Origin of the sequence: Glutamicibacter uratoxydans (assembly GCF_050753455.1) — a bacterium.
GTDB lineage: Bacteria > Actinomycetota > Actinomycetes > Actinomycetales > Micrococcaceae > Glutamicibacter > Glutamicibacter uratoxydans_A.
In genome coordinates, this window is record NZ_CP192736.1 from 3,035,024 (window position 1) to 3,150,366 (window position 115,343).

Below are 115,343 nucleotides of genomic sequence, written 5' to 3' on the forward strand. Positions count from 1 at the left end.
ATTAGCCGGTGCCAGCAATGCGGAGCGCAACGAGTAAGCACCCCTCAACAATGGTCATCTTGGGAGCTTTATCGAAAGTTTCCAAGATGATCTCCTTGAGTACTGCACTTTTCGCAGCGATATCCTTCACCTTCTGCCCTGTGCATACCGGCTCAGAACGTTGGCACGACGGTAGATTGAGTCTGCACTTGATGCCCTCGGAATCGACTTAATGAGCCGCGCGTAGGAATACGGATCCAGCTCTTTCAAAGCTTGGACGATGTTATGGAGTCGAAAGAAGTAGAGAAGGTGCATGTGAGTCAACTAGGGCTGGCGGTTGGTGAGAGGCGTGCCAAAAGCATTTTCCTCGTTAGACTGCTCATGCTGCTTGATCACAGAAACGGCCTACGCAGCCCACTAATTTTTCCTAGAGGTACCCGGTCTGGGGATCAATCTCAGACAGAAAATCACGAATCTGCTCAAGATGATGTTCATGACTTGGCTCGTGCCCGTAGCCCGACACGGTGAATCCATATCCTTCGTTTGGACCCGATTCCCAGTCGTAGTGCATAGACCCATCCCTGTCGCGACGACGCACTCGGAAATGCTCACCGTGTACGGTGAACTCTCCTAGGTCGGTGTAGCTTTCAGTATCCGGTGGTGCAGGCAAATAGACCCAGTCGCCATCTCCGGCAGTGAACTGCTGCTCCTTGCGCCTTAGGCTAGCAAACCGTGCAGTGAAAGCGCCGTATGCCGCTGCTGTCGTGCTGGGGAGAGTACTCAGTCTTTGAACCCACCTGACGCGCATGCCTCAAACCCAACATCGGTATCTACAACAACCACGCGGCTAGAACACGGCTTATGAGCTGTGCGGAGAATCTTCGCGGCCTGCGCACAGTCACTGGCTCCCCATTTCCGCAACCGTGCACCTTGAGTAAAATGTAGGAATCGCTATGCGCTATGAGCGACTTCGTCTGACCTAAGCCTTGACGGGCCGACGTAGCTCGTCCAGTCGAACGAGTACCACGCCGCCGACGATCATCATCCCACCCAAGAGTTGAATCAGCCCTGGCAGTTCACCCAAGAGCAACCAAGCCCACAACACGGCGAAAAGCACCTCGGTCAGCGAGATAAAGCTGGCGACCTTTGAGCCCAGGGCTCGGGCAGCCATAATGCCAGTAACATAGGCGATCACAGTAGACAGCAGAATCATTCCGCCCAGAGCCACCCACCATTGTGTTTGCATACCGGCAAGATTTACTTCGGTGAACGTCATATCCATGGGCAGGATTTCCAAGGCACCAATCACCGCCATCATGGCCGCACCCACAGTCAGGCCACCGGCGGACAGCATGATCGGGGGCAAAGCACCGTCCACACGCGCGCTGACGAAGAAGTAGACGGTCAATCCCACCGCAGCACCCAAGCCCCACAGGACGCCAATGGGGTCGATTGAAGTGGTTCCGGTCAGATCCAGCACAGCCATTAGCCCCATCAGTGCCAGTAAGGTTCCAAAGATCGTGGGAATGCGCGGACGACGCTGATGGCGCGCCCACAGCACCAACACAATCAACACCGGCGCCAAGTATTCGAGCATCAAGGCCACCCCGACATCCAAGCGTTGCACCGCGAGGAAATAGAACAGCTGGCAGGCGGCAACCCCGAAGAGGCCGAAAAGTAGGATCGGAATCCAGTTGGTCCGCAAGAGCACCCAACGCCCTCGCATAGCGATCACTGCCGGAACCATGAGCACGAGTGCGGCACCGGCCATACGCAATGTCACGGCCGCCGCAGGTGACCACCCCGCTTCCATCAAACCCTTAGCAAAGGACCCGGAGAGCCCGAACACTGCCGAGGACAGCAACGCAATCCATACACCTGTGAACCGACCGGTGTTGCGCCCAGTATTTCTGGAAGAGCCGGCAACGGGCACGGCGGCGGGTTTCTGAGACATATCGGTCACTTTCGGAACTGCCCCAGAATCCGAGTAGCTGTCTTTGCATTGACATACGGCTGTCGGTCAGGAGTCATTGACTGTATGATCATGACAATACGATCCTGCCCGAAGATTCGTCAACCAGCACGACGCTAAGGAGTCACATTGATCTTTGCCCCTGACACCGAGGCTTCGCTGCGCAGCGTGGTAAACCTGCTGAACACCAATGCGGGACTTGTCGATCGTCTCGAAACGGTGGCCGATTTGGACTATTACTTGGATACCGAACGATTCACCGGAGCCCGTGCACGGAACCTCGCCGAATTGCGCTCCGTCCGGCAGTTGCGGGCACAGCTGCATGATATTTGGATCGCCGAGGAAGATACGGCGGTGCGCCGGGTCAACGCGATTCTTCGCAACGCGCAAGCACTTCCGCAGCTGATCAAGCATGATGGCTGGGATTATCACCTACATGCAACCACGCAAAGCGCGCCACTCTATGACCGAATGGCGGTTGAAGCAGCAATGGCCATCGCCGAAGTCATCCGCTCCAAGGGGCTAGAGCGGCTACGCATCTGTGCATCAAGTGACTGCCGGGCTGCACTGGTTGACCTGTCGCGCAACCGCTCAAAAATGTACTGCGATACCGGCAACTGCGCCAACCGGGAACACGTACGTGCCTATCGAGCACGTAAATCCGGGAATTCATAAATCAGTCACTGGGCGCAGCCGAGTTTCTCGCCCTCGACGCACCTTGCCCCTAGGATGAGAGAACAGACAGACTTATGTCTGCCTCAAACTTTGCCTAAGCGGCGATCCCCGCGAGGCCAGAGCTTCTAGGAAGGGACGCGTCATGACCCAGCATCAAGCATCCGACGATTATGAAGCACGCTTGGAGCGCACGGAGGATTCGCCACTGAAAGCGGCTGCCCGCTGGACCGCAGCGATTGCTTCGGCGGTGATCGGTGATGCCGAATTCGAACCTTCAGGAACCCAAGTCGTCGTGTATTCCCGAACCGATGACTCAAAAATTTTGAGCATGCGCACCTCAAATTTGGAGGAAGCTGAACGCCTGATCGAATTGGTACGGAGAGACTTGGCCGAACTCAGCCCGCAGGATTTTCTCACTGAATGGGGTCAGGCTGGAGAAACCCACCAGCACCAGTAACCATCCCTAACAAAGAATCTGGGCATGAAAAAAAGCCGCTATCCATAGCGGCTTTTTTCATAGTTTCTTTAGTCTTGATCGGGGTTATCAGACGAACGGTTCACGCCGGAGCCGCTTCCGAGGCTTGGATCGTTTTCCTTGGAAGCCATGGTCAGCACCGAGATCACCAGCAGGCTGACAATAAACGCCACACCAAAGCAAACCAGTCCGATATCGAGGCGCAGGTCGTTCTGCGATCCACCGGTGCCGCTGATCATGCCCACAAACGCCGCAACCGCTCCCAAAACAAAGGAGAAGATCAACGGAGCCTTAATTGACTGACTCCAAGGTTGCTTCTTCGGTGATTTCTTAGACACCAGGATCTCCATTTCTATTTCCTCGTGTTTCAAACAAGTCTAGTCGTTCTCCGCGGTGACTTCTTTTTTCCGCGAGTCATGCCGGTGCCCGAAGGCCGCGATCAGTTCAAAAACAGCAAAGACGATGGCGCTACCACCGATCAGTCCCAGTACTCCGTGGATATCCATTCCACCGGCGAAGAGCAGCGCTGCACCCACCAGGACCGCCACGGCACCGCTAATCAGCTGATTGCGGTAGGGCGGGAAAACGGCGCGATACTTCACGAAAATCGCGATCTCCGCAATGCCAGCAGCAATCAAACCAGCCGCGGCGAGATAGGCCACCATCGCCGGGGTGGAAGCAAAGAGCATGGTGATGCCCGCCATGAGCATAATTCCGGCCCCGAAGGCATACAGTCCGCGGGCCTTGACCGGGGCACTATTCACGGAAGCGTACTGCCACATAAAGACGCCGGTCAGCACTAGAAGACCAGCGGTCGAGTAGGACAGAACTTTCTGATCTGCGCCAAACCAAAAAATGGAAATCGCAGCATAGCCAAGTGCGGTCAATCCGCGTAGCAGGACTGGACGGTAAACTTCTTGGGCTTGGGTAACAGATGTTTTAGGCGCAGGCACAGATCTATTCTACGCGTAATAGAATTTCTGGGCATCTTAATACCACATTGGTGAGACGAAGCACAGCACCAATGTGGTTTACTCCATGCAGCAGCTGGTTGTCTTTTGAGCTGGCAGCCGCGAATTCTCCTAAAGCTCTTGTCCGCCGATTGCGTTCAACGCCTCAAGACTTCAAAGGTTGTCCCGTGCTGGCCGTCGTTCCGCGCAGTCGAATCAAATCACTAGTCAGGTCATTGATCGTTCCGGCGCCCATAAGTTGCATATTTACTTCGATTTCCTTGGCCAGCAACTCAATCGCCCGCTCAACACCCTGTTGCCCACCGGCCATCAACCCGTAGAGGTATGCCCGACCAATCAACACAAAGTTTGCCCCGGCACACAGTGAAGCCACGATGTCGGCTCCCGACATAATGCCCGAGTCCAGGATGATCTCCATCTGCGGCCCAACTTCGGCACGTACTTCGCGCAACGCCTCAAAAGCAATGGGGGCGCGATCCAACTGCCGGCCTCCATGGTTGGATACCACCAGCCCATCGGCTCCAGCGGCCACCGATTGCCGGGCGTCCTCAGCGGTGAGCACGCCCTTGACGAAGAGCTTGCCCGGCCACAGGTCACGGATCCAACGCAAATCATCGAAGTCCAGCGAAGAGTCGAACATCGAGTTAATGATCGAGGGAAGATCGGAAGAAGTGTTAGACAGCGAGGCAAATTTTAGCGAATCGGTGGTCAGGAAATTCCACCACCACTCGGGCCGGTAGGAAGCATCCAAAACAGTCTTCAGAGTTAGTTCAGGCGGGATTTTCATCCCATTACGCACGTCGCGGAGGCGTTGACCGGCTACCGGAGTATCCACGGTCACCAACAAAGTGTCATAGCCCGCAGCCGCGGCTCGTTCGACCAGCACACGGGACTTCTCGCGATCCTTCCACAGGTAAAGCTGAAACCACCGACGTCCCGCTGGTGCTGCCTGAGCGACTTCTTCAACGGAGCGGGTTCCCATGGTGGAGAGGCTAAAGGGGATCCCCGCCTTGGCCGCGGCTCGCACGCCACCGATCTCACCTTCGGAGTGCATGAAGCGTGTAAAGCCGGTCGGCGCGATGCCGAAAGGTAGCGTGCTGCGTTGCCCGGCGATAGTGGTGGAGAGATCCGAGTGTGCGGTGCCATGCAGGATGCGTGGCAAAAGCTCTACCGAATCAAACACTTCACGTGCCCTGTCCGCGGTGATTTCCCGCCCGGCGGCCCCATCCACGTAGTCAAAGGCGGCGGTAGGTGTGCGGCGCTTGGCAATGGCGCGCAAATCCCACAGGTCTGCGGCCTTAGCCAACCGGGCTTCACGGCGCTTGAGAGTGGGAAGCGAAAACTTCATCAGGCTCGCAAGCTCACCTAAATCAGGAAACTGTCGATTAAGGTTCGTCATGGGTTATTCCTTAGCAGATCGTCAGGGAAATTCATTGGTTTTTTGGTGTGCTAGTTAGCGGTAGCGCTGCCGAGTGGAACGCAGTCCGAAGAAGATCGCCACGGCCGAGCTCAGACAGCACAGTGCCAGATACCCGGCAGGCAGAGTAATCGCTCCCCCGCCGGCCTCCAGCAACGCTGCGGCGATCAGCGGCGACATGCCAGCGACCAAAGCACCATTGAGTTCGCGGGCGGTGGCAATGCCGGTAAAACGCACCGATACCGGGAAGAGCTCGGTCAGGAAAGCACCCTGCGCCCCACTGGTACACGGGATCACCAGGGCGTACCCGAGAGCGATGGCCAGCATGCCGAGCAAGAATTCCCCGCTACTGAGCAGCATGAAGATCGGGTAGGCCAAGATCAGTCCGCTGATATTCCCGGCGGCAAGGGTACGCCCGGCACCGAATCGGTCGGCCAGCCACCCACCGGCGGGGGTGAGAACCACCGAAACCAGCGAACCTGCGGTCACGGCAAGCAACGCATCGGTGCGGTCCATTCCGGATCCGACCATCAGGCTGATGGAGAAGACGGCCAGAATGTAGTTCATGGCGTTATGGCCGGTGATGGCCAAGAACCCCAGCACCACTTCCCGCCAGTGCCCGGCGAACATCTTGGTCAGGGGCAGCTTGTTCGCTTTACCCGTGTCCTGCGCCTTCTCCATCGCTTGAGCATATTCCGGAGTCTCTTCTAAGCGGTTGCGGATATACAGAGCCAATACGAAGAGCACCGCAGAGATCAGGAACGGAACACGCCATGCCCAGCCCAACAACGCTTCATCACCAAGGTTTGAGACCGCAAAAAAGCTGACAGTTGCTAAAGCGATACCCAACGGTGGGGTGGCTAGCACCAACGAGGTGTACCAGCCGCGTTTGCGCGGCTCTACGTACTCAGCCACCAAGGTCATGGCACCGGTGAGCTCGGCACCGGCACCAAAGCCCTGAATCAAACGGAACAGAACTAATAACCCGACGGCCCAGACACCCCAGGTTTCTGCAGTAGGCAGTAGCCCAATCCCCACGGTGGCAATACCCATCAGAATAATGGCCAGCAGCATGGCCGGACGGCGGCCAAACTTATCACCAAGATGCCCGATAATCACTCCGCCAAAGGGTCGGGCAATAAAGCCCACAGCAAAGGTGGCAAATGCGGCTAAGGCTTCTCCCGAGGATCCAGCGGCACCAAAGAACAGCGGCCCAATCACCACGGACGCGGCCGCACCATAGAGCGCATAGTCGTACCATTCGATAGCGGTACCCAGCACTGAGGCGAAGATCGCCCGGTGCCGTTGCTTGGTTTGGTACTGCGTCTGTTGGTGAGTCAGGATCGCATCCTGCTGCGCCATAGTCACTCCCTTGGGGCTTGGCTCGGCACCCACATCGAATGTAAGATACCTGAAATATATTTCAGTACAGACTAGAGTTTTTCTCAACCGGGAACAAAGAGTTTGTCGCAAAGATTACGCGCCAAGGCCACCGGGGTGACGGGATTAGGAAAACGTGACCATGTCATTGACCGAACGGTTGACCGATGAGTTACGGCGGCGAGTGCTCAGCGGCCAGTTGGCGCCGGGGACGGTCGTAGTCGAACCACGCTTGGCCGAAGAGTTCGATGTTTCCAAGACTCCGATCCGCGAATCCCTCCGCCAGCTCACCAGCGAGGGTCTGCTGCAAATTCTGCCGAAGAAGGGCTACCTCGTTCGCGCGGTCACCTACAACGATGTCTATGAAACCCTAGATTTACGAATGCTGTTGGAACCTTTTGCCACGGCGGCTGCGACCCGCACCGCTGACGCGGAGCTACTCGATACACTGCGTGGCCATCTTGATCAGCAGGAGCGGCTAGCCGCGAGCGATCCTATCGGCTCGATGCATGCGGCACAGCGCTTTCATGAGCTCCTTGCCAAAGCCGGAGGGAATTCTCGGATCACCAGCACCTTAGACAAATGCTTGGCCGATACCGCGCGAGCGCACTACGTGTTACCCGGCATGCAACAGTACATGTCGAATTCTCAAGAAATCACCGAACATCGGCGAATTCTAGGCGCCATGGAGCGCGGTGACAGTGACGAGGCGCAACTGGCCATGGCCGAGCATCTGAAGTCCATCCGTGCGGCCATGCTCGGTCAGCACACCGAGTCCGGTGGACTCTGGGAATAGCACGGAAAGTTCTGGCTACCATCGACGCCGCGGAGCAGCTGCTACACACCCAACCGCATCCACGAATCGGTGCGCGCCCGTAACCCCAAGGTCAGCAAGCGTGCCAACATATAGCCCAATGCAAAGGATACCCAGAGCCACACCATGGCGCTGAGCGGATCATGAGTCAGCACTTGCACAAGCCAAAGCATCGGCAAGTAAGCCGCCAAGTTCAGCAGCCCAGCCAACCCGAGGTAGCGGGCGTCTCCGGCACCCATCAACACTCCGTCGAGCACGAAGACCACACCACAGATCGGTTGTGACATCGCCAGTATCCAGAGCCCCGGGGTGGCCAGCGCATGCACAGAGGAATCCGAACTGAGCAATACCGGAACAATCCACGACAGTGCAAAGATAAACACTCCGGTGAGGATCCCAAAATAGATCCCCCAGCGGGTCATCAACACGGTCAGCTCTTTGGCTTTCGCAGCATCGCCTGCTCCTAACTCCTTACCGATTAGCGCTTGAGCCGCGATGGCTAGGGCGTCCAGCGCGAAAGCTAGGAACGAGAAGAGCGTAAAGACCAGCTGGTGGGCCGCTAGGGTGACCTCTCCAGCTTGCGTTGCCACCACGACGGTGGCTAACAGCGCAATGCGCATGGTGGCGTTGCGCAGCATCAGCCAGGAGCCAATCTGCCCGGTAGCTTTGAAGCCCGCCCACGTGGGCGCCAAGGATAGCCCTGCTTGGCGGATCCGCGGAATAATGAGCCAGAAATAGACAATGGCCATCATCCACTGCGAGATCGACGTGCCCAGGGCGGCACCCGCCACGGACCAGCCGAACCCATAAACGAAAGTGAAGTTGAGGATGATATTCAGCCCAAACCCGGCACCGGCTACCACCAATGGAGTTTTAGTGTCCTGCATTCCGCGAAGCACGCCGGTAGCGGCGAACACCAGCAGCATAGCGGTCAACCCGGGCAATGAATACATAATGTAATCCACCGCAAAACCTAAGGTTTGGCCTTCAGCACCCATGACACGCGCAAGTGGGGCCGCGGTGAAGAAGCCAATCAGGCTCAGCACTCCTCCAAGTACCAAGGCAAACCACATACCATCTCGTCCAGCCGCCATGGCTCTGCCGAACTGACCGGCTCCAATGGCCCGAGCGACCGCCGGGGTGGTGGCATAAGCCAAGAAGATCATCAGACCCACCGCTGTTTGAATCACAGTGATGCCCAGACCCGCACCGGCGAGTTCAGATACTCCCAAGTGGCCAATGATGGCGGTATCAGCGAGTAGGAATAGCGGTTCGGCAATGAGGGCACCCAACGCCGGAATGGCCAGCGCAAGAATTTGCCGAGCCATGGACCGGTTGGAACCGGAGGGAGTGGTTTGCTGCTTCACGGCTCCTACTCTACGAAGCCTGCGGCCGAATCCCCTATTCGCCTGGGCACTTAAGTCCTGCCGACCTCCGGGGTTCATCATGAAATGATTCCAAGAATGTGAAGTTGGACCGGCACCGGGCGTTTAGGGTGTGTTTACTTTCGTCACCTGCGGCTCGTCTAGACTGCACGGCATGAACAGTGAACCCACAACGCCGTTGCGCCATCCGGGCTCGGTCTGGGAAGTCTTCACAGTCTTTTTGCGTCTGGGACTCACCTCCTTTGGAGGCCCAATAGCCCACCTGAGCTATTTCCGTGAAGCTTTCGTGCAACGACGCAAATGGCTCAGCGAGCATGCTTACGCAGACTTGGTTTCCTTATGTCAGCTGCTTCCCGGACCGGCATCCAGCCAAGTGGGCATGGCTTTAGGCTTGCAGCGGGCCGGTCTTTTGGGACTGCTAGCGGCGTGGGCGGGTTTTACCCTGCCTTCGGCCCTGTTGCTTTTCGGTTTCGCGCTGGGCGCTCCGTGGCTGAGTGAAAGCTTCGGTCAGGGATGGCTCATCGGTTTGAAGGCGGCCGCCGTAGCGGTTGTCGCGCACGCTGTCTTGGGGATGGCCCGGGTCCTGACCCCGGATGCCGTCCGCGCGAGCATTGCTGTGCTAACTCTGGCGGTGGTATTGCTAATCCCGAGCGCTCTCACGCAATTAGCGGTGATGGGTGCGGCAGCAGTGGTGGGTCTCATCTGCTTGAAAACCCCGACCGAACAGCGAAGGGAAAAGAAGCTCGTCCATTCTCGCGGCACAGCCATCGGCGCTCTGGCCCTCTTTGCGTCGTTACTGTTCATTTTGCCCATCGTCGCCGCGTTACAACCCTCGCTTCTTTGGCAGCTGACCGATGTCTTTTATCGGGTGGGCTCCCTAGTTTTCGGCGGCGGGCATGTGGTTCTACCGCTGCTTGAAACCGAGCTGGTGTCCACCGGGAAGATTGACGAGCAGATGTTCTTGGCAGGATACGGTGCCGCCCAAGCTGTTCCCGGGCCCTTGTTCACCTTTGCCGCATTCCTTGGTGCGGTGACTCCCGGCGCTAGCTATCCGCCGCTCACCTCACTGGTCGCCCTGCTCGCGATATTTCTTCCCTCCGCGTTGCTAGTCATCGGTGTCCTGCCGTTTTGGGATACCTTACGCGGATATGCCAACATGCGACGGGCGCTGTCCGGGGTGAACGCGGCCGTGGTGGGGATATTGGCAGCTGCCCTCTACTCCCCGGTGTTCATACACGGAGTCCCCAACACAGCGACGTTCGTGCTTGCCGCAACTTGTTTCGTGGCATTGACCATGTGGAAGGCTCCGGCCTGGGCGGTGGTCTTGGCCGCAGCGGTTATCGGCGGGTGGTTGCTCTAAACACTCCCAGGCCTTTTCTTTTGCGCCTTGGACTCGTAGCGTAGGTACCGAGCGAGGTGCTAGGTGATCAACCAAGATCTTTCCCAATGGCAATGTGCCGGTTGCGCGGTGGAGTTCCCACCAGCGCAACAACCACCTAAGCAGTGCCCAATTTGTGAGGATGAACGACAATATATCCCCGGCGGCGTGCAACACTGGGTCACCTGCACTCAACTGGAGCAGGCAGGCAAATCAGTACAGCTGACCGAGCTCGAACCAAATCTGACCGCGATTCGTGCACCTCGGGTAGGGATTGAGCAAAGTGGCCTATTAGTGCAAACCGCGCACGGAAACTTGCTGTTTGATATCCCCGGCCTGATCACTCAAGAAGCGATTGCGAAGATCCAGGCCTTGGGTGGAATCAGTGCCATTGTGGCCAGTCATCCGCACATGTACGGCGTGCAAAGTCAATACAGCGCGGCCTTTGACGATGCTCCGAGCTACGTGGCTCAGGCCGATTCTCGCTGGTTGCAGCGCACCGACGCTCCGGTACAGTACTGGAGCGATTCTTTCGAGGTCTTGCCCGGAATTTCACTGCATCAGATCGGTGGGCATTTTCCTGGAAGCACGCTGGCCCTATGGCAGAACGGCGCCAACGGCCACGGTGCTTTACTGGCCGGGGATGCGGTCTTCCCGGTCGCGGATGGCAACGTCACGTTCTTGCGAAGTTACCCGAACCAGATTCCACTCTCCGCCCGGGTAGTTCGGCGGATGGCCCTTCAACTCTCGACGTTGTCGTTCGAGCGCCTCTACAACAACTTTGCCACTTGCGTTCCCGAGCGTGCCGGTGAGATCGTTCAGTTCTCTGCCCGCCGTTACGCCGGATGGGCCGACGGGGACCATGATGACCTAACGTAGCCGCCCCGCGCTATCACGCAGCAAGCTTGCCAGCAAGGCTGCAGCCGTTTGTAAGCAAAGTACCCAGAGGACGAGTGCTGGCCACCCGTGGCTCACGAACGGTATTCCTAGGAGCCATCCGAAGAGTGAAGATCCAATGTAGTAACCCAAGTTATAGAGACTGGCACCTTGTGCCCGACTATCAGCGGCCAAAACCGGAACCCAGCCGCTAGCTACCGCATGGGCGGCGAAGAATCCCGCGGTAAAGATCAGCATGCCTAGAATGATTACCCAAAGATTCCCCGCCAGTGTCAGCAAGAGTCCGGCCGCCATCGCGGCGTTACCGAGCAGCAGCGAACGTTTACGTCCAAGCTTTGCCACCAATTTTCCCGAAATCATCGACGAGTACGTTCCGGAAAGATAAGCGACAAAAACCAGCGCAGCGATTGCTGGGGGTATCAGATAGGGCGGGGCTTCAAGCCGAAATCCCAAATAGTTGTATACGGCGACGAAGCCACCCATCAACAAGAATCCCTGGAGGTAGAGGATGGGTCTGCGTCCGGAGAGGCTCGCCGCAAACTTGCGCAGAATCGGTTTCAGGCTTCGGTCGGTAATTGCGCTAAACCCCTGCGATTGCGGGGCTTTGAGCAGAAAGAACAGCGTGGCGATACCCGCACTGATGCTCACCGCGGCCACTCCCCACCGCCATGACGTTGGCTCAGCTACCCATGCTGCAATCAAGCGCCCTGCCAAGCCTCCGACAGTGGTGCCAGCGATGTAGGTTCCACTGGCTAAAGCAACAGCTCGCGGCGAGAGTTCTTCTGCCAGATAGGCCAGTGAGGTTCCAGGTACCCCGGCCAAGGCTACTCCTTCGAAGAAGCGGGCCAATAACAGCAGCTCAACATTAGGGCTCAGTGTTCCCAGCAAGCCGAATGCCACCGAGCAAATTAGCGCGGCAACGATCACCTGCCGGCGTCCGATCCGATCAGAAATAATCGCCCAGGGGATCACGGCGAGAGCCAACCCGAGGGTGGCCGCCGAGACGCTCAACGCAGCCTGAGATTCTGAGACCTGCAGGTCTTTGGAGATCAGTGGCAGTAGCCCTTGCACCGAGTACAGCTGTGAGAATGTTGCCAACCCGCTGGCAAAGAGTGCTAGGAGCATCCAGCGGTAACCGGGGCTTTGTGGTTCGTGTCCGGTGAAACTCAACTACCCGCCCAAGGCCGGAAGCAGCGGCGCGAACACGTAGAGCATCAGCACTGCGATCCCGTTGTTGACCACGTGCAGCATGTAGGCGTAGGCCAAGGACTTGCCAGAAAGAATGTAGGCCACCGACATCAGCACACCGAGCATCACGTACGGCAAGAACTCAACGACCGAGGAAATCCCGCCGGCATTCACAAAGTGAATGCCGGTAAATAGCACGATAGAGATTAATGCACAGACCCAAATGTTTAGTTTGCGCGAGAGCTTGCCGATCAACAGGTGCCGGAATAGGTATTCCTCCACAAAGGGACCGAACAGCACCGTAATAACAAACATGACAGGCAACGGCACCGAGCCGGTCATGTCCACCAATGCCTGCTGGTTAGCGCTTGTCTCGGCACCCCCGGCCAATGCGCTCACTATCGCTGAAATGATCACGGTGATCAGCCATCCCCCGGGCAACATCAGCCATTTGAGCCAGGGGAAATAACGCATTGTGGCGAAAGATTCGAAGAATTGTGGCCCGCATTGGATCATGGCCAGCACGAAGAACACCGTGTAAAGGATCATATTGATCCCGAACAGTGCCGCTTGCTCATCCGGGAAGGCCGCAAAGTAACCGGGAATTAAGGTAAGTAGCGCAGCCCCGCCCAAAATGAAGAAGACTATATATGCCCCAACGGTAATATAATCGCCTTTGGTAAATGCGCCGGCTTCAAAGGTGCGTTGTCTCTGAGGCGGCCGGGGAAACCCGGGGTGTGGCGGGTAGTGCGGGACATGAGTCATGCTCCTAGCCTACCGAGATGTCACCGCAGATCATGTCTGGCATGGTCGGGATCGCACAGTGATTCACCGATTCCGGCGGATGCGCAACTTCCCACCGGAGGTTGAGCGGCGCCGGATACCGACACGGAACCCGAGCCAGTCTCCGCTAAACGTCACGATCAAAAGATAACGCCACGGCGCAGCCAAGAACCCTTGGTGCCCCGTGGCGTTCTCGGCACTACTTAACCGCGAACTGCTTCTTCACGAACATGTTGTGGGAAGAATGCCCCGTAGCTAACCCCGGCAATTGCCGCACCCAGAAGCGGGGCGAGGAAAAAGACCCAGACTTGGCCTAAAGCTTCACCGCCCGCAAACCAGGCCACACCCAGCGAGCGTGCCGGGTTAACCGAAGTATTGGAAATCGGGATCGAAATAAGGTGAATCAGCGTCAGGCTGAGACCGATTGATATTCCGGCGAAACCCTTAGGCGCCCGGGTGTCGGTGGATCCAAGAATGACGTACAGGAAGATTGCCGTCAACACCACTTCAGCGATCAGCACCGCCATCAGGGAATATCCATCCGGAGAACGCTCTGCATAGCCGTTAGAAGCAAACCCGGATTCAACAGCGTTAAACCCTTCTTTACCACTGGCGATCGCGAACAACACCGCGCCAGCCACGGAGCCCGCGATCAGCTGAGTAATCCAATACCCCGGTACTGCGCGCCATTCGATGCGCTTGGCGATCGCGGCACCGAAAGTCACCGCAGGGTTGAAATGTCCGCCAGAAATATGTCCAACCGCGTAGACCATGACCAGAACGGTCAGGCCAAAAGCCAACGCTACTCCAAGGAATCCGATCCCCATATTGATACTGTCATCGGCAACAACCTTCGCGGCGAAGATCGCCGAGCCACAACCGCCTAAAACCAGAACGAAGGTCCCCAAGAATTCGGCTATAAGCCGGCTACCCATCGAGGGCGCTGATTCAGACATAACAAATTCCTTTCCCCAAGAATGCCCTTCTGGTGTCAGCTTAGGCCGTCAACTGCCGTTTCGGATAGATGACACGAAGCATTTATGGGGATTGTATGGGCTGTCCTGACAGCGTTTGTTCGCGGTGCGAGATGCAGACTCTTAGTACGCAAGACTTCAGCAAGTGAGCCAGCGCGACGTGCACACAGCAATGCCGCGGCAACTCAGCATTTCTGTCGCTGAACTGCCACGGCATGAGCCCATCGGCGGGTTAGTTCGTCTCGGGATCCGGGGTTTCCCCCGGAAGACCAGCCACCGGCAGTCCACCGGTCACCGCCGGGACAGCCGCGGTGTCCGGGTTGGCATCCACGTCTTCGGCCGGACCAGCGAACTGCGACTGGTATAGCCGGTAATAGGCACCCTGCCGCTCCAGGAGTTGCTCATGGTTCCCCTGCTCAACGATCCGTCCAGCTTCCATGACCAAAATGGTATCGGCATCCCGGATGGTGGACAGGCGGTGAGCGATCACGAAACTGGTACGGTCGGTACGCAACGCCGCCATAGCCTGTTGCACCAACACTTCGGTTCGGGTGTCCACCGAGCTGGTGGCTTCATCCAAGATCAACAACGACGGGTTGGCCACGAACGCTCGCGCGATGGTGATCAACTGTTTTTCACCAGCCGAAACGTTGGTTCCTTCCTCATCGATGACAGTGTCATACCCTTCAGGCAGGGCACGCACAAAACGATCCACGAAGGTGGCTTTGGCCGCTTCGATAACCTCTTCATCGGTTGCTTCCAAGCGCCCGTAGCGGATGTTTTCCATGATCGTGCCGCCAAACAACCACGCGTCCTGTAGCACCATCCCTACCTTGGAACGCAGATCAGCGCGGGATAGATGGGTGATATCCACGTTATCCAACATGATCCGCCCCGAATTCAGTTCATAGAAGCGCATCACGAGGTTAACCAGTGTGGTTTTACCTGCACCGGTTGGTCCCACAATTGCCACGGTGTGTCCGGGGTCCGCGTCAAAGGACAAATCTTCGATCAGTGGCTTGTCCGAGCTGTATGAGAAACTCACGTTTTCGAAGGACACGTGACCATCGGTCCGCTCGGGCAACCGTTCCCGTGCGTCTTCCGGATCCTGCTCTTCGGCATCTAAGAGTTCAAAGGTCCGCTCGGCGGAGGCCACGCCCGACTGCAACATATTGGCCAATCCTGCCATCTGTGCCAGCGGCTGAGTGAACTCGCGGGAGTACTGGATGAATGCGGTCGCATCTCCCAGGGTCATTCCACCCGAAGCCACACGCAGACCACCGACTACCGCAATACCCACATAGGACAGGTAGGAGACGAAGTTCATCACCGGCATGATCATCCCGGAAACAAACTGGGCACCGAAACTGGCTTTGTAGAGCTCGTCATTGCGCTGGGTGAAACGATCCACCATGTCATCTTCGCGGCCAAAAACCTTCATCAAGTCATGACCCGAGAAGGATTCCTCAATCTGCCCGTTAAGCGCACCGGTGTTCTTCCACTGCGCGGTGAAAAGCTTCTGTGCACGGGTGCCGATCACACCCGCAGCGACGGCGGAAAGCGGCAGCGCCACTAAAGCGATCAGCGCCAGCTGCCAGGAGACCACGAACATCATGATGACAATGCCAATGACGGTCAGCGCAGACTGCACCAACTGGCTCAATGCCTGCTGCAGCGCATTCTGGATATTGTCCACGTCATTGGTTACCCGGGAGAGAATGTCGCCACGCTGCCGAGTATCAAAGTAATTCAGTGGTAAGGCGTTGATCTTATCTTCGACATCCTTGCGTAGCTTGTGCACTACGCGCATCACGAGCTTATTCAGCAGCCACCCGGAGAGCCACATAAAGATCGAAGCGATGAAGTACATGGACAGCACGATCAGGATGTAGCGCGAGAGCTGAGTGAAGTCGATGCCTTGGCCTGGAACAAAGTCGATCCGCGAGAGCATATCTGCCTGCGTATCTTGCCCGGAAGCCCGCAACTGTTCGATTAGCAGGTCGGCGGGGGTTCCTGCCGGTAGGTTCTTTCCGACAAGTCCGGCAAAGATGACATCCATGGCGCGTCCGAGCACCCGAGGGGCCACGACCGAAAGCACCACGTACACGCCGATCAGCGCGAAGACGATCACCATACCCAGCTTGTACGGTGCCAGTAGCCCTACGAGACGCTTGGCCGAGGGCCAAAAATGCTGTGCTTTGCGCACCGGGGCTTCATCCCAGCCGTCACCGCCGGCGGCTACCTCGAATTCATCGATTTCTTCCAATTCCACATCGGTCTTCACCGCGGGGCTGGTGTTTTTCTTTGATTTCTCCCCCATTTAGGCCACCTCCTCCGCACTTAGCTGTGATGCAACAATTTCTTGATAGGTTGTCGAGGACTGCAAAAGTTCCTCATGAGTACCGCGGTCAACGATCTGCCCATGATCCAATACCAGAATCTGATCGGCTCGGGTAATCGTAGAAACACGTTGAGCCACGATGATCACCGCGGCGTCTTTGGTCGGTTCTGCCAACGCAGCCCGCAACTTCGCGTCGGTCGCGACGTCCAAAGCGGAGAAAGAGTCATCAAAGAGATAGGTGCGAGGCTTAGCGGCTAACGCTCGAGCAATACACAGTCGTTGACGTTGACCGCCAGAGACGTTGGTGCCACCCTGCGAGATCCGGGACTCTAACTGACCTTCGCGTTCAGTGACAAAATCCTCGGCCTGAGCGATTCGCAAGGCCGCCCAGAGTTCTTCGTCAGTGGCTTTTTGGGCTCCGAAGCGGAGGTTACTGGCCACCGTTCCGGAGAACAGGTAGGGCCGCTGCGGAACCGCGGAAATATTCTTTGAAATCGTCTCTCGGCCCAGCTCATCAACCGGCACCCCACCAATCAGAATCTGCCCGCGGGTGACATCGTAGAGCCGCGGAATCAGGTTCAGCAACGTCGTCTTACCGGAACCGGTGGACCCAATAATCGCGGTTACTTGGCCAGGTTCGGCGGTGAAGGAAACATTATTGAGCACCGGTTCCTCCGCGCCGGGGTAGCCGAAGCTGACATTACGGAACTCCACGGTACCCGGGGTCGGCAACTGCATGTCACGATCTTCGGCTTCGGTCATGCTCGGCTCGGTACTCAGTACCTCACCAATACGATCGGCCGACACCATCGCGCGTGGAACCATCATGGCCATGAAAGTACCCATCATGACCGCCATGAGGATTTGCAAAAGGTATTGCAGGAAGGCGGTGAGTGCACCGACTTCCACTTGGTTCGTATCTACCCGCTGCCCGCCGAACCACAGCACAGCTGCGGTGGCTAAGTGCAAGATCATCATGATCGCTGGGAACATCAGCACAAACAGGTTGCCTACCTTGATCCCCAGGTTGGTCAGATTCTGGTTAGCTTGGGCATACCGCTCGGATTCATGCGCTTCTCGCACGAACGCACGCACAACACGAATACCTGTGATTTGTTCACGCAGCACTCCGTTGATTCCGTCGATCCGTACTTGCATCTCACGGAACAAGGGCATTAGCTTGATGACAATGATCCCTACGGCAAGTAGCACCATCGGCACCGAAACCCAGACCAGCCAAGAGAGGCCCGGGTCTTCACGGATGGCCATAATGACCCCACCGATCGACATGATTGGCGCAGAAATCATGAAGTTCAGCGCCATCAACGTCAGCATCTGAACCTGTTGCACGTCGTTGGTGCCACGGGTAATCAGCGTGGCGGCCCCAAACTTGTTCACGTCTTGAGCTGAGAAAGTGGAAACCTGCTCGAAGACCGCCTGTCGGAGATCCCGTCCAAGGCTCATCGCGGTTTTAGCGCCAAAGTACACGGCCGCGATGGCGGTGACCACCTGAACGAGCGCAACGACCAGCATGATTCCGCCGGTACGCCAGATGTAGTCGATATCGGTTTGTACAACACCGACATCGATAATTCTGGCGTTTAAGCTGGGCAGTAGCAAGGTGGCGATGGTGGTCAACATTTGCAGTATGACCACTGCAATAATCCATCCCTTATAGGGCTTGGAATGTTCTAAGATCAGCTTGAGAAGCATCTGGTAAATCCTCGCTGGCATCAGGCTCTACGCAGCGGTACCGCTTCGGATTAAGGGCAGCGCGATCGGAGAGCGATAGCTAGTCTAGCGCGGACGAATGACAGAAAGAGTCATCCTTCCGATTGATTTTAGCCAATCACTGCCCGGAGCTGATTCAGTCCCTCAGTTCCGGGGTGAATTTCAGAGGACCTAAGGCAGTCCGAGGTTCTTGCCAAGGGACGGAGCCGCTGGATCTTCGCTCGTTACACACTTGTCCCGCGGAGCAGGTTCCGTGGATTACGCACCCGCCCAGCACGAAGCTCCTGAACGATCCACACAGCGACTTAACGCTTTTCGAATCCTCATTCAACGTTGTACCGGAAGCATTGAGTAAGCTCACTCTGCCTCCGTAGTGTTTCCCTGTTGGATTGGTGAACCTAGGCTGCCCTTGGCTCGATTTGTTCCTCTTCGCCAACCGCAGGTAATCCACATGAGTATTATTCCTGCGCGTCAGAGAATCAACATGGAGCTCATTACGAAATTTTCGGCTCTACGATGCTCTACCCCCAGGCAAATTCTTGGGGCCACCCAATTAGAATCCTGCGGGGAGAAAGACCGAACAAGCCGCCGAATACCAGCGTATTCGGCGGCCCTTAATAAGTTTGTTCAGCCTGTTAACGCGCTGAGACCTTCACCAATTTGTGGTTAATGAACTCGTCCATGCCGTACTTGCCCAGTTCACGTCCGATACCTGAGCGCTTTACGCCACCAAAAGGTAGTTCGGCGGCGCTACCTGATGGCTCATTGATGGCCACCATCCCGGCTTCGAGGCGGCGGGAGATCCGCTCGGCGCGTTCGTGGTCGGCGGTATGAACCGACGCGCCCAGACCATAGTCGGTGTTGTTCGCGAGCGCGACCGCTTCTTCCTCTCCATCAACCTTGTAGAGCACTGCTACCGGGCCGAAGAGTTCCTCAGAGAAGGCCCGCATCTCCTCAGTGACACCAGCCAAAACCGTGGGTTCAAAATAGGCACCGTCACCGTCGACAGGCTTTCCACCAGCAAGTACGGTGGCTCCCTTATCGATGGCGTCCTTGACCTGTGCAGCCAACCCATCACGTGCGGCAGCGGAGGATAGTGGGCCAAGGAAGGTGTCAGGTTGCGTCGGGTCGCCCATCTTTATGGTTTCCACCTGCTCAACTAGCGCCTTGGAGAACTCGTCGTATACCGCGGAGTCAACAATAAAACGCTTGGCAGCATTGCAGGCCTGCCCGGTGTTTGCGAAACGGGCACGCATGCCCATCTTCGCAGTACGAGCCACATCCGCATCCTCCATGACCAGGAAGGGATCGGAGCCACCAAGTTCGAGGACAACCTTCTTCAAGTTCCGTCCGGCGATTTCGGCTACTGCAGCTCCGGCGCGTTCCGATCCGGTTAGCGATACACCTTGGACTCTGCGGTCAGCGATGATATCGGCAACTTGCTCGTTGCTGGCAAAGATATTGACGTAGGCACCCACCGGCGCGCCTGCATCCTTGAATATCTGTTCCATGGCCAGCGCTGATTCGGGGCATTGCGGTGCATGCTTGAGCAGGATGGTGTTGCCGTTCATCAAGTTTGGTGCGGCAAAGCGAGCCACCTGATAGTACGGGAAGTTCCACGGCATGATACCCAGTAGCACGCCTACGGCCTCCTTGCGCACCAGCGCCTTGCCACCGGAAGCCACCTCAAGTTCTTCGTCTTCTAAGAACTTTGGCCCATTCTTTGCGTAATAGCGATAGATCGAGACCACGATCGAGATTTCGCCTTGCGCTTGGCGTGCTGGCTTTCCCATCTCGCGGGTAATGATCGCGGCCAATTCCTCCGCGCGTGATTCGTAAATGTCCGCAATGCGCTCCAGCAGCGCGGCGCGCTCGGCAACCTCCGAAGTGGACCATCCGCTAAAAGCGTGATGTGCCTTGGCGATAGCATCTTGAATTTGGGTATCACTGGCGGTCGAGTAGGTGGATTCCACCTTGCCAGTGGCCGGATTAGTCACAGCGTAAATCGACATCTCACTCCTTGAAATGCGGTGATGCCCCGCGGGCCACCTTGACAACGAATCCCCTCCAGCTTGTCATGGATCACACTGCTACGATAGCTCGCTAGCCCTTTCGAAGATCGATTCGCGCCCAGCGAACGTTTAGCTGAGTACGCACTCGAAGCTCTCGGCTGCCTGACTAATTTGCTGAGCCAAGGCAATGTCACGTTGCGTCAGCTTTCCACCCACATCATGGGAGGTTAGCGAAATCTTCAGCGAGTTGTACCGCCAATCAACATCGGGGTGATGGTTCGCGTCCTGAGCTAATTGCGCAATGTGCACGAAGAGGTCAATTGCTTGTTGTGCTTTGCGGCAAGTAATGGTCACCTGCAATGCATCATCCGTGTACCGCCAGCCGGGCAGACGCTTGAGGTTGAGTTCAATTTCCTCGTGATTCAGCACTTCATCCGGAGACATGACACTCCTTGGGTTAGGGCACCGACAAAATTTGAGTAGGACCGTCATTCCAGTCTGCCACCGAGGCAATGAACCCGAAAGGGGCTCAGCAGTACGTTCCCATTCATTGAGTGCGCGTTGAACATTTCGGCGCTTATGGCTAGCGGGCAGTGAGTCAACTCACTATAGTGGAAATCAGATACCACGATATGGAAGAAGGTTTGAAGATGAGCGCAGAAAATTCACAACTGGAAGTTGGGCAACAAGCCCCTGCCTTTATCCTGCAGGACTCAACTGGTCAGCAGGTTTCCCTCGCCGATTATGCTGGCAAGAACGTCATCGTGTACTTCTACCCCAAGGCCGCAACCCCGGGGTGCACTACCGAAGCCTGCGATTTCCGCGACAACCTCAACTCTTTACAGGGAGCCGGCTACAGCGTGCTGGGGATTTCTCCGGACTCCCCCGACGAGATTTCCAAGTTCGCAACGGATGAAGCACTGAATTTTCCGCTTCTTTCTGATCCGGAACATGCAACCGCCAAGGCTTACGGTTCCTTCGGTATGAAAACCGTCAACGACAAGACCTTCGAAGGAACCCTACGCTCTACCGTAGTAGTGGATCCCGAAGGGAAAATAAGCCATACCGAGTACGGAGTTGACGCACAAGGCCATGTCCGCCGGCTGCGTGAAACTCTCGGAGTGTAAGTCTTAGCCAGGTGCATTCCTCAAGTCGCGGCGGGCATGCTCGTCGCGACTTTTCGTTTCTCACATCAGGAAATTTGAGGCAGAAACTCTCGTCCTTGCTCGAGGTAACTGCGCATGTCGGTTGCTGGCACCATGGATCCGCCCGTTGACCACACCAAGTGCGTACTATTAGCCAGTTGCTCGTCACTCAGCCCAGAAATAGCGCGGAAGTCCGTCGCGGCATTCACACGCCAGGGCAGCAAGAGTCCTGCGGTCGCTGATGGTTCCACACGGATGTTCTCGGTCTCATCAAGCAAGGCGGTCAAGGCCAACATCTTCTCGTCATCCACTGTGCAGTACCCATCAATCAGCTCGGCGAGCGCCCTCCCAACAAGTCCCGAGGGTCGGGCTACCGCTAAGCCGTCGGCGACAGTTGCTCCTGTAAGCCCTAGGTCGAAGGCCGAGATCTGTTCGTGTAGTCCGGTACGCGCACCAAGTGTGACAGCTGGGCAGTTGCTCGGTTCAGCGAAAAAACAGTACACCGCATCTCCGAATACCTGCTTGAGGCCGTAGGTCACTCCTCCGGGACTTCCTCCCACCCCGCAGGGTAGATAAACGAAAAGCGGGTGTCGCTCATCCACTGTGACCTCAAGTCCCTGCAATTGGCCGGCGAGCCGTTGAGCGGAGGCTGCGTAGCCCGCGAATAGCGCCAGCGAGTTTTCGTCATCCACAAAGTGCACTTTGGGATCGCGGGCGGCTTCAGCTCGACCAGCTGCCACAGCTTGGGTGAAATCACCTGGATGCTCCACCACCTGCACCCCATGGGAGCGCAGCAGTGCTTTCTTCCATGATCGGGCGTCGGAGGACATGTGTACGGTGGTTTGTAATCCCAAGGCTGCGGCGGTGATGCCGACAGACAACCCGAGGTTTCCGGTGGACCCCACGCTGATCCCGTACTGGGACATCACTTCTCGCACGTCCGGTTCTGCGAACCGTTCATAGTTATCGTCGGGGCCGATGACCCCTGCGTCAAGAGCGAATCGTTCGGCTACCTCTAGTACTTCGTGAATCCCGCCACGGGCCTTAATCGAACCAGCAACCGGCAACAGGTCATCGCGCTTGAGCCAGAGTTCGCCAGGCAGTGTTGCACCTAAGCGTCGGTTCAGTTCCTGTTGCAGCTGCGGGATCCCGTGTACCGGGGATTCAAGGATTCCGTGGCTGGATCCAGTTTCTGGGAATTGCTTCACGAACCAGGGAGCGAATCTGTGCAACCGCTGGCGTGCATCAAGAGTTAGCTCGGGGTCTAAGCCGCTGCGTTGAAGAGCTTGCGCCGCCGGAGTATCTCCGCTTCGAAACCAGCTAGTCTCTTCACCACGAGCCATAGCCGCCACAATGGGGTCTTGAAGTAGCTTGTCGATTTCAGGTGTCATTCGGTCCGCTCCCGTCATTTTCCTATTGCGTTAAAGCGTCAGTTCATCCCCCGAGAATCACGCAATCTCGTGACGGTCAGAGTCTAACCTCTCCTCTGGTCTCGTTAACATAGCTTCGCCAACTAATTATCCCGCTGACCCGGCATCCCCAAACTGATAATTTGCTCCACCGTTTCCTTGGAAGAGATCTTGAAGAGCATATTAGGCAAGTCGGCCCAATGCCTCGGCAGCAATTCAAGCCGTGTGACCTCCCATGCGCAGGCGGTATGGATCCCCAATTGGTCCAGTCGCAGCTGGAACCAATTCGTTTGCTTTCTACGGCCTGCCACTGCAGCTAGCTGTTGCACCGCTGGGGGAATCAATACGTGGAGAAGCGCATAGAGTTCCGGGGTGAAGTTAGCGGTTTTCCACTCTTGCACGCCAAATTTCCGCACGGGATCCTGCCTGATGTTTCCGTACAGCACCTCGGCAATCAGATGCTTACGCCACGTGCTTGGTGGCATCGCCGATGTCTTGCTTGGCGCTGGCAGGGGGTAGTCCAGCAAGGTTGCGTCCCAACGCAATTCGAGTTTTTCACTCTCCGTTGGCTCGGTATCTTGAGCAGGCACTGGCAAACCGTATTTATCCACCGGTACATAAATCGGGTTTTTATAGGTCGGAACCCCATTTGCATCGCGAGTCAGAACCACTCGTCGGTAGGCCTCGGTCGCAGGAGCTGTCCCAACGGCTTCCGAACCAACAAGTTCATTGGTCCACAGGTCAAAGTTTTTTGAGTGTTCGGGTGACGTATTGTCCATATTGCTCTCATCCCTTCAAAGGATGCAGGGAACCATGCTCATTTTGTGAGTCCCGCATGGTTCCTGCCGACTTACCCGTGAGCGTTGACTCACGGGTCGGTTCTTCCCCTGAGGCACCCCGCTCGGAATCGGAGGGTTGCCGCAGAGTGTCGCCGTGCCTTCCAGGGCCCGGTAGGCACGGAAGACGTCAGTTCCGATTCGACTAAGCAGTTGCTCCGCTGCACAATGGCCAACCTTTGACTTCGGTTACCGGTAGGTAGCCGCCCTCCCAATGATATCCCTTCACATCCATTGCGCCTGGCTCATACTCAGCCGTCTTAAACAGAGCCTCAGGTCTCTTTTTCTGCCTCTCAATGGCCAAGAACTACGCCGAGGACAGGGTTCTATGGCATTTGTACAGCCGATCATTTTTGAATCCTTGTCGGCCCTGCTGTTCATGCTGGACCCATTACGCAGTCTGGTCTTTCTCGCCGGCTCCTAGGTTGAGCACACGAAACGGATCGGCGACTTAAACTGCGTGGGATTGTTCTTCAGCAGCTACGGTTTTTTAATCCGGTGAACCCATCCATCGTTACGGCATCAATGCCCTGCTTTCAGCATTGGTCTTGGTCGATCAGCAGAATCTTGAACACGGTTTAGGAACGGCTCGGAACCATATCCATGGTCGCTGTGCCGGTGTCTTTGCGTACTTGGTGAGATCTACGATCACCGTGAGGTACTTGACGCCGGTGCGTGCATGCCTCCAGACGTGCTCGTCAACGCCAAATACTTTGATGCCATTGAAGCGATCGGAATCGTGGATGAGCAGTCGTTGGTCTCAAGACAGCACTACTCGATTAGCGGCACGACACCGAGGTCTTTTGCTAATCCGTAACTCCCACTGGCGCTGACAGTCCGGTCTTGCCAGCACCTAGCGCAGTCCGGTCCTACTGATTTTCAGTCGTTCAACCGCGACTGAGGACAGGTCATCCCGCCACACTGGTCGACGATGAACGTGACGGTAGCGGTGGTGCTTAATGACCAAGAACAGCGGGCCCCTATCTGAAGGATTCGTTGGAGAATCTGCAGGTGACGGTATCGCAGGGAACCCTGCATCTAGGGCACCACGGGTTCGGTGGTGGCGACGTCGCAGGGGATTTTAGTTTTTATCGGGCGGGTGTTGTTGGTCCGGCGCCGTTGCTCTCAGCCGGTTCACGCAGGTGAAAGTAGTGAAATCTGTTGCGATGAAGGTTAGATTGGGCAGCGTCGAGGTCTTTCGAAGATGGGTAGTGAGGTAACTTCCATTCTTTTGGAAGACTTCGACGTATCATTGGTTGGCGAGGTGCCTGGGATCCGGGGGTGATTTTCACCGGTTACACGCCCACTCCTGAAGAACCCCTTAAATTCCTGGAGCCAATTTACTTTTCTCCGTTACTACGCCCGCAGGACTCATTGAACGAACCAACTAATGCAATCAACATGTTGTGTGCAAGAATCCTTGCGTGAACATGCACCGCAACTCGAACCGTGCATAAATGAATGAATCTGAGGTAAGTGGCTTTGGAGAACAACGCAGCGCAGCGAACGAACGCCGCTCGGATCTTGATCGTGGCCTCTGGTGTGGTTGCAGCCCTGCATATTTGGAAGCTTCCCTCGGCGCTCCCAGTCATTCAAGAACAGCTGGGATTCTCACTCCTTGTTGCCGGGGTACTGCTCGGCGTCGTTCAGGTCGCTGGAATGCTTGGCGGCCTGCTGTTTTCCCTGCTCGCGGAGCTCATTTCGGCACGATGGACCTTTATCACCGGGCTTACCTTGCTCATCATAGGCTCAAGCATCGGTTCGCTGTCGCAGGATGCCACACTCCTGATTGCTTCACGTATCCTAGAGGGCGCTGGTGTGGTGATGTCCGCAGTGATGGGACCAGGGATCATCCGCATGCATGCTCCTATCCCCCGGCTCAACCAAGCCGTTGGCTGGTGGGCCGGATATATGGGGATGGCTACCTTTGCCGGTGTCTTTGCCACCGCTTGGTATTTGCAGTACTTCACCTGGCAATCTTGGTGGCTGATTCTAGCCATTCTCACGATTGTTCCGATCCCGCTCATTCTGAAGATAATCCCTCCGGAGAAAACCTCTGGCTTCGCGGGAGTGAGAGTAGCGATTAGCCGCATCACTGTCACGGCGTCTTCCGGCCGGGTCTGGCTCAGTGGATTCATCTTCGGCTGTTACACGGTGCAGTGGATGGCAGTTATTGGATTCCTGCCCAGTATCTACCAGACCTTTGGTCTTAGCCCGCTGACCGGCGGGTTCCTTTCAGGTCTGGTGGGCGGACTCAACGCCGTGGGCGCAATCATTACAGGATTACTGTTGCAGCGTGGCGCGTCAGGTAAAACCATGCTGATCCTGGCCTTCAGCATCATGGCACTGACGTCCTTCGGAACATTTGCTTTCAACTACCCCACCTCGTTGATCGCTCTGCAGGTAGTTCTGGTGGGACTGTTTTCCCTCTGTGGAGCGATGGTTCCAGCAACCATGACCCGCGTAGCTATTGAGCTCGCACCTTCAGGCGGCTCAACGCCCGCAGCAGTGGGGTTAATGCAACAGATATTCAATGTTGGAAACTTCACCGGCCCCATGCTGGCGGCTTGGCTTGTCACTCTGACAGGCAGCTGGAACACCACATGGTGGATGACAGTGACCTTTGGGCTGCTGGGCATTGGGCTGACGCTTATTTTGTCCCGCGGTGATTCTCCGCTACAGAAGATTCATGCGTGATTCCGCATAATCGGCCACACACGCAATCTGCACCCTAAGTCTTCAACAACCGCAAACACTTTACTTGGCATTTAACGCAGGAATTCCCCGACCCAACGTAGTGGTTTGGGTCAGGGAATTCAGTTTTGACTCTGCGTCGCAGATTCAGGTGTGGTGTTTACCAGAAAACGGCGATTGCGATATTGATCAAGGACAGGCCACCAACCGCATGTGCTAGACCGGTCGATACCTCTTCGCCGCGCTTAGCCTTGCGACGACCAATGATCGCAGCCACAAGAATGCCGATGAGGATGACCGTCTTGATACCGATCTTCATGTGGTTTAGACCAGCACCGCCATCGGAGGCCGACATTTCAGCGATGCCGACCAGCAGAAGTCCGGTGACCAGCTGGATCCAAGCACCGAGGTGCTGCCAGAAACCCACGGTCGGGGTCTTGAAGGTGGCCAGCCAGCCGCCAAGTAGTGCTGCGGCGCCAACTAGGTGAAGAAAGACAAGGGGGGTATGAAGAAATTCCATAGCTTTATCCTAGCCAATGGCCATCTCAAAGTGTCCGAGAAGTATTAGTTTACGCATAAACTACTATATCTCTGCTCACATCAAATAGCTTTTGCTACGTGATGGAGTTCGTTTTCGTCCAACCAGAACTTTCACTGTCGAAATAGCTTGTCAAAGCCGTAGCTGCGTGAACTGCGGCAACACTTTGCGCAGAATATCGCTCAAGGTCATGACTCCTGCGAATTGGCCTTCCCGCGTGACGATAGCGAACTGTTCGCCAGCTTCACGCATTGTGGCTAATCCGGCTCTTCAGGATTCAGAGTGTAACCGCGGCCTAAACCCGCCAGTCTCCAGCAACGACCGTGCGATATAGTGCGCCAGATTCCTGAACCCCAACGCGATACCCCGTAAGTGCTCCAGTCTCCCATTTAAGGCCTCGGTGGGGCCGTTCGAGCTGCCCACGTGATCGAAGTAGGCCAGGATGTCATTCTTGCGACGTTTCAGCGTGGTGCCCAACCGTTTCAGCTCCGGTAATCCCGCAGGCACCTTTGCTCCGATCTCGTCAATCAGCGTCGATAAGGCCCACTTGCCGACCTCGACTTTTGGCTGCCGATAGGCATCGACCATCCGCTGATACACGCTCCACACCAGCTGCACCGGCTCATACGCCGGCTCGGTGAACAGGTCCTCCAGCTTGGCTTTCTGCTTCTCGATCGCCAGATCCAATCCCACGGTCAGTGTCCTGCGAGCCTTGTAGAGCGGGTCGTCTTTCAACCCGCGCCGTCCGTGCTGCTCGCGTTGCACCCGCTGCCGGGTGCGATCCAACGCGTCCGATCCGAGCTTGACCACATGAAATGGGTCCAGCACCTGAACCGCCTCAGGAAGTTCCTCGACGGCCGCGGTTTTGAAGCCGGTGAACCCGTCCATCGCGACCACTTCAATGCCCTGCTTCCACTGGTCCTCGCGTTCGGTCAGCCAGGTCTTGAATACCGCCTTTGACCGGCCCGGGATCATGTCCAGCAGGCGGGCGGTGCCGGTGCCGTCGCGGACCGCGGTCAGGTCCACGATCACCGTCACGTATTTGTCTCCGGTGCGGGTATGCCGCCAGACATGCTCGTCGACACCGAGCACCTTGACCCCGTCAAACCGGGACGAATCGCTGATCAGGACCCGTTGGCCTTCGGCCAGCACCGCGTCATTGGCGGTATTCCACGTGACGCCCAGAGATTCGGCGATGCGGGAGACGGACAGGTGCTGGCAGACCAGCCCGTTCAGGGCCCAGGCCAGGCCGGTGCGGCTGATCTTCTGGCGTTGTGCCACCGCCTTGGAGAGGTCCTCGCGCCACACGTGCCGGCAGGAGGGGCATCGGTAGCGGCGGTGCCTGATGACCAAGACGGTGGGCCGCCACCCGAACGGTGCGTGGGCGAGCCGGCGGGTGACCGTATCGCGTGGGGCGCCTTCGGATCCGCAGCGGGTGCACCACGGATCCGGTGCGGTCACGCGGCAGAGGATTTCGGCTTTCGCCGCGGTGAGGTGCTGACCGATCGCGGTGAGGCCCAAGCCGTCGAGGCGGGTGAAGGTCGTGAGATCCGGTGCGGTAAAGGTAGACTCGTGCACTGTCGAGGTCTTTCGAAGAAGGTTGTGTGGTAACTTCCATTCTTCGCGAAGGCCTCGACTTTTTGCTGCATTGGTGACACGCCCGGGATCCGGGGTGTTGAATTCAGCTGGTTACACCCTTATTTCTGAAGAGCCAGTTAAGCGTTGCTTTCAAATGAAGCCCACATCACGACCAAAGCCCATGCGCGACGCACCGGCCCCTACGGAACCTCCTGAAGAAGCTGCGATCCCTAAGCAAGAAATTGCTCCAGAAACCCAAAGACGCCACCTCCAGAACGAGGCGGCGTCAAAGTTCAGCTACGCCATGAAACCCTAGACTGCGGCGCATCCACCTTCGACCTGGCTGGTGGTGCCGGTGATGAACTGGACCCTGTGATTACGTGTGGCACGGGCATCAGTGTTCCCGTCGCGCAAAGCGATCGTATGGTCTGGCACGAAACGCCACATTTTCTCCGAGATGAATGTAGATATGGCCCGCAATTTCGTGCTCATCAACAAGGTAGGCCCAACCTCGACCATGAACCTGGTCGTCCCCCTGAACGCCTTCCCAGGTAAATTCAAATCCGGGAAGACCGTCCTTTTCGATCGCTTGACAGTCCATCCAGCCGTGGACAGAGCCATATGCGAAATCACCGTGCAGCCCGCTAACGAAGCGAATATAACCTGGCTCCACGGCATCCACATCAGAACGAGCATATTCGTCCATCTCGATGATGCGCCAACGACCCACTAATTTGTCCGCGGCTTTCGAAAGCTTGTGCTTCATGCAAGCAAGTGTAGTCACGCTGAAGGCAAGAGACCCTATACACAACCGCGCTATAAAGCGATGCTAGGAAGTTAGTTGAATTCAGCTATTCCAAACTTGTGCGGGAGCGCCAGGCAGAGCTGGGAACGCCTAGCACACGACTAGACGCTCCCAACTGGTGATCTCTCATAGAGTACGTTCTACGCGTACTGACTAATGGCTACTCCCCTGCCGCTGAGTGCAGCATCTAGAACAGGAAGTGCTCGGCGCCCAAACTCGATGAAGTCGCTAAGGTATATGCTGTATCCCTCTGCCTCTTCATGAGCGGCGAGTTGCGCAGTTTGTTGTTGAGTCAGATCGTCGTCTCGATCTCGGAACCACAGTGGGTGTCCTATCAATACACCGACTTTTTCTTCGTCCAGTAACAGCAGCGGCGCGCCATCGTTGCCGACCCTCGCTACGCGAATACCTGAATGTAAGCTTTCGGCAGTAGCTCGTACTTCCGCTATGCGGTCAAACCAGCGAGGTAGGTTCAGCTCAAGACCAGACGCCAGATCAAGAACGTCCAATGCCAAACGCCAGTCAAGAACACCGTGAAGCCTCTGGTTATCCCAAGACCGTAGGCAATCAGGGCAAGATGTTGAACACTGGCTATGTGCCTTGCTCTCAAACTCGTTCTGGAGGTTCAGACGGGTCGCCTCAAGTAGTTTCCCGAAAATTTCAGACTTCGCAATCTGTGCTGCGTAACCGGCACCATTTTCTAGCGTGTCAGCCAAGAATACTCGTGCAGAAGCAACGCCGTTGACCATTCGGTGCTGCAAACCTGCCTGCATTTCTTGCGGGTCAATATCCAGCTGCTGCTTAGCTGCTGTGCGCAACACTTCAGCCATCGACCACAATGCCGACTCCCCAGCTGGCGCAACATGTGGCGCAGTGGGAATAAACCCACCGCTGGTAGCCAGGCGTGCAAAGTCAACGGTTAGAGCATCAGTCGTTCGAATTTCTCCGATAGCGCTCTTTCCGATCGCCTTTCCGTTAGAAGGCATCGCCTTCCAGCCACTACGGTATAGACCTGAGTTAACTGCAACAACAGAATCATCATCGTCAGTCTTGACCAGCTCAAAATACTGGCCGCGGTTGTCGTTGTACTGAAGAAGTTTCCCCTGCTCATAAAGACGCACATCGACAGCACCAACAGCAATGCCCTGAGGCTCGGCTCCCGTTGAGACGAATGAAGGCAAGCTCTTTGACTGCGAGCGAGACTGATCGATTCGATATGGTCGTGGCATATACGTGGTTCTGAACCCCAGAGGTTCGAATAATTTAAAGACATTCATTGCCGCATTACAGCTCGGGCAAACCGTTACCGATGACCTATCAATGACAGTTGTGGTGCAGTCAGGGCAACTGGCAACTTGGTGTTCTTTACCCAAAGGGTTGGTCGGGAATACCTTTCCATCTCGCTGTTCATAGTTCACAAATCCAGCAGCAACATGGATCATTCTGTCCCGCACTACCTCCGCACCAGGGGCATAGTTTGTAATTGCTATGCCTAGCGGACGGTCAGAAACAACTTTGTCGTCCATCGATTTCGTCGTTAGATTTTTATCCCCAAACAACTGGCGTACACGCGTAGGGAAACCAAACATAGGTAGAAGCCCGCCCAGCGCAAGTGCCTTGCTAAGTTCCCGCTCCGAGATATCTGGCTGCGCAATGATCTTGTCAATTTCACTAACGATGTCGGTACGAACCCACTGAATGACATCTGTGATATCGCCCTCCGTGAGACGCGTATACGAAGTTAGTCGACGGACAATTCCCTCGACTTCGCTATTAGTCTTCAGCCATGATGCCACCCCCGCCTTGCGGGTCGGCCACTCCTCGGTTTGTCCAAATGTCCCGTGTAAGCTCTCCGGGCCCCACTCTGGTGGAGCTGGTAAGGACGCGAACGCACGTTTCAATGTTTCTGCCGCAGCAATTCGCTGCACAATACGCGTCCGCCCAAGATCTAAGAACGGCTGTGGTGGTAAGTCACCAGTCATTCTGTACGCATGATTGAAGTAGTACTCATCATGCGCTGAATCTCGGCAGGAAGTGATTGCGAACGAGAAAGCTTGGCCGGAACGTCCGGCTCGGCCAACACGCTGTTGATAGTTGAAACGCTGCGGGGGCATGTTTGCCATCAGGGTTGCGTTCAATGAACCAATATCCACGCCGACTTCCATCGTCGTAGTAACACTTAGAACATCCAACTCGCAGGTTAGAGCATTCTCAGCAGGTGCTGGAAGCTGCACTCCCTTAAACCAGCGTTGGCGCCGGCGTTGCTCCGCGGCAGGCTTTGTCTGCGCAGTTAATTCTGCGACAGCAATTCTCCGCACGGGCTGCTCGGCAAGCCATCCATAGTAGTCCTGTGCGCCTTGGTCAATTGATTCCTTGGCCAGTTCACTTGATTCGCATCCCTTATTCGCGCAGACTCCTGCCGACGGGTGCAGATGCTGGAAAGCGCATTTAGAGCAAACCCAAACGTTCTCGCCGGCCATAGCGAAACGAACCTTGCTGGAGTTTCCATGAAGCTTCAGCACCCATCCAGATGCGATCCCCGTTCGCTCCAGCACAGCGTAAACCCAGGCTTCAAGTGCTTCCGGTTCTATGCGCTGCTTAGCGGCAACCTTCTTCAAGTAATTCTTTATGGCCGTGGGCGAATTGCTCTTACCAGTGTCAACAGCCCAATACCCCTCGTAGTTCCGTGTCAGACCAAGGATACGAACGCAACTTGAAATCACTTCGGAACCGATGATGCTATCTACCGGACCAACAATGCCCTCAGGCACTGTGACAGGGAACCATGCTAGACGCGTAGATTCGACATCGCGACGCCCAGCGTCAAAGATCTGAATGGCTAATTCGCCATCAAGCATTTTACTAAAGTAGCCCTGTGCCTGAATGGAAGACGAAGGGTTATTCTGGGTCCATAATCCATCGGTAGGTGGCTGATAGTATTTATACCAGGGATCACCATCCACTTCTTGTGCCTTGGCGGAGCTGCCAGCGGGACTCAATCCCACGCGAACCATCTCCGATTCGACACGCGAGCGTAGTTCTCCCCAACCGATTCCTACTTGAGTTGCAGACTCCGCATCGTCCATCAATGCTTGCTGTTCAGGAGAGGCCTGACCTGACATCTTTGCAATTACAGCCATGAACAACGGCATATTGGTGGTAAGGATGTGATCCGCTTGAGCTGCTTCCTGAGGAGAAAGGCTGCCAGGATCGGAGGCCTTTCTGATAAGCAAATCTACAATGCTGGTTTGTGACGCCTCACTGAGTCCCTTGCGCAACATCTGAACCAAGATGTCACCGTATTGGCGAGTAGCCAACGATGCGGCAGTTCGCGCGGCTGAGTCACGATTATCAGTGAATACAATTGTCCGGTAATCTTTCGGCTGCGAGCCAAGAGTTCGGGGTAATTGGCGAAGATAAATCGAGGTTGCCTGTGCCGGCGACGTTGCATGTCCCTGCAACGGTGAAGCCACACGTCCCAATTTGAAATCGTCAGTTTGCCTTGATGATTGGCCACAATGCGGGCACTTCGAAGGAATGGCCGGAGTAACCTCTGAATCCTTACCGGCAATACTTAGCACCCACCCGTTGTTTTCGAAGGCGCCTAGTTGCAGTTTTCCGCCTTCGTCGAGAGTCGCTCTTTGCCAGTTAGCTTTAAATCCCGATACGGTCCATGGCTTGTCCACTCCGACTGGGTCTTGTTTAGACGACGGCCAGAACCATCTATAGTCCTTACGAGCACGGTTAGTCGTAAGGCCAGGTGCATCGCCCAGAACACCGGTCGGCGTTGCGCTCAGCGCTTCGAAGTCTTCGTCCAGTGCCAATAGGTATCCACCCAGGCTTGCGTCACCGCATTCACCACAGAGAATCAGTTCCAGAACTCTCGATCCGCAAGCATCGCAGACTGATAATGGCTGGCCAAAAATCTTTCCAACATGGCGTTCAGCATCCTTGCGTTCTTCGTCAACACCAGAACAAGACGCATTGGTACAGGCCCAAAGGCCTGAAAGGACTCTGGCAAAAATATGGCCACGGAGCGGTACAGGAGTTTTTGCCTTGCTTGCGATGGCTTCAAGTACGGATTTTAGGCCTTCAAGTTTTTGATCTTCGCCATCAAATATGCGTTCAGAAATGGTCGAGAGGAACTGGGCTCGGTACCGCTTTTCGTCAGGGTCGAAGCACGCGCGGGCTACGATTTTGGACAGTTCTTCAGCCCGTCCTACCAAGGCGCCGGCCTTCGCCGCCGCAATCACTTCTTCGCGATCGATCGGTTGCATCGCGTCCAGTTCAAGCGGCTTGCCAGCGGTCACGGTAAACGTGGAAGCATCTACACCGAAGAATTCTTGGAGAAAATCAAGCCCCGCAGCATCGCCTTCCAATGAAGCAGAAGCCGCGACAATTCGCAGCTGAGGGCTATACGGTTCCAGCCCCAATTTATCCAGGATGCGACGTAGTAGTAGCGCTACTTCACTACCTGACGCGCCACGATAAGAGTGCAGCTCATCCACTGCCAAGGTGAACACATGATTAGGATCAGCGGCCAGCCAAGCTTTTGTTTTAGCGAAAATTGGAGACTCAAATTCTCGCATCAGCATTGCATTAATCATCGAGAAGTTCGACACGAAGATATCCGGTGGATCTTGCACCATGTCCCACCTGGCGACCATTTCGTTACGAGACGGATCCGTAAACAGTGCCAGATCTGACTCCGCTACATCACCAGATTCGCGCAAGCTGCTAAATTCTTGCTCCAATTCCTGAATCTCTTTGCTGACTGCTCCAACTTTCCCTTTGTCGCGAGAAGTTGGGAGGCGATTGTTTCCCAACGTTGCACCGGTGTAACGGCCAAACCACAGTCTCGCCTGTGGGAGGTCTTCGGCAATGCGACGGAACGCCAACCTCAGTCGAGTCAGCTGGTCTTCGACGAGAGCATTTGTCGGGTAGAGGATCATAGCGCGCACGGCAGCTGGACGACTTTCGGCTGCACGCATCCGCTGATATTTGGCGCTGGTACCCCGCCACCAGCATTCGACTGGTCCAGGCTTTGTCCACTGTTCAGATTCTTCTACTAAACGGAGCAAGATTGGCAGCAACATAGCTTCGGTCTTACCTGAGCCAGTCCCCGATGTAACGACAACATTATGCCGGCCTGATGTTGCTACATCTCTGTTGGTGGTAATTGCTTCTGCCTGATGCTTACGCAGCTTAAGACGCTCACCATTTTCGAGATCAACGTAATCTCCAAAAAATGCCGCGCCAACGATTCGAGCTACGTTTTCCGAGTACCCTGCAGCTGTCGCAGTTTCCAGCAGATCATCGGTAGCAGGATATGGGAGAACCGGTTCAATTAGCGGTTCTCGAAAAATCTGGCCTTCTTTTGCAACAAGATCCTCGCGGTCGGCAGTCAGACCTTTGGATCGTAGACGGTAATTAGTATTGAAATAACGGAGAAAGGCCTCTTTAAGGTCTTCTGAGACACTTATGGGATTAGGTTTCACAGTTATGACATAATCTTTCTGCTAATGATGGCCGCGCTCCGTGGCGAGATCCCGCTATAAGTTATTGAATTAATTCTATTTTCAGTTTCTGGAATACGTCCCGAAGAAAGAACAGCTGCCCTACCGTATAGAGCAGGCAGCTCAGCTCCAAGAGGAACGCGGAGTTTCTGCTCTTTAGCGTCGTAGGATACCAACGGTCGCTGAAGTATATTTGCGGCTAAATGTTTACCCAATTCCGCCCAAACACGTCTAGATTTTCCATTTTCAATATCATTCTTTGTTCTTAGGAAATAACCGGAGCCTTGGACACGCGCTAGGCGATACAATCCTGGAATAGTCGCATATTCCGATTCGATCCACTGCGCCTTATCCACCACGAAATATTCGTACTGAGAAGCAAACGGGAAGTCCACCTGGGGAATTTCTTCAATAATTTTTGAAAGCGGTGGCAAAGATTGGGCAAGCTTGTAGCCGCTGAACGGCACTATGCCTTCTTCATCCATATATTCTTCAAGCGTATGCGCCAGGTTTGCCTCGGTGACACCGCTAAAGGTCACCGTGCTAGCGAGCCTTGCGCTTTCATTCTCGACAGATGCTCCTTGGGCAGCCACTGCTTTGGCGAGTTCACCACTCAAAGAATCACTCCAGGGCCCAGTCAGTAGCCACTTCCCACTGTCCGTACCTGCAATGCCCTGATAAACAGACTCCCAGGCAATAACTTCCATCAATTCGTTGCGTTCGACTTCAATGAACGCCAAGGACTCTAGCGTCATTAAAAGCTGTCTCTCGAAAAGTGCAGAATCTTCTATCTGGCGTGCGAGCATCGAGAAATCTTTTCGACTACCTTCACCCAAGAACATCAGCGCGTCCAGGAGGGCCTGAATATGCGGGACTGAATTTTTAGCTGACATTTTTGGTAAGGGATTTCGCACCAGATTATAAGAAAATTCTTTCTTTTGGGCCCCCTTGATCCGGGTAGGAAATCGTCGACTGATTCCGCATTCGGCACATTGCGAATACATCCACGGAGTTTTCGGATACTTTCCGTCGAATGTCGGTAAACTGAAACGATGGCTGCCCGTCACAATGCAGCTCTCTTGCCCTGGCTCTGGAAGCCGAAGTTTCGTACGGCCCGTGCCAAAGCTCATAGGTCCAGACCACGAAATCTTGTTCGGAACAGGCTCGGTGGATTCAACATCGTCGTATGACGGCGCGTCGACAATGGAACCCATAATCCAACCCTTAGCTTTGTCAGATTCTTCGAGAGCGGTGAGCGGCCAAAGAGCTGTCCCTACTGCATGGGCAAGGGACCTGAGCTGGTCTGGTTCCGCTGCATCTTCTGAATCGACGTCACGCAACCTTATCTGCATATTTTGCAAAGTTTTTGAGTTTCGACGCAGCGACACGGTGAAATCCTGGTACCCGCCGGATAACTTGTGAATGTCTAGCTTCAGCGGTGGAACGAGGTCTGCATGCAACAGGACATCTGTCGTCCGGAGAGTCTCCGGGTCACGGTCAATACGGTACAGCTCTACCTTGTTCTGTTCTTCCGAAGTAACCACCAATGACATTGGTGCGACCGCGCTCCAGCGGCGCGTTCTGCCAGGTAACCGAAGACCACCCTGTATGTTCATTTGCGTCGTGAGCCGAGGCTGGAACGCATGAAAATCCTGGTTTTCAACTAACGTTGGGTTAGGTGCTCGCAAGAACGTGACATCTATGTATGCGACCCACCCCGCAGGGATCCCTTCTTTTCCGCCACCGCTGATCTTCCGGTAGGAAGGGTCTGCTGCATCATTGATAATCGCCTCGACGTCTTCTATTAGCCGCGGGTCATCTTTGATCAAGATTCGGCTCTCAGTGCCGGCTACTGTGCGGTCAACTTCAACGTACGACGCTGTCATCGCGTCTCTGGTAAAGATAACAATTCGCTTCGGAGAACGTCGCAGCTGTTGCTCTTCGGAAGTTGTAATCGTTACCGTAGACCCCACCAATGATCCGCTCTCAATCTGGTGGTCGTCAAAGCTCACGCCGTAAGTGTTGTTGCCCGCTGGTTTGAAGGTAACTGCGGATTCTTGCCCGTCTTCACCCAAGATCCGTCCCGATCTATCTTCTGGAACACCTTGCATGACGACGAGACCGAATTTAGCTACGGAGCTCAGTAGTTTGCGTTCGTTTCTCCAGCTGAGGATACAACGAGCTACTTTTGAAACACGTTGACCGGTGACCCCAATGACTTTTGGACCTTCCCAAGCCGCGAATTGGGCCAGGGCGAGTTCTGTGACTCGATCCTGGTTTCCGGTCTTGGACCAAATTATGCGGAGTCCTTGATTCGCGCTACTGCCGCTGATCGTTAGCCACACATCTAACGCTGTGAACATTTCAGCATGAGACATTGAAGAGCCCGCGATGAATCCTTGTTCTTCGAAGAACCGATCAATATTTCGGCGTTCTGTATTCCGTATCAGCGCCTGCGAAATCGGTAAACCTACGTATCGATGCATCAATGCGTAAGCACTCGGAAGTCCCTTAGAGCCGGCAAAATCTTCAAGCCATACGTTGAGTGCCTCCCAATAGGCTTCGCTCGACACCGCGAATGATTCGCGCAACCGCTTGGACTCCGAGGTAGAAATTTCTAGCGTACGCTCCAGCTGAGCATAGTAGCTTCCACTGCCGGCCATGGCACCTTGCCCGGATGTCTGCATCTTTTCTGCTGCGATTGAAAGTACCATCAACAGAGCAATATGAGGCGGAGCCAGTACCGGCTCTTTTTTTGCTCGGGCCACTTTTCGCGCATAAATCCAACGCTTTGTGAGCATGTCGAATTCAGCAAAAGTAGCGCGTCCAGACGGGAGCCAACACAACTTGCTAGCAACTGCTTCGCTCAACGACTTAATGGCCTCTTCGCTGCTGGAAAACCCCAATGACTCATAGGACTTTTTAAAGGCCTCGTCATCTTGGTCTAGGTAAACCAGCTCTCCTGAGCGATCTGCGCTGAAGAATGCGGCAGCTAAAGCATCATTCCATTCAACATAACCAATCGACTTTGAAAACGCGGCCGGAGTATCCGGTTGATGGCTAACCAACGACATTGTTCGTTCCCCCATTTAAACCAAAATTTGTGAGTGTACGGCCAGGCTAGACCACCGTTAGGACACTTTAGAGTTAGCTGCCGGCAACAGTTCCGAAGGAGTTCCGCTCCAGCTGACTACTAGCTCGTCGCGAGCACGAGTCGCCGCCACGTAAAGCAACGACCGTTCGCGCAGCAACCCATCGTTTCTTTCCGCTTCGGCCAGGCCAGTAGTCGCCAGTGCAAGCGGAACGTTCGACTCGTTAATCCCGAACAAGATGACTTTGAAGAATTCCATACCTTTAGCGCGGTGCATCGTCATGTACAGCGGTGCGGTACCGTCTCCTGGATAGTCAACGTCCCTGACTTCAAGTTTTCGTTCAGCTAAACCAGTTTGTAGTTTCTGCAGCTGATGCTTGGTACGAGCAATAATGCCGATCATGTTTCCAGGTACTTCTTGTGCCTTCCACTGCCGAATATGCTTGGCAACGACGTCAAGCTCATCGGCCAGGGATTTTGCCCCGGCTTCTTCTGGGTTAGGGCCGCTTCGTGCTGAGTGATAGCCTTTAGAATCTTGGTTTTCGCCCTCAAGATCCTCAATGTTTGCGCCCTTGAGCATGCTGACCGCATACTCGAGGTTCTGCGCCGTTGTGCGATAGTTCAAGGACAGGCGACGTGAGCGTCCGACGATGGCGATACCGTAGCGGGACAGTGGGACTTTCTGGCCGTAAATACGCTGATGCGAGTCTTCGGCAATGAATAGATCATCCTTGCCTTCTCCTGCCAATTCTCGCAGGAACAACCAGTGCGCAGCGTGCAGGTCTTGTGCTTCATCAATCAGTACATGGTCAGCAAAGGCTGGCTTTCCTGCAGCTGTCCTCTGCTTTAGCAGGTAAGCTGAAGCAGCTGCTAATTCTGGGAAGGAAATATTCTCGCTAATGCGCTGGTTCTGGCGATACGCTTCAATAATTTTCCATACACCCAAGCGCTTAGGCCTCGTCAAAGCGGTTCCGCGCCCGACACGAGGCACCTTTACGTAACCATCACGAGTAGCGACAAAATTCGCGAGGACAACGGAGGTATATTCCTGCTCCAAGAAAGTCTGATTTGCGAGTTCTAAGTCCAATCCATGATCGGTGTTTTGGATCGCTTCCTTCCATGGGTTCGAAACACCATTGCCGGGGCGAAGATCTGCTGTTGAATGGCCCTCACCAAGGACCGCTCTCAGCGCATCTTTGCGTTCAGATGCACTTGCCGCATTAAATACCTGCAGAGCTAATGCATCGATACCGCTGGTGTAGATCCCTGCATCGCCTAAGTTTTTGGCAAGCTTCAAATCTGAATCCAGTTTCAGCAGACTACTGCTCAACGAAGAAGCGAGGGTACGGGTAAATGTAGTCAGAATAATTCGAGACTCAGGATTACGCTGCGCCAAGGCCTTCGCCCTATGCAAAATCACCACAGTTTTACCGGTTCCAGCTCCGCCAGTTAGACGGAATGGCCCATTCCATGAGCCATCTGCATATCGACGCTGTTCTGGGTGCAAGAAGGTGCGCCAAGCATCGGCATTCCCACCTTCGATGACTTCACGTAATGCGTCCGGAGCATCCCCAATGAAAGCAAACTGCAGCTTCGCAGCTTCTTTGTCGAACCCTGCAATTAGCTTCTCGTCGTCTGTCTGTCCATCAGTTGCTTCTTCTGGATGATCACGCTGATCAACTAGCCCTAAGTCCCGTTTGCTATCTTCAAGGCTTACCCCTGAAGCGAGGTCGAGTATGAGAAGCCCCTGCCAATCAGGTGCTTTATCTGTGACTTTGTGAAACTCCGGCGCCGTCTTAGCGTTTAAGGCCTTATTAGCAATCTGTGCGTCAAGACCAGCGGTATCAATCAGGAAGAGTAGGTTGTACCCGCGTTCCACCAAGCCATTTTTCCAGGTTGTCGGTGGAGTAGGAGGAACAGTGGCAGGGGCTGTAATTGAATGCACGAATGCTGGGGCCTGCGGGTCCGGCATTGTCTGTTCGATGATCTCTGGGATCCCAAAGACTGGGTTCATCTGCAGGGTACTACGGCTGGCTACCTCTATGGCTTTATCATGCGGCCAGGTTCCGTAGTAGACATAGGTTGGAGTCTTTCCTGTTTCCAAACGGAAGAGAACAGCGCGCCACATTTCGTTGACGCGGCCGGTGCGTACTCGCGTATCAGTCACATTCTTTAGCGGCTCTATGTGAAGGCCCGGTGATGAGTCATCGTTCTGGAGTTTTTCCAGAAAATTCATGACAGCTGGCTTTACTGAGTTATCCAGCTTGTCTTTAGTCTTAGCAAAAATAATTCCGGGCATTATTTAATCCCTTTTCCAGTCAATGATTCAAGGATGAGTTCAGTCTGTGGCGCAATAATGATCCACCCAGCGGATTCAAGTTCTTGCGGTGCCTCTTCGCCTTCGTAGCGAACCGCAATCTTCTGGCTTTCCCAGACCAGCATCATTGGATACCCGTCTCCGATCTCCGCACCCAATTCAGGCACAGTCTCCAAGCCTGCGGTGGCAAGTTCGGTGAGTAGTTTCTGCTCATTGTCTAAGGCATCTTCCAGCAACGAGACCCAAACCGGTGCCAACCTGACAGTCTCAGAGCTTGTGGTGCCCATCTGAGAACCTTCTGGTTCACCTGGCGTTGCGGCGGTCTCACTCGGTGCTGCCGTATCCAATGCTGCTGCGATCGCTGATACTTCCGGTCCCAGGATCTGCCATCCTTCGGACTCCCACGCGGCTTGTGCCTCGGGATCGTTCTCCAGCAGCACGCCGATACGCTGCTCGGCCCAGCCCAGGGACAAGACATACCCTGTTGCTGATTCCAGCCCAAGTACCGGTGGCGCGCTGACACCGGCCTTGGCCAGGTCCGCGAGCAGCACTCGTTCGTCTTCCAGAGCCTCTTCCAGTAGGCCTTCCCATCCGGCAGGTAGCTCCACGTGGCCCTTGCGAACCGACTGCTTTTCCAACGAATCGCCAGCCACATCCTGATTTACCGTAGTGATGGAAAGCCCCACGGCCTTGAATGCCATCAGATTCGACAGTCGCAACCATTCACGCCACGACGCCACGAACCCGGCGTCGGCTACCGCTTCATTACTGTCTTCGAGGCACAAACCCACCGCAAACGTGGCCGGGGATGTGCCCGGAGCCGCACAGACGAACGCTGCAAATCCCAGACTGCGTGTCCAATACACGGCTTCTCCTGCTGCCGGGATGAGTTGCTCGCCACGGGCCAGGGCCTGGGCCAGCTGCGGCACCGCGTCCGGGTCCGTCTTCCCCGCCCCCGCCTGGCGCAGCATGAATGGCACCAGATCAGAGAACTTGCCCCACACCTGCGTATCAGGTTCATGGATCCAATGCCACAGCTGGGTCATCGCATCCCGGGAAATCAGCGCCATCAACGAAGCCGACGGGGAAAACTTTGCCTGCAATTTCAGATTGAGTTGGGCATCAGCCCACACCGGCAGCTCGCCCTTACTCTCAGGGCTGCTGAACGCCTCCACATCCTGCCAAGTCACCGCCCACGGAATAATCCCCTGCTCACGCAAGGAAGCACGCTTGACCGCATCATCAGCCAAACGGTTATGCTCTTGCGACGCATGGAACTGATACCCATCCGTATAGATCGCCAAGTCCGGAATATTCGGGTCCGGCGCCTTCAACAGGAAATCAGGGCGGGTTCCCTGCAGGTCCACCTGCGGGATCAACTGCCACGTGTACGGCTGGCCCGGAATGCGGAAGTTGATGGTATCGGCATCCGTGCCGGGGACGATCTTGTAATACGCCCCCGAGTCCTTCAATCGGGTCACGAAGGCCTGTCGGAACCGCTGTTCCAGCAACGACTCCACCGTGGCCGTGGCCTGCGGGGCCTGCTGGGTCACCGTCCAATCCGTAGCGAAGGACGGGGCCGCTTCTGGCGCATCGCTGCGCCCGGCCCGCAGGATCTTGCCCAGCAATCGTTCGGCGGTCGCCCGCGCCGTATGATCCATCGTCCACGGATCCGCGTACGGCAGCAAGCAGTTATGGCAGGCCAGACGTTCTTCCTCCCGGCAAGGACACTCCGAGACGGTCTTCCAAGCTGCTTCCAACAGCTCCCAGACCCGCTGGGGGTCGCCGAAACGGGCCAGATATCCGGTGCCGCCGGGTACCTTGTCATGCAGCAGCAGCGCCAGCCGGCCCTGGTCAATGGTCGGATCGCTGATCCGGACTACCGCCAGATGATCCGGGGCCCCACCGAGCACCTTCTGCAACCCCAGCAGGATCGCAGCCTGCAAGCTGGGCACCGAGAAATCATCGCCCAGCGTCGCATCCAACGGCAGGTGCAGCACCACACCCTGGGTGCCCAGGGTTCGAGCCAACGCGACTTCCTTGACGTTCTCTTCCTCGGCCTTGCGATACTTGCACCAGTACCGGTGCTCCGTAGGACTATTCTCCTTCGCGGACTGGTCCAGCTGCCCGCAATGCGCGCAGACCCGGAACAACGGGGTCTTGATCTCGTCCCCGGCAATCGTGCGGGTGGTGCCGAACGCTGCCTGCTTGCCCACGTTGATCCAGCGAATCTCCACCCGGTTCAGGTACTGGGCGCCGAAGTCATAGCCTTCCAGGAACCAGGAGCGCTGCACATGCTGCGGATCGATATCCGCGGCCGCGACAATGCTGAACCGCTCACGCACCCGGTTCTCCCGGCGGTCGCCAATGGACGCCTCGTCCCGGCGCACCTCGGCAGAGACCTTCTTCATCACCACCACGTCCAGCACCTGGCTCATGTCCGCGATCCCGGCACTGCCGCACCGCACACAGGTCGACGCCGCACTGCCGGTAGCCAGGTCTGTTTTCGCCCATCCGCACTGCGGGCATAGCTGCCACTGCTGGATCTGGCTGTTCTGCGGTCCCAGATCCACCGCGTCAATGAGCACTTCCATGCCCTGGGCATAGAACGTGGCACCCGGCGCCAATTCAGCCAACGCCACCGAGGCGCCGCGCTCATAGCTCAACGCATCGGTCTGGAATTCGTTGGTGTCCGCGTCCTTCCACGACAACCCCACATCCAACGTGACCGAATCATCCAGCAGGGTGTAGTTCGGCAGGATCCCGTAGGCTTCCAGCACCGAAATCCAATACCCGCCACGCAGCTCCTTCAGCTGGCCGCGCAGCATCCCCAGGGTCGCCTTCGCGGTGCGCAGCGCCTGCTGGTCATCCCGGTCGTCGTCGCCCAACTGCTGAGTTCGGGCAATCGCTTCTTCCAGCTCCGGAAGTGCTAGTTCTATCTGCTGCCGCCGCTCGGACAGTTCCGCCACATCCGCGTTCCACAATTGCGCGGCCCGCACTACGTGCCGGGCCAACCCGCTCGGCTCCCCCTCGGGGCCTTCGCTGGCCCAGGCATTGAGCCGCTCGCGGCTCTCTGTGGACAGGTGCTCGGAGAACTGGGCGCAGAACCCTTCCAAATACTCGGCTGAATGCTCGCTGGAATCCTGGATCAAATCCCCGATGAACGTGCCCGGCTCCACCTTGCCCAAGGCCTGCACCGCATCCTTCGGATGCGGGCGGGATGAGTCCCTGGCGAACCGGTCCACCAGGTACGCCACATACTGACGCTGCAAGATCTCCTCCGCATCCAAGAACGTCGCCGGAGGCCGCACCTCGCCGTTGATCACCGACAACGGATCATGTAACTTTGGCAAATGTTCGCCGCGGCCACGCACGAACGCCAACACTAACGAGTTACCGGTCAGGCGGCCCGCACGACCCACCCGCTGCAAGTACGAGGACACCGACGTCGGCAAGGAGGCGAGCATGACGCAGGACAAGTCGCCGATGTCGATGCCCATCTCCAAGGTAGGGGTCGCTACCAGCACATTCGGTGCGTCCGGGTTCTTCGCCCCGTCGCGGAACTCGCGTTCGTACTGCAGGCGCTTGTCCACATCCAGCAACGAGGTGTGCTCGCGGGCCACCACGCGCTTGGTCTGCTTCGAGGCGTACAGGTCCCGGTAGTAGTTGCGGTCCTCGCCGCGGTGGCGCTTCAACGTGCCAGAGCAACGCACCAGCAGGCACGGCCCGGACTCCAACTGGTCAATGACCGTGCTGCTGCCCGGGGTGATCGCCTTGCACGTATCGCAGGCGAGGACATGCTGCCCCGACACGACATCTTGAACCCGTGGGGTGCCCAGCACAATCTTCTCCGGATCAAGCCAATACACGTTCGCCCCGGAACCGGTGGTGGAACTGCCCAGCACCCCATCATCCACCAGTGCCATGATCAGTGCCTTGGCCAGGTAGCCGCTCTCCGCCCGGGATACCTGCAGCGTCCGTTCGGTCCAGCGGGAGTACCAGCTGCCCGCCGAGGTCACCGGGTCCAGGTTCTCCGTCCCTGCTTCCGCCTTCCCCAGACGTGGGAACGCCGGGGTGGAACGGCCGGTCGGGAACGCCGGCATGCCCTCATGCTTCGCACGCCCGCCCCAGATCTGGTAACGCTTGCCATCGGTCTGGATGTACTTGCCCAGCCACGGATGCTGGATGCCGCCACGGATACGCACACGTTCCAGGGTGCCGCGCACCCACTGCGCCAGCTGACGATCCGACGGTGCAAGGCCTTCGAACGCCGCCTGCTGCTGGGACTGCTCGAACGCGCGGCGTGCCAGCGACGTGATCCGCGCCGTGCTGCCCGCATCGGTTTCCACCACCACGCTGCCGGTCAGCTCCAGCGTACGGCCGGTGCGGGACTGCAGCCCGAACTCCAGCGCCGCATCGAACAAGAGCCGCTTCTTCGCCGCCCGCCGGGCCCGCAGCTGCGCTTGCGGATCAGCCTGCGGATCCCAGAACGGCCTGAACAGGTCGCGATCCACGAATTCCGGGGCGATCAACTGGAACCGCTCCTCCGGGGTGTTGGCCGTGGAAATGACCGTGTCCACCAGTTCTGCCAGCGTCGCCGGGCCCGAATCCAGGGCACGGCGCAGCGCCGTACGCAACAGCATCGTATGGGAGCGGGACTGCACGAACCCGGCCCGATGCGCCGCATCCTGGACGCTATCGGTGAACACGAGCGCCTTCTTCTCCCCCGAATCCAGGCTTTCAGCGCCGAACAGGTTGGAGATCGTCACCGACAGCATCGTGGCGACCGCGCTACCGATGAACGCGATCCCTTCCTTTGCCAGGCAGGACGGGCAAGTGTCGTTGGTCGACTGGTCATCGGCCTCCGGACCGTCGAGCATCAACACCGGCATAATCAGCCCTCGGCTCAGATCCGGGTCGTCCTCGGATGGGGTCTGCTTGGACAGAGTCCGGTTCACCGTATGGAGCCAGCGCAGCCCCTGCACTTCGGAGGCACCGTCCTTGCCATATTCGAGCATGTCTGCCTCATTAGCGGCAGAAATCAGTGCACGGAACCGGCCGTTCTTCGCCAAGCGCGCGGTGCGGATCTTCGAATCATCCAACTCCAGATCCGTACCGGTGGGCGCCAACAGCACTGCCCACCCATTCCTGCCGCAGTGCCGGCAATACAGGGCAGGGAAGAACGTGTCCTCGGACTGGTCCACCCCGTCATCGGACCAGCGGAACCTCGGGGTCGGATCCACGGCCGCGTCCACCCGGGACATCTCCCGGATCCATAAGTGCGTTTCCACAGTCAGCTCTGAGCGTCCGCCGTTGGCCCGCACGTGGCTGAACAGCGCCAGCACCGCAGTCAGGTAGTCCGTGGCATCCGTCAGCGTGGCATCGCCCAGCCGGAGCTGCCGACCGAATATCCGCGCGGCCAGGACCTCCACTGAGATCGCTTCGCCGGTGTGTTTCAGGATCACCGCCGTCAACGGGTGGCGCCGCAACGCCAGAGCGAGGTCCGCGGGGGTTTCGCGGAACAGCATGCCCGCGACGACCTGCACCAGTCCCGGTGCCAGGGTCTGCTGGTTGTCGTCTTCGGCGTCGACCGGCGAGACGTCGTAGGCCTCGCGGATCCGCGGTCCGAAATCGGGCAATAGTGCCGCTATATCTTCCAGGGTGTAATGATCCGCCTCTACCCCGGTGCCGCACCATGTCTCGGCGGACAGGCGGGTTTCGGTGATCACCGCGGAGGCATCGAATTCCTCGCCGAACACGGTGGCGGCGAACTGCAGCATCGCGTCCGGGTCGCCCTTGCTGCCCAGCGTGGCCGAGGTCGCCACCGGCGTCACCAGACCCAACGGCCGTTCCCGATCCTCCTCACCCAGCACCGGGTGGTCGTCAAGCTCCTCGGGCCAATGGCTCTTCAGCGTCAAGCCCAGGCGGCGCAGCAGCATGGCCACATCCGTGCCCTGCGCCCCGTCATAGGTGTGGAATTCATCTAGCACCACGTACTGCAGGCTGGTGGCCGACTTCTTCCAGATGAGTGCGTCCTGCGGACGCAACAGCAGCATGTCCAGCATCTTGTAGTTAGTCAGTAAGATATCCGGCGGGTCGGCACGGAACACGTCCCGATCGTTGATCAGCCCCTCCGCCGATACCCGGGTGCGGACTGTTTCCTGCTGCCCTGTGTAGATGCCCGCGGTGACCCCGGACAAGGCCGGATGCGAGGTGAGCATTTTGGCCAGGCGGTTGGACTGATCGTTGGCCAACGCATTCATCGGGTACAGGATCAGGGCCTTGATCCCGGTGACGCCGTTCTTCTTCGCCCGCAGCACGTGGTCCAGGATCGGGTACAAGAACGCCTCGGTCTTACCCGAACCCGTACCCGTGGTCACCAATGTGGGTTGTGGTCTGCGCATCCCACCCCCAGCAACCTTGCTGGTCAACCGGGCGAACGCGCGCGCCTGGTGCCCGTAAGGGTCAAAGCCCTCATACCAATCGAGTGAGTCACGCCAGCCGGCCTGCGCCGGCTCGAACGGCAGACGCAACCGCACATAGGGACCTTTGAACAGCCCGTCCTCCGGGTGGCCAAGGAAGTCCTTCATCGCCGCCTGCGCAGTGCCATCCGTCAATGCGAACGTCGTCGCCAAATAATCCGACAAGCCCCGCTGGAAGTCCCGGGCGCGTACGGTGGGGAGCAGTTCGCTCACTTGATCAACTCCACGGCCGGCTCCTGTACCAGCATTTTCTCGAAGTGCGCGTACGCGGCACGCATGTCCTCTTCACGGTCGAAGCCCTGGAACGGGAACTCGAAAACGTACTTCGCGTTGCTCTGCGGATGAACCCAGGTGCGTTCCTCAACAGATAGGCCTTCACCGCGCTGACGGTAGAGCTTGTTCATCTCGCCCGGGACTTTGCGTCCGTTGGCATCATAGAGGTCATTCTGCTCATAGCCGCGCAAGACCGGGAATTGGGTACGGTAGATCGTACAAAGCTCGTCTATATCAATCCCAAAAGTTATAGCTACCAAGGCGTCTAATTCGATCTGCACCCGACGACGCTCTACAGCCACCTTAAGTGCCGTATCTAATGCCCATTTTTCGTGCACTACGAGTTCATAAATATCTGAATAGGCCGATGTCAAGCACAGCAGCCGGGCTGCTCGTTTAGCAACTTCAGGTTGTAAATGATGTTCCGAAGCAAACGGCAACATCTCAATGACCGATGGATAGAAATCGCCTATTCCGGCCGTCTTTACCACGAAGTCCAGTGGAATAGTAGAAAACACTCCAAACAGTTCCATCAGCTTCTGATCACCACCAGATGTGGGCAAACCACCCGATGCAACTGTATTTACATGAGTCGCGCCAACCGGGAGCAAAGTGACATTCAAGGAACGAACTCCAGATGTACCTGCCATACGCCTCCACCCCAGGCGGAGGTGCTCGTGGGCCGATGTCAGCTCTCCGCCGACGTCCCATTTCGTGTAGTCGTGGTCGTAGTCGACATTTCCGTCGCGTACGGGCTGGTAGCTGGTGCGGGGAATGAAATCCTCCGACAGCGCTTCAAGATCAATCTCATCCCAGTCATTATTGCTTCTGACAACTTTTCGGGGTTGCTTAGAGAAGGGGTTCGCCACGCTAAAGTGCGGCCCCTGCAGAATCACGTCATCCCACGAGTCATTGATCTTAGACCCGACCTCGAAATACCCCTTCTTCCGGTCAGCAGTTTCATGCCATCCGGAAGAGTATTGCAGTCCGAGTTCGCGGACGCGTGGGGCCTTGCTCAGCTTTTCCAGCACGTTCATGCTCGCCCGGTTGACCGGGTACACCATCCGCGCATGCAACGGAGGGGTGCCGGGCTCGTCGAGGATGTCGGCCCAGACCTTCAACACGTCAAAGTCAACATGCACGAGTCGTTCGGAATGTCCACGCGTGTCCCAAGCCCCGCTGGCGGTCTTCAATGCTGGAGCTTCTCCGCTGCCATCATGCAGGAATGAGCTTTCAACAGTAGCGGGTACATATAGAGAAGCCGCCATGACAAATTTGGGAGATTCTTGCTCAGCGCCGTATACATGAATCGCGTATTCGAGCTGATCGGTCAGCTCAGCGAAGAGCTTCTTCTTATTACGGAATGCCCAATGACGACGCAAGCGGCGGTACGTCTCCGCACGCAGATGATGCGCCTTCTTCTCGGTGAAGTGCGAACCTGGGTGAATGAGCGAAATTGCCCCAGAAGAGGAAGTATTTCGCCAGGTACGCATCATGAACGTCCGGTATAAATCAGGTTGGAGACCTGTTAGCAGCCCATATTGCGACGAGGCTCCAAGGAATGTCGCGAGTACCGATGTCGGCACCGCACCGTCGACAAAAGCGTCTCGGGCCCCCGGCAACGCCAGCGTTTGTTCACGTTTTTGGCGCACCAAGGCCTGGGTAGGTTTCTCTGCCAGTTGCCACCATGCGTCATGTTCAGCTAACAGGGCTGCTTCGTCTGAGCGTGGGCGCACCCAGGGCGGGTTGCCGACCTGCAGATCGAAACCACCGCGGCCGAACACGGAAGCGAATTCAAGTTCCCAATGGAAGAACGCCCGCTGTTGGCCTCGCTTGGCATCGATCTCCGTTGCAGGCATTTCATCTCCAGCTATCCGGTCGCAAACTGCCAACCATGGATGCTCCGCGGAGAGTTCCCGGGCGTCGCGCATGCCGGCCAGCGGGTAGTCGAACGCTTCGAAGGTTTGCAGGTCGCCCCAGCTTGCCGACGACAGTGCGCTGGTCTGTCCTTCGGTGTGACCAAACTTCTTGGGCGCAATCTTGGATACCGTTGAATAAGGTCGGCCAAGAATCCCTTCTAGCCCGTCAATCCACTCATCAATGCTCGGTGGGGTGACAGACGTTTCCGTCAATGGCCAGAACCACAACGCATTCCACGCGTTCATTACACGCTTCAACCGCTGATACGCGCCCTTAGGATCAGTCAGTGCAGCTTCGATCTCGGCGCGACTCACTGATGTTGCCTGTTGCGGGCGCTCACCTGGCCAGTAATTCACAAAACGGGCGGCCTGCTGCTCGGCAACCTGCAGCCTCCGAAGGGCCACCTTCCACAGCACCTCAACCCGTTCAGACAAGGCGACCAGCCGGTCGATCTGCGTCTTCTTCAACGCCAGGCGGGTGCTCTTCGCCCACGCCTTCAGCTCTTTTTGCTCCGGGCCGGCGATGTCCTTGACTTCCTTTGCATCCGCCGCAGCGCCCCACCCTTCCCCGGGCAGCAGGAAGTGGTGGATCCGCCCGTCCACGGCCGGATCGGTAGTCTCCGCGTCCAGCGCGGCCACCAGCCCGGTCAGCGGGTTCGCCTGCGGCTCCTCCGACAGGTAAGCCTTCGCCTTCACTGCCTGCACCGAATACGTCGCCCGCCGGGCTCCGACCAGCGAGTTGCCCTGCTTCAACCGCATGCCGAACCACGGGGCCTGCAGGTCGCTGGTCATGGTGTCCAGCCACAGAGACACTTCGGCCAGTTCCACCGCGGTGGAGTTCAAGTCCACCCCGTGCACCTGGTGCAACGCGATATGGGCCTTGACCTTCTGCAACTCCTGTGGGTACTGGTCCGCCGGGATCTTCCGGTCAAGCTCCACCTGCTTGCGCTTCAGATATTCGGCAGCCAGCTGGCGGACCGCCTCGATCGCGAACGCGCCAGAACCCAGCGCCGGCTCGCACACCGTCAACGCCAGGATGTCATCGGCAGCGGTCATTTCCCCGTCTTGGTCCAGGAGTTCTTCCAGCGCCTGGGAGACAACGAACTTCGTCAGCACTTCCGGCGTGTAGTAGGAAGCAGACTGCTGGCGTTCACGCCCAGCCAGGCGGAACACGAAGGAGCCTCTGGGGTGCACCACGGTTTCCGGTTCGCCGGTGCGCTCGTTGCGGATCTTGATGAAATGCTTCGAGTCAATCGAGGCCGACCGGTCGGTGGGCACCACCCACGAGCCCTTGGTCGCGTCCCCGTTCTTCGCGACCTCGTGCAGGTCCGTTTCGGCGATGAATCCGGTGTAGGACATCAAACCCTCATACACGGCGCCGAGCTGGTTGATGCCCAGCTCCGCGTACGAGATGAACCCGCGGTCCTTGCCCTTGGATTCCTTACTCAACAGCAGATGCTGCAGCACCCGCTGCAAAGCGCTGTTCGACAGCTTCACCTCGTTGATGAAGGACGTCGCGGTTTCGGCGAAAAGGTCCGCCTTCAAAGCGTCAAACCGCAGCCCCTCGTTTTCAGCGCTCTTCTTCCCATGGGCCTTCGGAGTGTGTCCTTTATCTACGAGCTTGAATAGCCCGTTCAGGGACTGATAGATATGGGTGCCCCGCCGTGACCTGTCCTCATGGATCTCCACCAGGGTCAGTTCGCGCAGCCGATCCAGACCGTAGCCTTCGTTGTATTCACCGACACCGACAGGCAGGACCCCGAGTTCCGGGGACGCCTCGGCATACAGCAGGAACAAGATCCGGTAGAGGAAACGCAGCGATTGCTTCGCCAGTTCCTGCCCATCTACCTCGTCCAGGGGCAGGCCTTGGGCGGTGCGGCGGGTGAGCACGTCGTTGGCGATGATTTCAATCGACCGGCGGATCCCTTCGCGCAGGTCCTGGGACACCCCGACTGTGTGCTTGACCGAGCTTTCCAGGATCCCGGTCCACCAGATGTCCCCTTCGGGCGAGGGCAAAAGCGATTCCCGACCGAAGATGGCCAGGAACCGGTCCACTTCCTGGCCGCGCTTGGTGTCGTTGCGGTCCGCGACCAGCAGCACGTCCACGGCCAGGTAGCGGCCTTCGGCCCAGCGTTCCGGTTCGGTGAGGATCAACCACTTGCCGGCCATCACGACCACAAAATTCGGGGCCTGATCGCCCAGGTAGATTTCCGAGACATGCTTGGCCACAGGGCGCGCATCGGGCTTGCCGTCCACGCTCACCAGACCCAACGGCCTGCTTTGCCCGAGGAAATCCTCCAGCGAATCCGCCGGGTCCGCCTCGATGAATAACACTTCGCCGGTGGGGCTGGCCCAGACCTGGTCAAGGGCGGTCTCGGTGCCGCTACGTCGCGACACGTACTGCGCGGTGGGGCCGTTGAACCCCAGCGCGGTACGCAGCAGCGCATACGCATGCGCCGCACCTGCCGGGGCTTCCATCAGTTCGGCCAGGCGGACCTGCAACTCGCCGCGTGCCTGGGTAAACCGGGTCAATGCCGTGGGATGCCCTGCCTTGGCGTCCTCGTCCCAGGCCTTGCGCAATTTCAGCACTTCACCGTGGAAGGATTCCTTGGTCGAGTCAGTGGTGAAATAGTGCTCACTAATCCAGTCTTCACCGACGATCATCGAGTCAAATGACGGCATTAGTTCGTTCCTTCCGAAGAGTCAGCACGAGGGGTATCGCGCGGCACCACGACCAGCAAGGGCCGGATCAGGCGTTGCGCCGGAGCCAGGGATTCGGCGATCCGCTGCTCATCTTCCACTCGTTGGCGCTGCTTCTTCACGTTCGTCGTTTCAGCCAAGGAATCAGCCTGCTGCCGCCACTGCGCGGCACGTTGCGTCCATTCCTCGAGCCGGGAGGTTGCTTGGGCTGCGGATGCGCTAAACGTCATCTCCATTGCAGAACCCGCGCTATCCACGGCCAACGGGATCAGAGTTTGCAGATGCTCGATTCCGGCGACCGGGCCAGGGTTCGCGGCGTTGCTGCTCAACCCGATCTCCGCCAAGTAACTACCCAGATCAGGCAGGGGGTGCACGGCTTGGAATTTCGGGTTCCCCGGGTTGGGGAATTCGACGGCGTAGAACATCTTGGACACCACCTGGCCACGCCGGTTCATCAACGTGCCCATGAGCAGTACCTGCGCAGCATCCACATCACCGCGCACCGCCAGCACCTCGCTGCGCGACAGCTCGGCCAAGGCCCGGTCGCTGGCCCAGTCAAGCACCGGATGCAGCGGGCCCAAATAGTGCGCCTCCGGCCACATGTTGTCCTGCGATTCACGGGCCCGATCCAGCTCGCGCTGCCCCGCCTCCCGGGTAGTCGCAATCTTCAGGGCCTTGTCCACCTTGCGTTCGCTTAAGTAATCCTGCGGCAGGTGCCCCAGCCGGTGCTGCAAATCCGCAGGAGGTGCCAGTTCGGCAATGCCGTGCGCCGCATGTACCTGCCAGCCGACCTTCTTCTGCGGTTCCACAAACGCCTGGGTCAACGCTTCATCCAAGAAATCCAGATCAGACTTATACAATCCCAACGGAGACGCGACCGGCACCTTGGGTACCGCCGAAGCATCGGTTTCGGTGGCTACATCGAATTCTGCGAACCACGCATCAAGCCCGTCGGCGTCCTCTGGGGCATGCACCACCTCTTCGAAGGTCTTCTTCCCTAACAGGACCTCGCGGATGGCTTCTTCTTCCTGCGAAACCGAATGCTTGCCCATCAACGAGGCCACGTCCTGCAGCACCGTGTGGGCTTCGTTTTCGCGTTCCATCAACCGGCTGATGACCTTCAAGTCACCGGAAAAGCGCTCATCGTTCGGGTCCAGCAGCAGCGTGGTGATCTGCGGATTGTGCTTCTGCCCGTACCGGTCGATGCGGCCGTTGCGCTGCTCGATACGGATCAGGCTCCACGGGATATCGAAGTGGATTAGGTGGTGGCACTGTGCGTGCAGGTTCACGCCTTCCGAGGCCACGTCCCCGGTCACCAGGACACGCAGCGGAGAGTTGCCGCGCTTGAACTGGTCGACGATCTCCTGCTGCTCCACATCGCTGAGCCCGCCGTGGAGCATGCCCACGTTCTCCGGCTTGAGCCCCAGTGCCTTCGGCAGCTTCTCCTTCAGCCATTTCAGCGTAGCCACGCGCTCAGCAAACACCACCGCACGCATTGGCGAAGCCTTGCCGACATCAATCCCCTTCAGATAGGAGACCAGTTCATCGTACTTGGCAGAATTCCCGGTGTTCGAGGCTTCCGCCAAAGCACGCAACCGCGTCAGCGCATCGACTTCCCGGGCTTCGGAAGGCAAAGCACTATTCAGCTTCTTCAACCGCTCGGTGACGGTCTCCACCAATGCTGCCGGGCTGGAAAGGAACGCCTTGGCCAGGGTCCATCCGAACAGTGCGGAAGTGTTTCCCGAATACGGCGAGCTGCCATGCTGCGGGTAGAGCCATACCTCGGATAGTTCGTTGGCGACAGCGTCCTCGGCAGCCGAGGCCGAGATCAGCCGATTATCAGGTTCGGCGCGTTCAGCCCAATCGGAGCCGACTTCTTGGGCGACCTCGGGGCTGTGACGGTGACGGCGGATGATCAGCCGCTCGACATCCTTCACGTCGAAGGAACCATCCGGGCGAACCACCGTCGGATCCAGCAGGCGCAAGAGCTCGGCGAAGGACTCGTTCTTGCCGTTGTGCGGGGTGGCCGAGGCCAGGATTAGTGCTTCGGTGTTGGGGGCCAGCAGCCGGGCCAGCTCGTTGTTCTGCACACCCACGTTAGTGACGTTGTGCGCTTCGTCGATGACGACCGCGTCCCAGCGGAGCTTGCTCAGATGCGCACGGTAGCGGGCGCTCTTGAGCGTATCCATGGAGATGATCGCCCGCTTGTAATATGTGAACGGGTTGCGGGTCGCAGGAAGCTTCTGTCGAACCTTCTGGATGCCTGCGGAGTCAAGGCGTACGAACGGCAGCGCGAAACGGCACCACATCTCGTGCTGCATCTGCTCCAGCACATGGCGAGGCGTGACGATCAGAATCCGGTCGCCGCGTCCGCGTTTGACCAGTTCGCTCAGGATCATGCCGATTTCCAGGGTCTTGCCCAGTCCTACGGCGTCAGCGATCAGGATCCGGGGGCGGACGTTCGCCGGGTCAAGCGCCTTCTGCACAGCTATCTGCTGGTACTTGAGTGTGTTAGCGAGCATCCCGGTGGACACCGTCAGGTGATCATCAAATTGGGGTGTCGGTGTCTTCCTCAAGGTCGTTTCCAAGAACAACCGGGATTTCCTATACCTCGGGCTGTCATCTGCCACGACCGTCGCATTCCTAGGGTCCACTACGTCGATCTCATCCAACGCTGAATAGAACGTTGCTGTGGTGTCGCGGACTAGTTCAGTGAGTCCTTGGACCCGAATCAGCTTTCCATCTACAGAAGGTTCCGTAGCCGTTACTAACCATTCTTCGTCCCGGACACGGACAACTGATCCCGGTGCAGCATTCAGTTCGACAGCACTAGCCGACATGGTTCCCCTAACAATGCGTTACTTCTAGTCAAAGGAGATTAAAATTCGACAAATCGGTTCACTCCCCTACCCTGATCTTAGGCCAGAGCCGATTTTTACCTGAAACTTAAACACCCAAAAACTGGATGAAAGCTGAATTGTTAATTTGAAGTACCCGATAATTTTCGCAAGTGATTTGTTAGAAATTCAATGAACGGTTCCCTGGCGGCATTGCTCCGACACGCTGCATCCTTGTGCCCGGAACCCGTTTATATTCTCTGCAGGCTAGCGCTATGAAGTATCGGCTAAAGAAGTTCCGATCAATACCAACTTTGTGGTGTAGCAATCTGCCGTTCTGCGGCCAATGCGGCCGCACGCACCTTGTTGCAGACGCTAATCGGATTATTAAGCCACTCCGGCAGCCAGATACGCATAGTCGCTGGCCATCCGAGCACCCCTTCTAAGATTAGCTGGGGAAGTCCATCGCGTTCTGCAACTGTGCTTCGTGCAGCCCAGTCTTCGCCATCCAAGATAATTGCGACCAGAGGAACCTCAGGTTTTTCCTCTGTCGATACAACGAGATCAATTTTATATTGGGACAGTCCAACAGCGGTTTGAACATGCAGCCCCCGTGCACGGAGTTTTCGAGCAATATTTTCACGGTGCCGATCAAGTCTATATGCGGTTCCCTGCTTAATATCTAAGACGCTAGTGCCTTTCTGAGCCAATTCGAGATAGTCGCGCAGCCGTTTTATTCCCAGAGATTCAGACTCAGCGGTACGTAATTGTTCAGGCGCAAAGCTCGAGAAAACTACTACTTCTTTTCGAGCTCTTGTTACGGCAACGTTGAGCCTTCTTTCACCGCCAGAGTTATTTAGCGGACCAAAATTCAATGGCAAAATGCCGCGGTCGTTTGGGCTAAAAGCAGTCGAAAAGAAAATAGTATCTCGTTCGTCGCCTTGGACGTTTTCCAAGTTTTTGACGAAGAGCCCATCTTCAAGCTCTAGTGCTTCTAGCATTCGAGGATCTGGATGGTCTCGGATCATGTCTTCGATTAAATCCCGATGTTGCGCGTTAAAGGTGATGACGCCCAGTGAAGGCAGCACGAATCGTGACTCCTCGAACCGCTTAGCAATATTTTCCACGACTCGACGTGCTTCGACCGGATTCGTTCGTTTGAAACGTGTTTCGACGCCGATCTCACTGCTTCTATGAAAATGCCCGTCGACACGTACTAAGCTGATTCCGTATCCGGAGTCTTCTTTCCCGTTAAGCAAACTTCGGGGCGCAGGAAAAGTAGTCAATCGATTGTCATAAAAGTGCCGGTTACTGAAAGCAATAAGTGACTCGGATTGACTCCGGTAATGCCCAGACAGCCAGATTCGGGGGATTCCCGCTTGTTCACATTCCTGGAGAATAGATTCTTCATCGACAATGACTTCGTCAAAATTCTGCTGATCTGTTGATGCTGAAGACATCGCGAATGATGTAGGAGGCATCTGTTGACTGTCGCCGACCACGATAACACTGGTCGAACGCCCGATGGCGCCTAGTGCATCTGCCACGCGAATTTGAGATGCTTCGTCGAAAATGACGATATCAAACCTCGCATTATCGGCGGGGAAGAACCGTGCGACTGAGTCTGGACTTGATAAAACGCATGGCGTGACTCGGGTGATGACATAAAAGAACTCATTCATCAGTTCGCGCGTCCGCAGTCGTCCTGGCTTGATCGCTTCCCGTAAGGGTTTGAGACGAGCATGGTTCACCGACTTATACTCTTCCCGTCGGCGTATGATTTCATCAGGAATTAAGTGGCAGGCCTGACGACGCTTCAGCTTTGATAACCGATTGAACTCAGTAATTTTTCGTTCATGCCGCACAGGATCGAAATTGTCTAACGATGTAGTTTCAAGGCGTTCGGCAAGAAGCTCTTCTACGAGCCCAACTTCAAAATCTTTAATCATTTGCTCAGCCGAATAGCATCCTGATAGCAAACGCGTTATGGCTTCTTCAGACACTGCACTCGATAGCTGCTGCGCGATCTGTTGGAACTTTACCCATGCCTTGATATCACGTTCAGCGTTCCAATCCGTGCGACGCTCCCACCCAGTGTCAAGCCAACATTCAGATAAGAATTTATTTCCAGACCATGCGAAAATAGCTTCGATTCCTTGGGGAATCTCGACCAGGAGCTTCTGATGTTTTTCAGAATACTCAGATAACAGGCGCCAGCTTTCTTGACGATATTTAGACTGATCGAGGAGAAATTCTATGTTACAAAGCACTTTCTCTGTAAGCTGCTCACGAGCCTTCGACCAAAGATTTCCAAGTTCCGACAACTCATGGATTACCTGAGTCAGCAACTCGTAGCCACGCTCATCTATCTGTATTTCAAGAGCCGAAGATTCCAACCCCGGGAACTGCAAGAGTTGCTGACGAAGATCTTCTGCTTTGAGCTGTTGCGCTTGTGCCATGCGCAAAGCCACGTGGACGGAAGCTTCATCTTTCGCAGTGCCAATCCAAGCGGAGCCTAGGGAAAGAATGCCTTCGTGAATCTTCTTTTTGCGGCCTATTCCCAAGAAGCCGGTGCGGGCAGCCTGCTCAGCTATTACTGCAGCTTCTTCAAGATCGATGGCAAGGATTTCTCGCGTAAACACACGACCAATCGGAGTGACTGAATCTAGCAAGGCACGAAAAGCTTCTAATAAATCATCTGCTGCACCTCGCCATCCCGGCTCTGCAAGGCTATTCAAAAAGTTTGTGGGCTGATTCACCTGCAGTAGCTGGTTAATCAGTAATAAATCATTCGATGATTTCAGGCTCTCGATGATCGTCACGACGCGTTGTCCATGTCGATGGGCAAGTGTCCGTGTTAATGCCTCTGTATAAGCTGCGCTCGCGTCAATGATCGGGCCTACATTCAATGGCAATAAGTCGGCCCCGATGAATCCCCACGGATGTTTCTTGGCAGGCCGTGCTGCAGGCTCAATTGATGCAAGTTTTTCGAAATTTTGTCGGAGGTCCTTAATGCTTTTCTGGGTTGCTTTGCGTACGTAGTCATTCCGGACCGGAGACAAGCCCTTGATCCGTGAAGAGCTGGCATCTGAGTTAATAGCGAGCTTTTGCGTCCAAGCGCTGTACAACGAATAACCGAGAGAATTCTTCTCGTGAAGTTTGTTGGCGTAATTATTAAGGTCGCTGCGGACGGCCTGCAACCGGGCTGACAGGTCCGTACCGAGCCCTTCCTTGCCCGAACTTTTGCACTGAAGTGCAACACGAATCTGACGGCGCACGTTCATGATGCGTGAGTCCTTGTCGTGCAAATCGAGCACATGATTTTCAAGGCCCACTGAGTTCAGCCGTTGTTTCACGACTTCGAGCGCCGCTTTTTTCTCGGCTACGAAAAGAACTCTCTTACCTTCGGCGATCGCGACGGCGATCATATTGGTAATCGTCTGAGATTTTCCTGTACCTGGAGGACCTTCCAGGATAAAGCTTTCGCCTGAGACAGCCTTATCAATTGCGTTCAGCTGAGCAGCGTCGGCAGGCAGCGGACATTTTTCAGACAGGATGTCTAAATCGGGAGATGCTTGGAGGCTATATTTTCCAGCCTTTTTTACAAAGTTCTTATTGCCGCCGTTTAGTATATGTTTAATTACCGCATTTTGTGATATTTCATCCCAATGTTCATCAATGTCCTTCCACATCTGAAATTTTGAGAACTGTAAGATAGCCAGATCGACGGATCGTTGTATTGTGAACTGGATTCCTGTGTGAACCAGAGCGTCTTTCACGCTCTTTATATAACTTTCGACGTTGAACCCATCCCGTTGATCGCCTTGAGCGTTTAATTCTCGAGCATCAATCCCAAATTCCACTCGTAGTTTTTCTAAAAGGCATAGGTTCGTTTGCACCGTTGATGTAGCGTCCATTTCGATCGCGAATTTTTCGTTCGCCTCGGACGTCAGGGTTGCAGGTACCAAAATGAGGGGCGACACATATAATTTTGCGTTTAATTCCCAGTGCAGGGTTGCAACTGCAAGAAATAAATTATTCGCGCCCGTCTCCTGGGTCTCCGTTTGAGCTGCACGTTGAAGGGCGCGCAGTCGGCGAGTCGCAGTGCTTTCCTCGAGGGGCACTTGAATTCGGCGTGAGGTGAGTAATGAATGACGACGTTTCGGATCGGGATCAGCCAATCGCTGGATTTTTTCTGATTTCGATCCAATAGCAATCTCTCCAGATGCCCTCAGACGGAATTTTTTCTCATTTTCGAGAATTTCGATAAATTCGGTTAGGGAATCGCCGGGAACCGCCAGCGGAAACCTAGTGCTAGGCACAAAGTTCAGCAGGCGATTTCGAAATGTGAGGTCCAGTAACTGGTTTTTCCATTGTTTTTCACGGCCCACTGCAGTCGAGCTGCTACGTCCAGCTATCTTCGAATCAAGCATCGTTTTCTTTCGTAAATCCACGACAAATCACTGTGACGATGCACCGAGATATTCTTGTCTGCTTCACCGTTCACAGGGTTTAACTTCAGTTTGAGCGTTATTTGTGTAGCGCTGCTCCCCGCACAGTCGACGTTCACCTCAGCATTTGTGAGACTCTGCCATCAGCGATGGTCAGGCGTTCTTCCCGAACAGCTTGTTCAAGCCCGCGCTGCAACCAGTTGGCGATGCCTACCGTGAATCTCTTGTAGCCGAAGAATCCCATTGTTTCGCGTTTAAGCGTGTCGACGTCCAAATTAGGGATTTCATTCGCCATCTGGCACATGACATTCGCAATTTCACGCGGACTGATATCGGTAATTGACAATCCCTTACCAGAAAAATCTGTACGGTATTCATGCCACTTCAGAGGATCTAATCCAACCGGCCACACAAATTGCTCATCATCGATCATGAATGTGGACTTGTCCAAACAACTGATCATCGCTGTTTCACGGGCAGTGGATACCTTCCCGAGCCCGAATGCGCTATTGGCTAACTTAGACAATCTCTTGGTAGTGAGTGGCCATTCGACAGACGCTATCTCACTTAGCAAGTCAGAAGCTTTCAGTCGAATAGGTCGGGATTCAATTTCGTCCAATTCACCGGGTGTTCCTGCGGTTCTCGGTTGCCATTGCTGATATGTACGAGGTACCGCTTCTGAGTCTCGTGGATCGTCACCAACTTCATTTGTAATCGCTGGCGTTACTCCGTTTTGAGATTCCTCCGTATTGAATACCTGAGCGAAACGCTCCCCGTTTATTCTCGCTGTTTCTATCTCGTCAATTAGAACAGGCGTAGCCATCTGCACTTTAGCCGGTTCAGCCACGTTTACTTGGTCGAGCATTTCAGCCGCTTCAGTAATATCTTCGACGACGAGATCCACCGGGGCTGAAGAAAGTGACTGATTGAGTCGTTCTTCCATCACCAGTCGTTCTTGATCAGCTTTATTCATCTGCTCACGAACACGGCTAAGCACAGATTCAGAATTTTGAAGCCACGCAGGAAGCCAAATCCTAAGGACAGAACCCCAATTCATCAGGTTTACCAGTACTTCCTCCGGTAAACCATCACGGTCACCTACCGTCTTTCGTTGCGCCCACACCTCGTTGTCCAATAGAACCGCCACCAGTGGTTCCTCCGGTCGATCCCTAGTGGCGATTGTCAGATCAATTTTAAAATCTGATAGTCCGACGTTCGATTCGACGACAAATCCTAGCTTTCGGATTTCCTCGGCGATTAAGTCACGGTACCGATCTTCAGCCATTTTCCGTTGCGTATTGTCTTCAAGAATCCGAGTTCCCTGCGCAGCTAGATCGAGGTAAGCCCGTAGGTGTTTAATTCCGACAGATGACGAGTCTTCCGCACGGAGATCTTCAGGGGCAAAACTAGAAAAAACTACCACTTGACGCCGGGCGCGCGTCACAGCTACATTTAGCCGACGTTCGCCTCCAGCGTTGTTCAATGGCCCGAAGTTAAGAGGCAATTTTCCATTGTCATTTACGCTGAATGCTGTTGAAAACAGAATCACGTCTCGCTCGTCACCCTGAACATTTTCCAAGTTCTTCACGAACAGTCCTTCACTGTCCGTATCTAGCGCCTCAACAAGCCGGTCATCACCAAGATCCCGAATTAGGTTCTCTATATAATTTCGCTGCTGAACGTTGAACGTAATCACGCCGAGCGAAGGGTTCTGTCCGGGAGAGCTGTCGAAGCGTCGCTTTATCTCAGTCACTATTGCTTGGGCTTCAATCGGATTAGTTCTAAGTAAGGTTCCCTTACCTGTGCGATGAAATTTTCCATCAACACGTACCAAACTGATACCGTGACCATTCTCGTTCGTCATAACTTGGCTACTACGTGGTGCAGGGAAGGAAGAAAGCTTTCCCTCGTAGTACTGCTGGTTACTGAAAGCAATCAATGATTCATCTTGCGAGCGATAGTGCCACGAAAGCCATTGTCGTGATACTCGGGCTTGTACGCATTCGCTGAGAATCGATTCTTCGTCAGCAACAACAGACAGTTCATTTTCGTCGGATTCGTCATCAACACCCACTCCGCCAAAAACCGTCGGCGGCATCTGTTTACTGTCTCCAACGACTATGGCCGAGTTCGCCCGCCCCAAAGTTCCAATTGCGTCAGCAACTCTTATCTGTGATGCCTCGTCGTAAACAACCACGTCAAATTGTCCAGCCCGAGGAGGGAAAAAGCGCGCGGCAGAGTCTGGACTGACCAAGACGCACGGAAGAATTGTGGTGATCAGATCCCCGTAATTTGTCATCAACTGACGAACAGTTTGGCCTCCCCGCCGACGATTAAGTTGACGTTGCAACTCGCCCATGCGACTGGATTCCTTCTGCAGAAGAGGAGCACGACGTTCTGAGATCTGCGCGGGCAACGTTCTCACTAAGTGCTGACGAATATCTTTTGACGAGGCTGTGAAGCGTTCAATGTTCCGAAGATGACTGCTCTCACTGAAATCGTCAAGTGAGTTGACTCCTAATCGCTCACGGAGTGCGGCTTCGGCCGAGCCTTTCACAAAACCGCGTAGCGCATCTTCAGCGGGATACGTACCATCACGCAATAGTTCCCGCGCTGCAAAAAGGCCATGCTCACGAAGAATCTCTATAGCCGTCATAAACGCGATCCAGCGACTTAGGGTACGATCACTGCTTCCATCATGCTCGCGTCCCGAACGTGTTTGAACGAATCTTTGCAAGAACGTTGATTCGCCAGCCCATTCATCTTTCCGCTCGTTCCACGATGAAAGAACTAAAATCAGTCGTTCCCATGCCGCAGCCACATCGTGTAGTCCCTGAGCTACTATTTGCGCGGCCGTACCTGGATTACGCAGTACTTCCCGAAGTGGTTCGACGTGCTCATCACGGCTGCTAGTCTCAGCAGCCGTGAGTTTTTGTGCCAGTTCTTGGAGCTCAGCACTACGTGTAACCACTTGTTCCACATGAACAGGGATAAACGGGTTCCATCGCTGAACAAGTTCGATTCCTGCGATTTCCCCCCACCCTTGCATTAATTCAGCACACTTAGATCGGGCATCAATCAATCCGGTAATGACGTCAACTAGATTCTTCGCGTCCTCTTCGTTCCCGTGCCAGTGGCCGCCAAATTTCTCCGAAATTATTTGCAGACGTCGCTTATTTTTTCCAAGGCCAAGGAAGCCCGAAGACTCCGCTTGAATGGCTGCTTCCCGGATCGGGACAAGATCCATAAATAGCACGGCGGGATCAACAGTTTTCGTTACCCAGGACATCGTCGTAGCAAGATCTTGGGTATCTGCGATGAGAGTTTGAACCCGCTGTGACCACGCAGCACTATTGATTTCGTCCAAGACGGATAATGGTGTTCCAGCAGCAATCAACTCAGCGACTAGAAAAAGCTGTTTCGGGTTACTTGCTGAGAACATGAAGCTTCGCGCAGTTTCGGCTTGCTCATCGCGCTCAAGGCTCAGTATTGCGCTGTTAAGTTCACCTGTTGCAGCGAGCACTTTTTGCTGTGTATCGGCATCAATTGGGGAATCAATAAAACCCCACGGGTGATTTTTTTGCGGATGAGCGATTTCTGCCGTCTCCGGCAATTCGCTCATTGCATCGCGTACTCTCGAAATAACTGAAATTGAAGTTTCGGATGCGAATTTTTCAGTTATCGGTAAGGCGGGTATTTCCGTAGCTACTACGAGAGCGCTGTTATTCGCGCTATATGCTGAATATCCCGCGGCATTCTCATCATGAATGCGCGACGCATAAAGCGCTAGTTTACGGCGTGCAGATCGCAAGTCGCTCTTGACCAGTTGCATACCTTGATCATCCGAATAAACTACATGGTCAATTGAGTCCTTAATTTGCTTTCGCACCTCGTTCGGGCGTGCACCTTTGTCATGTAGATCCAACGCATAAGCGCCGAGGCCGACGTCGTTCAATCGTCGACGGACAACTTCCAGTGCGGCTCGTTTCTCGGCAACAAAAAGTACCCGTTTACCGGAAGACATCGCGTGAGCCAACAGGTTGGTAATAGTTTGTGACTTACCCGTTCCCGGAGGTCCTTCCAGAACAAATGTCCGGCCTTGCTCAGCTGATGCCACCGCCTCAAGCTGAGATGCATCCGCAGCGACTGGAAGTCTCGCCGCAAGATCATCAAGATTTATCGCATCATCTAGTTCATTAGGTGCGGCTGGGTCGATGAATTCACTTGTAGGTGTTTCCACTAGATGTTTGACCAAAGGGGCCGTTAAGAAAGTGGCCCAGTTTTCGTCAAGGTCCTTCCACATACGGAACTTTGCAAACTGCAAGATTGCTAAGTCGACGGTCTGTTCAACGTGAAATGGGAGGTCGGCATCAATAATTGCCTGCGTGACCGCTGCGAAAGTTTTTTCCAGATCGATGCCTGAGGAATCCAGTTCAGGATTCTCAAAATTAGGAATCGTTATGTTGAATTGTTCCCGCAGTTTCTCGGCCAAACAATAGTTAGGAGTTGACGTACCAGATTCGTCACGAACAACACGGAAGTGGCCGCCACGGCCAGCAGGTTGTAAATTGACTGGAATCAGAATCAATGGAGAGCGAAGGTCTTTTCCGTCTAAGTTCCATAGTAATGTCCCCATAGCAAGATATAAATTATTCGCGCCGCTTTGATCCACAATGGTTTTAGCTTCAGACGCAATTTTACGGAGCCTAGTTTTGTAAGTATTGGCTGAAAGCTCCGTATATACCTGACCCTTGGTAAGCAGGAGCTCAATACGACGGTCTACTGGCAGCAAGGCCCCATTTTTGTAGCGTTCAACATCTACTGCCCCGATGGAATCGTCAGGTAGCAGCTCAATGGATTTCCCATCATTGATGAGGTCCTCGCAGCTTGCCACCGCTTGGTCTGGGATTGCTAAGGTGAAGCGAGAACTGTCAGTGAAGTTCAATAATCGGTTACGGAGCGATAAGTCCAAAAGTCCGTTCTTCCACTGGACCACTCGTGACGGAACACTGGAGCGGTCTTCCCGGTTCGAATCTATCGACCGTGTGGCCTTCTCTTTAAAGAATCGGTCTAGGACTCCGGATTCGGCAGGCCGGTATTCAACAACGGTAACTTCCCCTGATGCATCGACCCGTCGGGCGGGCAACGGGAAGATTCCACTATTTCTCGCCTGGGCCAGGTCAATGACATATTGGAGATTCTGTGCCGCGCCTGCCCCTTGCCCAAAAGTTCGACGTGTATTTGCTGAAGAAGACTGAATTGAGGCCTTCTTTTCATGAGTTAAGGCCGTCGTTTCGACTATCCGAAGTTTATCCGTGCTCAGTAGATTGAATAGGCTTCCAGCATTTTCTTGGTCGACGCTTGCACTAGCCAAGGAAGCCTCAATACGCCAATATGCAAGGAAGGCATGGCCTTCGACCAACCAGAGTGTGGAGTTGATTCCTACTTGCTCGAGAACGGATGCAAACAAGACTGTGGTATCCAAGCACGTCCCAAATCGATTTGTCAGCACTTCTTCGGCAGATCGAACATGTTGTCCGCCAAGATGAGCAAGTTCCCAACTTGCAGGTGGATTGCTGTACCGAATTTGGCGACTTCCTAATACGTCAAAAATAGCTTCGGCGATCGCATCTACTCGCTCCGAGCCTGACTGGAAACCTTCAAGTTTCGAATCTCCGGTCCGCTTTAGCAGCAGATCACTAACATCTGAGAGGATACTCGTGATTTCCGGATGCTGCGGTTGAACAAACGCCGCGAGCAGCTCGGCATCAGCTTGCGTCGTTGTGCCTGTCCAATGCGTCCAAGGGAGAATCTCAACTTGCTCCGTAGATTCAGCAATAACTGTGTCATTGACTTTTACTTGGACTGAAACTTTGCCTGGGCGTCGAGAATCAATGCCGGAAAAGATATCAGGATCCAACTCCACATTTAGATCGTGCAGCGGAGTCTGTCCCGGGACCAAGTCCATTCGTCGTTCGGCAACTGTCGAAACAACAGCGCCCCCGCTTGTCACGGCTGCCGTGACAACAACCGAAAGCGGAACGTCACCCCTGTAATCTACTTCTACTCTGTCAATGATGGGAAAGCGTGATTGCACTGTTGCATAGTTAATCGCCGCATTGCACGCAATATCTAAGGTCAGCTTCTCGCTAAGTAATGACGATTCTGCTGATACTTCTGCGGCATTGCTCTTGGGCTGGTGCTCGGAGGATCTGTTTTCGCCGGTAAGTGGATTCTTTGGCTCTAGAGCCAATACTTGGTCTGAAGCATGAATCCGAGCATCGCCTAAAACCTCATTCTCCCGTATCTGGATAATCAGATGTTCGATTTTGCTAACATCGTCACTCAGTTCCAAAGACTGGAGTAATCTTAGGCACGTGTCTATCGCACGTTTTAGGTCTGACGAATCGAACTCTCTGCCATGTGCCCACCCATTTCGGATGTCGAGCAATTCAAGGAGAAACGCGCGTTGAGGCGCCGTCAGCTTGAACAAATACCCTAAATGACCAAGATGGGTGGTCAGAAGTCTTATCTGCGCTGACAGGTCTTCTTTCTCAACCGGGCGTGCAGATTTTCCATTCTTAGCGTCAAGTGAACGAAGTATTTTTGGCCAGTCGCCATCCGGGACACGACCACTGAGGTTAGCTGAAATATAGCTAAGCAATGCACCGGACATGATTTCAACGGCTGAACCCAAAAAACTACGATTTGATCTCAACGTTTCTTCCCCCAAATAACTTTTCGCGATACAGCAGCAAGATTTCTAAACAGAATCTATCGCATGACACCGACGACTAGTAAAACTTCTGGATTTAGGGAATCAGAGAATTGAAATTCTACGACTTTATTTTCAATCTCACAGACTGCAGTATTTGTCGGTATCGTCCACTGCCCTAGTTTGTTTGAGTATTCGTTAGGTGCGGCCCGACATAACCTATATAGATTTTTCCAGTCCGAACTACGTCATCTAGGTAGTGCATCCTGGCGCTCCCCATTCCTGCTCGATGCAATCGGAAGTGTGCCACCATTGTCGCTTTGCAGCCGGGGTCAACGCTGGACGGAACGCTGAACTCTCGTTCTTTGCCCCACTGCCCCATGGTTACTTTCGATTCGTTCATTGCGTGCTTTGCTGCACTGATACTTGAACTGCCGCTTTGGTGATTCCTCAAATACTCTTCAACGTCACCAGTGAATTCATCATCAATTTTCGCTTTGGCATAGTTCTCCAAGGCCCTGCAAGCATGAAGCAAGTTAAATGCGGCTCTGCCGAGTTGGTCTCGATTATCGATATAATCGACGTGCGCGTAGTCACCGGTAAATGCAACGACGGATGCTGCGCCAATTTCTTCAAGGACTTCCCTACACGAACTAGGTCGAACCCAGCCATCATCGACTGGGGTTACACCATTTGCGCTCTCATGATCGTTGGCTTCTCTGAGCTTCTCTCTTAGCCACCGTATTTCTGATTGTTGCTTCTGCAACTCCTCTTGGTACTCCGCTTGTTCGATTTCGATATCGTTTAGCGACGCAGTAGTTTCCCGCAGCCCATCTTGAAGGTCTTCAATTTCCACTAATTGCTTTTCAATCGTTTCAACAGCTTCATCACTAAGCGTGTTAGTCGCTGGCGCTATCCGTGAGGCTGCTGAGACAATCGCTGCCTCGGTCAGATCTTGGATTCCTAGGATCGCTTGAACAAGATCAAGTTTGCTTTGCAGTTCGCTTTTCGAAGGCTCAGTCGTCGGATTGTTAACCGAAGGTCCTACCGGAGTGCCTTCTTGCGTTCCCGTCTCAGTGCGCTGGGTTACTACCACAGTTTCATGCGGTTTTTCGAGACCAACTGGAGGTTGTTCAACACCCGGCTTGATAGATGGGGTCGCCAATTTAGGCTTCTCTATTTCATCTATCAACCGCTGGGTTGCGGCTCGTGTGAATCTACGACGCGCAAACATGAGTTCCAGTGGCTCTGTCCGTGTCGCGGCATGTCGACGTGCTGCATTACCAAGCAATTGTCGAACGACCGTCGGCTTTTGCTGCGCCAATCGTCCAGTACCTATATAGCGGTGTCGAACAGAGTCGACAGGGCTTCCATGATCGACGCCTGGAAAGTATGTTCTGAGTGTCCATGGTGCAACTGCGTAATGCCCGATTCGTCGAGCTAATTCCAAAGTTGCTTCGGGAGTGAGAAATATTGTCTGCGCCAGACCGTACACTTCTCGGGCCCAGTCTGGACCTAATCCGGCAAAGGGTTCAAAGAGCTCCCTTTCCTCTTTTCGACTCCCACCAACGAATACCAGTCCATGCCGGTCGGAGTCTTCAAGCAGCTCGACCAGTTCGTCGACTTTTTCGATGTCCCAGACCATGGGCTTATCTAGAAACTGCAATGAGGCATCAAAAAGATTAAGTCGACGCATCAGCGCTTTAGCGATACGTGGGACGCTCACGAACCTTCCCTCAGCGCTGCGCACTGAGATATTAATCCATCCTTCCGAGGACGCGTATATCTCAGTCGTAAACCGACCCGCTGGGGTTTCTTCAACTAATCGACAGAGCAGCAGTTCATGGACACCGTTTTCGACAGTATCGATGGTGGCCTTAGAATCATTAGTCTCTGCACGCCCGTGGGCGGCCGCTATTACGATGTTTTTTTCGCCTAGCCACTTAACGAACTCTTCGCGAACAGCAGGAATACAATCTTGCGGAACCGACGCACGAGAAAAAGACTGATAGTCCTGATCACTTACTGCTGCTCGTGGACGTTCTAACGTGGCATTCAATATTCCGTCCACAAGGATCGTTCCCTTCGTCTATTGCTGCACCTACGAGGAATCGTATCGTGAACTAGTTAGTTGACTCCGCAATATGAGTATTTTAAATCCCGCACTCGAAGAATCGAGATAGATGACCACGACGAAACAACAAAGAATGACCCACAATCGTGTTTCCCCTTCTCATGCTGATAATCTCCAACCATACGGTTGAATGAGGAGCCACTACCGATGAGCCATAAATGGTCACAATTCAAGGACTTACGCTTGCGACGTGAAGCAATCTCCTGGCTCCAAATACGAACTAGTGGTGGAGTGCACTCCCTAAGTAGGGAAGAATTAAATGACTTCTTCTTTGACGGTCAACCTTTCAAGCTCATCGATCCGATGAAGGGTATTCGTAAGCCCGCAGAGCTTGAAGCTGCACTATCAATCATGACTGCATATAGGAAACCTGGCGAAGATCGCCCCTACGCAGATGATGTAGGACCAGACGATTTGCCTCGATACATGTGGGAGGGAAACAATCCTGAAACCTCAACGAATGCCGGACTTCGTCTTGCTTACGAAAGAAACTTACCGATCATTTGGTTCATTGGGATCGGTGGCTCTCCCACTCAGTTTCACGCTGTGTGCCCGGTGAAGATTATTGGGGAAGAACGTAGTCTGAAGCGTTTCGTTCTGAGCCCAGTTTTAGAGGACGATCTAACCTTCGCTGGACTTGGAGATCCAGGATCCGCGGAGAATATTATCAAAAAGTACCTACAACGAGAAACAAAAATTCGACTTCACCAGCCGGTATTCCGAGCATCCGTAATTAGGGCTTATAACGGACGCTGTGCCGTGTGCAGTCTTGGCCATGAGATTTTACTAGATGCTGCGCATATCGTTCCAGATTCGGATGATCGTGGTATCGCCTCAGTTACAAATGGGCTCGCACTGTGCAAAATCCACCACGCGGCTTATGATTCATCAATCTTGGGTATTTCACCGGATTATACAGTCGAGATACGTCGAGATCTTATGGAAGAGAATGACGGGCCCATGCTGGAGCATGGATTGAAAGAACGTCACAAAGAAAAACTAATGACGCTTCCGAGCATCATGAAAGAACGGCCTGACCGGGAATTATTAGATATCACTTATCAGAAATTCTTGCTCGCTCAACCAGCTTAAGCAGATGACTCGCAAGAGCAACCAGAATCTAGAGGGCAAACAAACACCGCAAATCCTTTCGGCTGCGCAAGTGTGGACAACCGCAACCAATATGAACTTCGTTCTGCCCTCTTCCGAGCACGGCGCATCGTTCACGAACTTCAGGGAATCGAAACTGGCTGCCGGACCGAAATACGAAAGGCGCTCGCAACGTGGATCCTGTAGGGGAATGGGATTGGGCCGATTGGTTCTATTTCTACTCGACCGTAGCAACATTTCTAACGACCATCGGCGTTCTCGGAATAATTTGGCAGATCATCGGCGAGCGTCGTACTCGCCATCGCGAATTCGAGAATATGTATGTGAGTCGGTACTGGAGCATCGCAAATAATTTGCCGCGACGGTTTGTTTGTGGCCATCCAGATTACGAGGCCAATGAGAAAGAAGTTGTTGCACTCACTGAGTATTTGCTCCTCTGCGAAGATGAACTCGATCTGAGGATGAGAGGCTTCGTTACGGATCAAACGTGGGAAATCTGGGCCGAAGGAATATGCGCTGCTTCATCCGATAAAAAACTGCGCGAGCTCGCGAGTACTTTTCCTCCCGGGCGTCTGACGAATTTCAAGACACTGCTAGAGTCAGGTTCTTCCTCCTTTGACCCACTAGCTTGGTCAAAAACAAAGCGTTGGTGGAACGGGCTACGTTAGGACAACCGTAATCACACAGTTAAGCGCGTTTCCGAAGCGTCGTCTTGTCGGGTTCTACAAGCGAGTAAATCAGCAAGAGAGCCTCGTGAATACCGTCATCGTGAGACCCTTGGACTATGGACTTAGAAATATCGTCCGCGTTAAGGATCCCGGAATCTGAACTTCATTGGCGTTTTTCGTGCTCTTCAGGCCCCGGAGGTCAACATTTAAATACCTCCGACAGTCGTGTTGAACTTTCGTGGTCGGTTACCGATTCACTTTCGCTATCCGACCAGCAATGAACCGTCCCGGAAATTATGCCGCCAGTTTACTGGCGGCTTCATCGGGTAACGAGCCGCTCATTGAACCGTCCCGGATTTGATGCCGCTGTCTTTCGAGAGAAAGATAGTAACTATGCCCAAGAGGTACCCTGCCGAAGTTCGTGACCGTGCTGTAGCCATGGTGATGGATCGGCTTTCCGAATATCCCTCCATTTATGCTGCATGCAAGGCATTGGCCCCAAAGTTGGACGTTGGTAAAGAATCCTTACGGCGCTGGGTTCTTCAAGCCCAGGTTGATGCCGACCAAAAAGAAGGCTCGACCACCGATGAGCAAGACGAACTCAAGCGTCTGCGGGCCGAAAACAGGGACTTGAAGGAAGCCAACGAAATCTTGAAGGCTGCCTCGATTTTCTTCGCGAGGGAGCTCGACCCTCGCCGCCGCTAATCTGCCGGTTCATTGACGAACAAAGAGCTTTAGGTCATGCGGTCGAGTCGATCTGCGCCGTCCTGCGATCGCAGGGCGTGCAGGTTGCCGCACGAACCTACAGAGCCTGGAAAACACGTTTGCCAGCCCTGCGCGCCTTTGAGGACGCGAAGATCATTGACACGTTACGCAGCCTCAAAGAGTTAGACAGTAAAGGAAGACCGAAACCAGAAATCCTTTACGGCCGGCGGAAAATGACTGCTTGGCTGCGGCGCAACGGTCACGCGGAGGTCTCCAAGCACACCGTGGATCGGCTCATGCGAGATGAAGGCATGAATGGCCTGATTCGTGGACGTAAGACCCGCACCACAATCCCCGGCAAAGACGGCCACAGAGCCGGTGACCTGCTAAATCGAGACTTCAGCGCAGAGGCACCCAACCGGATTTGGGTCACGGACTTCACGTACGTACCGGTGTATTCCGGGTTCGTTTACGTTGCGCTGGTGATTGACTTATATTCACGGGCGATTGTTGGGTGGGAAACCTCCACGGTGAAAGACACGGCCTTCGTGGAACAATGCTTAAAGATAGCTTTATGGCGTCGCAAACACACTAAAAGACCAGTTGACAAGGGGCTTCTGTATCACTCAGATGCAGGATCGCAGTATACTTCGATCCGTTATACCGACACGTTGGAGATTGAAGGCTTGGTTCCTTCCATCGGAAGCGTCGGTGATGCGTACGATAACGCCGCTGCCGAAACTGTGATGGGTCTATTCAAGAATGAAGCCGTGGCCAAGGGATCGCCATTCAGATCTGGTGCACTGAAGACCGAATCAGATGTCATTGAGATCGTCTTCGACTGGGTGTTTTGGTACAACAATGATCGCTTGCATTCCTCGCTGGTTCACCAAACTCCCGAGGAATTTGAGCAAGCCTACTATGATGAAATAACAGGCTCGTTACCCGACGCTGCCGCACATAAGACGGCGGCATGATTTCCGGGACGGTTCAACTAACGCATTCGACTTGCAGATTCTCGGCTTCGCTGGTCACCCTAAGCAGGTCCTCGCCTACACGTTGCCTCGCCAACAGCATAAGTAAAGGTCTGAGCTCACGCCGGATCGCTGATCCCTCATGGGTAGAACCACGTATCAATATGACTAATCGCATTCTGCTGGATGCACGCTAGTCAGAAACTTACGACTCCCACATATCTTTAGCATCACCGCTATGACACTCGTTCGTAGATCGAACTACTGCAAATTCACCCCAAAATTCACCCTTTTTCACCCATACTGCTCAGCAATTGCTCTTCCAGACGGATGCCGGTACCCCAACAAGCAATCTCACTCGGCGCCAAAGAACTAGAAATCGGAGGACACTTTTAACGGCGTTAGGACGATGCGGACGGCCGCAAAGCCTGATTTCACATAATCTAAAAGGGTCAAGCGAAATTGGCCTTGGAACCCAACCGGGGACAAGATGCGCCCACGGAAGCCGGCGACGCTAAACTCAACGCCGACGAGTTTGACCTCATTCAGGCAGCCATGCCCACGTTGAAGAAGATCATGTCCGCAGGCCCACAGTGAAAGCCAAGGACGTCAGCCTAGTACCAACGTTATTCTTTGCCGCGCTTTCCACTGCCGTAGTTAGTTCCTGGGGAATGCTGCGGATTCCAGTGATCGCCAGAGAGTTCGAAATCAAGGCCAGCTCCGCGCAATGGATGCTGACAACCAACCTGTTCGTCGGAGCCGTATCCACCCCAGTTTTGGGCCGTCTCAGCGATGGGCCTCACAAAAAACGCCTGCTTTCGATCTCTTTCGCAATCACCTTCGCCGGTTCGATCATTACGGCAGTCGCACCACGTAATGAGCTATTTATTGTCGGAAGAATCCTGCAGGGTGTGACTTACGGAGCTAACTTGACAGGCTCAAATTTTCGGCTTGTCCCATACAAACAGTTCGAACTCGCCTTTCCCGGACGGGAAACGCACTCAACACTCATCAGCTGAGGAAAAATACGGCACCGCAAAAGCCCTAAGTTCGCGCAACAGGCCCCATTGACCACCACCGCGCTTCCCCCATGAATGTCTGGCACAAAAGATCCCAACCACGCAAAGACGCCACCTCGACAACGAGGTGGCGTCAAAGGTCGAACAGGCCATGAAAACCTAGACGGCAGTGTATCCGCCATCGATCGGGATGGTGGTGCCGGTGATGAACTTGGCCTTGTCACTTGCTAGATAGGTAATGAGGTCAGCGACTTCCTTGGCTTCGCCCACACGGCCAGCCGGGTGTAGCTTTGCGTACTGCTCCAAGGTCGGCTCATCGATCAGCGGGGTGCGGATCACGCCAGGGGCTACCGCGTTGACGCGAATGCCTTCCTTGGCGTACATGGTGCCGGCTGCGCGGGTCATATTGACCACGCCACCCTTGGAGGCGGAGTAGGCAATGTTGTTCGAGACTGCTACCAACCCAAACATCGAGGCCAAGTTGATGACGGCCCCACCCTTGCCCTGCTTCAATAGCTGAGCAATGACGTACTTATTGGTATAGAAGACGCCGGAGTAGTCGATTCCATTGGTGCGCTCCCAGTTGTCGATGGTCGAGGTAACCACGTCACCCTCGCCACCCACACCAGCTGAGGCCACGGCGATGTCTACCTTGCCGAATTCCTCGACGGTCTTGGCAACAGCAGCTTCTACGTTCTCGGCATTCGAAACGTCACCCTGGAAGAACTTAGCGCCGATTTCATCGGCCACTTCCTGCGACTGTGGATTGAAGTCGAAAATCATTACCTGGGCACCTTCGGCAATGAAGTTCTTGGCTGTTTCCAACCCCAGACCTGACCCACCGCCGGTGATAAATGCGACCTTGTCTTTAAGTTCCATGATTCGCTCCAATCCTTGAATGTTTCGCGGTAACTTTCGTGACCGTCTATCATCTATAGAACCATGAAATAATTGAAGCGTCAACCATATGCGAGAGTTGTCTCCCGTCATCCATCTAACGCGAATTGCTGTTGCTGGCTGCCACTTACGGAAATTTTCAAGTCAAGTGAGACCACCGCAAGCTATACAGCCGATACGGCCACGTTGTCTTCTTCCTCCCGAGCGACGGGCTCATTGATCCAAGCCTGCTCCGGCAACCGCAGCTTCCTCGGCAACCAGGAGGAGGAAAACCGTTCAGGATGCACATCCCACGCTTGGCGCAACGCTGTCAGACGCTGATCATCAACATGCCCGGTCATCCCGAAATGCACGTCTGCCGGGGTGTGGAACCCGATGCCTGAATGCCGGTGCTGCGTGTTGCACGCGCCGACAAACCGGTCCATGAAATCCCTGGCATGAGCCAGCGAGCCAAACCGCTCAGGGAACGTCGGCAGATACTTCAAGGTCTTGAACCACGGCTCCGAATAGGGGTTGTCATTACTGACTTTCGGCCGTGAATGCGATTTGAGCACATCCAAATCAGCGAGCAATGCCGCCACAGGCTTCGACGTCATGGACGTGCCGCGATCCGCGTGCACCACCTTCGGCACATGGTCGCAGGCGAAGACCTGTTCCATGAAGGCCTTGGCCAGCTCGCCAGATTCCCGGGCGTGAACCTGCGCGCCGACAATGTAACGCGAATAGATATCGATCATGACGTACGCATCGAAGTAGGTGCCTTTCTGTGGTCCTGCCAGCTTGGTGATATCCCAGGTGAACACTTCTCCGGGCCCGGTCGCAACCAGCTCGGGGACCTTCCGTGACGGGTGCCGTGCCTGCCGGCGGCGTTCCTTGACCTGCTTCTCACGTTGAAGCAGTCGATACATTGTCGATACGGAACACAGGTAGGTCCCTTCAGAGAGCAACGTCGCGAAGATCTGCTCGGGTGCCTGGTCGACGAACCGGTCGCTGTTCAGCGTGGCGAGCACGGTGGCTTCTTCCTGGGTCGTGAGCTTGTTCGCTGGGGCTGGCCGGCTGGACGCCGCGCGGCTTATTGGCGGGCGTTGGCGGCGGTGCATCGTCGCTCGCGCAACGCCTGCCAGAGCGCTGGCACGACGGGTGGGTACCATTCCGGACACGAGCTGTTGGTAGGTGTTTTCCAAGACCAGGCGTGCTTCTACTTCGAATCCGCGCTCTTTGAGATCTGCTCCAAGAGCGCGTGTGCTTTTCCCATGATTTCCAAGGCGGTTTGCGTGGTGGCCAGTTTCTGCTCGTTCGCCGCCAGCTGCTTTTTCAGCTTCGCGATTTCCGCTTGTTCCTTGCTCAGCCGGCCGGGCTTGGCCGAGGATTGGGAGGCGACGGTTCCGTCGAGGATTCCGGCGTCGCGTAGTTTGCGCCATTCGGTGATTTGGGAGGAGTAGAGCCCGTTGGCTCTCAGATAGCCGCCGCCTTCGCCGGTTTGGATGGCTTGTTCGTATCCGTCGAGGTAGGCGGATTTCTGGGCTGGGCTGATCACGCGGCGGCGTGCGGTCGCAGGTCGTGGCGGGTCGGTGGAGTCCATGGTTCCATTGTCCTGCACGGTGCTGATCAGTTCGGTCAGTGAGGTGATGCTCATGGTGGAGCGGTCCTGTTCTTGCCCTGTCCTTGGGGTGGTTTGTTATGAACGGGTGGTCTCACTCAACCCTGACAGACTGTGAGTCTGGGAGTAGCTGGTCTGGGATCAGCTGGCAGAGTAGGAACCAGCCGCCTACCCTTGTCTCGTGACTCTTGACAGACTTGGCCCCGCGGGGTGCCGTAGCCCTGACTTGTCCGAGCCTGGGGTGGTCGGCCGGCACCTGCCCGGCCCACCCCGGTAGCCTGATCAGAAGGCTGCCCGCCACCAGCTGGTGGCGTGGCTCATCACAGTAATGCTCCGACGGTGACCTCTACCCGGACCGGTACCGGCCGCACGCGGCCGATTGCCCTGTCGTCCATGAAGAGAAGAGCAAGCGACCATGTCTATCGTCTCGCAAACCCACCCATTTGTCGTCGGTGTCGACACACACGCGAAGAAGCACGTCTACGCCATCCTCACCGCTGCCGGTGAACTGATCGAGACCCGAGACTTCCCGACCTCAGACACGGGGATCAAACGAGCCCTGGCTTGGGTCGGACGGCGTACCGGCGGGGACGCGAGCACCCTGTGGGTGATCGAGGGCGCCGCGTCCTACGGCGCTATCCTCGCAGGCACCGTCGCCGATGCCGGGTACCCGGTCGCCGAGGCCGCCCGGATGGATGCCAAGGCCCGGCAAGGGGGTCGGCAAATCCGACCCGATGGACGCGTACCGGATCGCCTCCACCGTCCTGCCGACGGACACCAACAGGTTACGCCGCCCCCGGCTCAACGAGGGCGCCCGGGCCGCGCTACGGGTACTGGTGACCGCACGGGACGCGATGACCACCGAGCGGACCCGGCACGTCAACGCGCTCACCGCCCTGCTCCGGGTGAACCCGCTGGGTATTGACGCCCGCAAACGGATGAGCGGCGCCCAGATCGGCGAGGTGTCGATGTGGCGGACCCGTGACGAGGCTCTGGAGTTGCAGGTCGCCCGATCTGAAGCCGTCCGGCTCGCCGTGCGGGTGACCGAGCTGGATGATCACCTGAAGGCCAACGCCGAGAAGATCACCGAGCTGGTCAAGCTCAGCGAAGCTAAGGATCTGCTGGACGTGAAGGGCATTGGACCGGTGGTCGCGGCCGTGTGTCTGACTGCATGGTCGCACCAGGGCCGGGTGCGATCAGAGGCCGCCTACGCGTCTCTGGCCGGGGCGAACCCGATTCCCGCGTCCTCAGGGAATACGGTCAGGCATCGGCTGAACCGTGGCGGGGACCGGAAGCTCAATAAGGCGCTACATACCGCAGCACTGGTCCGGATGGCCTATGACGAAGAAACCCGCGTTTACGTGGAGAAACGCACCCAGGAAGGCAAGAGCCTTCGGGAGATCCGCCGATGCATCAAACGCTACCTCGCGAGGAAGATCTACCGGATCCTCAATGCCGCTATTCCGGAGGTGTTACCGGCTTGACAAATATAGAAGGGTCAGGGGTCCCTTCTGGAAGCACGCCAACATTCATACTGGCGAACACATTGGAACGCATATCGATGCGCCAATCCACTGGATCAGCGGTCGTGACAGCCACGATGTCGCCGATATCCCGCTTCCTCGGCTCATTGGCCCAGCGGTAGTTCTCGATTTCTCGGCCGAGGCCGCCGCGGATACGGATTTTCTGCTCGAGGTGGAACACATCAAGAAGTGGGAGTCGGAGAATGGTCCGCTACCCGAGGGCGGCTGGGTGCTGTACCGCACGGGTTGGGACGTCTACGCGCAGGATCAGGAAAAGTTCCTCAACTTCGACGACAATGGATCGCACACCCCAGGAGTCTCGGCCGAATGTGCTCAATGGCTGTCGGAGACCGGTATTGCCGGGGTCGGTGTAGAGACTGTCGGCATCGATGCTGGCAACGCGGGGGCCCTTGATCCAGTCTTCCCCATGCACTATTACCTCATGGGAGCAGACAAGTATGGAATTACTTCTCTGCAAAACCTTGCGCAGTTGCCAACCCGTGGAGCAATGATCATCGTCGCTCCGCTACCAATCGTCGGCGGCTCGGGAAGCCCGACCCGCGTATTGGCCATCGTCCCGCGAGACTCCTAGGCTCCACTTCAGGGAAGCTGCTCGCCCACCTCTGGGCCGGCAGCTTCCCGGATTCGCTCTCGCGCCCTGTACGAAGTTGTTGCACGGCAATTGCGGCCTTTTCAAAGCGCTGTCGAGCCACTGCCGGGACTCGCAACATTCCGCTTTTCGCGAGGTTCTGTCAGGTGCGCAGTCACCCATGAAAGTTGGCAGATCTCAGCGCACCAGCGGTCTGCCCAAATTGGAGTAGCAGCTACCAGATGTGCAAGGCCCAGGGCTGGGCGTCTGCAACACACCTTTGCGGGGCAAAACTTATGGCTGTCTATCAGGATTGTTGCGGTCTTCCTGCCACCGGAGAGAACCACAACTATCCGGGCAGGCTCTCACCATTCATCGCTGTATTTCATCGATGATCCACATTCTTGTTCCTCATGCTTTACAGCGGCCCACCCTGAAATTCAGCAGCTGAACACTGCCTAACATTCCGCCAAGAACCCGGTGGTGAAAAGATCAGTGCCGCCCCCATGGCATTCCTGGGTTTTTATACTCACAAACGCCAGCCCGGTTGACGAAGAACTCTCCGTCAACCGGGCATGCCATATATTGTTTTCGGCTCCATCCTCAGAAGGATCACGATTCCGTTGCTCACCGAGCTTCGAAACTTGAGATAAGGGTCCATGCTGCACCGTGTTTTTCACTGAATTCCCACGCAGCATTCAGGCCCCTACAGGCCGATGAAACATGCACCGCACGCGTACAGAATTAGTTCATGAGCCCCTGATACTAAAAAGAATTAACCGAGAACTTTCTTCCTAGGCCAAGGCAGCCTTGGAGTTACCTGCAATCCAATCCCCAATCACTGTCGGGTCAATCTTGGCGTCTACCAGCATAGGTCCACTCGGATTTTCCAGCCATGGCTTCAACTTTTCAAGATCGTCCAGGCTTCGAACGGTCACGCCTTGAGCACCTACCGACTGTGCCATCGCTTCGAAATTTCGCTCCGGGAAACGCACTAGGTCAACGTTCAACCCCAAAGGCTCAAAGCGGTGCACCTCTGCACCATAGGACGAGTCATTGTAGACAATTGCCAGGAGTGAGACCTCATTCTGGACGGCGGTGTCCAGTTCCTGAGGACTTAACATCCACCCACCGTCTCCGATGGTCAGCACGCTAATGCGATCAGGTCGTGCTATTCCGACACCGATCGAAACGGCTAGACCCAGCCCTACCGACTGGAATGACTGTGGATAGACGAATCCTGCAGCGTCTGGCACCGACAAATACTTCGCTGGCCAGCCCATGAAATGCCCAGAGTCTACGGTCAGGGTTCGTTCTGCCGGAAGCAAGGATTCTAGCGCCAAGGTGAAAACACGCGGGTCGAGACCTTTTTCACCGGTGGCTGCAATAAAGTGGCTCGACGGGTCATTGGTCGCAAGCCTATTTTTTAGTTCTGGCGTTCTGTACCCCGTCTGCTTCCACTCACCGCGCACTAGTTCTTGGTAAATTTGCGTTGCAGTCACCGCAGCGTCACCGTGAATCGCCATATCAACTGAGCGATGGGAACCAATAGCGCTTGGATCAACATCAACCTGGATAGCCGGTACATTCGCACCGAGCATCCTGCCATTGCCAGTGGTCCATGCATTGAGGCTCGCACCGAACGCCAACACCAAATCCGCTTGCCCCAGCAATTCGGCAGTCACCGGTGAAGCGAAGCTACCGGCGATTCCCAGATCAAAATCATCACCGGAGAACAGACCCTTTGCGGGTGCTGCCACAGTCAGCACTGCACCAATCTGTTCAGCGAGCGCCCTCAATTCTGCACCGGCTTCCGATCTCATCGCGCCGCGACCGGCTAGGATGACCGGCCGCTTAGCCAGTTTGATCTTATTGGCAGCTTCCTTAACGGAGTGCAGGTCAGGCCATGGAGGTGCCGCATAGGCAAGTGACCGTACAGTAGTTTGAGCCTTCGGCACCTTCGCATGCACTAGATCCAACGGCACCATAAGTACGATCGGCAGCATCTCAGTCTGAGTTCGGTGCAAGGAACGTGCCAGGTCGTCAACTGCACTGGCTGCGGATCGAACCACTTCTACCCCTGCGCCCAATGCACGGCATACTGCGGTTTGATCGACATTAAGGTTACCGTGACGGGAAGTACGCGGTGTATCAATCACTATGACGACCATTGAGGTTCGGCTCTTCACTGCTTCGGTGAGCGCGGTCAGCCCATTAGTCAGCCCTGGTCCCTGCGAGAGCATGGCAACACCAACTTGGCCCGTAGTGCGTGACCAACCATCAGCGACCCCTACGGCGCCAGCTTCATGATTTGATCCGTAGTACCGAACACCGGCTTCACGTGCTGCGTGCACCAGCTCATAGTTCCCGCTACCCGGAAGACCGGCCATAAAAGAGACGCCAAGTTCAGGTAGTGCGGCCCCTAAGGCTTCTAGAACGACAGTGTTAGGCGTTTCCGCTTGTTCACTCGCAATGTTCTGATTTGGACTGGATAACTGAGCAACCTCGACCATCTGATGTCTCCACTATCTACGAATAAAAATAAGTTTGTCGTGACTCGCTGTGCCCAGAAATGACTGACTATCCCGAAGGGTTCAGGGTAGGTCTAACAGCGATTCTTTAGTTTACTACTCACTCTGGTGATGTGTTACCAATCATGAGCCTTCGTCTCATTCAAGTCAAGAGTGTTTAAGAAATGCCTCAACTCTCTTTCAAGGCAAGACCTTGCAGTTCAATCCCGAAAGGACTTCAGCTCCCCTTCAGGACGAGCGGAAATTCTAGGATTGACCTCGTGCCATGAACTAGACTGCGTTCCTATCCGCTATGGGACCCCTGGACTATCGGCCCGCATGTGCGGTTCGCCCAATAGAGAGCAATAGGTATTCAGCCCCACCCGTTGACCTTCGCAGGTAATCCAAGCCGCGAGGTTCCCGATAATTTTCATTCACACCACATTGATGGGAGTCACAGTTGATCCGCAATGCAACAGTCGAAGATGCCTGCGCCCTAGCTACACTTGCATCCCAGACTTTCCACCTCGCCTGCCCGCTAGGAACTACAACAGACGACATCCAATTTTTTCTCGAACAACACCTGAGTAAAGCAAAGTTTGTCGAGTATGCCCTCGACAACGATTACATGGTCAAGGTTTACGACAACGCCACGGAAATTTTGGGCTACACCCTATTGGTCTACCAACAGCCAGAAACTGACGTGGTGCGTGAAACCCTCCAAGCGGCCCGACCGGTCCAGCTCAGCAAGTGCTATGTCCACCCAAATCACCACGGCTCCGGAATTGCCGGTGAGCTTCTTCAAGCCTCCCTTGAATGGGGCTTGAAGCGCGGGAGCGATCTCATGTGGCTTGCCGTAAACCAGCGCAATGAGCGGGCCCAGCGATTTTACAAAAAATGGGGGTTTTCAATCGTCGGAGAAAAATTCTTTCAAATCGGCCAAGCCACGGAGAAGGACTATATTTTGACACGCGATTACCGCTAAACCGCAGCACCTTCAGGTGGAAAACGCTCACGGCTCGCATTCAATGGCTTGTGAAACATCGAACTTCCGCTAGCTTTGAGCTCAACTGGCAGCACCGCTTGACCGCCAGCCCCTCACCTCCAGGGCAGGAGCTGTGCAAGATCATGCTCAAATTATGGTTGACAATTCAATCCGGTGAGGTGTTAAGTGTTCCTAAGGGTTATCCCGCTCTACCGGAAGGAATTTTCCAATGACTACGAACCAACTTGAGGATTCGGACTTACTGACACTCTCGATGTTTGTTGATGGCAAACATGTTGAGACATCGCGTTCTGGTCGAACGTTCGACAGTGTTGATCCTTCTACACAGCAAGCATGGGCACGTGTCCCCGATGCCGACGCATCTGACGTCGATCTTGCCGTTGCTGCCGCTAATCAGGCACTAGTTGGGCCATGGGGCGAGACGACAGGAGTCGAACGCGCGCGTGTGCTTCGCAGCATTGCTGAAAAGATTTTGCAGAATCTTGACTACCTAGCTGAACTGGAAGCCCGGGACAGTGGAAGGCTACTGAGAGACGCAAAGACTCAGGTCAGATTGGTCGTCGACTGGTTCTATTACTTCGCGGGCCTGGCCGATAAGTTCACCGGCCAAACCATTCCCACGGGCCACAAGAATATGATGGTCTACACCGAAGCTGTCCCTGTCGGGACTGTGGGCATTATCGTTCCTTGGAACGCGCCTCTGCTGCTGCTCGCGTGGAAGCTTGCGCCCGCCTTGGCTGTCGGCTGCACTGTCGTCGTTAAACCCTCGGATTACACTCCAGCAACAGCTCTGGCGCTGGGTCCGATTCTGCAAGAGGCCGGGGTACCTGATGGAGCCTTCAACGTCGTCACTGGCTTTGGTCCGGCAGTAGGGGAAGCAATCACCGCCCACCCACGGATCAACAAGATTGCCTTCACCGGTTCCACTGCAACGGGCATGCTGGTTGGCAAAGCAGCTATGTCCAATATGACCCGAGTGACTTTAGAATTAGGCGGCAAATCAGCGCAGCTCGTGTTTGAAGACGCCGATATCGAATCAGCCCTCAATGGCGTGATGAACGGAATCTTCGTTGCTTCCGGACAAACCTGCATGGCAGGCTCACGACTCTTGTTGCATGAGAGCATCCATGACAAATTCGTTGCCGAATTAGTCAAGCGTGCAGAAGCAATCCGCATTGGTCCTCCGACTGATCCGTCGACTCAAATCGGCCCTATTGTCAATGCGAAGCAACACACGTCAATCTTGGAAAAAATTGCCACTGCACAACGCCAGGGAGCCACTCTTGTTTGCGGTGGAGGTGTCCCGTCATCCGTCACGGGGTGGTATGTCGAACCCACCATCTTTACGGATGTCGAGCCAGATATGGAGATCGCCCAGGAAGAGGTCTTCGGCCCTGTGATGGCGGTGATGAAGTTCAGCACCGAAGCTGAGGCCATCGAGCTGGCTAACAACACCCGCTTTGGTTTGGCCGCAGGAGTGTGGAGCCAGAGCGTACATCGCGCCCACCGAGTTTCTCGGCAGCTTCGCGCCGGCACCGTCTGGGTAAATACTTACCGGGCGTTTTCCCCTGCCGCTCCTTTCGGTGGTTTTGGGCATAGCGGCCTGGGACGAGAAAACGGTCTTGAAGCCATGCGTTCCTTCAGTGAAACCAGAACCGTATGGATTGAAATGGAAGGCGAGACTCGCGACCCATTCTCCGTCTAGATGACCACAAACGGCTTGGTGCTGTCCTTCTGATGAAGGACAGCACCAAGCCGTTTGCGGTTCCACAGGGGCGTGGTTCTGCCTCTGGGCTGATCCAGCAGAGCTTTTTCACGCAACAGAGCTCATCTACGTCCACTGCCCAAGACTGGACAGTCCGCACCCTTCGGTGCTCCGTAGATTCTAGTCTGAAGTTACGTGAGGGTTTTGCCCCGGAACCGCAAGATTCCGGGGCAAAACCCAGTTTTCGGACAAAAAACGTAGCCACTAAAAATATGCGGGAAAACCTTTCCCAAATCACCCTATTCATCATATGATGTGAACATGGTCACCAAGGGTCCCGCGATGCACGTAGCCATCAACCGACGCCAACGCACCAACCAAGCCGGCATCACCGTGGAATACCGCACCGCACTGATCCGCCGCACCTACCGCGAGAACGGGAAAGTTAAACACGAAACCCTAGGCAACGTCTCCTACCTGCCCCAGCACGCACTGGACGCGCTCAAAGCCTCCCTCGCAGGGAAAACCCTCATCGACGCCACCGGTAACCTACACATCCACCGCTCCCTCCCAGCAGGGCACATCCACGCGATCACCACCCTCGCCCAAGGCTTAGGTTTCGAGAACCTGCTGGGTAAAAAATGCCGGCACCGCGACCTGATCATGGGACTACTGGCCGCCCGGATCTGCAACCCCACCTCAAAAAACGCGACCCTGAACTGGTTCAACGACACCACCTACGGCACCGACCTAGGCCCCACGACTAGTGATGAACTCTACGCCGCGATGGACTGGCTCTTAGAACAACAACCCCGCATTGAAAAGCAGCTGGCCCGCACCTATTTGGGCAACCAGAACACGAACCCGCAGAAACTGGCGTTGTTTGATTTGTCGTCCTCGTGGGTGACCGGTACCTGCAACCCACTAGCCCAGTACGGGTACTCCCGGGATAAGAAACGCGGGCACACCCAGATCGAATACGGGATGCTGGCCACCCACACCGGCCTACCCATTGCGGTACGTGTCTTTCCCGGGAACACCGCCGACCCGACCGCGTTCATCAAGATCACCGAAGACATCCAAGACCTGGCCGGGGTACAAGACCTGGTCATGGTCGGGGACCGTGGCATGATCACCAACGCCCGCATCAAAGACCTACGCACCAATTCCTCCCTGTCCTGGGTGACCGCGCTACGCAACACCGATATCCAGGCCCTCGCCGAGGATAACGGGCCCTTACAGATGAGCCTGTTCGACGAACAAAACCTGGCAGAGATCAGCCACCCAAAGTATCCCGGCGAACGGCTGATCGCCTGCCGCAACCCCGCCCTAGCCGAACACCGCAAACACAAACGCGAGAACCTACTGTCCGCGACCGAGGAGAAACTCGATGCCCTGGCCGCGTCCGTGGCTGCCGGCCGGATCACCGGTGCCGGGACGATCGGGGTGAAAGTCGGCAAAGTCCTAGGCAAATACAACATGGCCAAGCACTACGTCCTGACCATCACCGATACCTCGTTCGCGTACCACAGTAACCAGGAATCTATTGCCCGTGAGGCCGGGTTGGACGGGGTCTATGTTATCCGCACCAACCTCCCCGCAACCAGCATGGACGCAGCCCACACGGTGCGCACTTACAAGTCGTTAGCGAACGTGGAGAAAATTTTCAAAACCCTGAAAACCCGGGATTTAGGGATCCGCCCGATCCGTCACTACACCGAGGACCGTACCCGGGGGCACGTGTTCCTATGCATGCTCGCAGCCCACCTGACCTGGCACCTACGCACCGCCCTAGCCGAACTGACGTACACGGACGAAGCCAAATCCGCAGCACAGGATCCGGTAGCGAAGGCTGAACGCTCCCCGGCCGCGGCACGTAAGGCCAGCACCCGCAAACTCGCTGACCAGAGCCCCGCATATAGCTTCCAAGACCTACTCACCCATCTGGCCACCCGTACCCGTAACACGGTCGCGGTGGACGGCGTCACCGAGACCTTCGAACTGTTAGCTATGCCCATCACCACCCAGCACCGGGTCCTAGAACTGATCACTGAGCACCTAGAGAAGCTGAAAAGCACACCAAAGTAGCCAGAAACAGAAAGGGGAAAACGCTCGGATCCGCGTGATTCCGCGGATCCAAGCGTTTTTCCTAACGTAACTTCAGTCTAGTGAGGCTTACACCAGCCCCCAGGTGAATGCGTGGACACGACAGCCCTTGGGTCTGCTCAAACCATTTGGGCGTCAACGGATTTTTCCGACACCACCCTAACGCCACGGCAGCCGTGGCTCGGTGCTGAAAATTTTCCTGTGCTTCTCCTCCGGTCAGGAGGTCAGTAGCGGGCAGCTAAACTGCTCAGTGCTCCTTCGGGTGAACCCTACCTTTGCCACTTCTTCGGTACCTCGTCTGGGTTCGGTATTTTTCTTCCGACCCGTACGGCTTAAACCAGCAGAACCTCGCAGTTTCAATGATCTGCAGACACTGCATTGACTGGCCCCTTTGAGCAGGCCAGCGGCCATGCCGTAGCCCATTGGTGGCCTGCAATCCACCGGTTCCAGTCGTAGGATAGCGTCATTCCGTCCACAGTTCCGTGGGACCGTTCACGAATGTCGCTGTCTTTCCCTTTACCTGCCACATGCTTTGCGTCGGCCGGGGTCTCGATTATTTCTCCACCGAGTTGTTCCCTGCTGAATGGTGCGTTGAAATTTTCAATGAACCCGTCCTGCCCTGGTGATCCCGGGTCGATACAAACGTTCTCCACACCGGTGGTGCTACGGCAGCCGATCACTGTAGCTGCGGTGAATTCCGGTTCAATATCGCAATGCACGAAAGACAGTTCGATGCCGGTTACACCGATAATATTCTCCGGCACGCAGACCACGTCGATAGGCCCTTGAACGAAGGCTACACAACGATGCCCCCAGCGCCATGCGGGTGTATTGCTCGATGACGGTGGACAAGCGGCTGTGGCACCCGCAGAATGCGACGTCGGACTAAAAGGCGAAGCTGCTGACGTGCATCGGACAGTCGGTCTTCAAACACTGCTGTTCCCCGGCATCGAGGCCGGTGGGGCTTTCTTCTTCGGTTTGGGTTTTGCCGGCCGGTCTTTCGCCCCGCCATGCTCGGCGTACCCGTTTACTGTTCAGCGTCATCTCCTGTCACTGCGGCGGCGCACGCAGGTGCCAGCGGGCGTTCTTCCAACCCCACGCCCGGTATTTTTGCGCGACGGCCAGCAGATCTGCGCACAGCCGTGTTTCCTCGAAACCACCCCTGGTTTCTTCATGAGCAAGTTCAAGCGGTTCTGACCCAGCGCTGCGCGGGCACATCGTTCCGATGCCACGGTGTCCGTGCTCCAGAGTCCTTAATGCCTCGTGGCCCGCATTGCTTACCCATTGCTGCCGCAGTGCTGCCGTCCCAGAAGTTTGGTTTTTACCAACGAAGGACAGGAAGATACTTTCTCAGTACCAATAAATCTGTCTAGGTCAGCGAAGGCCACAACTCAGACCATAGGAATACCCCAATGGCTAAGACAAGGCATCGGACCCGAAGTGGCTCAGCCACCAGCACCAAAGCCTCTCGGTCATCTGCAGCTGCCTGACAGGTCTGTCTGAGAGGCCGTCCTTCATCTAGCAATTTCTGGCCCTACCGGATCTTCGCCATGGCCTGCTCGGGGTCTATGTGCCGTAACCGGTGATTTTCCCCTTGCCTCTTGGACATGAAACTCACGTAGTTACCGGGCTCCTTCACGGGGAAACAAGCACATTATGTGGGGCGTAGCATGAAAGACACCGGCGATCGCATTTAGCAATCACCGGTGTCTGACTTGCACCCGTGCACACCTGTTCTAGACATTAATTATTTAATTGCCGTTCTTTTGGAAGAACTCCCGTGCTGCGTCTGCGAATTCTTTGGGGTGAGTCACCACTCCGTAGGATGCATGAGCGCCGGTCACCACTCCGATTTCAAGGTGTGGCACACCTTCACGTAGTTCGTTCACTCCCGGCTGTGCCATTGCTTCTTCAGTGGATTCAGCACCCAGTAGCAACAGTGTAGGAGCGGTCACCCGCGGCAGTTCATCACGAACATCGGCGTGCAACAGACCATATCCAACTGTGGATTCCACGGTTTCTACATGCACTACTTCCGAGATATTTTGGGCCTCCCACGGTACGAACCACGGCAGGGTTTCAATATCCATCCACTTGGCCAGGAGCTTTGCGCCGCGGCCGGTAGTGCCGAGGTTATTCACAATTGCCGAGTAAATATTCCAATTTTTCGTTCGGTCTTGGAGACCTGCCCATACTTCGGTAGAAGTAATGACGCTCTGGACAAGGTCGGGATGCTGGGCTGCCAGTTTCATCGCAATGAAACCACCAAATCCATCGGCCCATAGGTGAGCCTTTTTGACCCCAATCGCTGCGAGCAATCTGCTCAGATCGTCGGCCCACACATCGGTGGAGTATCCGCTAGTGTCACCTTCAGCTGCCTGAGATAGTCCAAGGCCTCGCGGTTCCCAGGTGATGAGGCGATACTCTTGTAGGTGTTCCCGAACAAAATCGAAGACGAAATGTCCGGCGGTAAACCCTCCTAAGAGAACTATCGGCTCTCCATCACCACCGCTATCGTGATACCAAATCTTCACGTCATCAAGCTCTAGGACATTGCCGTCTTCAACCTTTGTCCTTTGGTATGACTTTTCATTCAACTGAGTCATCGATGAAAATTCAAGCGTACTCATTGACGGTACCTCCTATCAGGATTGTTAGTCGAAATGGTTGTGGTCGTCGGTTGTCTCAACGTTGACTCAAACCATCCGAAGTATTAGGCGCTGGCCTGTGGAGCTTGAACCTTTGAGCGGCTAAAGCCACGTCCGAATTTACGTTCCAAGTAGTACTGACCCACACCGGCTACCGATGCGATGATCAGGTACCAAATCGAAGCCACCAGCAGCAGTTCGATCGTCTTCAGGTTCGTAGCCGAAATATTCTCTGCACGGGTTAGAAGCTCAGAGCCAGCAATCACCGAAACCAGCGAGGTAGCCTTGATCGTATTAATGACCGAGCTGCCGGTGGGCGGGATGATAATGCGCATGGCCTGTGGCATGGTCACCAAGAAAAATGCTTTGAAACCTGGGATTGCCAAGGCCTTGGTGGCGTCACGCTGGCCGGCAGGTACGGACAGAATTCCACTTCGAATAATTTCCGCCATGTAGGCAGCCTCGTGCAGTGTCAACGCCACGATGGAGGCTACGAATGCCGTCATGACCGCATTGGTCGGAACACTGAAGAGATAGATATCGGTAAAGGGGATAGCCAGGCCAAGACGCTCAAAGAGAAGTCCGAGGTTACCGCAGAAGATAATAAGCACTAGCAGCGGAACGGAACGAAAGAACCACACATATCCCCAGCTAAATGCCGACCACACGGGTCCACCTGCCAGACGCATCACGGCAAGCAGGGTTCCAAGGAGGGTCGCAAATACCATAGAAATGAGGGCCATCAACAGTGTGTTTGCCACACCACCCAGGATGACATCCTTGGAGAAATACTCAGCCACCGTTGCGTAATCAATATTCTGGTTCTGAGCCAGGCTCATACCAAACCAGAGCATGAGCAAGATGAGAACCGCACCGGAAACATACCATCCCGGATGTTTCCGCGGAAGAATGGTTGCAAATCCGTATTCACCAGCTTTGGCAGGCATTTGGGTAACCTTCGGCATTAGGGCTTCTTTTGACATGACAATTCATCCTCTCGTCGATGCGTCGAGACTGGTATTTTCGTCTTCTTGTGAATTCCGGAATCGGTGCAAAAAGTCCTTTGTTCGACGTTCCTTAGGTGCCATGAGCACCTGAGTCGGAGGGCCTTGCTCAATAATTCCGCCGTCGGCCATAAACACCAGATGATCGCCAACGTCCATCGCAAATTGTGTTTCGTGGGTAACCACTGCCATGGTCATCCCGCTTTCAGCGAGGTCTTTCATGACATTCAAGACTTCACCGACAAGTTCTGGGTCCAATGCCGAGGTGGGCTCGTCGAAGAGCATCAGTCGAGGCTTAAGGCAGAGGGCTCGTGCGATGGCAACTCGCTGCTGCTGCCCACCGGAAAGGTGAGCTGGATAGGAATTGGCCTTATCGGCCAGTCCCACACGTGCCAGCTGATGCTTTGCTTCAGCGATCGCGTCTTGCTTATTGACACCCAGGCTTTGGATCTGCGGCATGGTCAGGTTGCCCAGCACCGAGAGGTGAGGGAACAGGTTGAACTGCTGAAAAACCATACCGATGCCGATCCGCTGCTTCTGCATGACTCGTTCGCTGAGTCGACGTGGTCCCTGTGGGGTCTGCTTGACACCGCAGAGTTTGCCGTCGAACCAAATCTCACCGCTGTCGGCCTCTTCCAGAAGGTTCAGGCATCGCAGGAGCGTGCTTTTCCCGGACCCGGACGGGCCCATGATGCTGACGACTGTTCCTTCTTCAATGGAGAAATCAATTCCATCCAGGATCCGAAGACTACCGTAAGATTTAACTAGTTTCCGAGTAGTAAGTAATGCCATTTTAACCACCCCGTGGTTGCGTAGGTATTGGCGCTGCCTTTGCGTCAAACGAGGTCAGTTTGCGCCAATTATTGACGATATTCATTTGAATGAGTTTGCGTTGGAGCGTAATTATCAACGCGCGATAGATGCAGAGCTAATCTCCATTTCCGACAGCCCGAATTCTTCAAAGACCTTCGCATACGAACCATTTGCAATCAGTGCATTGACCGCTTCTGCCATGGCCGAAGCTAATTCCTCATTGCCCTTTTTGAACTGAATCCCAATCGGTGTCGGCTCGATGTCCGGAATTGCAACAGCACTGAACGCGGCACCTTCATCTGAGTTCTCGGCGTAGTAAAGATTGTTCGCGTGCCCACCCAGGAATGCGTCCGCATTCTTGGACAGAACCGCTAGACGACCTTCAGCCGGTGACTTGTAGGTCAGCAGGTTAATGGCGGTAGATCCCGAATCTACACATTCAGCAGAGGCTTCCTCCACATAATCTTGGAAAATTGACCCCTGCGGGACTCCAATTCCCAGGCCGCAGAAGCTGTCCAAATCGACAATGTCCTTTGGATTATCCTTGGGCACCAGTACGCCGTAGGTTAGATTGGCGAATTCAACGAAGGTAGCGGCTTCGAGCCTTTCAGCGTTAATGCTTGTAGTTTCCCACACCACATCAACCTTGTCTGCTTCCAGGGCAGCAGCCTGTCCCGGGAACGGCAGAATACTAAAGTCGCCCTGCAAACCGAGTTGCTCCAAGGCAAGTACCGCCAACTCGTGTGAGATTCCGGCCTTAACCTGACCGTCATCTTCTAACATCGTCATCGGAGCGGTCTGGAATGATGCAGCAATCCGGACAGTTCCCGAGTCTTTGATCTTCTGTGGTAACAGCTCTGCTGCCTCAGGTGCCAGCGGAGTCAGTTCGGGGGCAGGACTAGTTGCCTCAGTTGACCCGCCGCATCCTGTGACAGCCAAAGCTGTAGCTAACGACAAAAAGGAAAGCAGTAATTTTCGTGACATGTGACCCTCAAGAATTAGAGAAGACTGGATGAATGGTAAATAGCTGGTAGATCATCGCGGATACTTTTAGCTGACACTGCGAATGACCAAAATTTTTGGTTCAATCGTTAACCGCGGTGATTCCACGCAACTCCCAAATCATGGGTCTCAGCCAAGCCATAAATCTTCTTAGCTAGCGCAATATCCAACACGCTCAACCCAAACGGCGAGTACACAACCGGGCCAGACGACTTGACGACGTCCTTTCCGAGCAGAGCCGGCAATTCATAAATGTCCTCCGTGTTCAGACCTTCTATGATTGCCTTGCCGAGGCTGACTGGCAATTTAGCTACGTCAGAAATTCGATCTGTGACGTTGGTAACCTGCGAGAAGTACTCGACCGGGAGATCATCGGCTGAAATGTGGAGGATCATGCGATCATCGGTAGGCAACAAATCGGTGTCAATCCACGGACCTTCGGCCGAGGTAGCAAGAATGATAATCCTTGCCTGGCGCAAGATATCCTCGGTGCTTGCTACGGATGCCTCAAAACCAAGGTCAACCAGCGATTTCACTAAGCGCTGAGCACGTTCCTCGACGATGTCGGAAACCAGCAGGCTATGTTTCCCGTCGTAAGTCTGTGCTAGCTCGGCGGCAAAGGCATCAGCAAGTGCGCCGGCCCCGATAATTCCAATCTGTCCATCCTGCGGGTGGTAACCGAAGCATTCAGCTGCCAGGAACGCAGATGCAGCGGTCCGTCGCAGATTCAGTTCACTACCTTCGATACAGGCCAACGGGACGCCGGTGCCGATATCCGAGAGCAGCAGCAGGGTATTTAGTGGGTTCTCTTCTAGTGCGACATTGCCGCGAAAGTTGGAAACCCATTTAGTGCCGGCGGCTCCATCCGATCCTGACCCCGCAGCGTATGCCGGGAGAGTAATAAACCGCGAGGGGGCTTCATTAGGAATTGGTAGGAAGGTAGTTGGTGAACTAGTTGATTTCCCTAATTCCAGTGAAGTGTAGGTATCAATAACCGATGGTCGTACGATTTCTGGCGAAGACTTCAAGACCTTGGATACATCTGAGGTGCTGAGAAATTTCATTTTGTGAGCTCCTTCGAGTTCTGACAAAAGCGAGTTTGGCGTGAAATAAAATTTGTTTGGGAGTCAGATCAGCCGATGATCTCTGCCTTATCGATCATCATTGCTTCCGGCATCTGCCACTTTTTGAGAATTTCGGCGTACGATCCGTCTTCGATCATGTTGTTAACCAAAGACTCCAACGACTCAGCTAGGACCTGATCTCCCTTTTTGAGCTGAATGGCAAGTTTCACTGGAGGGATCTCTGGCAGGTCAACGGCGCTGAACACTTCGCCGCCACCGGTAGTGTTTGCAAAGTAGGTGGTATCGGGCTGAGCACTCATGTAGCCGTCGATATTTTCGGACTGCAGGGCAGTTCGGCCACTTGGCGCACCATCGTAAGTTAGCTGTTCAATCGGTTCCAGGCCGTCGGCAACACACTTTTCCGATTGCTCTTTCACCATGCCGACGAAGACGGCGCCCCGGGACATCCCGATGCTCAGGCCACACATGTCTTGCATGGAGCTGATACCGCTTGGATTACCCTTTTGCACCAAGACACTGGTGTTTGCATTTGCGAAATGCACAAAGGTCGCGGCCTTGATTCGCTCTTCATCAACACTCGTCGTTTCCCAGACGATATCCACTTTGTCGGCGGCAATGGCAGGACTCTGCCCTGGGTAAATGATGTTGCTCCACACTGGTTCCAAGCCCAGACGCTTTGCTCCCAGATTCGCCATCTCATATGACAAGCCGTCACGGGTCTCGCCATCGTCAGTCAGCATTGTCAGTGGTGGAGTACGGAACGAGGCGGCAATCCGAAGTTCGCCTGAATCACGGATCTCAGCCGGCAGCAGCTCACGGCTGGTCTCATCTACGGACTCTACGGATGCTTTAGTCGCTTCATCCGAGGGAGCGCTGGCTTCTCCCGCACTGCCACAGGCTGCCACTGCGAGTGTCATGGCTGCTGTGGTAGCGATGAGTGGTACAAGCATTGATTTTTTCATAACGTAATCCTTCGTGGTTTTGATTTTTCTTTGCAGGCCGCCTTTGGTCCTGGTCAAGAATCATCACCTGGAGTGTTTGTTATCTGGCTGATGCCAGGAAACCTGTTCTTTATGCTGTTTACTACTGCTCGGATGCCGCCAGCTGTCTGTCCTTGCGAGAATCGGCTGGACTTCACATCTTTGCTTGCATTGCTTACTTCTGCGGGTGTTACTCATCGATGGGTTTTACTTGCCCAACCTGGACGTCGAAGTTGAACATCTTTGAATTTGGTTCATTGCTTCTCCCCTGAGATCTAAATTACATTTCCATCGATTGACGGCAACTTTACGCATGACCGAGGTCGCGTGTCAACAGATTTCAGAATCCGTATTTTTCCTGTGAAAGATCAACCCTCAAACTGTCGATCCAGGAAGTTTTAAATTCGAAGCTCGCTACGTATTATCTGCGGGCGTTACGCGCTTGAAGTGGGCGCAGGAGCACATCCTGTCGAACTGCTTGCACGCTTTGGTGCGAAACCAACAGAGGCCTGCGCGAGCTGATGACAACCCCTAATATTAAACGCTGGTACCCCGTTCGTCAGGCCCAGCAGCTGGCCAGACAGGTTCAGAGGGCAGCCATATTTTGCCGTTCAGGGATCATGCAAATCTATTTGAGAAGTCACTCATAGGCTGCTGGGCTCACTGGCCAAAGGTGCGGTAGAAGTGACTCTGAGCAGGCACGAGATGAGCCCTGAGCCGCTCCTCAATGAAATGGCACAATCAGCTTTGACACTCCAGTGCTAGAAGCTTCCTGTGGCATTGGCTCACGGCCTAAAAAATACCAGCATCCCATGGAGGAAACCGGACTGACCCGGCCCCTACAAAGTCCGCCTGAACCGTCTAGGGCCACAAAGCCCGATAAATCCTCCGACGAGCTGTATTTCAAGCCCGGAGAATTGATAAAAGCCGTTTCAGGCGAACCATTAAAGGAACCCTCCAAGAGGCGAAACCATACCGGATGGGGAAGCCGAAAACGCTGAGCAGTGCCGCGTTCAAGCCATTTTCACCATCGACTTATTTCGCACCAAACAAGGCCAGGTGGAACTAGGTGCGGGGCACCAGGGCCATAACACGCGCTGGACTCCCGGAGCCTCCGACCAAGCGTAGCGGCGCGACAATGATCATTGCACCGGTCGCTGGCACCTGCTCGAGGTTAGTGAGCGAAGTGACACCATACTTCCCCGCGCCGAGCATGTAGTAATGAACTGGGGCCGGGGGATCAAAAGTTGGCCCAGCGCCCGCATCCGTACCCACGGTCTGCACACCAATGCCTAGGATTCCCGTTTCTTGGGCAATCCATTTCGCGCATTCAGGAGCAATTCCGGGGGTGCGAGCAGAGCCAGAAGCATTGTTCAGGAACAAACTCTCATCATGTACGCGCTTGTCCCAACCGGTACGGTATATCAACCAACCGCCATCGGGAAGTGGACCATGCTCTGCGATGAACTCCTGCACATCGTCGATGGTGAGAAGGTAGTCCGGGTTCTCTTCAACCTTGGCGGTGCGGTCAATGACGACCGCCGGTCCCACAAGGCGGGGCAAAGGAACACTGGCTACGTCCTCTCCACCCTTGCCCGAAATCCAGTGACGGGGGGCATCTAGGTGGGTTCCTACGTGCTCGCCAAGCTCAAGATGATTCCAGGTCCAACGTGGGCCGCGGTCATCAAAATTAGAAATCTCAGTCATCTTCAAGCCCGAAACATTGACAAAAGGCTCGGGAACTCGCATGACGGGCGTGCTCTCGGACAGCGGTTGAGTTAGATCTACGACATCCACAGCGCCTGAAGCCAGTCCTGCGAGGAGGTCTTGAACAGCATTTGATCGGTTTGTTTCGATTGACATTTCCACTCCATTTAATTGAGTTGATTTTCTCTTCACGTGTTCCCCCTTCATGGTGATCCATAGTCACCGGAAGAAGGTCTAGTCGCGTTACTTCATCATCAAACTTCCATAAGATCCACACCAACCAAGATCTCACCGTCGTAGGTCTCGCGAACTAAACGAGTCCATTCTTCGGCATTAACAAGATCATTGTCAGGCAAAATGTGATTCAGCACCAAGCATGGAACGTTCGCTTCGGCAGCTATCCGGCCTACATCCTGTGGCGAGGTGTGGTCATTTCGGTAATGAGCCAAGACCGTCTCATTAGCCTTCGGGAACGTCTTAAGCATTGCGTCGTAATGTAAGACTTCGTGTACCAACACGTCGCTGCCCTGGGCTAATTGGACGATCGAATCTTCGCCGCCGCGATCACCACTGAAAGTCACCGACAAGTCCGGCGTCTGGAAACGATAAGCAACCGCCGGAACCAGGCCATGCTGAACTCGTACCGCCGTCACCGAGACGAGATCGTCGCGCATGATTTCCATGGGAGTCGAAGTCAGCTGCTCCATGTCTAGCTCATTGGCCTGAGGAATCGGCGCAAATGGTGATCGCCCAGTTTCCCTCTCTCGGAGTTCGAAATCGAAGGAGTTGAGCCTGACATAGTCTTCGATGTATCCGGCTAACCGAGGTGGCCCATAGACGTTAATTGGTTCGCGACGACCGGCATACCACGCATACGCCATAAAGTTGCCCAGGTCTGAATTATGGTCGAAATGCTGATGCGTAATGAAGATATTGTCCACATCTTCAAAGTTCATTCCAGCCTGTAAAAATTGTCGTGGCGCTCCTGCCCCACAATCAATCAGGTAAGGCTTGTTATCAACATGCAGAACACTAGCTGGCCCGTTACGCGTTTCATTGCGATGAATCGTCGGACCTCCCCCTGTGCCTAGCAACATCAGCTTAGTGCGCTCAGCATCACGCACCTTACGGCTCTGAGCAACCTTGGTCAGCGATTCGGCCATTGTAAATCTCCTATGTTAACACTCTCTGGTTTCGCCGGCAGCTACCCCATAATCACTGTGTGATCAGAGCAGCTATCTTCGGGCGAGACCCGAGAATATTCCGTCCCTCAAAATAATAAACTCGTCACCCGAGTGACGCGTACAATAATGAGTGTAGGTCAAAATTCACGATCACGCCATGAAATTTAAAACTGTGATGTCTCGATACACCGGTGACACTTCTGTATCACGACATCGGTAACACTCGATGTATCGGGACATCGGTAACACTCGATGTATCGGGACATCGGTAACAATTACCCCTTCTCGGCCATGTTCTGGAACTTCGCCGTGGCATGTTTCAAGCTCAAGTACGTCACGCCGGCAGGGAACGGAAAATCGTATTTGGTGATCAGCTCGCCATCCATCGAGACCACCATCAGCTCCTCCTGATCCCAGGTGACCTGGACCATGGTGGAGCGCAGCAGCTTACCCAGATAAAGCTGCACACCGGCGATCTTCAAGCATCGGTTCTTGTTCGCCCGCATCAGCTGGCTACCGGCCGGTTCCATCACCTCGGCCCGCAGCGTGGCACTGAGCTTCACCGGTTCCGGCGCAGCCTGTGGGACCGTGGTTACGGCCTGGTCGGTGACCTGCGTCATGGTGGCAAGGGTTGCTTCAGTGATGGTGGGGCTGGGCGTGGTGCTCAGCTTCACCCATTCACCGTCTGTCAAAGGCTGCGCCACCTCGGTGGCATCCCACGGTTCTTGCGGCGTACACCGGCCCTCCAAGGCCTGATGCCCACGCTGCGTGTTGTAGGCCTGGTCAAAGACATCGACCTGGGCTTGCAACTCGGTAAGGTCCTTGGCGAAGGGCTGCTTCTTCAGCCACTTGAACAAGGTCGAATGAAACCGCTCATTCTTCCCCTGCGTGGTGGGCTTGTATGGTTTGCCGGTGATGGTGGCAACCCCGATGGCGTTGGCGTAGGCGACTAGTTCGCTGGTCATACCCCGCCGAATGGGATTGAGCGCCTCACCATTGTCGCTGAGCAACCGCTGCGGCACGCCGCGGGCGGCGATGCCGGCACGGAAGACCTTCACCGCGTCCACCCCGTTCTCCGTCGTGGCGACCAAGGACGCGACAGCCAGACGGGAGTGATCGTCAATGAGCTGGAAGATCACGCATTTACGCCCGCCCTCCAGCACATACTCGGTGGCATCTAGCTGCCAGCAGGCATTGGGCATCGGGTAGCGGAAGGACCGGAAGGAGGAGCGGGGACGTTTGTTCGGGGCCGGGACGATCAGGCCGCGTTCGCGAAAGATCCGCGCCAGTACGGCGACCGACGGGGCTTGCATGCCCAGGTGGACCATCTTGTCGTGCACGCTGATCGGGCCGTGGTCCCAGCCGGAGTCGGCTAGTGATTGTCGCATGGCTACGGCTTGGTCTTTGAGGGCTTCGCTGGTGGCGTTGGGTGAGGTATTCGGGCGCCGAGAGCGCGGCTCCAGGGCTGCGGCTTGCCCTTCGGTGCGGGCTCGTTTCAGAATCTGGTAGAACGTTTTGCGGCTGATGTCGTGTTCGGTGCAGAACGCGGTGACAGAGCCTCTGTGTGCGTCGTCTGGCCATCGGGCGATGGCAAGGCGTATCGTCGGGTCAACTGGGTCATTTTTCACGAATACCAGTCCACCAGCCCGCCCCATGGCTTGATGTCGTGGGGCGGGCTGTGTGGTTCGAGGGGTTAAATCACTGGTGAAGTGTTACCACTTTAATCGTGGGAGTGTCACCGATGTGGTGATACAGAACTGTCACCGATGTGAACCGTCCCGGATTTGATGCCGCTGTCTTTCGAGAGAAAGATAGTAACTATGCCCAAGAGGTACCCTGCCGAAGTTCGTGACCGTGCTGTAGCCATGGTGATGGATCGACTTTCCGAATATCCCTCCATATATGCTGCATGCAAGGCATTGGCCCCAAAGTTGGACGTTGGTAAAGAATCCTTACGGCGCTGGGTTCTTCAAGCCCAGGTTGATGCCGACCAAAAAGAAGGCTCGACCACCGATGAGCAAGACGAACTCAAGCGTCTGCGGGCCGAAAACAGGGACTTGAAGGAAGCCAACGAAATCTTGAAGGCTGCCTCGATTTTCTTCGCGAGGGAGCTCGACCCTCGCCGCCGCTAATCTGCCGGTTCATTGACGAACAAAGAGCTTTAGGTCATGCGGTCGAGTCGATCTGCGCCGTCCTGCGATCGCAGGGCGTGCAGGTTGCCGCCCGAACCTACAGAGCCTGGAAAACACGTTTGCCAGCCCTGCGCGCCTTTGAGGACGCGAAGATCATTGACACGTTACGCAGCCTCAAAGAGTTAGACAGTAAAGGAAGACCGAAACCAGAAATCCTTTACGGCCGGCGGAAAATGACTGCTTGGCTGCGGCGCAACGGTCACGCGGAGGTCTCCAAGCACACCGTGGATCGGCTCATGCGAGATGAAGGCATGAATGGCCTGATTCGTGGACGTAAGACCCGCACCACAATCCCCGGCAAAGACGGCCACAGAGCCGGTGACCTGCTAAATCGAGACTTCAGCGCAGAGGCACCCAACCGGATTTGGGTCACGGACTTCACGTACGTACCGGTGTATTCCGGGTTCGTTTACGTTGCGCTGGTGATTGACTTATATTCACGGGCGATTGTTGGGTGGGAAACCTCCACTGTGAAAGACACGGCCTTCGTGGAACAATGCTTAAAGATAGCTTTATGGCGTCGCAAACACACTAAAAGACCAGTTGACAAGGGGCTTCTGCATCACTCAGATGCAGGATCGCAGTATACTTCGATCCGTTACACCGACACGTTGGAGATTGAAGGCTCGGTTCCTTCCATCGGAAGCGTCGGTGATTCCCTGTTAACCGGCTAATCCACGTTTTATACCCTTGAATTCCCCCGGAAACTCTTGACTTTCCAAAGGATGAGGTCGATGCTCATGTGTCATGAACACCCAGCAAGAGTTGGTTTTGTTGTCTTCACACGGAGCATGGAACCTCCATGGGTCGGCAGCAGCGAGGTTCTCCCAGGCTAATGATTACCTCGGCTATCTGAGTGACCGCAACTACTCTCCAGCCACGACACGTGCCTACGGTTATGACCTGTTGGCGTTCTGCCGCTGGCTACACGAACAAAATCTGACTATCGAAGCAGTCGACACCAACACGCTGATCAACTACCTGAAGTTCTGCAAGCAATCGTCCGTACCAGGACGTCCAGGCCCGAATGTAATGACTTTAGACGGTCAAAGAGCCGATGGATATGCACCTGCAACGGTGAATCGCCGGATGGCAGCAGTGTCCGGGCTGTTCACATTCTTGGCGATGCGGGATCCGTGTCTACCCAATCCTATGCCGAAAGGTCAGGAGTCCCGTTGGGTATCCTCCGCCCAGCGTTCCGGGCTTCTGGGGCATCTGGCCACACCAGCTGCCAGATCGCCGCTACGTGTTCGCGAACCCCGCCGGCTACCGAGATCCTTGGAATCTGACGAAGTCATTGCCCTGTTTCAAGGTCTGCGGACGTACCGGGATCGTGCCATGGCAGGGCTAATGCTCTATTGCGGGCTACGTGCTGGCGAGGTACTTGCCTTGCGGATACACGACGTGGACATCGGTGGGCGGTGGCTACTAGTGCAGGGCAAAGGATCCAAGGAACGACGAGTTCCATTAGACGTGGACGTCGCCGGAGTCATCCAAACTTATCTGCTCGCTGAACGCCCGGAATCGGATGAACAACGGCTATTTCTCGTTGCCAAAGGAGCCAACCGCGGCCTGCCCTTGACAGCAGCTGGCCTGCGTACGATCTTCCGGTACCACCGCGAAATTTCAGGGGTTCCTGACGGCCACCCACATGCATTGCGTCATACCTTCGGCAGTGCCTTAGCAGCTTCAGGGGTGGACCTGTCCATCATGAGAGAGCTTCTGGGGCATGCCCACGTGAACACGACCGCCCGCTACATCCACCTTGTTCCCGCTCATGTGAAATCAGAATACGATGCCGCGATCAACCGCCAAAAACAATCACATTGAACCGCCTCTGGATCTAGTTGGCGCTTACCGCACCTACTTATCCTCCACTCACCGCGGGTCGGAACCGTATTTTTCAGCAGCAAGAACGTTCATGCTCCGATATCCAGACCCATCGAAGTGGAGCCAAGAGCCGCTGGAGCGACGGCTGGAGGCGAATAGCGGCGCTAGAGCCTTCATCCTTTATCTGATGGTCACCAAAAGGATCCGCGGCGACTTCCCGTATCTGCTTGAGCGTAAATTAGCCAACATCTTCGTTGAGGTCCAGGGAACTGATTACGAAGATGATCTCAGATTTTTCTCTGGCGAAGCCCGCAAGGTGGGGTTCAGCGAACGAGTCAGTGCGGCGATGACGACTAGCGTCATCGCTAAGATCCTGCTGCGGACTCAACAGCCACTTACACAGATCACGAGTGCTGATTTAGAGGAATTTGAAACTTGTTGCCGAGCCCGAGAAGCCCAGACTGGCATCTCAGCCCGTCCATTACTCGTGCTGAGTTCTTCAACCCGCCAGGTCTTGTTCCATGCACACCTGCTTGCCAATCCACCTCTGAGCAGGACCCAACGAGTGCCGCTCAAGGATAGGGTCGGCGCAGTGAACGGTCCCTTTGCACAGTTTCTTCTGCGGTATTTGGAACGTAAGGAAGTGACCTGCACTAGGAAAACGGTCAGTAGCCTGGCGACGCGTTTGGCGCATTTCGGGCAGTTCGTCACCGAAGCAGATCCATCATTAGCTTCACCGGCTGAGCTAACTCGTTGTTCTCATATTGAACCGTATCTGGTGTCTTTGCCTCGAAGCCCCAACACGAAGAGCTCCGGCACGCTTTCCGTAGCGGAACAATCACGACGGATCAGGGCCGCCGGTAACTTCTTACGTGAAATTACCGAGTGGGGATGGCCCGAAGCTCCTCCCCGGCAACTGTTCTTCCGTTCTGACGTTCCTAGGCTCCCTCGGCCGCTGCCACGTCATTTGCCCCCGGATGCCGACCGGCTCCTAGCCCAAGAGCTCCTGGCCTCGGACTATCGTCAGGCTGCCGACGCGCTGCTGCTTCAACGAGCGTGCGGGCTGCGCATTGGCGAGTTGCTGGATTTGGAACTGGACTGTGTTCATGAGATTCCCGAGGCAGGGACTTGGCTGAAGATACCGCTGGGAAAGATGAAGACCGAGCGTATGGTTCCGCTGGACACGGACACCCTTGCTTTGATTGATCGCATCATCGCAGAACGTTCGCCGGGCCAGCCGTTGGCTCATCCACGCACGGGGAAGCCCGCACAGTTCCTTTTCACCCATCACGGACGCCGGTTGGGAGAAAGCGCTGTTCGGCTCGAACTGAACCGAGCTGCGCAAGCCGCCGGCCTGGGAAAGATCACTCCTCACCAGCTTCGTCATACTTATGCAACTGCGTTGATCAATGCCGGGGTCACCCTCCAGTCCTTGATGGCTCTCTTGGGCCATGTCTCAGCGGAGATGAGTTTGCGCTATGCATCCTTATTCGATTCAACTGTCCGCACCGAATACGAGCGTGCTTTGGACTTGGCGAAGTCACGCATCGGATTACCTGACCTGAAAGAACACCGTTCGCTGCTTCCGTTGAGTGATGTTTCTGCTGGCTCTTGGCACGATACCGCGACAATTAAGTCACGGCTTGCTGGCGGGCATTGCCTGAGGTCCCCAGCCCAGCAGGCGTGCCAGTATGCGAATATATGCGAGCACTGTCCGAGCTTCCGCACTGAGGATTCGAACCTTCCAGTACTTGAAGCACAGCGTAGGGACGCTCTGATTTTGGCGCAGGACGCGAAACGCCGTGGCTGGGACAGCGAGGTGCAACGACATGAAGCATTGGTGACTCAATTGGATCTGCTCATCGAGAGGACACGCACCGCGTGAAGCGAAGCGAATACCAACGAGTCATTGAGAAGGCCCTGCTGACATTGCGACTGCAAGGACGTACGGTGACGTTTCGGGCGGTAGCTGAACTTGCTGGAATTTCTCGTTCCACGCTCTATCGCTCTGCTGGGCTTCGTGAACTGATCCAGGAGTACCGGGACGGAACCGCGCGGCTAGGTGGCCGTGCGATTTTGCTTGGATCTCCTGCTCGGGTTGACGTGTTCGGTTCGGGTTCTTGGAATCAGGGGAAGCCGTTCCTGCAGAGTGATGACCAGGCATGCAACAGGGAGTGCAGAGAAAAATAGAATTAGCCGGATAAGGCGTAGCCTAGCCATTTTTTAGCCGGTTAAGCGTACGATAACGCCGCTGCCGAAACTGTGATGGGTCTATTCAAGAATGAAGCCATGGCCAAGGGATCGCCATTCAGATCTGGTGCACTGAAGACCGAATCAGATGTCATTGAGATCGTCTTCGACTGGGTGTTTTGGTACAACAATGATCGCTTGCATTCCTCGCTGGATCACCAAACTCCCGAGGAATTTGAGCAAGCCTACTATGATGAAATAACAGGCTCGTTACCCGACGCTGCCGCACATAAGACGGCGGCATGATTTCCGGGACGGTTCAATGACTCATCGGAGGCAGCGGAATGCTCACACGTGCAGCGGCAGGAGTAAAACTGCTCGGCACTAGTTTGCAGGAAGAACCATGCTACGACACAGCCCACGGCGGATGGCGATTCTGTCAAACAGACACCATCCGGTGAGATCCGGCAACTGACTTCTAACGAACACCCTTATCAATGGTGGTGATCTGGTCAAAATATCGCACAGCTGGCTCTTCTAGGCCGCTGTAAATCTCATTGAATATTCTGATCGTCTCGTCGCGCATGGCAGTAACCGGGAACTGTGGGCCTTCTATCCCTGGGTCGAGCGATGGAAATTGGCGAAAGTTATGCAGTGCCTGCGTGCGTATTTGGAAAGCCTCGGCGTCGGTTCTAGCATCTGCTACCCGAAGTGCACCGAAAATTTCCACATACCTCTCATAACGCTCGTTCAGTGCATTGAGATCCCAGGCGCGCTCAACGAGCGATGCCAACTGTAAATTTTCAGACAGTCTTCCGATCACCAGACTGCAGTACTCACCTAGGCCAAGGTCAGTCAAAAATCCTAGAACATCTTCTTCACGATCCCCGAGTCCTACCCAGACGCCATCTTGCACCGGGCCAAAACCCCAGAATCTCAGGCGTCGTGCTAGTCGGCCTCGCTCCAGGCGCATCTCCTCTGGCAAGGTATGAAGAAGAACAGTGATTTCACTGACGCTAGCTTGCGGCGCATTCTGCAGAAACTGGTCAATTTCACCACCCACAAGTAGGCGTTCCATTTGCTCCGAAAGCTCATAACCAACAACGCGTCCACGCTTCTGCGGAACGATCAGGCCTCTTCTGGCCATCCGACTCAGAGCCACCCGGGCCGCACCTGCGGAAAAACCGAACTCCCCAAGGACCTTCACGAGACCACCAGACCAAATAGTGTCTTTTCGGTGACGAACATAGTCCCCTAGGACCGTCAAAAGAAGGTCACGCGGCTGGGGTGGTTCTAGCCAGCCATCAAACGAGATCGCGCTATCTTCGTCTTCGCTGGCCACATCGCGCTCAACAATCTGGTTGGTCATAATAATTAGTTTACTCCTCAGTAGGGATACATGTCGAGTAATTATCCGTGAGGAAACCTAACGCGCGAGCCCCTGAGATTGAGGGCCGCCAAGACGCACGATACTCACTGGCAACAGAATGCCTCGATAGCTAGGAGCATACCCCTACAAGCGGGTTCAGGGAACCATCGCAAGTCATCAGCGGCAGGCACCAGAATGCCCGCCCGAGGGCCCGCTCAAGGCCTGCGTCCGGGAAATAAATATTTGGGGGTTGACAATCAGCCGAACCTGACAGCATCATTGTTTACATAGCAACACGGTGACATGTTTACTATTTATTTTTAGCATCCACACCGCACGGCAGCCTCAGCGCAGCCACTGGTATCGAGGTAGGAGCGTCAATGACATGGACAGCGCCAAATACGGCGGATAACAGTAATCATCCAAGGTTTATCGCGGCAGCGGTCCAAGCGGCTCCGGTATTTCTTGATCCCGATGCCAGCGTCGCCAAGGCGTGCCGACTGATTGCCGAAGCAGCGGAGAATGGCGCCAGCTTGGTGGCCTTTCCCGAGGTCTTCATCCCTGGTTACCCGTATTGGAACTGGACCATGACTCCCGTACAAGGCGGCAAATGGTACGAACTGTTGCACCGGGCATCCATTGAAATCCCTAGCCCGCAGGTGGATTCGTTGTGCGAGGCGGCTCGACGAGCAAAGTGCCATGTAGTCATCGGGATTAACGAGCGCAGCGGGCCAGGTATCGGTTCCCTATATAACACGGTTCTGGTGATCGATGATCAAGGCGAACTGATCGGGGTCCATCGAAAGCTGGTACCTACCTGGGCGGAAAAACTGACCTGGACGCAGGGTGACGGCAGCTCCCTAGAGGTTTACGACACCACTGTGGGACCGCTGGGAGTCTTGGCCTGTGGTGAGAACACGAATCCGCTGGCGCGCTTCAGCCTCTTGGCCCAGGGAGAACTTGTCCACGTCGCCAACTACATTGCACTTCCCGTGGCACCGGCGGACTACGACATGGTCGAAGCCATCAAACTGCGCTCTGCGGCACACGCCTTTGAAGGCAAGGTCTTCAACATTGTGTCTTGCTCGACGATTTCGGAAGAGATTATCGAGGCGGTAGCCGGCGACGACGATGAAGCACGTGAGCTCCTCTCCCGAAAGAATAGTGCTTTTTCCGGAATCTTTGGGCCAGATGGCCGACTACTGACCAAGCCACTGATCGACGCCGAAGGGATCGTCTATGCCGAAATCGATTTGAGCAAATGCATCCAACCGAAGCAAATGCACGACATTGTCGGCCACTACAACCGTTTCGACATTTTCGATCTACGGGTCAATAAGCGGTCGAATAAGCCAGTCACCATCCTCAATGAGCTTGATGTGCAGGATGAAGCACTAGTCAGCCACGATGCGAAGCTCGATTTCGACGCTTCTCGTGTCTGAGACAGAACACCAATTTTAAACGCCGAAGGCAACAATATTCACAAAGGAGTAGCAAGATGAGCACAACTGCTGACGATCAGATCGGTCGGGCCCGCGTAACAGACACCCCTGAATTGGAAAAATTCTATTCAGAGCTGGAAGACATGGATGCTGGCGCACTGTGGACCGTAGCCAACGAAATCGAACCTTGGTACCCACAACCGAAGTCAGTTCCCATGCACTGGTCCTACGAGGCACTTCGTCCAAAGCTTCTTGAAGCAGCCAAACTTGTCACCGGAGATGACGCCGGACGCCGCGTCATCCTGCTGGCGAACAAGGGTCGTCGTGATGTCAGTGCCGCTGCTGGTCTGCTCTACACCGGTCTGCAGATCATGAACCCTGGCGAATCCATGTCGGCACACCGACATGCGGCCTCCGCCCTTCGTTTCGTCCTTGAAGGTGAGGGTGCCTGGACCATTGTTGAAGGCGACCGCCTCAAGGTTGGTCCACGCGACTTCGCTATTACCCCACGTGGCACCTGGCACGAGCATGGCAATGACTCCGAAACCAGCCACGTCATCTGGCAGGATGGGCTGGATATTCCGCTCATCAATGCCCTGGACGCAAACTTCTACGCGGTTCACCCAGAACTGCACCAGGTTCCTGGCCGTGTGCTGAATACGACCTTGCTGCGTCATGGCGCAGGGATCCTGAAGCCTGTTGGTTACGACTGGAATAAGAAGTACTCTCCGCTGCTGGCCTTCCCATGGGAGAAGACCTACGAGGCACTGCTGAACCTGGCCAAGGTTTCAGATGGCAGCCCATACGACGGCATCATCATGGAGTACGTCAACCCGGTGACCGGAGGCTCCGTGATGCCAACTATGGGTGCACACATGCAGCTGCTCCAGGCCGGACAGGGAACCCTCAGCCACCGTCACACCGGCAACGTTGTCTACAACGTGGCCAAGGGCAAGGGGCACTCCATCATCAATGGCCAGCGCTTTGATTGGAAGGAAAAGGACGTCTTCGTCGTACCATCATGGGCCTGGCATGAGCACCATAATGATGACGCCAACGACGACGCTTGCCTGTTCTCCTTCAACGACTTCCCAGCCATGAAATCCTTGGATCTGTGGGTGGAAGAAGCGTACGACGCCAATGGCGGAACGCAGTACCTAGATTTCTAACAACACTCCCGGCTGTTCCGCCCAAAAGGATCTACTTTTGGGCGGAACAGCCTTCTCCAGATCGGATTATCACCTAAATGAAACTTATGACTTTTGCGCCCGCGAACGCTACGGAACGTGCGGGTTTGCTCCACAACGAAAATCTCATCGTAGACCTACATGCCTTTGGAACGGCCACTGGTGTGGAACTTGCGGATAACGTGCAGGCTTATGTTTCTTCTCCCGAGATGATGGCGACCTTGCGCCAGGCCGTTGAATCTGCGAAGGGTGACTACCCCGAAGCTGCCGTGCACAGCCTAGATCAGGTGGCTCTACGCGCTCCGCTTCGGCCGACAAAGATCGTTGGTGTGGGCCTTAATTACGTGGAACACGTGGCTGAATCAAGTCGTACCCTTGACACCGACAAGGATCTGCCAAGCCGTCCAGTGCTTTTCAGCAAGCCGGCAACTGCCGTCGTGGGGCATGGGGAACCGATTCGCCATGACGGAACCATGACCCAAGAGCTGGACTGGGAATGTGAACTCGCCGTCGTCATTGGAAAGACTGCCTCTCAGGTCAGTGCCGAAGACGCACTGGATTATGTCTTTGGATATTCCATCATTAACGACATCAGCGCACGTGATCAGCGCCGTTCCGGTCAGTGGTTCTTCTCCAAGGGTCAGGACTCCTACGCGCCTTTCGGTCCTTGGATTGTGACTGCGGATGAAATTGGTGACCCGCAGAACCTGAACTTCTCATTGCATGTCAATGGGGAGGAAAAGCAGAATTCAAATACTCAGCATATGCTCTTCAAAATCGCGGATCTCATCGAAGATATTAGCTCCGGTGTCACGCTCGAACCCGGCGACGTGATTGCCACCGGTTCGGCCCAGGGTGTAGGAGCTGCGCAGGTTCCTCCGCAGTACCTCCAGCCGGGCGACACTGTTGAGCTAACGATTGAAAAGATTGGTCAACTCATTAATCCCGTCGTAGCTGTTTAGTTAGAAAATAAATTTCTCAAGGACTATCAATGACTAAGAAATACCGGATCGGGCAGATCGTCCCGAGTTCGAATATCACCATGGAGACCGAAATTCCTGCCATGCTTAACGCAAGGCAGCAGGTCGAACCGGAGAAGTTCACTTTTCACTCAAGCCGCATGCGGATGACCGAAGTGACCAAAGAACAGCTCGAAGCGATGGACAACGATGCCAAACGATGCGTCGTCGAGCTGGCAGACGCCGAAGTCGACGTCATGGGCTATGCCTGTCTCGTGGCGATTATGAGCCGTGGGCTGGGATATCACGAACAATCACAGGATCAACTGGAATCCCGTGTCGAAGGCATCGGAAAATCGATTCCCGTGGTGACCAGTGCCGGTGCGTTGCTGGAGGGTTTGCGGGTACTCGGAGCGAAGAAGACCGCCATTATCGCGCCCTATATGGAACCGCTGACGAAAAAGGTCGTTGAGTACATTGAACACGAGGGCATCGAAGTAACCGACTACGTTGCTCTGGAAATTCCGGATAATTTGGAGGTCGGGAGCCGCGACCCGCTCGCTTTGGTGGAAATCATTAATCGGCTGGATCACAGCGACGCCGATGTTGTCGTGCTCTCCGCATGTGTTCAGATGCCCTCGCTCGAAGCCGTACAAATCGTGCAAGATGCCATTGGTAAGCCGGTCATCACCGCGGCAATTGCTACGACCTACACAATGCTCAAAACCTTGGGTCTAAAAACCTTTGTCCCAGACGCTGGCGAACTCCTTTCAGGAAAATACTGAACCGAGAAAAGACCTCGGCCCACAGTTTCGACGGTTACCGTCATCGGGGCCATAACGGATGATGAATAGCGCTTCCCATGCCTGGCGTGGGAAGCACTATTCGTATATAGCTCGCATTCCACATCACGCAATGGTGGGTTCTCAACGAAACTCAGACCGTATCGCCTCTAATCTAAATAACATCAGCAGGTCACAATTCCACCTGCCAACGGATCCGTCTCCGCGATTCGGTGAACTGTGTGCAAGAATCCATGCGGAGGCATAGGATGCGATCAGGCATCTGCATGAATGATTGAACATGGGGTGCGGGTCATTGGATCAGAGCGCAGAACAGCGAACAAATACCGCGTGGATTCTCATTGTGACCACGGCTGTCATCGCCGCACTGCATATTTGGAAGCTTCCTTCCAGCCTGCCCGTCATTCAGGAGCAGCTTGGTTTTTCGCTGCTCACCGCTGGCGTATTGCTGGGTGTGGTGCAGGTCGCCGGCATGCTTGGAGGACTGTTATTTTCGCTGCTGGCCGAGCTCATATCGGCCCGTTGGACCTTTATTACCGGGCTCTGTTTGCTCATCCTCGGCTCCAGCATAGGTTCCCTGTCGCAAGATGCGACGCTGCTGATTGGCACCCGCATCATTGAGGGTGCCGGTGTGATCATGGCGGCGGTCATGGGGCCGGGACTGATCCGCATGCATGCCCCCATCCCCCGATTAAACCAAGCCGTGGGCTGGTGGGCAGGCTACATGGGATTGGCGACCTTCATCGGTGTCTTCACCACCGCGTGGTACCTGCAATATTTTTCGTGGCAGTCCTGGTGGCTAATACTCGCCGTGCTCACCGTCTTGCCCATCCCGCTGCTCATTCGGGTGATTCCTCCGGAATCAACCAGTGGCCTTGCTGGTGTCAGGGTCGCCGTCAGCCGGATAAAAATTACGGCTTCTTCCGGACGTGTGTGGCTCAGTGGCCTGATTTTTGGTTGCTATACCGCCCAATGGATGGCGGTCATTGGATTCCTGCCCAGCATCTACCAGACCTTTGGCTTCAGCCCGCTGACCGGTGGTTTCCTCTCCGGATTGGTGGGTGGGCTGAACGCGGTCGGTGCGATTATCACCGGGATGATGTTGCAGCGCGGCGCTTCGGCCCAAACGATGCTGATCGCGGCCTTTGGCATTATGGCACTGACTTCCGTGGGAACCTTCGCATTCAATTACCCCGATTCACTGATGTTCTTGCAGGTCGTGTGGGTGGGGATTTTCTCCTTGTGTGGTGCCATGGTTCCAGCCACCATGACCCGCCTCGCCATCGACTTGGCACCGCCCGGTGGCTCGGTTCCCGCAGCAGTGGGGTTAATGCAACAGATATTTAACGTTGGTAACTTCACCGGCCCGATGATCGCGGCATGGCTGGTCACGGTGAACCATACGTGGAACACCACCTGGTGGATGACGGTGACCTTCGCCGTGCTGGGAATTGGATTAATCCTGGTTTTGGCTCGTGGTGATTCCCCATTGAGGAAGATCCACCACCGCGGTTCCTAGCGCAGAGGCCAGAGTGCACCCGGTTCGACATCGATACTTTGTCCCGTGCAACGTATTAGATCGCATGCACACGGTGCTGAAACTGATACGAACGGCAACTCTGATGAAACCAGCACCGTCGTGAACCTTCAAGCTGCCCATGCGGGAGGTTCGATATGCGGTATTTACGGTGACTGAATTCAAGTTATAGCGTCGTAGGAACACGAAATTATCGCGGCCTGGACCTAACCCCAATACCGTTTACTTAGTCTTGTCATGTGTTAATCTTTTCGCATGGCACGCAGTGGATGGGTAAAACCCGAAGGAACCGAACGACTGACCGACCACGTCAGTCTGGGAGTGCTGGCACGGGTTTTCCCGCCCAGCGTCATTGACGAGGTGATCGCTCGCAGCAACGCCGGGGAGCAGCGTTCCCGGCTGCTTCCGGCGCGGGTGATGGTCTATTACGTGATGGCGATGGCCCTGTTCGCCTCGGCCTCCTACGAGGAAGTGATGCGCTCGCTGCTGGCCGGCCTGCACTGGCTCTCGGGACGCTTTGGGACGTGGACCATGCCCACCAAGGCGGCGATCTTCAAAGCCCGCTCCCGGCTGGGCTCGCAGGTGATGATCGAGCTGTTCGACCAGGTCGCTCAACCGCTGGCGGCCGCCGGCGGCCCGGGGTTCCTGGGCCGGTGGCGGCTGGTCAGCGTGGATGGCACCACCCTGGATTTGGCCGACACCCCGGTAATCGAGGCCGCGTACGGCCGGCCCGGCACCAACACCGGGCTGAAAAGCGCCTTCCCCCAGGCCCGGGTGCTGGGGCTGGTTGAATGCGCCACCCATGCGGTCATCGGGGCCGTCACCGCGCCCTACACCACCAGTAAAACCGACATGCTCCCGGGCCTGTCCCACCGGATAGATGACTCGATGCTGCTGATCGCCGACCGCGGCTTCTACAGCTACCGGGCATGGACCCAGGCCACGGCCACCGGGGCGCAGCTGCTGTGGCGCATCAAGGCCAACCAGGTCCTGCCGATCCTCCAGGAGCTGCCGGACGGCTCCTACCTGGCCGCCCTGCATGCCAGCACGAAAAACCGGCGCAACAACATCGAGCCGATCACCGTGCGGGTCATCGAGTACCAGGTCCACACCGGGCAGAAGACCACGAATTTCCGGCTGATGACCACGATCCTGGACCCCCACGCCGCCGGCGCCCAGCAGCTGGCCGAGGCCTACGCCCAGCGGTGGGAAATCGAGCTGTGCTTCGACGAGCTGAAAACCCACCACCGCGGCGCCGGTCTGGTGCTGCGCTCAAAGACTCCCGACGGGGTCCTGCAGGAGATCTACGGGTTCTTGTGCGCCCACTACGCGCTGCGGGCCCTGATCGGGCAGGTGGCCCGCGAATTCGACGAAGATCCCTTGCGTTTTTCCTTCACTCGCACCCTGCGGGCCGCGCGGCGTTCCATTGCCGGCGTCCCGGATTTTTCCCCCTAACCACGTTGCCGCCGCCTTCATCGGGTTCTGCCAGGAACTGATGCACGAACTGCTGCCGCTGCGCCGCGAGCGTACCAACCCTCGGGTGGTGAAACGGAAAATGTCGAACTGGCCGTTGAAACGCGTCCCGAAAGATCTTAAGTAAACGGTATTGGGCTTAGCCCAGTTGTTTCATCGGTTGCCTGAAGGCCGCTGACCCCCCGAAATTCTCGTAGGTCAGCGGCCATCCTTGTTTTCGGGCAGGACGGCGTGGGCTGGGGTGCGCCAGCCGTAGGGCGTCGAGGTCCACCTCCTCGAAACTTCTGATGCTCTTTCATCTCGCCACGGTTATTGAACAGGACCCTGGATTCAGGCGGTAAGGTGCCCCTGCCGCCACCGCTGATGCAGCTTCTGGCAGACATCACCGATGAGTGTGAACAGCCCAGCTTCCGGAGCATGTTTAGGGATGAGCAGCTTCGCCTGCCTGCCGCTGCGCACCAGCTTCCCCGCAATACTAAACAACCGGTACCGCCACCGCTTCAGGTCCCAAACCGATGCCTGATGCCCCACCGGCAGCACCGACAGTTGCACCCACGCCGGCAGATTCACCGCCAGCGCCGCGAGTAACGCCCAGGCCTGATTCGCGGCAAACGACCAATAGGGCAGCTTGCCCAACCCGGCATGTTTCAGGGACTTGATACGGTTCTCGCATCGTCCACGAGCCCGATGCCGGCGATCAAGTTCAGCAATGTTGTAGTACGGGCTGTTCGTGAGAAACGCGGTGACCCTGTTCCCGTCCGTATCGAATAAAGAAGCTTTCGCTCCCGAATGCAGGGGCTCAGCCCGCACATAGATCCGGGTATTCGGCGGATAAGCCTTCAGCTTCATCACCTCGGTGGCGTCCACAACCCACACATCACGCAACTGCTGACCATGCTGATCAATCGCCGGCTCCCAGTATTTCTTCTGACTGATCCACCCGATCTCGCGTTCCTTAATCACGGGCAGGGAATACGAGGTACTGAACTGGAGGCCCAACAAATCCAGGAGGTTCAAAAATTCCCGGGAAGCACCAGCTGAATCGGTGCGCACCAGCAGCTTCTCACCAATCAGCACGCCGTGATCGTCGTAAAAGTCATCGGGCAGCACTGCCAGTGCCTGCGACAAAACTTCGATGTGGTCCTTGGCGCTGTTCGCGCCCTTGTTCCCTGAGCGCAGCAGCACGGCCAAGATTTCTCCGGTGCCATACCCCTGCCCATAGTCGAGACAAGCGATCATAGGAGCGAAACCGTACCCGCCCTTATAGGTGCCCGCCGCACCCTGTTTGTCCGAATGCGCCTGAACGAGTGTGGCGTCAATGTCAATGATTAACGGGTTGATCCTGGTGGCGCGCTTCGCCGGGTTCCGGTCACCGGCCGCCGCCCAGAGCCTGGAGCGCAGGGTCTTACTCATGGTCTGGTACCCGTAGGTGAACGCCTCGGGCATATGTTTAACCCGCCCCATGAACCGGCTGACCGTGGCCTCGGAGCTAACGGGGCCGAACACCCCGGCACTGGTGCGCAGGATATCCAGATCGCAGGCCTGCTCGCCCCCAGCGGCGAGGGTGAGCACCAGGTCCGCGATGATTTTCCCTGGACGATGAATCGCAGCTTTGGGGACGAACTGGGAGAACCGGTCCTCGCACAGGGCCCTGAAATCCACAGCGTTTAGCAGGTCACCCATAGCGCTCAGTCCAGCGTGGGAAATCAGGTGCTGGTCGGTGAGTTCAACGCGCGGCGTGGGGTAAGTCAGGGTAGAATTGATCATCGAAAAGGTGATCCTTCGAACGGGTATTTTAGAGCTTCAACAACTCCTATTTTCCCTGTTCAGGTCACCTTTTCTTTGTTAATGACGGAGCCCCGTCATGAAACCACTGGGCTAGTCACCCACCTGCTGCCAAGTATTGGTAAATTCCTGGCCGGATTCACCATTACCAGTGTGCTGGGCATTGTCTTGGGGTTGTGCATCGGTTTATCCCCGGTACTACGGGCAGCCAGTGAGCCGATCGTGCAGTTCCTGCGTTCACTCCCGCCCCCGGTGTTGCTCCCCATCGGCATGGTCGTCTTTGGGATCGGCGCCGGGATGAATATTTCCATCATCGCTTTCGGAGCGATCTGGCCAACCCTGCTCAATACCATCGACGGGGTCAGGTCGTTGGACTCGCAGCTGGAAGACGTGACGCGTTCCTACCGTCTGAAAATGTCGCAGCATATCCGCTACGTCGTACTTCCCAATGCCGGTCCGCAAATCTTTGCGGGACTGCGCACCACCTTGCAGATCTCGATCATCCTCATCGTGGTCTCGGAGATGGTCGCTTCCACTAACGGCATCGGTTATTACCTGCTTAATTCACAGCAGACCTTCGAGGTAGCTGAAACTTGGGCTGGCACCCTCCTGCTGGGATTGTTCGGCTATCTAGCCAACCTGCTATTCCTCCGTCTGGAACACCGGGTACTGCGTTGGCAGTCCCAAATGCTCGCTACTTCAGGAAAGGGCTCCTAGCCATGAACGAAACCACTGCAAATATGCGTCCCAGCGATAGCGACTTCGGCAACGAGGTGCTGCTGGAACTGCGTTCACTGCGCAAGTCCTACGGTCCAATTGCGATCCTTGACGGCATTGATGTGAGGATTCACCGCGGCGAGTTCGTCTGCATCGTCGGCCCTTCCGGCTCCGGTAAAACCACCTTGCTCCGTTGCATGGCCGGCTTGCAGGAGCCTACCGACGGGATGACTGTCTTTGAAGGAACCGAGGTGACCGAACCACCGGCGAAACTGGCCGTGGTCTTCCAGGACTATAGCCGCTCGTTAATGCCATGGATGACGGTGGCCCAGAATATCGAGCTGCCGCTGAAGAATAAGTTGGGCAAATCTGAACGGCCCGCTCGCATTGCCGAAGTTCTGAATGCCGTGGGGCTGTCCGGCAAGGGTGATCTCTACCCCTGGCAAATGTCCGGAGGGATGCAGCAGCGTGCGGCAATCGCCCGCGGGTTGGCCTATCAGCCCGATGTCTTGCTCATGGATGAGCCCTTTGCGGCGGTTGACGCCCAAACTCGTATTGAGCTGGAAGACCTGGTGCTGAAGGTCCGCGAACAGTTCGAGATGACCATTGTCTTTGTCACCCACGACATTGATGAATCGGTCTATCTTGCCGCCCGGGTCATCGTGCTCTCGGGCGCGCCAACCAAGGTAACCCGGAATATTGTCATTGATCTGCCACAACCGCGTGATCAGCTAGCTACCAAGATGCTGCCTGAATTTGCGCAATACCGCACCGAAGTTTTCGAACTGATCCAGGCCGCCCAGTATCGCGCCACCGTCACCCTGCTGGGAACCGCGGGAGGTCCCCCATGGTGGGACGGATCGGATCGGGCCGGGATCTCCACGGCTATCACCGTTAACGGTTGCGTGTACCTGATCGATCTCGGAGAAGGGTGGGGACCACAATTCCGTAAGTCCGGATTGGGCCCCAGTGGGTTCCAAAAAGGCTTGGACAATGTTCGTTCAGTTTTCGTTACCCACCATCATTCGGATCATATGGTCGACTATCCAAACCTGCTCCTGCTGGCTTGGCACAACGGCTCCGATGGTCTGAAGCAACCCATCCAAATCTTCGGCCCGGGTAACCGCGGCGTCTTACCGCCGATCTTTGCCGAGGAAAAGCGTGAACATCTGCCGGAAGTTTTCAATCCAAGTTCGCCAACACCGGGCCTAGAGGAAAGCACCGAAAAACTGTTGCAGGCCTACGCTCTGGACATCAACGATCGGATGCGCGATAACGCCAAACAGGATCTGCGTGAGATTTTCTCCTTCCATGACATAGAGCTGCCCGGGAGCACCGGCAGTGACCCCAATGGGGATCCCAGCCCGCAGATGGAACCCTTTGAAATATACCGGGATGAGAATGTCCGCGTCACCGCCATCCTGGTGGACCATCGACCAATCTTCCCGGCCTTTGCCTTCCGCTTTGACACCCCGGACGGATCGATTGTTGTCTCCGGAGATACCGGCGTATGTGACAACCTGATCACTATCGCCAAGAACGCGGATCTGTTGCTGCATGAATGCATCGACATGGACTGGGTAGATAGCCTGATGGGTCCGCAATCCCCCAAACCTGATCCGAACCTCATGCAGCATATGCTCGCGGCGCATACCTCAATTGAACAGGTCGGCCCGCAGGCTGAGGCGGCCGGAGCCAAAACTCTGGTTCTGACCCACCTGGTTCCGGGTAATACCCCGGTAGAAAAATGGCAGCAGGCACAGGCCGGATTCTCCGGAAATCTCATTGTCGGCGAGGACCTGATGGTCTTTGGGCTGGGAGAAAAGAACCTGAAGGAGAACCCTCAGCGTACCGCTCAGCGGGTGGCGTTTTCTTAAGGGCGCCCGGAAATACACCAGATGCCTTGCGGGCGGAACGTTATACGTTCCGCCCGCAAGGCATCTTGTGCGTGAGCGCGAAGCTTCGCTGGGTTCGAGCCGGCTTCTTACAGGGCTGTCGGCGCAGTGATATTGAGTCGCTGAGCAATCTGGAACAAGGCGTAGGAGGTCACCGGGTTGATACGCAATACGGTGTCTTCGGCCAGCTGCTCGGCCGTTGGGGCGTTTTCTCCCGGTGCCCGCACGGCACTGGCGCCGGACTCCAGTTCGGTGTCCTTGACATGCGCAATGAATTCTTCGACCTGCGCGATATAGTCCGCCAGATTCTGCAGCTGCGCCACGTCCAAGGCAATGATCAAGGTGCCCTGCGCCTGCTCGCTGTCCCGGCCAGATACGGTCTGTGACCCCGAGAGGGCGCCCCCTAAGGCTTCGACCAGCAGAGCCAAACCAAAGCCCTTAAACCCGCCGAATGGTTTCAAATGACCGCCCGGGCCGGTCCATTCTTCCGGAATAGCCGCGCCGTTGTCCTGATCGAAATGTAGGCGCCCCGAGGCGACTGCACTGGTGGCGAAATCAATGACCATGTGTGGGGCCTGCGCCCGCGGAACACCTGCGGCGATGGGATTCGTTGACAGTCGCGGCTGGGTAGCTCCCGGTGGAAGAACATTTTGCAGGGACCCATTGTTGTTTCCGAAGATCAGCGTAATGACTCCGGCATCGGCCGCATCTTCACAAAATGGCGCAAATCGTCCCGCGAAGTCACTATTGCGTACCGTCACCGCGCTGATGCCCTGATCCTTGGCCCGTTGTACCGCAATTGTAGTGGCGTCCCTAATCGCAAAATGCCCGTAGGTTCGATGGCCGTCCATGGCCACCAGGGCGCCGGAATCTTTCTCAATGGTCGCGCGGGCGGCGGCATTGGTGACGCCGCTCAGTGCCCGGTCAATATATTCGGGAAGCCGCCGCATACCGTGAGACGAGTGCCCGGCCAGTTCGGCTGCCAACAGATGACGCGCCATATATTGCGCGTCAGTCTCGCTGGCCCCGACTCCCATCATGGAATTCACGGTAAAGTCATGCAGTTCGCGAGATCCAAAGGACGTCGATTCCACCGCGGTGCTTTGATTTTTCATTGCTTATTGCCTCGACTCTCGCGTTACGGGACGGGAATACTTCCTGTGTCGGATCATGCCCGAGCTCCCAACAGGTTTCAAATCTGATTGCGCTGAATGGCCCACTTTATCTCAGCGTCCAAAACACCGGCGCACCCCGAATGAATTGTGGGTTAAGCCTGAGCGTTGGCGCTGCTGCCTCACCACTAACGGCTCTGGTCTG

At 55.5% G+C, this 115,343-nt stretch carries 71 protein-coding genes and 4 pseudogenes (1 of these 75 cut by a window edge); 32 read left to right on the forward strand and 43 right to left on the reverse strand.

Translation table 11 applies throughout. The annotated features are described in order from the left end of the window. A protein-coding gene (cycA, locus tag ACQQZ8_RS14075) for a D-serine/D-alanine/glycine transporter (RefSeq protein WP_431710430.1) crosses the window boundary here: on the forward strand, positions 1–37 show its end. The gene continues 1,445 nt to the left of window position 1, outside the view; only the last 37 of its 1,482 coding nucleotides appear in the window; the start codon falls outside the window, past its left edge; it ends in the stop codon at positions 35–37. Between the two features lie 921 nt (positions 38–958). Here cycA and ACQQZ8_RS14080 read toward each other — a convergent pair. Further along, a complete protein-coding gene (locus ACQQZ8_RS14080) occupies positions 959–1,933 on the reverse strand; it encodes an EamA family transporter (protein WP_431710431.1) in 975 nt (324 codons plus the stop codon). A 147-nt stretch (positions 1,934–2,080) separates the two neighbouring features. On the opposite strand from ACQQZ8_RS14080, the gene ACQQZ8_RS14085 reads away from it, so the two are divergent. Both ACQQZ8_RS14085 and ACQQZ8_RS14090 read left to right on the forward strand, forming a co-directional pair. Next, positions 2,081–2,626, forward strand: coding sequence for a CGNR zinc finger domain-containing protein (locus ACQQZ8_RS14085; protein ID WP_431710432.1), 546 nt, complete (start codon positions 2,081–2,083; stop codon positions 2,624–2,626). Positions 2,627–2,768: 142 nt separating this feature from the next. Further along, on the forward strand, positions 2,769–3,083 hold the full coding sequence (locus ACQQZ8_RS14090; RefSeq protein ID WP_431710433.1) for a hypothetical protein: 315 nt from the start codon (positions 2,769–2,771) through the stop codon (positions 3,081–3,083). A gap of 68 nt (positions 3,084–3,151) precedes the next feature. Here ACQQZ8_RS14090 and ACQQZ8_RS14095 read toward each other — a convergent pair whose 3' ends face one another. From ACQQZ8_RS14095 to ACQQZ8_RS14110, 4 genes are all read right to left on the reverse strand, one after another. Beyond that, on the reverse strand, positions 3,152–3,439 hold the full coding sequence (locus tag ACQQZ8_RS14095; protein ID WP_431710434.1) for a hypothetical protein: 288 nt from the start codon (positions 3,437–3,439) through the stop codon (positions 3,152–3,154). Positions 3,440–3,478: 39 nt separating this feature from the next. Further along, positions 3,479–4,054 carry a DUF308 domain-containing protein gene (locus ACQQZ8_RS14100; protein WP_431710435.1) on the reverse strand — a complete coding sequence of 192 codons (576 nt, stop codon included), beginning with the start codon at positions 4,052–4,054 and terminating at the stop codon, positions 3,479–3,481. Between the two features lie 163 nt (positions 4,055–4,217). After that, on the reverse strand, positions 4,218–5,471 hold the full coding sequence (locus tag ACQQZ8_RS14105; RefSeq protein ID WP_431710436.1) for an alpha-hydroxy acid oxidase: 1,254 nt from the start codon (positions 5,469–5,471) through the stop codon (positions 4,218–4,220). Positions 5,472–5,525: 54 nt separating this feature from the next. Then, complete coding sequence (locus tag ACQQZ8_RS14110) at positions 5,526–6,851, reverse strand: MFS transporter (RefSeq protein WP_431710437.1); 1,326 nt, start codon at positions 6,849–6,851, stop codon at positions 5,526–5,528. 160 nt (positions 6,852–7,011) lie between these two features. On the opposite strand from ACQQZ8_RS14110, the gene ACQQZ8_RS14115 reads away from it, so the two are divergent. Continuing rightward, entirely contained in the window at positions 7,012–7,665 is a 654-nt protein-coding gene (locus ACQQZ8_RS14115; protein ID WP_431710438.1) for a GntR family transcriptional regulator, read from the forward strand. A gap of 41 nt (positions 7,666–7,706) precedes the next feature. Here the strand turns inward: ACQQZ8_RS14115 and ACQQZ8_RS14120 are convergent, their stop codons facing one another. Next, positions 7,707–9,011: an MATE family efflux transporter gene (locus ACQQZ8_RS14120; RefSeq protein WP_431712203.1), complete on the reverse strand. Its 1,305-nt coding sequence runs from the start codon at positions 9,009–9,011 to the stop codon at positions 7,707–7,709. Between the two features lie 211 nt (positions 9,012–9,222). Here ACQQZ8_RS14120 and chrA point away from each other — a divergent pair, with 211 nt between their 5' ends. Together chrA and ACQQZ8_RS14130 are read left to right on the forward strand one after the other, a co-directional pair. Continuing rightward, positions 9,223–10,428, forward strand: a complete 1,206-nt coding sequence (gene chrA / locus ACQQZ8_RS14125) for a chromate efflux transporter (RefSeq protein ID WP_431710439.1) — start codon at positions 9,223–9,225, stop codon at positions 10,426–10,428. A gap of 186 nt (positions 10,429–10,614) precedes the next feature. Further along, entirely contained in the window at positions 10,615–11,325 is a 711-nt protein-coding gene (locus ACQQZ8_RS14130) for a hydrolase (RefSeq protein ID WP_431710440.1), read from the forward strand. On the opposite strand, the gene ACQQZ8_RS14135 is transcribed toward ACQQZ8_RS14130, so the two are convergent. From ACQQZ8_RS14135 to ACQQZ8_RS14165, 7 genes are all read right to left on the reverse strand, one after another. Further along, positions 11,317–12,513: an MFS transporter gene (locus tag ACQQZ8_RS14135; RefSeq protein ID WP_431710441.1), complete on the reverse strand. Its 1,197-nt coding sequence runs from the start codon at positions 12,511–12,513 to the stop codon at positions 11,317–11,319. The genes ACQQZ8_RS14130 and ACQQZ8_RS14135 overlap by 9 nt on opposite strands. Beyond that, the gene (locus ACQQZ8_RS14140) at positions 12,514–13,296 is read right to left on the reverse strand and encodes a CPBP family intramembrane glutamic endopeptidase (RefSeq protein WP_431710442.1); all 783 of its coding nucleotides are present in this window, start codon (positions 13,294–13,296) and stop codon (positions 12,514–12,516) included. A gap of 221 nt (positions 13,297–13,517) precedes the next feature. Next, entirely contained in the window at positions 13,518–14,270 is a 753-nt protein-coding gene (gene aqpZ, locus ACQQZ8_RS14145; RefSeq protein WP_431710443.1) for an aquaporin Z, read from the reverse strand. Between the two features lie 250 nt (positions 14,271–14,520). Then, a complete protein-coding gene (locus ACQQZ8_RS14150) occupies positions 14,521–16,608 on the reverse strand; it encodes an ABC transporter ATP-binding protein (RefSeq protein ID WP_431710444.1) in 2,088 nt (695 codons plus the stop codon). Continuing rightward, on the reverse strand, positions 16,609–18,342 hold the full coding sequence (locus tag ACQQZ8_RS14155; protein WP_431710445.1) for an ABC transporter ATP-binding protein: 1,734 nt from the start codon (positions 18,340–18,342) through the stop codon (positions 16,609–16,611). A gap of 653 nt (positions 18,343–18,995) precedes the next feature. Then, positions 18,996–20,372 carry an NAD-dependent succinate-semialdehyde dehydrogenase gene (locus ACQQZ8_RS14160; RefSeq protein ID WP_431710446.1) on the reverse strand — a complete coding sequence of 459 codons (1,377 nt, stop codon included), beginning with the start codon at positions 20,370–20,372 and terminating at the stop codon, positions 18,996–18,998. Between the two features lie 129 nt (positions 20,373–20,501). Next, a complete protein-coding gene (locus ACQQZ8_RS14165) occupies positions 20,502–20,816 on the reverse strand; it encodes a 4a-hydroxytetrahydrobiopterin dehydratase (protein WP_431710447.1) in 315 nt (104 codons plus the stop codon). 206 nt (positions 20,817–21,022) lie between these two features. Here ACQQZ8_RS14165 and bcp point away from each other — a divergent pair, with 206 nt between their 5' ends. After that, positions 21,023–21,499, forward strand: a complete 477-nt coding sequence (bcp, locus tag ACQQZ8_RS14170) for a thioredoxin-dependent thiol peroxidase (RefSeq protein WP_431710448.1) — start codon at positions 21,023–21,025, stop codon at positions 21,497–21,499. A 65-nt stretch (positions 21,500–21,564) separates the two neighbouring features. On the opposite strand, the gene ACQQZ8_RS14175 is transcribed toward bcp, so the two are convergent. Both ACQQZ8_RS14175 and ACQQZ8_RS14180 read right to left on the reverse strand, forming a co-directional pair. Beyond that, positions 21,565–22,908 carry a D-serine ammonia-lyase gene (locus tag ACQQZ8_RS14175; RefSeq protein ID WP_431710449.1) on the reverse strand — a complete coding sequence of 448 codons (1,344 nt, stop codon included), beginning with the start codon at positions 22,906–22,908 and terminating at the stop codon, positions 21,565–21,567. Positions 22,909–23,030: 122 nt separating this feature from the next. Beyond that, complete coding sequence (locus ACQQZ8_RS14180) at positions 23,031–23,705, reverse strand: hypothetical protein (RefSeq protein ID WP_431710450.1); 675 nt, start codon at positions 23,703–23,705, stop codon at positions 23,031–23,033. Between the two features lie 1,533 nt (positions 23,706–25,238). Between ACQQZ8_RS14180 and ACQQZ8_RS14185 the strand changes: the two genes are divergently transcribed. Beyond that, a complete protein-coding gene (locus tag ACQQZ8_RS14185; RefSeq protein WP_431710451.1) occupies positions 25,239–26,459 on the forward strand; it encodes a CynX/NimT family MFS transporter in 1,221 nt (406 codons plus the stop codon). A 157-nt stretch (positions 26,460–26,616) separates the two neighbouring features. Here the strand turns inward: ACQQZ8_RS14185 and ACQQZ8_RS14190 are convergent, their stop codons facing one another. From ACQQZ8_RS14190 to ACQQZ8_RS14245, 12 genes are all read right to left on the reverse strand, one after another. Beyond that, entirely contained in the window at positions 26,617–26,976 is a 360-nt protein-coding gene (locus ACQQZ8_RS14190; protein ID WP_431710452.1) for a hypothetical protein, read from the reverse strand. A gap of 288 nt (positions 26,977–27,264) precedes the next feature. Continuing rightward, positions 27,265–28,572 carry an ISL3 family transposase gene (locus ACQQZ8_RS14195; RefSeq protein ID WP_431710453.1) on the reverse strand — a complete coding sequence of 436 codons (1,308 nt, stop codon included), beginning with the start codon at positions 28,570–28,572 and terminating at the stop codon, positions 27,265–27,267. A gap of 394 nt (positions 28,573–28,966) precedes the next feature. Further along, positions 28,967–29,338 (reverse strand): hypothetical protein, encoded by a 372-nt coding sequence (locus ACQQZ8_RS14200; protein WP_431710454.1) that lies wholly within the window; start codon positions 29,336–29,338, stop codon positions 28,967–28,969. A 179-nt stretch (positions 29,339–29,517) separates the two neighbouring features. Continuing rightward, positions 29,518–34,875, reverse strand: a complete 5,358-nt coding sequence (locus ACQQZ8_RS14205) for a DEAD/DEAH box helicase (protein WP_431710455.1) — start codon at positions 34,873–34,875, stop codon at positions 29,518–29,520. A 2-nt stretch (positions 34,876–34,877) separates the two neighbouring features. Next, positions 34,878–37,967: a hypothetical protein gene (locus ACQQZ8_RS14210; RefSeq protein WP_431710456.1), complete on the reverse strand. Its 3,090-nt coding sequence runs from the start codon at positions 37,965–37,967 to the stop codon at positions 34,878–34,880. 57 nt (positions 37,968–38,024) lie between these two features. Continuing rightward, positions 38,025–40,283 (reverse strand): 3'-5' exonuclease, encoded by a 2,259-nt coding sequence (locus ACQQZ8_RS14215; protein ID WP_431710457.1) that lies wholly within the window; start codon positions 40,281–40,283, stop codon positions 38,025–38,027. Further along, complete coding sequence (locus tag ACQQZ8_RS14220) at positions 40,283–46,996, reverse strand: DEAD/DEAH box helicase (RefSeq protein WP_431710458.1); 6,714 nt, start codon at positions 46,994–46,996, stop codon at positions 40,283–40,285. The genes ACQQZ8_RS14215 and ACQQZ8_RS14220 overlap by 1 nt, the downstream gene beginning before the upstream one ends. Beyond that, on the reverse strand, positions 46,993–51,657 hold the full coding sequence (locus ACQQZ8_RS14225) for a DNA methyltransferase (RefSeq protein ID WP_431710459.1): 4,665 nt from the start codon (positions 51,655–51,657) through the stop codon (positions 46,993–46,995). The genes ACQQZ8_RS14220 and ACQQZ8_RS14225 overlap by 4 nt, the downstream gene beginning before the upstream one ends. After that, positions 51,657–54,251 (reverse strand): helicase-related protein, encoded by a 2,595-nt coding sequence (locus ACQQZ8_RS14230; protein ID WP_431710460.1) that lies wholly within the window; start codon positions 54,249–54,251, stop codon positions 51,657–51,659. Before ACQQZ8_RS14230 ends, ACQQZ8_RS14225 begins: the two co-directional genes overlap by 1 nt. A 563-nt stretch (positions 54,252–54,814) precedes the next feature. Beyond that, the gene (locus tag ACQQZ8_RS14235) at positions 54,815–58,966 is read right to left on the reverse strand and encodes a DUF4011 domain-containing protein (RefSeq protein ID WP_431710461.1); all 4,152 of its coding nucleotides are present in this window, start codon (positions 58,964–58,966) and stop codon (positions 54,815–54,817) included. Positions 58,967–59,078: 112 nt separating this feature from the next. Continuing rightward, positions 59,079–65,660, reverse strand: coding sequence for a DUF4011 domain-containing protein (locus tag ACQQZ8_RS14240; protein WP_431710462.1), 6,582 nt, complete (start codon positions 65,658–65,660; stop codon positions 59,079–59,081). 196 nt (positions 65,661–65,856) lie between these two features. After that, positions 65,857–67,749, reverse strand: coding sequence for a hypothetical protein (locus ACQQZ8_RS14245; protein WP_431710463.1), 1,893 nt, complete (start codon positions 67,747–67,749; stop codon positions 65,857–65,859). Positions 67,750–67,959: 210 nt separating this feature from the next. Between ACQQZ8_RS14245 and ACQQZ8_RS14250 the strand changes: the two genes are divergently transcribed. The 6 genes and pseudogenes from ACQQZ8_RS14250 (at position 67,960) to ACQQZ8_RS14275 (ending at position 72,288) form a co-directional block, all read left to right on the forward strand. After that, positions 67,960–68,904, forward strand: coding sequence for an HNH endonuclease (locus ACQQZ8_RS14250; RefSeq protein WP_431710464.1), 945 nt, complete (start codon positions 67,960–67,962; stop codon positions 68,902–68,904). 191 nt (positions 68,905–69,095) lie between these two features. Continuing rightward, positions 69,096–69,590, forward strand: a complete 495-nt coding sequence (locus ACQQZ8_RS14255) for a hypothetical protein (RefSeq protein WP_431710465.1) — start codon at positions 69,096–69,098, stop codon at positions 69,588–69,590. Between the two features lie 116 nt (positions 69,591–69,706). Then, positions 69,707–69,868 (forward strand): annotated as a pseudogene (locus ACQQZ8_RS14260) (peptide chain release factor-like protein); the annotation flags it as partial. A gap of 115 nt (positions 69,869–69,983) precedes the next feature. Then, positions 69,984–71,272 (forward strand): IS3 family transposase gene (locus tag ACQQZ8_RS14265; protein WP_431710466.1). Its coding sequence is split into 2 segments (ribosomal slippage): positions 69,984–70,257 and positions 70,257–71,272, totalling 1,290 coding nucleotides; the frame shifts between segments, so codons are not numbered across the junction. 459 nt (positions 71,273–71,731) lie between these two features. Beyond that, complete coding sequence (locus ACQQZ8_RS14270) at positions 71,732–71,866, forward strand: hypothetical protein (protein WP_431710467.1); 135 nt, start codon at positions 71,732–71,734, stop codon at positions 71,864–71,866. Further along, a complete protein-coding gene (locus ACQQZ8_RS14275; protein WP_431710468.1) occupies positions 71,863–72,288 on the forward strand; it encodes an MFS transporter in 426 nt (141 codons plus the stop codon). The genes ACQQZ8_RS14270 and ACQQZ8_RS14275 overlap by 4 nt, the downstream gene beginning before the upstream one ends. Before the next feature lie 159 nt (positions 72,289–72,447). Here the strand turns inward: ACQQZ8_RS14275 and ACQQZ8_RS14280 are convergent, their stop codons facing one another. Together ACQQZ8_RS14280 and ACQQZ8_RS14285 are read right to left on the reverse strand one after the other, a co-directional pair. Next, the gene (locus ACQQZ8_RS14280) at positions 72,448–73,167 is read right to left on the reverse strand and encodes an SDR family NAD(P)-dependent oxidoreductase (protein ID WP_431710469.1); all 720 of its coding nucleotides are present in this window, start codon (positions 73,165–73,167) and stop codon (positions 72,448–72,450) included. 182 nt (positions 73,168–73,349) lie between these two features. After that, positions 73,350–74,821, reverse strand: a protein-coding gene (locus tag ACQQZ8_RS14285) for an IS3 family transposase (protein ID WP_431710470.1) whose coding sequence is annotated in 2 segments (ribosomal slippage) — positions 73,350–74,431 and positions 74,431–74,821 — 1,473 coding nt in all. Because the reading frame shifts where the segments join, the coding sequence is not laid out codon by codon here. A gap of 379 nt (positions 74,822–75,200) precedes the next feature. Between ACQQZ8_RS14285 and ACQQZ8_RS14290 the strand changes: the two are divergent. Then, positions 75,201–76,269 (forward strand): annotated as a pseudogene (locus ACQQZ8_RS14290) (IS110 family transposase). Continuing rightward, a complete protein-coding gene (locus ACQQZ8_RS14295; protein ID WP_431710471.1) occupies positions 76,238–76,900 on the forward strand; it encodes a cyclase family protein in 663 nt (220 codons plus the stop codon). Before ACQQZ8_RS14290 ends, ACQQZ8_RS14295 begins: the two are co-directional and overlap by 32 nt. A 791-nt stretch (positions 76,901–77,691) precedes the next feature. On the opposite strand, the gene ACQQZ8_RS14300 is transcribed toward ACQQZ8_RS14295, so the two are convergent. After that, the gene (locus tag ACQQZ8_RS14300; RefSeq protein ID WP_431710472.1) at positions 77,692–79,410 is read right to left on the reverse strand and encodes a thiamine pyrophosphate-binding protein; all 1,719 of its coding nucleotides are present in this window, start codon (positions 79,408–79,410) and stop codon (positions 77,692–77,694) included. A 457-nt stretch (positions 79,411–79,867) separates the two neighbouring features. On the opposite strand from ACQQZ8_RS14300, the gene ACQQZ8_RS14305 reads away from it, so the two are divergent. From ACQQZ8_RS14305 to ACQQZ8_RS14315, 3 genes are all read left to right on the forward strand, one after another. Continuing rightward, positions 79,868–80,392, forward strand: a complete 525-nt coding sequence (locus ACQQZ8_RS14305) for a GNAT family N-acetyltransferase (protein WP_431710473.1) — start codon at positions 79,868–79,870, stop codon at positions 80,390–80,392. Between the two features lie 274 nt (positions 80,393–80,666). Then, entirely contained in the window at positions 80,667–82,118 is a 1,452-nt protein-coding gene (locus ACQQZ8_RS14310) for an aldehyde dehydrogenase (protein ID WP_431710474.1), read from the forward strand. A gap of 321 nt (positions 82,119–82,439) precedes the next feature. After that, positions 82,440–84,206: an IS1634 family transposase gene (locus tag ACQQZ8_RS14315; RefSeq protein ID WP_431710475.1), complete on the forward strand. Its 1,767-nt coding sequence runs from the start codon at positions 82,440–82,442 to the stop codon at positions 84,204–84,206. Positions 84,207–84,580: 374 nt separating this feature from the next. Here the strand turns inward: ACQQZ8_RS14315 and ACQQZ8_RS14320 are convergent. The 10 genes and pseudogenes from ACQQZ8_RS14320 to ACQQZ8_RS14365 form a co-directional block, all read right to left on the reverse strand. Next, positions 84,581–85,749: pseudogene (locus ACQQZ8_RS14320) on the reverse strand (IS3 family transposase). 226 nt (positions 85,750–85,975) lie between these two features. Beyond that, positions 85,976–86,854, reverse strand: coding sequence for an alpha/beta fold hydrolase (locus ACQQZ8_RS14325; RefSeq protein ID WP_431710476.1), 879 nt, complete (start codon positions 86,852–86,854; stop codon positions 85,976–85,978). A gap of 83 nt (positions 86,855–86,937) precedes the next feature. Further along, on the reverse strand, positions 86,938–87,855 hold the full coding sequence (locus ACQQZ8_RS14330; RefSeq protein ID WP_431710477.1) for an amino acid ABC transporter permease: 918 nt from the start codon (positions 87,853–87,855) through the stop codon (positions 86,938–86,940). Positions 87,856–87,861: 6 nt separating this feature from the next. Next, positions 87,862–88,668 carry an amino acid ABC transporter ATP-binding protein gene (locus ACQQZ8_RS14335; protein ID WP_431710478.1) on the reverse strand — a complete coding sequence of 269 codons (807 nt, stop codon included), beginning with the start codon at positions 88,666–88,668 and terminating at the stop codon, positions 87,862–87,864. 114 nt (positions 88,669–88,782) lie between these two features. Continuing rightward, positions 88,783–89,478: a transporter substrate-binding domain-containing protein gene (locus tag ACQQZ8_RS14340; RefSeq protein WP_431710479.1), complete on the reverse strand. Its 696-nt coding sequence runs from the start codon at positions 89,476–89,478 to the stop codon at positions 88,783–88,785. 302 nt (positions 89,479–89,780) lie between these two features. Beyond that, complete coding sequence (locus ACQQZ8_RS14345; protein WP_431710480.1) at positions 89,781–90,755, reverse strand: NAD(P)-binding domain-containing protein; 975 nt, start codon at positions 90,753–90,755, stop codon at positions 89,781–89,783. 68 nt (positions 90,756–90,823) lie between these two features. Then, a complete protein-coding gene (locus ACQQZ8_RS14350) occupies positions 90,824–91,795 on the reverse strand; it encodes a transporter substrate-binding domain-containing protein (protein WP_431710481.1) in 972 nt (323 codons plus the stop codon). 1,026 nt (positions 91,796–92,821) lie between these two features. Continuing rightward, entirely contained in the window at positions 92,822–93,670 is an 849-nt protein-coding gene (locus tag ACQQZ8_RS14355) for a cyclase family protein (RefSeq protein WP_431710482.1), read from the reverse strand. Between the two features lie 47 nt (positions 93,671–93,717). After that, positions 93,718–94,626, reverse strand: a complete 909-nt coding sequence (locus tag ACQQZ8_RS14360; protein ID WP_431710483.1) for an MBL fold metallo-hydrolase — start codon at positions 94,624–94,626, stop codon at positions 93,718–93,720. Positions 94,627–94,922: 296 nt separating this feature from the next. Beyond that, positions 94,923–96,275 carry a DDE-type integrase/transposase/recombinase gene (locus tag ACQQZ8_RS14365; RefSeq protein ID WP_431710484.1) on the reverse strand — a complete coding sequence of 451 codons (1,353 nt, stop codon included), beginning with the start codon at positions 96,273–96,275 and terminating at the stop codon, positions 94,923–94,925. A 192-nt stretch (positions 96,276–96,467) separates the two neighbouring features. Between ACQQZ8_RS14365 and ACQQZ8_RS14370 the strand changes: the two genes are divergently transcribed. The 5 genes and pseudogenes from ACQQZ8_RS14370 to ACQQZ8_RS14390 all read left to right on the forward strand — a co-directional run. Beyond that, positions 96,468–96,779 (forward strand): transposase, encoded by a 312-nt coding sequence (locus ACQQZ8_RS14370; RefSeq protein ID WP_431710485.1) that lies wholly within the window; start codon positions 96,468–96,470, stop codon positions 96,777–96,779. Between the two features lie 11 nt (positions 96,780–96,790). Beyond that, positions 96,791–97,513 (forward strand): IS3 family transposase, encoded by a 723-nt coding sequence (locus ACQQZ8_RS14375; protein ID WP_431712204.1) that lies wholly within the window; start codon positions 96,791–96,793, stop codon positions 97,511–97,513. A gap of 73 nt (positions 97,514–97,586) precedes the next feature. After that, on the forward strand, positions 97,587–98,669 hold the full coding sequence (locus tag ACQQZ8_RS14380) for a tyrosine-type recombinase/integrase (RefSeq protein WP_431710486.1): 1,083 nt from the start codon (positions 97,587–97,589) through the stop codon (positions 98,667–98,669). A 91-nt stretch (positions 98,670–98,760) separates the two neighbouring features. Next, entirely contained in the window at positions 98,761–100,554 is a 1,794-nt protein-coding gene (locus ACQQZ8_RS14385; RefSeq protein WP_431710487.1) for a tyrosine-type recombinase/integrase, read from the forward strand. Positions 100,555–100,919: 365 nt separating this feature from the next. Next, positions 100,920–101,165: pseudogene (locus ACQQZ8_RS14390) on the forward strand (IS3 family transposase); the annotation flags it as partial. A 172-nt stretch (positions 101,166–101,337) separates the two neighbouring features. Here ACQQZ8_RS14390 and ACQQZ8_RS14395 read toward each other — a convergent pair. Further along, positions 101,338–102,228: a PaaX family transcriptional regulator gene (locus tag ACQQZ8_RS14395; RefSeq protein WP_431710488.1), complete on the reverse strand. Its 891-nt coding sequence runs from the start codon at positions 102,226–102,228 to the stop codon at positions 101,338–101,340. Positions 102,229–102,608: 380 nt separating this feature from the next. Between ACQQZ8_RS14395 and ACQQZ8_RS14400 the strand changes: the two genes are divergently transcribed. From ACQQZ8_RS14400 to ACQQZ8_RS14425, 6 genes are all read left to right on the forward strand, one after another. Continuing rightward, positions 102,609–103,670 carry a carbon-nitrogen hydrolase family protein gene (locus ACQQZ8_RS14400; RefSeq protein ID WP_431710489.1) on the forward strand — a complete coding sequence of 354 codons (1,062 nt, stop codon included), beginning with the start codon at positions 102,609–102,611 and terminating at the stop codon, positions 103,668–103,670. Between the two features lie 56 nt (positions 103,671–103,726). Then, complete coding sequence (locus ACQQZ8_RS14405) at positions 103,727–104,839, forward strand: cupin domain-containing protein (protein WP_431710490.1); 1,113 nt, start codon at positions 103,727–103,729, stop codon at positions 104,837–104,839. A gap of 77 nt (positions 104,840–104,916) precedes the next feature. Next, the gene (locus ACQQZ8_RS14410; protein WP_431710491.1) at positions 104,917–105,819 is read left to right on the forward strand and encodes a fumarylacetoacetate hydrolase family protein; all 903 of its coding nucleotides are present in this window, start codon (positions 104,917–104,919) and stop codon (positions 105,817–105,819) included. Positions 105,820–105,848: 29 nt separating this feature from the next. After that, a complete protein-coding gene (locus ACQQZ8_RS14415; RefSeq protein ID WP_431710492.1) occupies positions 105,849–106,601 on the forward strand; it encodes a maleate cis-trans isomerase family protein in 753 nt (250 codons plus the stop codon). A gap of 313 nt (positions 106,602–106,914) precedes the next feature. Continuing rightward, complete coding sequence (locus tag ACQQZ8_RS14420; RefSeq protein ID WP_431710493.1) at positions 106,915–108,138, forward strand: CynX/NimT family MFS transporter; 1,224 nt, start codon at positions 106,915–106,917, stop codon at positions 108,136–108,138. 273 nt (positions 108,139–108,411) lie between these two features. Continuing rightward, positions 108,412–109,611: an IS4 family transposase gene (locus ACQQZ8_RS14425; RefSeq protein WP_431710494.1), complete on the forward strand. Its 1,200-nt coding sequence runs from the start codon at positions 108,412–108,414 to the stop codon at positions 109,609–109,611. A gap of 348 nt (positions 109,612–109,959) precedes the next feature. On the opposite strand, the gene ACQQZ8_RS14430 is transcribed toward ACQQZ8_RS14425, so the two are convergent. Continuing rightward, positions 109,960–111,396, reverse strand: a complete 1,437-nt coding sequence (locus ACQQZ8_RS14430) for an IS1380 family transposase (protein ID WP_431710495.1) — start codon at positions 111,394–111,396, stop codon at positions 109,960–109,962. Positions 111,397–111,477: 81 nt separating this feature from the next. On the opposite strand from ACQQZ8_RS14430, the gene ACQQZ8_RS14435 reads away from it, so the two are divergent. Together ACQQZ8_RS14435 and ACQQZ8_RS14440 are read left to right on the forward strand one after the other, a co-directional pair. Beyond that, entirely contained in the window at positions 111,478–112,131 is a 654-nt protein-coding gene (locus ACQQZ8_RS14435; RefSeq protein WP_431710496.1) for an ABC transporter permease, read from the forward strand. Positions 112,132–112,133: 2 nt separating this feature from the next. Further along, the gene (locus tag ACQQZ8_RS14440; protein ID WP_431710497.1) at positions 112,134–114,008 is read left to right on the forward strand and encodes an ATP-binding cassette domain-containing protein; all 1,875 of its coding nucleotides are present in this window, start codon (positions 112,134–112,136) and stop codon (positions 114,006–114,008) included. A gap of 107 nt (positions 114,009–114,115) precedes the next feature. Here ACQQZ8_RS14440 and ACQQZ8_RS14445 read toward each other — a convergent pair whose 3' ends face one another. Beyond that, positions 114,116–115,141, reverse strand: a complete 1,026-nt coding sequence (locus ACQQZ8_RS14445) for an Ldh family oxidoreductase (protein WP_431710498.1) — start codon at positions 115,139–115,141, stop codon at positions 114,116–114,118. Between the last annotated feature and the right edge of the window lie 202 nt (positions 115,142–115,343).

What these genes read in the sequence shown, in the direction of transcription:
- ACQQZ8_RS14310 (WP_431710474.1), top strand. Translation starts at nt 80,667, where the DNA reads ATGTTTGTTGATGGCAAACATGTTGAGACATCGCGTTCTGGTCGAACG.
- ACQQZ8_RS14415 (WP_431710492.1), top strand. Translation starts at nt 105,849, where the DNA reads ATGACTAAGAAATACCGGATCGGGCAGATCGTCCCGAGTTCGAATATC.
- ACQQZ8_RS14250 (WP_431710464.1), top strand. Translation starts at nt 67,960, where the DNA reads ATGAGCCATAAATGGTCACAATTCAAGGACTTACGCTTGCGACGTGAA.
- ACQQZ8_RS14435 (WP_431710496.1), top strand. Translation starts at nt 111,478, where the DNA reads ATGACGGAGCCCCGTCATGAAACCACTGGGCTAGTCACCCACCTGCTG.
- ACQQZ8_RS14225 (WP_431710459.1), bottom strand. Translation starts at nt 51,657, where the DNA reads ATGCCGTCATTTGACTCGATGATCGTCGGTGAAGACTGGATTAGTGAG.
- ACQQZ8_RS14280 (WP_431710469.1), bottom strand. Translation starts at nt 73,167, where the DNA reads ATGGAACTTAAAGACAAGGTCGCATTTATCACCGGCGGTGGGTCAGGT.
- ACQQZ8_RS14405 (WP_431710490.1), top strand. Translation starts at nt 103,727, where the DNA reads ATGAGCACAACTGCTGACGATCAGATCGGTCGGGCCCGCGTAACAGAC.
- ACQQZ8_RS14345 (WP_431710480.1), bottom strand. Translation starts at nt 90,755, where the DNA reads ATGAAATTTCTCAGCACCTCAGATGTATCCAAGGTCTTGAAGTCTTCG.
- ACQQZ8_RS14445 (WP_431710498.1), bottom strand. Translation starts at nt 115,141, where the DNA reads ATGAAAAATCAAAGCACCGCGGTGGAATCGACGTCCTTTGGATCTCGC.
- ACQQZ8_RS14105 (WP_431710436.1), bottom strand. Translation starts at nt 5,471, where the DNA reads ATGACGAACCTTAATCGACAGTTTCCTGATTTAGGTGAGCTTGCGAGC.
- ACQQZ8_RS14385 (WP_431710487.1), top strand. Translation starts at nt 98,761, where the DNA reads ATGCTCCGATATCCAGACCCATCGAAGTGGAGCCAAGAGCCGCTGGAG.
- ACQQZ8_RS14295 (WP_431710471.1), top strand. Translation starts at nt 76,238, where the DNA reads ATGCCGCTATTCCGGAGGTGTTACCGGCTTGACAAATATAGAAGGGTC.
- ACQQZ8_RS14400 (WP_431710489.1), top strand. Translation starts at nt 102,609, where the DNA reads ATGACATGGACAGCGCCAAATACGGCGGATAACAGTAATCATCCAAGG.
- ACQQZ8_RS14190 (WP_431710452.1), bottom strand. Translation starts at nt 26,976, where the DNA reads ATGGAATTTCTTCATACCCCCCTTGTCTTTCTTCACCTAGTTGGCGCC.
- ACQQZ8_RS14160 (WP_431710446.1), bottom strand. Translation starts at nt 20,372, where the DNA reads ATGTCGATTTACGCTGTGACTAATCCGGCCACTGGCAAGGTGGAATCC.
- ACQQZ8_RS14200 (WP_431710454.1), bottom strand. Translation starts at nt 29,338, where the DNA reads ATGAAGCACAAGCTTTCGAAAGCCGCGGACAAATTAGTGGGTCGTTGG.
- ACQQZ8_RS14080 (WP_431710431.1), bottom strand. Translation starts at nt 1,933, where the DNA reads ATGTCTCAGAAACCCGCCGCCGTGCCCGTTGCCGGCTCTTCCAGAAAT.
- ACQQZ8_RS14440 (WP_431710497.1), top strand. Translation starts at nt 112,134, where the DNA reads ATGAACGAAACCACTGCAAATATGCGTCCCAGCGATAGCGACTTCGGC.
- ACQQZ8_RS14215 (WP_431710457.1), bottom strand. Translation starts at nt 40,283, where the DNA reads ATGCCCGGAATTATTTTTGCTAAGACTAAAGACAAGCTGGATAACTCA.
- ACQQZ8_RS14325 (WP_431710476.1), bottom strand. Translation starts at nt 86,854, where the DNA reads ATGAGTACGCTTGAATTTTCATCGATGACTCAGTTGAATGAAAAGTCA.
- ACQQZ8_RS14120 (WP_431712203.1), bottom strand. Translation starts at nt 9,011, where the DNA reads ATGGCTCGGCAAATTCTTGCGCTGGCCATTCCGGCGTTGGGTGCCCTC.
- ACQQZ8_RS14410 (WP_431710491.1), top strand. Translation starts at nt 104,917, where the DNA reads ATGAAACTTATGACTTTTGCGCCCGCGAACGCTACGGAACGTGCGGGT.
- ACQQZ8_RS14360 (WP_431710483.1), bottom strand. Translation starts at nt 94,626, where the DNA reads ATGGCCGAATCGCTGACCAAGGTTGCTCAGAGCCGTAAGGTGCGTGAT.
- ACQQZ8_RS14180 (WP_431710450.1), bottom strand. Translation starts at nt 23,705, where the DNA reads ATGGACAATACGTCACCCGAACACTCAAAAAACTTTGACCTGTGGACC.
- ACQQZ8_RS14165 (WP_431710447.1), bottom strand. Translation starts at nt 20,816, where the DNA reads ATGTCTCCGGATGAAGTGCTGAATCACGAGGAAATTGAACTCAACCTC.
- ACQQZ8_RS14140 (WP_431710442.1), bottom strand. Translation starts at nt 13,296, where the DNA reads ATGACTCATGTCCCGCACTACCCGCCACACCCCGGGTTTCCCCGGCCG.
- ACQQZ8_RS14315 (WP_431710475.1), top strand. Translation starts at nt 82,440, where the DNA reads ATGGTCACCAAGGGTCCCGCGATGCACGTAGCCATCAACCGACGCCAA.
- ACQQZ8_RS14175 (WP_431710449.1), bottom strand. Translation starts at nt 22,908, where the DNA reads ATGACACCTGAAATCGACAAGCTACTTCAAGACCCCATTGTGGCGGCT.
- ACQQZ8_RS14355 (WP_431710482.1), bottom strand. Translation starts at nt 93,670, where the DNA reads ATGAAGGGGGAACACGTGAAGAGAAAATCAACTCAATTAAATGGAGTG.
- ACQQZ8_RS14150 (WP_431710444.1), bottom strand. Translation starts at nt 16,608, where the DNA reads ATGGGGGAGAAATCAAAGAAAAACACCAGCCCCGCGGTGAAGACCGAT.
- chrA (WP_431710439.1), top strand. Translation starts at nt 9,223, where the DNA reads ATGAACAGTGAACCCACAACGCCGTTGCGCCATCCGGGCTCGGTCTGG.
- ACQQZ8_RS14110 (WP_431710437.1), bottom strand. Translation starts at nt 6,851, where the DNA reads ATGGCGCAGCAGGATGCGATCCTGACTCACCAACAGACGCAGTACCAA.
- ACQQZ8_RS14425 (WP_431710494.1), top strand. Translation starts at nt 108,412, where the DNA reads ATGGCACGCAGTGGATGGGTAAAACCCGAAGGAACCGAACGACTGACC.
- ACQQZ8_RS14300 (WP_431710472.1), bottom strand. Translation starts at nt 79,410, where the DNA reads ATGGTCGAGGTTGCTCAGTTATCCAGTCCAAATCAGAACATTGCGAGT.
- ACQQZ8_RS14380 (WP_431710486.1), top strand. Translation starts at nt 97,587, where the DNA reads ATGAACACCCAGCAAGAGTTGGTTTTGTTGTCTTCACACGGAGCATGG.
- ACQQZ8_RS14395 (WP_431710488.1), bottom strand. Translation starts at nt 102,228, where the DNA reads ATGACCAACCAGATTGTTGAGCGCGATGTGGCCAGCGAAGACGAAGAT.
- ACQQZ8_RS14340 (WP_431710479.1), bottom strand. Translation starts at nt 89,478, where the DNA reads ATGACGATGTTAGAAGATGACGGTCAGGTTAAGGCCGGAATCTCACAC.
- ACQQZ8_RS14155 (WP_431710445.1), bottom strand. Translation starts at nt 18,342, where the DNA reads ATGCTTCTCAAGCTGATCTTAGAACATTCCAAGCCCTATAAGGGATGG.
- ACQQZ8_RS14430 (WP_431710495.1), bottom strand. Translation starts at nt 111,396, where the DNA reads ATGATCAATTCTACCCTGACTTACCCCACGCCGCGCGTTGAACTCACC.
- bcp (WP_431710448.1), top strand. Translation starts at nt 21,023, where the DNA reads ATGAGCGCAGAAAATTCACAACTGGAAGTTGGGCAACAAGCCCCTGCC.
- aqpZ (WP_431710443.1), bottom strand. Translation starts at nt 14,270, where the DNA reads ATGTCTGAATCAGCGCCCTCGATGGGTAGCCGGCTTATAGCCGAATTC.
- ACQQZ8_RS14370 (WP_431710485.1), top strand. Translation starts at nt 96,468, where the DNA reads ATGCCCAAGAGGTACCCTGCCGAAGTTCGTGACCGTGCTGTAGCCATG.
- ACQQZ8_RS14210 (WP_431710456.1), bottom strand. Translation starts at nt 37,967, where the DNA reads ATGTCGTTGGTTAGCCATCAACCGGATACTCCGGCCGCGTTTTCAAAG.
- ACQQZ8_RS14115 (WP_431710438.1), top strand. Translation starts at nt 7,012, where the DNA reads ATGTCATTGACCGAACGGTTGACCGATGAGTTACGGCGGCGAGTGCTC.
- ACQQZ8_RS14090 (WP_431710433.1), top strand. Translation starts at nt 2,769, where the DNA reads ATGACCCAGCATCAAGCATCCGACGATTATGAAGCACGCTTGGAGCGC.
- ACQQZ8_RS14330 (WP_431710477.1), bottom strand. Translation starts at nt 87,855, where the DNA reads ATGTCAAAAGAAGCCCTAATGCCGAAGGTTACCCAAATGCCTGCCAAA.
- ACQQZ8_RS14335 (WP_431710478.1), bottom strand. Translation starts at nt 88,668, where the DNA reads ATGGCATTACTTACTACTCGGAAACTAGTTAAATCTTACGGTAGTCTT.